General features: G+C 56.2%; 103 protein-coding genes, 1 rRNA gene and 1 riboswitch. Of the genes, 51 read left to right on the plus strand and 53 right to left on the minus strand.

Going from position 1 to position 115,343, the window contains the following annotated elements; all coding sequences use genetic code 11:
* Window positions 1-100 precede the first annotated feature (100 nt).
* A 5S ribosomal RNA gene (rrf, locus tag H2Z33_RS08040) occupies window positions 101-216 on the plus strand.
* Window positions 217-315: 99 nt separating this feature from the next.
* Here the strand turns inward: rrf and mobB are convergent.
* The gene (gene mobB / locus H2Z33_RS08045; RefSeq protein WP_063135498.1) at window positions 316-819 is read right to left on the minus strand and encodes a molybdopterin-guanine dinucleotide biosynthesis protein MobB; all 504 of its coding nucleotides are present in this window, start codon (window positions 817-819) and stop codon (window positions 316-318) included.
* A complete protein-coding gene (mobA, locus tag H2Z33_RS08050) occupies window positions 816-1,400 on the minus strand; it encodes a molybdenum cofactor guanylyltransferase MobA (RefSeq protein WP_017694040.1) in 585 nt (194 codons plus the stop codon). Before mobA ends, mobB begins: the two co-directional genes overlap by 4 nt.
* Before the next feature lie 68 nt (window positions 1,401-1,468).
* Between mobA and H2Z33_RS08055 the strand changes: the two genes are divergently transcribed.
* The 3 genes from H2Z33_RS08055 to dsbA all read left to right on the plus strand — a co-directional run bounded on the left by H2Z33_RS08055 (window position 1,469) and on the right by dsbA (window position 3,451).
* Complete coding sequence (locus H2Z33_RS08055; RefSeq protein WP_003861904.1) at window positions 1,469-1,738, plus strand: YihD family protein; 270 nt, start codon at window positions 1,469-1,471, stop codon at window positions 1,736-1,738.
* 75 nt (window positions 1,739-1,813) lie between these two features.
* A complete protein-coding gene (locus H2Z33_RS08060; protein WP_023295647.1) occupies window positions 1,814-2,800 on the plus strand; it encodes a serine/threonine protein kinase in 987 nt (328 codons plus the stop codon).
* 27 nt (window positions 2,801-2,827) lie between these two features.
* Window positions 2,828-3,451 (plus strand): thiol:disulfide interchange protein DsbA, encoded by a 624-nt coding sequence (gene dsbA, locus H2Z33_RS08065; RefSeq protein ID WP_015569896.1) that lies wholly within the window; start codon window positions 2,828-2,830, stop codon window positions 3,449-3,451.
* Window positions 3,452-3,473: 22 nt separating this feature from the next.
* Here dsbA and H2Z33_RS08070 read toward each other — a convergent pair whose 3' ends face one another.
* Complete coding sequence (locus H2Z33_RS08070; protein WP_026094355.1) at window positions 3,474-4,382, minus strand: acyltransferase; 909 nt, start codon at window positions 4,380-4,382, stop codon at window positions 3,474-3,476.
* Window positions 4,383-4,821: 439 nt separating this feature from the next.
* Here H2Z33_RS08070 and polA point away from each other — a divergent pair, with 439 nt between their 5' ends.
* Complete coding sequence (polA, locus tag H2Z33_RS08075) at window positions 4,822-7,614, plus strand: DNA polymerase I (RefSeq protein WP_063135499.1); 2,793 nt, start codon at window positions 4,822-4,824, stop codon at window positions 7,612-7,614.
* Between the two features lie 312 nt (window positions 7,615-7,926).
* Here polA and yihA read toward each other — a convergent pair whose 3' ends face one another.
* Entirely contained in the window at window positions 7,927-8,556 is a 630-nt protein-coding gene (gene yihA, locus H2Z33_RS08080) for a ribosome biogenesis GTP-binding protein YihA/YsxC (RefSeq protein WP_003861913.1), read from the minus strand.
* Between the two features lie 579 nt (window positions 8,557-9,135).
* On the opposite strand from yihA, the gene yihI reads away from it, so the two are divergent.
* Window positions 9,136-9,651 (plus strand): Der GTPase-activating protein YihI, encoded by a 516-nt coding sequence (gene yihI, locus H2Z33_RS08085; RefSeq protein WP_015569898.1) that lies wholly within the window; start codon window positions 9,136-9,138, stop codon window positions 9,649-9,651.
* A 188-nt stretch (window positions 9,652-9,839) separates the two neighbouring features.
* Entirely contained in the window at window positions 9,840-11,213 is a 1,374-nt protein-coding gene (gene hemN, locus H2Z33_RS08090; RefSeq protein WP_032672240.1) for an oxygen-independent coproporphyrinogen III oxidase, read from the plus strand.
* A 100-nt stretch (window positions 11,214-11,313) separates the two neighbouring features.
* On the opposite strand, the gene H2Z33_RS08095 is transcribed toward hemN, so the two are convergent.
* The 4 genes from H2Z33_RS08095 to glnA form a co-directional block, all read right to left on the minus strand.
* Window positions 11,314-11,424 carry a YshB family small membrane protein gene (locus H2Z33_RS08095; protein ID WP_017382667.1) on the minus strand — a complete coding sequence of 37 codons (111 nt, stop codon included), beginning with the start codon at window positions 11,422-11,424 and terminating at the stop codon, window positions 11,314-11,316.
* A 110-nt stretch (window positions 11,425-11,534) separates the two neighbouring features.
* Complete coding sequence (gene glnG / locus H2Z33_RS08100; protein ID WP_003861919.1) at window positions 11,535-12,947, minus strand: nitrogen regulation protein NR(I); 1,413 nt, start codon at window positions 12,945-12,947, stop codon at window positions 11,535-11,537.
* A gap of 11 nt (window positions 12,948-12,958) precedes the next feature.
* The gene (glnL, locus tag H2Z33_RS08105) at window positions 12,959-14,008 is read right to left on the minus strand and encodes a nitrogen regulation protein NR(II) (RefSeq protein WP_003861923.1); all 1,050 of its coding nucleotides are present in this window, start codon (window positions 14,006-14,008) and stop codon (window positions 12,959-12,961) included.
* Between the two features lie 167 nt (window positions 14,009-14,175).
* Window positions 14,176-15,585, minus strand: coding sequence for a glutamate--ammonia ligase (gene glnA / locus H2Z33_RS08110; protein ID WP_003861925.1), 1,410 nt, complete (start codon window positions 15,583-15,585; stop codon window positions 14,176-14,178).
* A 377-nt stretch (window positions 15,586-15,962) separates the two neighbouring features.
* On the opposite strand from glnA, the gene typA reads away from it, so the two are divergent.
* Window positions 15,963-17,786, plus strand: coding sequence for a ribosome-dependent GTPase TypA (typA, locus tag H2Z33_RS08115; RefSeq protein WP_006808726.1), 1,824 nt, complete (start codon window positions 15,963-15,965; stop codon window positions 17,784-17,786).
* A gap of 80 nt (window positions 17,787-17,866) precedes the next feature.
* On the opposite strand, the gene ompL is transcribed toward typA, so the two are convergent.
* The 7 genes from ompL to yihU form a co-directional block, all read right to left on the minus strand.
* On the minus strand, window positions 17,867-18,553 hold the full coding sequence (ompL, locus tag H2Z33_RS08120) for a porin OmpL (protein ID WP_003861929.1): 687 nt from the start codon (window positions 18,551-18,553) through the stop codon (window positions 17,867-17,869).
* 74 nt (window positions 18,554-18,627) lie between these two features.
* Window positions 18,628-20,052 carry an MFS transporter gene (locus tag H2Z33_RS08125; protein WP_063136175.1) on the minus strand — a complete coding sequence of 475 codons (1,425 nt, stop codon included), beginning with the start codon at window positions 20,050-20,052 and terminating at the stop codon, window positions 18,628-18,630.
* Window positions 20,053-20,095: 43 nt separating this feature from the next.
* The gene (locus H2Z33_RS08130) at window positions 20,096-21,478 is read right to left on the minus strand and encodes an MFS transporter (protein WP_003861932.1); all 1,383 of its coding nucleotides are present in this window, start codon (window positions 21,476-21,478) and stop codon (window positions 20,096-20,098) included.
* 45 nt (window positions 21,479-21,523) lie between these two features.
* Complete coding sequence (locus H2Z33_RS08135) at window positions 21,524-23,548, minus strand: alpha-glucosidase (protein WP_063135438.1); 2,025 nt, start codon at window positions 23,546-23,548, stop codon at window positions 21,524-21,526.
* 16 nt (window positions 23,549-23,564) lie between these two features.
* On the minus strand, window positions 23,565-24,806 hold the full coding sequence (yihS, locus tag H2Z33_RS08140; protein ID WP_063135439.1) for a sulfoquinovose isomerase: 1,242 nt from the start codon (window positions 24,804-24,806) through the stop codon (window positions 23,565-23,567).
* Between the two features lie 14 nt (window positions 24,807-24,820).
* A complete protein-coding gene (gene yihT / locus H2Z33_RS08145; RefSeq protein WP_015569905.1) occupies window positions 24,821-25,696 on the minus strand; it encodes a sulfofructosephosphate aldolase in 876 nt (291 codons plus the stop codon).
* A gap of 17 nt (window positions 25,697-25,713) precedes the next feature.
* A complete protein-coding gene (yihU, locus tag H2Z33_RS08150; protein ID WP_063135440.1) occupies window positions 25,714-26,604 on the minus strand; it encodes a sulfolactaldehyde 3-reductase in 891 nt (296 codons plus the stop codon).
* A 155-nt stretch (window positions 26,605-26,759) separates the two neighbouring features.
* Between yihU and H2Z33_RS08155 the strand changes: the two genes are divergently transcribed.
* The 6 genes from H2Z33_RS08155 (at window position 26,760) to fabY (ending at window position 31,504) form a co-directional block, all read left to right on the plus strand.
* A complete protein-coding gene (locus tag H2Z33_RS08155) occupies window positions 26,760-27,656 on the plus strand; it encodes a sugar kinase (RefSeq protein ID WP_026080563.1) in 897 nt (298 codons plus the stop codon).
* 34 nt (window positions 27,657-27,690) lie between these two features.
* Window positions 27,691-28,491: a DeoR/GlpR family DNA-binding transcription regulator gene (locus H2Z33_RS08160; RefSeq protein WP_003861944.1), complete on the plus strand. Its 801-nt coding sequence runs from the start codon at window positions 27,691-27,693 to the stop codon at window positions 28,489-28,491.
* Between the two features lie 118 nt (window positions 28,492-28,609).
* Window positions 28,610-29,209, plus strand: coding sequence for a glucose-1-phosphatase (gene yihX, locus H2Z33_RS08165; RefSeq protein WP_017694048.1), 600 nt, complete (start codon window positions 28,610-28,612; stop codon window positions 29,207-29,209).
* The gene (locus H2Z33_RS08170; RefSeq protein WP_048973924.1) at window positions 29,203-30,084 is read left to right on the plus strand and encodes a virulence factor BrkB family protein; all 882 of its coding nucleotides are present in this window, start codon (window positions 29,203-29,205) and stop codon (window positions 30,082-30,084) included. Before yihX ends, H2Z33_RS08170 begins: the two co-directional genes overlap by 7 nt.
* Window positions 30,081-30,518: a D-aminoacyl-tRNA deacylase gene (gene dtd, locus H2Z33_RS08175; protein ID WP_063135442.1), complete on the plus strand. Its 438-nt coding sequence runs from the start codon at window positions 30,081-30,083 to the stop codon at window positions 30,516-30,518. Before H2Z33_RS08170 ends, dtd begins: the two co-directional genes overlap by 4 nt.
* A 44-nt stretch (window positions 30,519-30,562) precedes the next feature.
* On the plus strand, window positions 30,563-31,504 hold the full coding sequence (fabY, locus tag H2Z33_RS08180) for a fatty acid biosynthesis protein FabY (RefSeq protein WP_015569910.1): 942 nt from the start codon (window positions 30,563-30,565) through the stop codon (window positions 31,502-31,504).
* An 8-nt stretch (window positions 31,505-31,512) separates the two neighbouring features.
* Here fabY and H2Z33_RS08185 read toward each other — a convergent pair whose 3' ends face one another.
* Window positions 31,513-32,433 (minus strand): alpha/beta hydrolase, encoded by a 921-nt coding sequence (locus H2Z33_RS08185; protein ID WP_045142559.1) that lies wholly within the window; start codon window positions 32,431-32,433, stop codon window positions 31,513-31,515.
* A 198-nt stretch (window positions 32,434-32,631) separates the two neighbouring features.
* Between H2Z33_RS08185 and H2Z33_RS08190 the strand changes: the two genes are divergently transcribed.
* Complete coding sequence (locus tag H2Z33_RS08190) at window positions 32,632-32,874, plus strand: ribbon-helix-helix domain-containing protein (RefSeq protein WP_015569912.1); 243 nt, start codon at window positions 32,632-32,634, stop codon at window positions 32,872-32,874.
* A 2-nt stretch (window positions 32,875-32,876) separates the two neighbouring features.
* Window positions 32,877-33,248, plus strand: coding sequence for a type II toxin-antitoxin system VapC family toxin (locus tag H2Z33_RS08195; RefSeq protein ID WP_017382676.1), 372 nt, complete (start codon window positions 32,877-32,879; stop codon window positions 33,246-33,248).
* 39 nt (window positions 33,249-33,287) lie between these two features.
* Here H2Z33_RS08195 and fdhE read toward each other — a convergent pair whose 3' ends face one another.
* The 4 genes from fdhE to fdnG are packed head-to-tail and all read right to left on the minus strand — an operon-like array spanning window position 33,288 to window position 38,811.
* Window positions 33,288-34,217 carry a formate dehydrogenase accessory protein FdhE gene (fdhE, locus tag H2Z33_RS08200; RefSeq protein WP_003861956.1) on the minus strand — a complete coding sequence of 310 codons (930 nt, stop codon included), beginning with the start codon at window positions 34,215-34,217 and terminating at the stop codon, window positions 33,288-33,290.
* A complete protein-coding gene (gene fdoI, locus H2Z33_RS08205) occupies window positions 34,214-34,849 on the minus strand; it encodes a formate dehydrogenase cytochrome b556 subunit (RefSeq protein WP_003861958.1) in 636 nt (211 codons plus the stop codon). Before fdoI ends, fdhE begins: the two co-directional genes overlap by 4 nt.
* A complete protein-coding gene (gene fdxH / locus H2Z33_RS08210; protein ID WP_014072386.1) occupies window positions 34,846-35,748 on the minus strand; it encodes a formate dehydrogenase subunit beta in 903 nt (300 codons plus the stop codon). The genes fdoI and fdxH overlap by 4 nt, the downstream gene beginning before the upstream one ends.
* A gap of 12 nt (window positions 35,749-35,760) precedes the next feature.
* Window positions 35,761-38,811 (minus strand): formate dehydrogenase-N subunit alpha, encoded by a 3,051-nt coding sequence (gene fdnG, locus H2Z33_RS08215; protein WP_085929672.1) that lies wholly within the window; start codon window positions 38,809-38,811, stop codon window positions 35,761-35,763.
* Window positions 38,812-39,182: 371 nt separating this feature from the next.
* Here fdnG and fdhD point away from each other — a divergent pair, with 371 nt between their 5' ends.
* The 6 genes from fdhD to H2Z33_RS08245 all read left to right on the plus strand — a co-directional run bounded on the left by fdhD (window position 39,183) and on the right by H2Z33_RS08245 (window position 45,321).
* Window positions 39,183-40,019, plus strand: coding sequence for a formate dehydrogenase accessory sulfurtransferase FdhD (fdhD, locus tag H2Z33_RS08220; protein ID WP_023295636.1), 837 nt, complete (start codon window positions 39,183-39,185; stop codon window positions 40,017-40,019).
* A gap of 114 nt (window positions 40,020-40,133) precedes the next feature.
* On the plus strand, window positions 40,134-40,346 hold the full coding sequence (locus H2Z33_RS08225) for a DUF1471 domain-containing protein (protein ID WP_032651998.1): 213 nt from the start codon (window positions 40,134-40,136) through the stop codon (window positions 40,344-40,346).
* Between the two features lie 464 nt (window positions 40,347-40,810).
* A complete protein-coding gene (locus H2Z33_RS08230; RefSeq protein ID WP_063135443.1) occupies window positions 40,811-41,518 on the plus strand; it encodes a DUF1120 domain-containing protein in 708 nt (235 codons plus the stop codon).
* A 76-nt stretch (window positions 41,519-41,594) separates the two neighbouring features.
* Window positions 41,595-42,281, plus strand: coding sequence for a fimbria/pilus chaperone family protein (locus H2Z33_RS08235; RefSeq protein ID WP_063135444.1), 687 nt, complete (start codon window positions 41,595-41,597; stop codon window positions 42,279-42,281).
* 26 nt (window positions 42,282-42,307) lie between these two features.
* Window positions 42,308-44,731, plus strand: coding sequence for a fimbrial biogenesis usher protein (locus H2Z33_RS08240; RefSeq protein ID WP_063135445.1), 2,424 nt, complete (start codon window positions 42,308-42,310; stop codon window positions 44,729-44,731).
* Entirely contained in the window at window positions 44,722-45,321 is a 600-nt protein-coding gene (locus tag H2Z33_RS08245; protein WP_032103440.1) for a hypothetical protein, read from the plus strand. The genes H2Z33_RS08240 and H2Z33_RS08245 overlap by 10 nt, the downstream gene beginning before the upstream one ends.
* 42 nt (window positions 45,322-45,363) lie before the next feature.
* Here the strand turns inward: H2Z33_RS08245 and H2Z33_RS08250 are convergent, their stop codons facing one another.
* Both H2Z33_RS08250 and H2Z33_RS08255 read right to left on the minus strand, forming a co-directional pair.
* Entirely contained in the window at window positions 45,364-45,687 is a 324-nt protein-coding gene (locus H2Z33_RS08250; RefSeq protein ID WP_015569921.1) for an AzlD domain-containing protein, read from the minus strand.
* Window positions 45,687-46,346, minus strand: a complete 660-nt coding sequence (locus H2Z33_RS08255; protein WP_015569922.1) for an AzlC family ABC transporter permease — start codon at window positions 46,344-46,346, stop codon at window positions 45,687-45,689. The genes H2Z33_RS08250 and H2Z33_RS08255 overlap by 1 nt, the downstream gene beginning before the upstream one ends.
* A 103-nt stretch (window positions 46,347-46,449) precedes the next feature.
* Here H2Z33_RS08255 and H2Z33_RS08260 point away from each other — a divergent pair, with 103 nt between their 5' ends.
* The 4 genes from H2Z33_RS08260 to H2Z33_RS08275 all read left to right on the plus strand — a co-directional run bounded on the left by H2Z33_RS08260 (window position 46,450) and on the right by H2Z33_RS08275 (window position 51,562).
* Window positions 46,450-46,998 carry a helix-turn-helix domain-containing protein gene (locus tag H2Z33_RS08260; protein WP_003861973.1) on the plus strand — a complete coding sequence of 183 codons (549 nt, stop codon included), beginning with the start codon at window positions 46,450-46,452 and terminating at the stop codon, window positions 46,996-46,998.
* 17 nt (window positions 46,999-47,015) lie between these two features.
* Window positions 47,016-48,011 (plus strand): LacI family DNA-binding transcriptional regulator, encoded by a 996-nt coding sequence (locus H2Z33_RS08265; protein WP_003861974.1) that lies wholly within the window; start codon window positions 47,016-47,018, stop codon window positions 48,009-48,011.
* A 105-nt stretch (window positions 48,012-48,116) separates the two neighbouring features.
* Window positions 48,117-50,240 carry an alpha-galactosidase gene (locus H2Z33_RS08270; protein ID WP_063135446.1) on the plus strand — a complete coding sequence of 708 codons (2,124 nt, stop codon included), beginning with the start codon at window positions 48,117-48,119 and terminating at the stop codon, window positions 50,238-50,240.
* A gap of 44 nt (window positions 50,241-50,284) precedes the next feature.
* Window positions 50,285-51,562 carry an MFS transporter gene (locus H2Z33_RS08275; RefSeq protein ID WP_015569924.1) on the plus strand — a complete coding sequence of 426 codons (1,278 nt, stop codon included), beginning with the start codon at window positions 50,285-50,287 and terminating at the stop codon, window positions 51,560-51,562.
* On the opposite strand, the gene rhaM is transcribed toward H2Z33_RS08275, so the two are convergent.
* The 9 genes from rhaM to rhaB form a co-directional block, all read right to left on the minus strand.
* A complete protein-coding gene (gene rhaM, locus H2Z33_RS08280; protein WP_015569925.1) occupies window positions 51,550-51,864 on the minus strand; it encodes an L-rhamnose mutarotase in 315 nt (104 codons plus the stop codon). The genes H2Z33_RS08275 and rhaM overlap by 13 nt on opposite strands.
* Window positions 51,861-53,009, minus strand: coding sequence for a lactaldehyde reductase (gene fucO, locus H2Z33_RS08285; RefSeq protein WP_022649823.1), 1,149 nt, complete (start codon window positions 53,007-53,009; stop codon window positions 51,861-51,863). Before fucO ends, rhaM begins: the two co-directional genes overlap by 4 nt.
* A 97-nt stretch (window positions 53,010-53,106) precedes the next feature.
* Window positions 53,107-54,111: an ABC transporter permease gene (locus H2Z33_RS08290; protein WP_015569926.1), complete on the minus strand. Its 1,005-nt coding sequence runs from the start codon at window positions 54,109-54,111 to the stop codon at window positions 53,107-53,109.
* Window positions 54,108-55,112 (minus strand): ABC transporter permease, encoded by a 1,005-nt coding sequence (locus H2Z33_RS08295; protein ID WP_033487977.1) that lies wholly within the window; start codon window positions 55,110-55,112, stop codon window positions 54,108-54,110. Before H2Z33_RS08295 ends, H2Z33_RS08290 begins: the two co-directional genes overlap by 4 nt.
* A complete protein-coding gene (locus H2Z33_RS08300; protein WP_063867244.1) occupies window positions 55,113-56,615 on the minus strand; it encodes a sugar ABC transporter ATP-binding protein in 1,503 nt (500 codons plus the stop codon).
* A 99-nt stretch (window positions 56,616-56,714) separates the two neighbouring features.
* A complete protein-coding gene (gene rhaS, locus H2Z33_RS08305; protein ID WP_017382691.1) occupies window positions 56,715-57,701 on the minus strand; it encodes a rhamnose ABC transporter substrate-binding protein in 987 nt (328 codons plus the stop codon).
* Between the two features lie 82 nt (window positions 57,702-57,783).
* Window positions 57,784-58,614, minus strand: coding sequence for a rhamnulose-1-phosphate aldolase (gene rhaD / locus H2Z33_RS08310; RefSeq protein ID WP_015569930.1), 831 nt, complete (start codon window positions 58,612-58,614; stop codon window positions 57,784-57,786).
* A gap of 96 nt (window positions 58,615-58,710) precedes the next feature.
* The gene (rhaA, locus tag H2Z33_RS08315) at window positions 58,711-59,970 is read right to left on the minus strand and encodes an L-rhamnose isomerase (protein WP_045142625.1); all 1,260 of its coding nucleotides are present in this window, start codon (window positions 59,968-59,970) and stop codon (window positions 58,711-58,713) included.
* On the minus strand, window positions 59,967-61,436 hold the full coding sequence (gene rhaB, locus H2Z33_RS08320; RefSeq protein WP_063135448.1) for a rhamnulokinase: 1,470 nt from the start codon (window positions 61,434-61,436) through the stop codon (window positions 59,967-59,969). The genes rhaA and rhaB overlap by 4 nt, the downstream gene beginning before the upstream one ends.
* A gap of 301 nt (window positions 61,437-61,737) precedes the next feature.
* Between rhaB and rhaS (H2Z33_RS08325) the strand changes: the two genes are divergently transcribed.
* Both rhaS (H2Z33_RS08325) and rhaR read left to right on the plus strand, forming a co-directional pair.
* Complete coding sequence (rhaS, locus tag H2Z33_RS08325) at window positions 61,738-62,574, plus strand: HTH-type transcriptional activator RhaS (protein ID WP_015569934.1); 837 nt, start codon at window positions 61,738-61,740, stop codon at window positions 62,572-62,574.
* A 73-nt stretch (window positions 62,575-62,647) separates the two neighbouring features.
* Window positions 62,648-63,496 (plus strand): HTH-type transcriptional activator RhaR, encoded by an 849-nt coding sequence (rhaR, locus tag H2Z33_RS08330; RefSeq protein WP_017382695.1) that lies wholly within the window; start codon window positions 62,648-62,650, stop codon window positions 63,494-63,496.
* On the opposite strand, the gene rhaT is transcribed toward rhaR, so the two are convergent.
* Window positions 63,497-64,531 carry an L-rhamnose/proton symporter RhaT gene (gene rhaT / locus H2Z33_RS08335; RefSeq protein WP_017694058.1) on the minus strand — a complete coding sequence of 345 codons (1,035 nt, stop codon included), beginning with the start codon at window positions 64,529-64,531 and terminating at the stop codon, window positions 63,497-63,499.
* A gap of 288 nt (window positions 64,532-64,819) precedes the next feature.
* On the opposite strand from rhaT, the gene sodA reads away from it, so the two are divergent.
* A complete protein-coding gene (gene sodA / locus H2Z33_RS08340) occupies window positions 64,820-65,440 on the plus strand; it encodes a superoxide dismutase [Mn] (RefSeq protein ID WP_003861999.1) in 621 nt (206 codons plus the stop codon).
* Between the two features lie 66 nt (window positions 65,441-65,506).
* The gene (gene yiiM, locus H2Z33_RS08345; protein WP_063135449.1) at window positions 65,507-66,190 is read left to right on the plus strand and encodes a 6-hydroxyaminopurine reductase; all 684 of its coding nucleotides are present in this window, start codon (window positions 65,507-65,509) and stop codon (window positions 66,188-66,190) included.
* Between the two features lie 43 nt (window positions 66,191-66,233).
* Here yiiM and cpxA read toward each other — a convergent pair whose 3' ends face one another.
* Both cpxA and cpxR read right to left on the minus strand, forming a co-directional pair.
* Complete coding sequence (gene cpxA, locus H2Z33_RS08350; protein ID WP_015569937.1) at window positions 66,234-67,607, minus strand: envelope stress sensor histidine kinase CpxA; 1,374 nt, start codon at window positions 67,605-67,607, stop codon at window positions 66,234-66,236.
* The gene (gene cpxR, locus H2Z33_RS08355) at window positions 67,604-68,302 is read right to left on the minus strand and encodes an envelope stress response regulator transcription factor CpxR (protein WP_003862004.1); all 699 of its coding nucleotides are present in this window, start codon (window positions 68,300-68,302) and stop codon (window positions 67,604-67,606) included. The genes cpxA and cpxR overlap by 4 nt, the downstream gene beginning before the upstream one ends.
* Window positions 68,303-68,452: 150 nt before the next feature.
* On the opposite strand from cpxR, the gene cpxP reads away from it, so the two are divergent.
* The 6 genes from cpxP (at window position 68,453) to H2Z33_RS08385 (ending at window position 74,599) form a co-directional block, all read left to right on the plus strand.
* Window positions 68,453-68,959 carry a cell-envelope stress modulator CpxP gene (gene cpxP, locus H2Z33_RS08360; RefSeq protein ID WP_003862006.1) on the plus strand — a complete coding sequence of 169 codons (507 nt, stop codon included), beginning with the start codon at window positions 68,453-68,455 and terminating at the stop codon, window positions 68,957-68,959.
* Window positions 68,960-69,112: 153 nt separating this feature from the next.
* On the plus strand, window positions 69,113-69,997 hold the full coding sequence (fieF, locus tag H2Z33_RS08365) for a CDF family cation-efflux transporter FieF (protein ID WP_017382698.1): 885 nt from the start codon (window positions 69,113-69,115) through the stop codon (window positions 69,995-69,997).
* 184 nt (window positions 69,998-70,181) lie between these two features.
* The gene (pfkA, locus tag H2Z33_RS08370; RefSeq protein ID WP_003862009.1) at window positions 70,182-71,144 is read left to right on the plus strand and encodes a 6-phosphofructokinase; all 963 of its coding nucleotides are present in this window, start codon (window positions 70,182-70,184) and stop codon (window positions 71,142-71,144) included.
* A gap of 232 nt (window positions 71,145-71,376) precedes the next feature.
* Complete coding sequence (locus H2Z33_RS08375; protein ID WP_032660777.1) at window positions 71,377-72,366, plus strand: sulfate ABC transporter substrate-binding protein; 990 nt, start codon at window positions 71,377-71,379, stop codon at window positions 72,364-72,366.
* Window positions 72,367-72,477: 111 nt separating this feature from the next.
* On the plus strand, window positions 72,478-73,221 hold the full coding sequence (locus tag H2Z33_RS08380) for a CDP-diacylglycerol diphosphatase (protein ID WP_003862014.1): 744 nt from the start codon (window positions 72,478-72,480) through the stop codon (window positions 73,219-73,221).
* 73 nt (window positions 73,222-73,294) lie between these two features.
* Complete coding sequence (locus H2Z33_RS08385) at window positions 73,295-74,599, plus strand: SLC13 family permease (protein WP_023304636.1); 1,305 nt, start codon at window positions 73,295-73,297, stop codon at window positions 74,597-74,599.
* 36 nt (window positions 74,600-74,635) lie between these two features.
* Here the strand turns inward: H2Z33_RS08385 and tpiA are convergent, their stop codons facing one another.
* On the minus strand, window positions 74,636-75,403 hold the full coding sequence (tpiA, locus tag H2Z33_RS08390) for a triose-phosphate isomerase (protein ID WP_003862019.1): 768 nt from the start codon (window positions 75,401-75,403) through the stop codon (window positions 74,636-74,638).
* A 111-nt stretch (window positions 75,404-75,514) separates the two neighbouring features.
* Window positions 75,515-76,111 carry a DUF1454 family protein gene (locus H2Z33_RS08395; RefSeq protein ID WP_017383094.1) on the minus strand — a complete coding sequence of 199 codons (597 nt, stop codon included), beginning with the start codon at window positions 76,109-76,111 and terminating at the stop codon, window positions 75,515-75,517.
* 112 nt (window positions 76,112-76,223) lie between these two features.
* On the opposite strand from H2Z33_RS08395, the gene H2Z33_RS08400 reads away from it, so the two are divergent.
* Window positions 76,224-76,643: a DUF805 domain-containing protein gene (locus tag H2Z33_RS08400; RefSeq protein ID WP_006808672.1), complete on the plus strand. Its 420-nt coding sequence runs from the start codon at window positions 76,224-76,226 to the stop codon at window positions 76,641-76,643.
* Here the strand turns inward: H2Z33_RS08400 and fpr are convergent, their stop codons facing one another.
* The 4 genes from fpr to H2Z33_RS08420 all read right to left on the minus strand — a co-directional run bounded on the left by fpr (window position 76,644) and on the right by H2Z33_RS08420 (window position 80,995).
* Complete coding sequence (gene fpr, locus H2Z33_RS08405) at window positions 76,644-77,390, minus strand: ferredoxin--NADP(+) reductase (protein ID WP_033487973.1); 747 nt, start codon at window positions 77,388-77,390, stop codon at window positions 76,644-76,646.
* A 96-nt stretch (window positions 77,391-77,486) separates the two neighbouring features.
* Window positions 77,487-78,497: a class II fructose-bisphosphatase gene (gene glpX / locus H2Z33_RS08410; protein WP_015569942.1), complete on the minus strand. Its 1,011-nt coding sequence runs from the start codon at window positions 78,495-78,497 to the stop codon at window positions 77,487-77,489.
* A 122-nt stretch (window positions 78,498-78,619) separates the two neighbouring features.
* Entirely contained in the window at window positions 78,620-80,128 is a 1,509-nt protein-coding gene (gene glpK / locus H2Z33_RS08415) for a glycerol kinase GlpK (RefSeq protein ID WP_006808669.1), read from the minus strand.
* A gap of 21 nt (window positions 80,129-80,149) precedes the next feature.
* On the minus strand, window positions 80,150-80,995 hold the full coding sequence (locus tag H2Z33_RS08420; RefSeq protein ID WP_015569943.1) for an MIP/aquaporin family protein: 846 nt from the start codon (window positions 80,993-80,995) through the stop codon (window positions 80,150-80,152).
* 399 nt (window positions 80,996-81,394) lie between these two features.
* Between H2Z33_RS08420 and zapB the strand changes: the two genes are divergently transcribed.
* Window positions 81,395-81,634: a septal ring assembly protein ZapB gene (gene zapB / locus H2Z33_RS08425; protein WP_003862031.1), complete on the plus strand. Its 240-nt coding sequence runs from the start codon at window positions 81,395-81,397 to the stop codon at window positions 81,632-81,634.
* Between the two features lie 586 nt (window positions 81,635-82,220).
* On the opposite strand, the gene rraA is transcribed toward zapB, so the two are convergent.
* From rraA to priA, 7 genes are all read right to left on the minus strand, one after another.
* A complete protein-coding gene (rraA, locus tag H2Z33_RS08430; RefSeq protein ID WP_015569946.1) occupies window positions 82,221-82,706 on the minus strand; it encodes a ribonuclease E activity regulator RraA in 486 nt (161 codons plus the stop codon).
* Between the two features lie 92 nt (window positions 82,707-82,798).
* Window positions 82,799-83,725, minus strand: a complete 927-nt coding sequence (gene menA / locus H2Z33_RS08435) for a 1,4-dihydroxy-2-naphthoate polyprenyltransferase (RefSeq protein WP_114503653.1) — start codon at window positions 83,723-83,725, stop codon at window positions 82,799-82,801.
* A 62-nt stretch (window positions 83,726-83,787) separates the two neighbouring features.
* Window positions 83,788-85,119, minus strand: a complete 1,332-nt coding sequence (gene hslU, locus H2Z33_RS08440; RefSeq protein WP_015569947.1) for an HslU--HslV peptidase ATPase subunit — start codon at window positions 85,117-85,119, stop codon at window positions 83,788-83,790.
* A 9-nt stretch (window positions 85,120-85,128) separates the two neighbouring features.
* Window positions 85,129-85,659 (minus strand): ATP-dependent protease subunit HslV, encoded by a 531-nt coding sequence (gene hslV, locus H2Z33_RS08445; protein WP_003862036.1) that lies wholly within the window; start codon window positions 85,657-85,659, stop codon window positions 85,129-85,131.
* 94 nt (window positions 85,660-85,753) lie between these two features.
* A complete protein-coding gene (gene ftsN / locus H2Z33_RS08450) occupies window positions 85,754-86,722 on the minus strand; it encodes a cell division protein FtsN (protein WP_047062224.1) in 969 nt (322 codons plus the stop codon).
* Window positions 86,723-86,814: 92 nt separating this feature from the next.
* Window positions 86,815-87,840, minus strand: coding sequence for a DNA-binding transcriptional regulator CytR (gene cytR / locus H2Z33_RS08455; RefSeq protein WP_017383100.1), 1,026 nt, complete (start codon window positions 87,838-87,840; stop codon window positions 86,815-86,817).
* Window positions 87,841-87,959: 119 nt separating this feature from the next.
* A complete protein-coding gene (gene priA / locus H2Z33_RS08460) occupies window positions 87,960-90,155 on the minus strand; it encodes a primosomal protein N' (RefSeq protein WP_063135453.1) in 2,196 nt (731 codons plus the stop codon).
* Between the two features lie 200 nt (window positions 90,156-90,355).
* Between priA and rpmE the strand changes: the two genes are divergently transcribed.
* Complete coding sequence (rpmE, locus tag H2Z33_RS08465; RefSeq protein WP_003862040.1) at window positions 90,356-90,568, plus strand: 50S ribosomal protein L31; 213 nt, start codon at window positions 90,356-90,358, stop codon at window positions 90,566-90,568.
* 48 nt (window positions 90,569-90,616) lie between these two features.
* On the opposite strand, the gene metJ is transcribed toward rpmE, so the two are convergent.
* The gene (metJ, locus tag H2Z33_RS08470; RefSeq protein ID WP_006179183.1) at window positions 90,617-90,934 is read right to left on the minus strand and encodes a met regulon transcriptional regulator MetJ; all 318 of its coding nucleotides are present in this window, start codon (window positions 90,932-90,934) and stop codon (window positions 90,617-90,619) included.
* Between the two features lie 275 nt (window positions 90,935-91,209).
* On the opposite strand from metJ, the gene metB reads away from it, so the two are divergent.
* The 4 genes from metB (at window position 91,210) to katG (ending at window position 98,246) form a co-directional block, all read left to right on the plus strand.
* Window positions 91,210-92,370, plus strand: coding sequence for a cystathionine gamma-synthase (metB, locus tag H2Z33_RS08475; RefSeq protein WP_015569951.1), 1,161 nt, complete (start codon window positions 91,210-91,212; stop codon window positions 92,368-92,370).
* Between the two features lie 2 nt (window positions 92,371-92,372).
* Window positions 92,373-94,805 (plus strand): bifunctional aspartate kinase/homoserine dehydrogenase II, encoded by a 2,433-nt coding sequence (locus H2Z33_RS08480; protein ID WP_063135454.1) that lies wholly within the window; start codon window positions 92,373-92,375, stop codon window positions 94,803-94,805.
* Between the two features lie 225 nt (window positions 94,806-95,030).
* Entirely contained in the window at window positions 95,031-95,921 is an 891-nt protein-coding gene (metF, locus tag H2Z33_RS08485; protein WP_003862045.1) for a methylenetetrahydrofolate reductase, read from the plus strand.
* 144 nt (window positions 95,922-96,065) lie between these two features.
* Window positions 96,066-98,246, plus strand: coding sequence for a catalase/peroxidase HPI (gene katG, locus H2Z33_RS08490; RefSeq protein ID WP_017383105.1), 2,181 nt, complete (start codon window positions 96,066-96,068; stop codon window positions 98,244-98,246).
* Window positions 98,247-98,338: 92 nt separating this feature from the next.
* On the opposite strand, the gene gldA is transcribed toward katG, so the two are convergent.
* The 3 genes from gldA to argE form a co-directional block, all read right to left on the minus strand.
* Window positions 98,339-99,442: a bifunctional L-1,2-propanediol dehydrogenase/glycerol dehydrogenase gene (gldA, locus tag H2Z33_RS08495; RefSeq protein ID WP_058687692.1), complete on the minus strand. Its 1,104-nt coding sequence runs from the start codon at window positions 99,440-99,442 to the stop codon at window positions 98,339-98,341.
* Between the two features lie 206 nt (window positions 99,443-99,648).
* Window positions 99,649-102,300 carry a phosphoenolpyruvate carboxylase gene (gene ppc, locus H2Z33_RS08500; protein ID WP_032672225.1) on the minus strand — a complete coding sequence of 884 codons (2,652 nt, stop codon included), beginning with the start codon at window positions 102,298-102,300 and terminating at the stop codon, window positions 99,649-99,651.
* Window positions 102,301-102,571: 271 nt separating this feature from the next.
* Window positions 102,572-103,723 (minus strand): acetylornithine deacetylase, encoded by a 1,152-nt coding sequence (argE, locus tag H2Z33_RS08505; RefSeq protein WP_015569956.1) that lies wholly within the window; start codon window positions 103,721-103,723, stop codon window positions 102,572-102,574.
* An 88-nt stretch (window positions 103,724-103,811) separates the two neighbouring features.
* Between argE and argC the strand changes: the two genes are divergently transcribed.
* From argC to oxyR, 4 genes are all read left to right on the plus strand, one after another.
* Complete coding sequence (gene argC, locus H2Z33_RS08510) at window positions 103,812-104,816, plus strand: N-acetyl-gamma-glutamyl-phosphate reductase (RefSeq protein ID WP_045907104.1); 1,005 nt, start codon at window positions 103,812-103,814, stop codon at window positions 104,814-104,816.
* 6 nt (window positions 104,817-104,822) lie between these two features.
* Window positions 104,823-105,599: an acetylglutamate kinase gene (gene argB, locus H2Z33_RS08515; RefSeq protein ID WP_096159761.1), complete on the plus strand. Its 777-nt coding sequence runs from the start codon at window positions 104,823-104,825 to the stop codon at window positions 105,597-105,599.
* A 105-nt stretch (window positions 105,600-105,704) separates the two neighbouring features.
* Window positions 105,705-107,078: an argininosuccinate lyase gene (gene argH / locus H2Z33_RS08520; RefSeq protein ID WP_032104309.1), complete on the plus strand. Its 1,374-nt coding sequence runs from the start codon at window positions 105,705-105,707 to the stop codon at window positions 107,076-107,078.
* A 305-nt stretch (window positions 107,079-107,383) separates the two neighbouring features.
* Window positions 107,384-108,301 (plus strand): DNA-binding transcriptional regulator OxyR, encoded by a 918-nt coding sequence (gene oxyR, locus H2Z33_RS08525; RefSeq protein WP_003862055.1) that lies wholly within the window; start codon window positions 107,384-107,386, stop codon window positions 108,299-108,301.
* Here oxyR and sthA read toward each other — a convergent pair.
* Complete coding sequence (gene sthA / locus H2Z33_RS08530) at window positions 108,284-109,684, minus strand: Si-specific NAD(P)(+) transhydrogenase (RefSeq protein ID WP_003862057.1); 1,401 nt, start codon at window positions 109,682-109,684, stop codon at window positions 108,284-108,286. The two genes, oxyR and sthA, sit on opposite strands and share 18 nt — an antisense overlap.
* A gap of 196 nt (window positions 109,685-109,880) precedes the next feature.
* On the opposite strand from sthA, the gene fabR reads away from it, so the two are divergent.
* On the plus strand, window positions 109,881-110,519 hold the full coding sequence (gene fabR, locus H2Z33_RS08535) for an HTH-type transcriptional repressor FabR (protein ID WP_003862059.1): 639 nt from the start codon (window positions 109,881-109,883) through the stop codon (window positions 110,517-110,519).
* 9 nt (window positions 110,520-110,528) lie between these two features.
* Window positions 110,529-110,888 (plus strand): YijD family membrane protein, encoded by a 360-nt coding sequence (locus H2Z33_RS08540; RefSeq protein WP_017383113.1) that lies wholly within the window; start codon window positions 110,529-110,531, stop codon window positions 110,886-110,888.
* 80 nt (window positions 110,889-110,968) lie between these two features.
* On the opposite strand, the gene trmA is transcribed toward H2Z33_RS08540, so the two are convergent.
* Window positions 110,969-112,069 carry a tRNA (uridine(54)-C5)-methyltransferase TrmA gene (gene trmA / locus H2Z33_RS08545; protein WP_003862063.1) on the minus strand — a complete coding sequence of 367 codons (1,101 nt, stop codon included), beginning with the start codon at window positions 112,067-112,069 and terminating at the stop codon, window positions 110,969-110,971.
* A gap of 104 nt (window positions 112,070-112,173) precedes the next feature.
* Window positions 112,174-112,350: riboswitch (cobalamin riboswitch) on the plus strand.
* A 65-nt stretch (window positions 112,351-112,415) separates the two neighbouring features.
* Between trmA and btuB the strand changes: the two genes are divergently transcribed.
* Together btuB and murI are read left to right on the plus strand one after the other, a co-directional pair.
* On the plus strand, window positions 112,416-114,266 hold the full coding sequence (gene btuB, locus H2Z33_RS08550) for a TonB-dependent vitamin B12 receptor BtuB (RefSeq protein ID WP_017694253.1): 1,851 nt from the start codon (window positions 112,416-112,418) through the stop codon (window positions 114,264-114,266).
* Window positions 114,211-115,062 carry a glutamate racemase gene (gene murI, locus H2Z33_RS08555; protein ID WP_003862067.1) on the plus strand — a complete coding sequence of 284 codons (852 nt, stop codon included), beginning with the start codon at window positions 114,211-114,213 and terminating at the stop codon, window positions 115,060-115,062. Before btuB ends, murI begins: the two co-directional genes overlap by 56 nt.
* The last annotated feature ends 281 nt before the right edge of the window (window positions 115,063-115,343 follow it).

A 115,343-nucleotide genomic window follows, 5' to 3' on the forward strand; every position in this document is an offset into this window, starting at 1 on the left:
CTAACCGATACTAATGAACCGTGAGGCTTAACCTTACAACGCCGAAGGTGTTTTGGCGAAGAGACGAAATTTTCAGCCTGATACAGATTAACAGAATTTGCCTGGCGGCTGTAGCGCGGTGGTCCCACCTGACCCCATGCCGAACTCAGAAGTGAAACGCCGTAGCGCCGATGGTAGTGTGGGGTCTCCCCATGTGAGAGTAGGGAACTGCCAGGCATCAAACAAGTGAAGAGGCCATCCGGAAGGATGGCCTTTTTGCGTTTGTACGTCGAAAAACGGCAGGCCGGGCAAGGCGAAGCCGCCACCCGGCAGATCTCAGACTGCACACCACGCCAAAATAAACGCTGCAATCCCCTCCACATTATTCAAATCCAGAACCGGTACTTCCAGCGACAACGCAACGTCACTGGCCACGGCAATCACATGCTCATCCAGCATTAGTTCGCTAACATCATGCCCGGCGCCGTTTCTGAACAGCAAGATCTTAGGCACGGCCTCATGCTTAAACCCCTCAACCAGCACCAGATCCAGCGTGGAGTGATCCATCCGGCTGACAAGATAAACGAGATCCAGCGGTGCTTCATCCGGTGTTTCTGTCATTAACGCCCAGCGCTGGTTACTCGCCACCATCGTTTGTGCAGCGCCAGCCTTACGCAGCTCATAGCTATCTTTCCCCGGCTTATCGACATCCATGTTATGGTGCGTATGCTTAATCAATCCGGGACGAATGCCTTTGGCGCAAAGTGCAGGTATTACTTTTTTTAGCAGCGTAGTCTTCCCGGTGCCACTCCAGGCAGAGATCGCTAATACGGGTATCATTTCTTCTCCTGCATTATCTGCAAATCTTCCGTCGTGTTTACATTCACAAACGCCGATTTCATGTCGCTGAAATCAACGGAATGCCCTCCGGACTGACGCATAAATACCATGACGCGCCGCTCTCCTGCGGCCAGGTAATCTTCCAGCGCGGATATTAACGAGCGATTAATCAATGCGATCGTTGGATGGTCGCGTTCACCGTCGTGTACCCAGACGACGGGAGCACCACCGCGCCGCTGCACCAGACGTTCAACCAGGCAGGACGGGATGAAGGGCGTATCACAGGAACAAAAGAGAAACCACTCTCCATGCGACTGCTGCATAACGGAAAGCATTCCCGCCAGCGGACCGGGGTAGTCCACCAGGTTATCCTGATAAACCGGATACCCGCTGCGCTGATAAATATCAACATGTCGGTTAGCGCTGATCGCCATCGAGGACACCTGATCTGCAAGCGTATCAGCAACATGCTGCCATAATGGTGTGTTATTCAGGAGCTGAAGCCCCTTATCCTTTCCGCCCATACGCGTTGCCCTGCCCCCGGCCAGAACAACTCCGATGATTTCCTGGCATTGATTCACGAATATCGCCTCTTTTATTGTGGGATTGACCCTGCTAACGTGTCTCTCTAAATGAAAGGAGCACTACCATGAAATGTAAACGTCTTAATGAAGTCATTGAGCTTCTCCAGCCGGCCTGGCAAAAAGAGCCAGAGCTGAATCTGATGCAATTTTTACAGAAACTGGCGAAAGAGTCAGGTTTTGATGGCGAACTGGCAGACCTTTCTGACGACATCCTGATCTACCACCTGAAAATGCGTGACTCGGCTAAAGATGCTGTTATTCCTGGCATTCAGAAAGATTATGAAGAGGATTTTAAAACCGCATTACTGCGTGCCCGAGGCGTAATTAAAGAGTAAAAGCTTGTAAGCGGAGCCACCGAAATCGCCACAAGATGATATCCTGAATCATTCGTATAATTTCCGGATGATCGGATGAACGACCAGGCTTTTACTTTCCAGACACTACACCCGGATACCATTATGGATGCGCTGTTCGAACAGGGTATTCGGGTGGATTCCGGGTTAACCCCTTTAAACAGCTACGAAAACCGTGTCTACCAATTTCAGGACGAAGAGCGCCAGCGCTTTGTCGTAAAGTTTTACCGTCCACAGCGCTGGTCCGCAGAACAAATTCAGGAAGAGCATCAGTTTGCCCACGATCTGCTGGATGACGATGTTCCCGTTGCGGCACCCATTAAATTCAATAACCAAACGCTGCTGACCCATCAGGGCTTTTACTACGCGGTATTTCCGAGCCTGGGCGGAAGACAGTTTGAGGCAGATAATATCGATCAGATGGAATGGGTTGCCCGCTATCTGGGGCGCATTCATCAGACGGGACGTAAAAAACCGTTTGTTGCCCGTCCGACGATTGGTGTTCAGGAATATCTTATTGAGCCGCGACAGGTATTCGAAACATCGGCGCTGATCCCGAATGCGCTAAAGGATAATTTCCTCACGGCGACCGATAAGCTTATTGATGCTGTAAAAGCCTGCTGGCGGGATGATATTACTACTCTGCGCCTGCACGGTGACTGCCACGCCGGGAATATTCTCTGGCGCGATGGCCCACTATTTGTCGATCTTGATGACGCACGTATGGGACCCGCGGTGCAGGATCTGTGGATGCTGCTCAACGGTGATAAAGCCGAGCAGCGCATGCAGCTTGAGACCATAATTGAAGCTTATGAAGAATTTAGCCCCTTTAATTCAGACGAAATTGCCTTGATAGAACCTTTACGTGCGATGCGATTTGTTTATTATCTCGCGTGGTTAATCAGGCGTTGGGAAGACCCGGCTTTTCCCCGAAATTTCCCCTGGCTTACCGGGGAGGATTACTGGCGCAACCAGATATCCACATTTACCGCGCAGGTTAAGGTTCTACAGGAACCCCCTTTGCAATTAACGCCGATGTATTAATTGGACACACCCAGGAGAGAGTTAATCATGAAAAAAATTTGGCTGGCGCTGGCTGGTATGATTCTGGCATTTAGCGCAACTGCTGCGCAGTTTACCGACGGCAAGCAGTACATTACGCTGGACAAGCCTGTTGCTGGCGAGCCTCAGGTGTTGGAGTTCTTCTCCTTCTACTGCCCGCACTGCTACGAGTTTGAGCAGGTACTTCATGTTTCTGACAACGTGAAGAAAAAGCTGCCGGAAGGCACCAAAATGACGAAATACCACGTTGAGTTCCTTGGCCCACTGGGTAAAGATCTGACTCAGGCATGGGCGGTCGCGATTGCGCTGGGTGTGGAAGATAAGATCACCGCGCCTCTGTTTGAAGCCGTACAGAAAACCCAGACCGTACAAACTACGGCAGATATTCGTAAAGTGTTCGTGGATGCCGGTGTTAAAGGTGAAGACTACGACGCTGCGTGGAACAGTTTCGTGGTGAAATCTCTCGTGGCACAGCAGGAAAAAGCTGCCGCTGACTTCCAGTTGCAGGGCGTGCCGGCGATGTATGTTAACGGCAAATACCAGGTGAATATGCGTGGTATGGACACGACCAGCATGGATATCTTCGTACAACAGTACGCTGATACCGTGAAATACCTAGTTGAGAAAAAGTAACAAACATAAAGAAAAACGCCGGTCACTGACCGGCGTTTTTGTATGAAGATTTAATCTTAGCTATCTGCTCGTCTTTCTCTTTCCAGAGTGTATTAAGCCAAAGCTGGAAACGACGTTTGAAGTTTTTATCGTTGACATAATCCCCGTGCAGTTCAGTGCTGACGGGCATCAGATCAACGCGGACAACGATACGCGTCAGCCTGCCGCTGAGCATATCGTAGAACGGCGTCCTGTCATTTTCCGGATAGCAGAGCGTTACGTTCAACAATTTATCGAACTGCTCACCCAGCACGTTGAGCGCCATTGCGATGCCCGCAGCCTTTGGCGGCAACAGGTTCTGATAAGGAGAACGAGTCTGCTGGCGCTTCTCTTCGGTAAAGCGTGATCCTTCGACGAAGTTAACAATGGTGGTGGGATGCGCGCGAAACTTCTCGCAAGAACGGCGCGTGGTTTCCACGTCCTTACCGCGGCGTTCCGGATGACGAATTAAATAGCTGCGTGAATAGCGTTTCATAAACGGCATATCCAGCGCCCAGCAGGCCAGTCCAATGAAAGGCACCCAGGCCAGCTGCTGTTTCAGAAAGTATTTGTTCATCGGAATGTGTTTGCGAAACAGTACGCACAATACAACGATGTCGGCCCAGCTGTGGTGATTGCAGATCAGCAGATACCAGTTCTTTTTGTTCAGCTTCTCCAGCCCCTGAACATCCCACTTCAGCCAGGGGTTCAGATGCAGCAGGATCGCCAGCCCTTCACACCAGCAGTACATCATAAAATTACAAAAAGCAGACACCGCGCGCCATACCGGAGGGACAGGCAGCAGAAGTTTAATTATTCCGGCAACGATGATTGGCACAGAACAGGCGATGGTAACCAGAATAGTTAAAATGACGCTTAACCATAATGTTATCGCTGCGAGTATTCTCGACATAATGAATTTATTCAGATAGTTAGCTGTAATTGAGCAGCCGGCTATCCGGTGCTGGGCGCCGATCTTATCAGAAATTCGCTCAGACCAGGGCGGTTTCACACCAGGAGGCTGCGGCTTTTCCTGCCAGGCAGCGAATTTTTGCATATAGACAGAGTGCTTAAGTCTTATATCCACATAGACTAAATAAACATCAGTGAAGCGCGATCTTAAGTGATCTTATAGCAATGCTTTGATTTTATTAGATAAATAAGTTTTCAGTATCACTTTTATAAAGCTGTTATTCACCTGTATTAAAAATATGCACAAACTTATCCACAGTTTTGTTTTGCGAGCGATCTTCCCGATCGCAAAATCTTTTTCTGTATAAAGCGCTAAAACCTGATGTTTTCATCCTTCTGTGGCATCCTTTACCCATAAATTCATAAAAGGCACGGACATTATGGTTCAGATCCCAGAAAACCCACTTATACTCGTCGATGGCTCTTCTTACCTGTATCGGGCGTATCATGCGTTTCCTCCTCTGACCAACAGCGCAGGGGAACCTACCGGCGCAATGTACGGCGTGCTGAATATGCTTCGCAGCCTGATTCTGCAATACCACCCAACCCATGCGGCCGTGGTGTTTGATGCAAAGGGTAAAACCTTCCGCGATGAATTATTTGAGCATTACAAATCTCACCGTCCCCCTATGCCTGACGATCTGCGTGCGCAAATTGAACCGTTGCACGCTATGGTGAAAGCGATGGGGCTGCCACTGCTGGCGGTCTCAGGCGTTGAAGCTGATGACGTAATTGGTACCCTGGCGCGCGAAGCGGAAAAAGCAGGCCGCCCGGTTCTGATCAGTACCGGTGATAAAGACATGGCGCAGCTGGTAACGCCCGGGATCACGCTGATCAACACCATGACAAACACCATTCTTGGCCCGGAAGAAGTGGTCGCCAAATATGGCGTGCCGCCAGAGCTCATTATTGATTTCCTCGCCCTGATGGGCGATTCCTCGGATAACATTCCTGGCGTACCGGGCGTAGGCGAAAAAACAGCTCAGGCGCTGCTGCAAGGGCTGGGCGGGCTGGATACGCTGTATGCAGAACCCGACAAAATTGCCGGTCTTACCTTCCGTGGCGCAAAAACCATGGCCGGAAAGCTCGCCGATAACAAAGAGGTGGCTTATCTCTCCTATCAGTTGGCCACCATCAAAACTGACGTAGAGCTGGAGCTTACCTGCGAGCAGCTGGAAGTGCAGGAACCCGCCGCCGACGAACTGCTTGGCCTGTTCAGAAAATACGAATTTAAACGCTGGACCGCGGATGTTGAAGCCGGGAAATGGCTTCAGGCGAAAGGGGCTAAACCTGCGGCGAAGCCGAAAGAGACCATCGTTGTCAATGCCGAAGAGCAGGCAGAAGAAGAGGCGGCAGCGCTCTCCTTCGACAACTATGAAACCATCCTTGAAGAGTCACGGCTCATCGCCTGGATTGAAAAGCTGAAAAAAGCGCCAGTATTTGCTTTCGATACCGAAACGGACAGCCTTGATAACATTACGGCTAATATGGTGGGCCTGTCATTCGCAACGGAGCCGGGTATTGCAGCCTATGTTCCGGTGGCTCACGACTATCTGGATGCGCCGGAGCAAATCTCCCGCGAGCGCGCCTTAGAACTGCTGAAGCCGATTCTGGAAGACGAGAAAGTGCTGAAGGTTGGGCAAAACCTGAAGTACGACCGCGGTATTCTGCAAAACTACGGCATTGAGCTGCGTGGTATCGCTTTTGACACCATGCTGGAATCTTACATTCTGGACAGCGTGGCGGGCCGCCATGATATGGATTCCTTATCCGATCGTTGGCTGAAACACAAAACCATCACCTTTGAAGAAATTGCCGGTAAGGGCAAAAATCAGCTGACCTTTAACCAGATCGCGCTGGAAGAAGCAGGCCGCTACGCCGCGGAAGACGCTGACGTCACGCTACAGCTGCATCTCAAAATGTGGCCGAAATTGCAGAAGCACGAAGGGCCGCTGAATGTGTTCCAGAACATTGAGATGCCGCTGGTGCCTGTGCTGTCCCGCATTGAGCGCAATGGCGTTAAAATCGACCCAACGGTGCTGCATAACCACTCTGGTGAGCTGGCGCAGCGCCTGACCGAGCTTGAACAGAAAGCGCATGAGCTTGCTGGCGAGGCATTTAACCTGTCTTCACCGAAACAGCTGCAAACCATCCTGTTTGAAAAACAGGGTATCAAGCCGCTGAAGAAAACCCCGGGTGGCGCCCCTTCAACGTCTGAAGAGGTGCTGGAAGAGCTGGCGCTGGACTATCCGCTGCCAAAAGTTATTCTGCAATACCGTGGTCTGGCTAAGCTGAAATCGACCTATACCGACAAACTGCCGTTGATGATCAACCCGAAAACGGGCCGCGTGCACACCTCCTATCACCAGGCTGTGGCGGCGACCGGGCGACTTTCGTCAACCGATCCTAACCTTCAGAACATTCCGGTGCGTAATGAAGAGGGCCGCCGTATTCGCCAGGCTTTCATTGCGCCAGAGGATTATCTGATTGTCTCCGCGGACTACTCGCAAATCGAACTGCGTATTATGGCGCATCTGTCACGCGACAAAGGCCTGCTGACGGCCTTTGCCGAAGGGAAGGACATCCACCGGGCAACCGCTGCCGAAGTGTTTGGGCTGGCGCTGGAGAGCGTGACAAACGAGCAGCGTCGTAGTGCAAAAGCGATCAACTTCGGTCTGATTTACGGCATGAGTGCCTTTGGTCTTTCACGCCAGCTCAATATCCCGCGTAAAGAGTCGCAGAAGTATATGGATCTCTACTTCGAGCGGTATCCGGGCGTACTGGAATATATGGAACGTACCCGCGCGCAGGCGAAAGAGAAAGGCTACGTTGAAACGCTGGATGGCCGTCGTCTCTACCTTCCGGATATCAAATCCAGCAACGCCGCGCGCCGGGCTGGTGCTGAACGTGCTGCGATCAACGCCCCCATGCAGGGCACTGCGGCGGACATCATTAAACGCGCAATGATCGCTGTCGATGCCTGGCTCGAAAAAGAGAAGCCGCGCGTGAAAATGATCATGCAGGTACACGATGAACTGGTCTTTGAAGTTCATAAAGACGATCTGGATACGGTCTCTCAGAAGATCCATGAACTGATGGAAAACAGCATGAAGCTGGACGTTCCGTTGCTGGTGGAAGTGGGTAGCGGCGAAAACTGGGATCAGGCTCACTAAGGGTTAACGGAATAACGCGCGTTTTATGTAAGTAAGCAACATAAGTACGCGCGTTTTGTGACGATCATTAGAATTCCCTATGTAAAGAATGAAAAAAAACTACAAAAAGTGCTTTGTCCAGCGATAAAAAAAGAGTAGAGTTAACGACGTAGGGTACAGAGGTAAGATGTTCTATCTTTCAGACCTTTTACTTCACGTAATCGGATTTGGCTGAATATTTTAGCCGCCCCAGTCAGTAATGACTGGGGCGTTTTTTATTGCGGCAAAGAAAGTTTCTGGCAAAAAAAAGCGCGGTCATCGCCGCGCCTGTTGTTACTCTGCTTCCGCTTCAGTCGCCGGTTCCAGATCGTTAAACCAGCTGTCGAGCTTCTGTCGCAGTTTATCCACGCCCTGCTTTTTCAGCGAGGAGAACGGTTCAACCTGTACATCACCGTTGAATGCCAGCACCGCTTCACGAACCTTGTTCACCTGCGCCTTGCGCGCGCCGCTTGCCAGCTTATCCGCTTTTGTCAGCAGCACCAGCACCGCAATATCGCTTGCCACCGCCCAGTCAATCATCTGCTGGTCGAGATCTTTTAGCGGATGACGAATATCCATTAGCACCACCAGACCTTTCAGACACATGCGTTTTTCCAGGTATTCGCCCAGCGCACGCTGCCATTTGATCTTCATCTCTTCCGGTACCTGCGCGTAACCGTAGCCCGGTAAATCGACCAGGCGTTTGCCTTCAGCCACTTCAAACAGGTTAATCAGCTGAGTACGGCCAGGTGTTTTCGAGGTACGCGCCAGGTTTTTCTGATTGGTGAGCGTATTCAAGGCACTGGATTTTCCCGCATTGGAGCGGCCAGCAAATGCCACTTCAATCCCTGTGTCTGAGGGCAGGTGGCGAATATCGGGCGCACTGGTGACAAAATGCGTCTGTTGGTAGTTCCAGGTAGTCACGTGGTCGTCTCCAAAAATCGTAATCTGCGGGGATTATACCTGAATGCGGGCAAAAGGCTTTTCCCTTCGTCATTGACATGTAAGTGAAAGCCCTACGGAATGTAAGAGATCTGCTCTTAAGCGTATGAGAAATTTAAGAGAAATCGCAGGCGCTAAAAAACTCAAAATATTAAAATTCAAAGAGTTATTAATGAGTAATTATCTGAAAATCCGGTTTTGTACCTTTTCATAGCTTGTTAGTTTAAGGGAACAAGGTAAAGTGTGTGCCAGGGCGAGGATGCCAACAGGATAACGACTTAAGGATAAGGGTCAGGAGCGCCAGGAGGCGAAGACTCAGGATTGTCAGGACGACCGGCGCCTGGAGGCGTTTTTAACAGGAAACGGAACCGTATCACGGACGGTAGTAGCCAAGGGATAAACAGGGTTTGTTGCAGGCAAACAGGGAATGTCTGACCCGTTAAGGGTTGTGAGTCAGGAAAAAAGGCGACAGATTGCTCTGTCGCCTTTTTTCTTTGCTTGCTTTCTGCTAGATTTCGCCGCAATTCTATACTGAAGAAAACGACTTAAAGATAAAACATCATGAAAAAACCGACCTCCGCTGCGGGCGTGAAACGCCCTGCAAAAGCACGCCGCAAAACGCGCGAAGAACTGAATCAGGAAGCGCGCGATCGCAAACGCGATAAAAAACATCGTGGCCATGCTGCGGGTAGCCGTGCTAACGGTGGCGGTGCCGCAGGCGCTTCTGCAAAAGGCAAACAGCAGAAAGATCCTCGTATCGGCAGTAAAACTCCCATTCCTCTGGGCGTGACAGACACGCCGGTCACTAAGCAGCACAAACCAAAGAGCGAGAAACCTATGCTTTCACCGCAGGCTGAGCTGGATATGCTGGAGAACGATGAGCGCCTGGATGCGCTGCTGGAACGTCTTGAAGAGGGTGAAACCCTGACCGCTGAAGAGCAGTCCTGGGTGGACGCCAAACTGGACCGCATTGATGAACTGATGCAGAAGCTGGGTCTGTCCTACGATGATGAAGAAGACGAAGAGGAAGACGAAAAGCAGGAAGATATGATGCGTCTGCTGAAAGGTGGAAACTAACATTTGCACCCGGCAGGTACACTCGTCCTGCTTATAACCCTTCCGGTTATATGTTATCTGGTGTGGTTATTCGTTAAACTACGGCGGTTGTCGCGGCGACAGAAGTGGCTGCGCACCCGAATGATGTCCCGCAACGGGACCAGAAGGGGCCGCCGTATACGAACGCGACACCAACGGAAGGAGTGAGCATGTCTGTACCATCTATCGACTGGGATTTGGCCCTGATCCAGAAATATAACTATTCCGGGCCGCGTTATACCTCATACCCCACCGCGCTGGAGTTTTCTGACGCTTTCGGCGAGGCGGATTTTCAGCAAGCTGTGGCGCGCTATCCCGAGCGCCCGCTGTCGCTCTACGTCCATATTCCGTTCTGCCATAAGCTCTGCTACTTCTGCGGCTGCAATAAAATCGTTACCCGCCAGCAGCACAAAGCCGATCAATACCTCGATGCGCTCGAACAGGAAATTCTGCACCGCGCACCGCTGTTTAAAGGGCGTCACGTCAGCCAGCTTCACTGGGGCGGTGGTACGCCAACCTATCTGAATAAAGCGCAGATCAGCCGCCTGATGGCGCTGCTGCGCGGCAATTTTAGTTTTAACGACGACGCCGAAATTTCGATCGAGGTCGATCCGCGTGAAATCGAGCTGGATGTGCTGGATCATTTACGCGCCGAAGGTTTCAACCGCCTGAGTATGGGCGTACAGGACTTCAACAAAGAAGTACAGCGCCTGGTAAACCGCGAGCAGGACGAAGCGTTTATCTTTGCCTTACTCAACCATGCGCGTGAAATCGGCTTTACCTCAACGAATATAGACCTGATTTACGGCCTGCCGAAGCAGACGCCGGAGAGCTTCGCCTACACGCTTAAACGCGTGGCTGAGCTTAACCCGGACCGTCTGAGCGTCTTTAACTATGCGCACCTGCCGACGCTGTTCGCCGCTCAGCGCAAAATCAAAGATGCGGATCTGCCTTCCGCCCAGCAGAAGCTGGACATATTGCAGGAGACCATCGCCTCGCTGACCGAAACCGGCTATCAGTTTATCGGAATGGATCACTTTGCCCGCCCTGACGATGAACTGGCGATTGCCCAGCGCGAAGGTGTTCTCCACCGTAACTTCCAGGGCTACACCACCCAGGGCGATACCGATCTGCTCGGAATGGGCGTCTCCGCCATCAGCATGATTGGCGACTGCTACGCCCAGAATCAGAAAGAGCTGAAGCTGTACTATCAGCAGATAGACGAAACCGGCAACGCGCTGTGGCGCGGCATTGCGCTAACGCGCGACGACTGCATCCGTCGGGACGTAATTAAGGCGCTTATCTGCAACTTCCGTCTCGAATTTCGCGAGGTGGAGTCGCAATGGGATCTGCAATTCAGCGATTACTTTGCCGAAGACCTGAAGCTTCTGGCGCCGCTGGCGAAAGACGGGCTGGTGGATGTGTCGGAGAGTGCGGTTGTCGTCACGCCGAAAGGACGTCTGTTGATTCGTAATATCTGCATGTGCTTCGATGCCTATCTGCGTCAGAAGGCGCGTTTCCAGCAGTTCTCGCGGGTGATTTGAGCTGTAATGCCGGGTGGCGGCTTTGCCTTACCCGGCCTACTTAAGTGCGAGATGTAGGCCGGGTAAGCGAAGCGCCACCCGGCTTTTCATCGACAGCTCGTTAGCTAAACAGCCCAACCAGTGCCGCACACAATACCGCCGCAACGGCAGTTTGTGGCGTGTGGCTTTCTGCTGCTCCGCTCGAAAGCAAAGTCACTAATGATTCCAGCATGATGCTCCCCCCTGTTTCCGGGCACGATCATACAAAACTCATCGGAACAGTAAAGCGCAAAATAACGGCACTTTGCGCTCAATTAGTAACCTTTACACAGCGGAGTAAGATCACTCCATTCCCAGCTCTTTCAGCTTGCGCGTCAGGGTGTTTCGACCCCATCCCAACAGGCGAGCCGCTTCCTGTTTGTGGCCCTGGGTATGACGAAGCGCGGTAGTCAACAGCGTGCGCTCCATCTCAGGCTGCGCTTCGGAGAGCAGATTTTGATGACCGGAACGCAGCGCGCGATCTGCCCACTGCGCCAGCAGCGTCGCCCAGCTGTCCGGCAGCGCATGTCCGGCGGTGCTTTCGGGCACGGTGGCTTCAAACAGCTCGGCGGGGAGATCCTGAATCAACACTTCCTGTCCGGCGGCCATCACGGTCAGCCAGCGACAGGTGTTTTCCAGCTGACGCACGTTGCCCGGCCACGCCAGACGGGTGAGGGCGGCATCCGTTTCCGGATGAAGCTGCTTGGCTTCCACGCCCAGCTCGCGGGCCGCCACTTGCAGGAAATGGCGCGCCAGACGCGGGATATCTTCACGACGCTCGCGCAGCGGCGGGAGGTGGACGCGGATCACGTTCAGACGATGGAATAAATCCTCACGGAATTTCCCCTCCTGCACGCGCAGCTCCAGGTTCTGATGCGTCGCGGCAATAATACGCACGTCCACCTTCACCGGCGCATAGCCGCCCACGCGGTAAAACTGGCCATCTGCCAGCACGCGCAGCAGTCGGGTCTGAACATCCAGCGGCATATCGCCGATTTCATCCAGGAATAGCGTTCCGCCGTCAGCCTGTTCAAAGCGTCCCTGACGAATGGTATTTGCCCCGGTAAACGCCCCTTTTTCGTGGCCGAACAGCTCAGATTCAATCAAATCTTTGGGGATCGCCGCCATGTTCAGGGCGATGAAAGGCGCTTTCGCCCGCGGGCTGTGGCGATGCAGGGCGTGCGCAACCAGCTCTTTACCGGTCCCTGATTCACCGTTAATCAAGACGCTGATAGACGAGCGCGACAGACGCCCGATGATGCGAAACACGTCCTGCATGGCTGGCGCTTCACCGATGATGTCCGTCGTAGGCCCGAAATCCGGCGCGTGGCGGGGCTGCTGTTGCTCCTGATAGTGGCTGATGGCGCGTTCGACCAGGGCAACGGCTTCGTCGATATCAAACGGTTTTGGCAGGTAATCAAACGCCCCCTGCTGGTAGGCGCTAACGGCGGCATCTAGGTCGGAGTGGGCGGTCATTATGATGACCGGAAGCATGGGGTGGCGCTGTTTGATCTGCTTTAAGAGCGCCAGTCCGTCCATGCCCGGCATGCGAATATCCGAGAGCAGAACGTCCGGCGTTTTGGTGGTGAGTGCGTCGAGCACTTCGCTACCGCTCTCAAACGTCGTGCAGCTTAATCCCGCTCCTGTGAGCGCGCGTTCAAGCACCCAACGGATGGAGCTATCGTCATCGACTACCCAGACTATCCCTCGTTGCATAAACGTCACCTTTATTTTTTAATCGGCAGGAAAACCGAAAACTCGGTATGTCCCGGCCAACTGGTAAATTCAATTTTGCCGGAGTGTTGGTCAATCAAATTACGGGCTATGGATAACCCCAGCCCGGTGCCGCCTTCGCGACCGCTGACCATCGGGTAGAACAGGGTGTCCTGGAGATGCGGCGGGATCCCCGGCCCGTTATCTTCCACATCAATACGTGCCGCCAGACGATAACGCACGCCGTGCAGCGTCAGCTGGAACGCGGTGCGGGTACGCAGAATAATTTCGCCACCCTCCGGGCCAAGCGCCTGCAACGCGTTACGCACAATGTTCAACAGCACCTGTTCAATCTGGTCCGGATCGTGCGCCAGCTCCGGCAGGCTTGGGTCGTAATCACGCACCAGCGTGACGTTATCCGGCAGCTCCATAGAGACGAGTTTCACCACCCGCTCCGCGACCTTGTGAATGCTTTCTGACACATGCATCCCCGGCTGCTGCGGCCCGAGCAGGCGATCGACCAGATTACGCAGACGGTCCGCCTGCTCGATAATGACGTTGGTATACTCCGCCAGGGCAGGGTCAGGCAGCGCTTTGGTCAAAAGCTGTGCCGCACCGCGTAAGCCGCCCAGCGGGTTTTTAATTTCATGAGCCAGCCCGCGTACCAGGTCGCGCGCCGCAATCTGCTGAGCATGCTGTAGCTGCTCCTGGCTGAGACGACGCTGGTTATCCATCGGCGCCATTTCCAGCAGAATCATGCCATCTGGCAGGCGCTGTGCGGTGAGGGACAAAATATGCGAGCGTCCGTCAATCACCAGCGTCACTTCGTTATCGGTGAAGCCCTGACCCGCCTGCAAACTCTCCTGCATCAGACCAATATTCAGCGAGAAATAGCTCAGCAGTTCAGGCAGCGGCGTGCCAAACAGTTTACGGGCGCTTTGAGCGAGCAGCTGCTGCGCCGCCGGGTTGGCGTAATGCACCGCCAGCTCGTCGTCGACCAGCAAGATACTGTTAATCAAAGAATTGAGGATCTGCCCAGCATCGGGCAGCGTGCCAGTTGCCATTCAGCAGTCTCCTGGAGTCGTTGCACTATTTTAGTGCAGTATAGCGTTTTAGAGGTAAAAAGCGCGTGAGATCAGGTTGTTGGTGGAGAAAAAAGCCCATCCGAAGATGGGCTAAAGTTTCCACGGCAACTACTCCCGACGCGTATGCGCCGGGTAAAACAAATCAATTAAACGCTGTAGTACAGTTCGAACTCAACCGGGTGCGGCGTCATGCGAACGCGGTCGTTTTCTTCGGTACGCAGCGCGATGTAAGCGTCGATTGCTTCATCGGTGAACACGCCGCCAGCGGTCAGGAACTCACGGTCTGCGTCCAGCGCTTGCAGGGCTTCTTCCAGCGAGCCAGCGACCTGTGGGATCTCTTTCGCTTCTTCTGGCGGCAGGTCGTACAGGTTTTTGTCCATGGCTTCGCCCGGGTGGATCTTGTTCTTGATACCGTCCAGACCGGCCATCAGCAGTGCTGCGAAGCACAGGTATGGGTTAGCCGCCGGGTCCGGGAAGCGCACTTCGATACGACGCGCTTTCGGAGACGCCACCACCGGGATACGGATAGAAGCAGAACGGTTACGGGCAGAGTACGCCAGCATCACCGGTGCTTCGTAGCCTGGGACCAGACGCTTGTAGGAGTTGGTGGTCGGGTTCGCCAGGGCGTTGATCGCTTTAGCGTGTTTGATAACACCGCCGATGTAGTGCAGCGCCTGCTCAGACAGACCCGCGTATTTGTCGCCAGAGAACAGGTTGGTGCCGTTCTTGGACAGGGACATGTGGCAGTGCATGCCGGAACCGTTGTCGCCGAACATGGGTTTTGGCATGAAGGTCGCGGTTTTACCGAAACGGTGCGCAACGTTGTGCACAACGTATTTGTAGATCTGAATCTCATCCGCTTTTTTGGTCATGGTGTTGAAGCGGGTTGCGATTTCGTTCTGGCCAGCCGTTGCCACTTCGTGGTGGTGCGCTTCAACAACCAGGCCCATCTCTTCCATGATCAGACACATGGTAGAACGGATGTCCTGTGAAGAATCGACCGGAGGAACCGGGAAGTAACCGCCTTTCACGCCCGGACGGTGACCTTTGTTACCACCTTCGTATTTGGTGGAAGAGTTCCATGCGCCTTCGATGTCATCGATAGCGACGTGGGAACCAGAAATGGAAGCACCAAAACGGATGTCATCGAACAGGAAGAACTCTGGCTCTGGCCCGAACAGAACGGTGTCTGCGATACCGGTAGAACGCAGGTACTCTTCAGCGCGTTTTGCGATGGAGCGTGGGTCACGGTCATAGCCTTGCAGCGTGCCAGGTTCCAGGATATCGCAGCGGATGATCAGCGTAGGTTCTTCGTAGAACGGGTCAATGAGCGCAGTGGTTGCATCTGGCATCAGAACCATGTCGGATTCGTTAATGCCTTTCCAGCCGCCAATGGAGGAGCCGTCAAACATTTTGCCTTCTTCAAAGAATTCGGCGTTCACCTGATGAGCAGGGATCGTGACGTGCTGTTCTTTACCTTTGGTATCGGTGAAGCGCAGATCAACAAACTTCACTTCATGTTCGTTCAGCATCGTCAAAACGTGTTCAGCGGACATACTTAACTCTCCAGATTGGTCATTGTCGTCGTGGTAACGAGGTCTTCAAATCGGCTGGGCTGCCATATTTTTACTGTATTTCTGTAAAGCGAAATCTGTGCCAACTTTTAAAACACCCCAAAAAGGCGTTATCATGCGCACCATAGTGCAGAAGGGCTGCACCACATTGGATTTGTTGCACCATTATAGTGCTTCTGTGTGAACATCGAGCACCATATTGGTGCAATTTACGTTAAAGTGCCCTTTTACCGCTCCGTGAAAGCGATCACAAAGCATCTCTGCAATACTTGTTTGCGGGGGATGTTTGTGATCCTGTTTTGTAGTGCGATTAATCCGTGTACAATAACGCGCTATTTCTAAATGCCTGAGGCAAAGTTGTGATCGAAAAATTGCGTAATATCGCCATCATCGCGCACGTCGACCATGGTAAAACTACCCTGGTTGATAAGCTGCTACAGCAGTCCGGTACGTTTGATGCTCGTGCCGAAACTCAAGAGCGTGTGATGGACTCCAACGATTTGGAGAAAGAGCGTGGGATTACCATCCTCGCCAAAAACACCGCTATCAAATGGAATGACTACCGTATCAACATCGTTGATACCCCAGGGCACGCCGACTTCGGTGGTGAAGTTGAGCGCGTGATGTCCATGGTGGATTCCGTGCTGCTGGTGGTTGACGCATTTGATGGCCCTATGCCGCAAACGCGCTTCGTGACCAAAAAAGCATTTGCCCACGGCCTGAAACCTATCGTTGTGATCAACAAGGTTGACCGTCCTGGCGCGCGTCCTGACTGGGTTGTTGACCAGGTCTTCGACCTGTTCGTTAACCTCGACGCGACCGACGAACAGCTGGACTTCCCTATCGTTTATGCGTCTGCGCTGAACGGTATCGCCGGTCTGGATCACGAAGACATGGCGGAAGACATGACTCCGCTGTACCAGACGATTGTTGACCGCGTTCCTGCGCCAAACGTTGACCTGGAAGGCACCCTGCAAATGCAGATCTCTCAGCTCGACTACAACAACTACGTTGGCGTAATCGGCATTGGTCGTATCAAGCGCGGTAAAGTGAAGCCTAACCAGCAGGTCACTATCATCGATAGCGAAGGCAAAACCCGTAACGGTAAAGTCGGTAAAGTTCTGACTCACCTGGGTCTTGAGCGTATCGAGAGCGACATCGCTGAAGCGGGCGACATCATCGCCATCACCGGTCTGGGTGAACTGAACATCTCCGACACCATCTGCGATCCGCAGAACGTCGAAGCGCTGCCAGCCCTGTCCGTTGATGAACCAACCGTATCCATGTTCTTCAACGTCAACACCTCTCCGTTCTGTGGTAAAGAGGGTAAGTTTGTTACCTCTCGTCAGATCCTTGACCGCCTGAACAAAGAGCTGGTGCACAACGTTGCGCTGCGCGTTGAAGAAACCGAAGACGCTGATGCATTCCGCGTTTCGGGTCGTGGTGAGCTGCACCTGTCTGTTCTGATTGAGAACATGCGTCGTGAAGGTTTCGAGATGGCGGTTTCCCGTCCGAAAGTTATCTTCCGCGAAATCGATGGCCGTAAACAAGAGCCATTCGAAAACGTAACGCTGGACGTTGAAGAGCAGCACCAGGGTTCTGTGATGCAGGCACTGGGTGAGCGTAAAGGCGACCTGAAAAACATGAATCCAGATGGCAAAGGCCGCGTACGTCTCGACTACGTGATCCCAAGCCGTGGCCTGATCGGCTTCCGTTCTGAGTTCATGACCATGACTTCCGGTACCGGTCTGCTGTACTCCACCTTCAGCCACTACGACGACGTTCGTCCGGGCGAAGTGGGCCAGCGTAACAACGGCGTGCTGATCTCCAACGGTCAGGGTAAAGCGGTTGCGTTTGCGCTGTTCGGTTTGCAGGATCGCGGTAAGCTGTTCCTGGGCCACGGTGCTGAAGTTTACGAAGGCCAGATCATCGGTATTCACAGCCGATCTAACGACCTGACGGTAAACTGCCTGACCGGTAAGAAACTGACCAACATGCGTGCGTCCGGTACTGACGAAGCAACGGTTCTGGTTCCACCGATCAAGATGACGCTGGAGCAGGCTCTGGAATTCATCGATGATGACGAACTGGTCGAAGTGACGCCTCAGTCAATTCGTATCCGTAAACGTCACCTGACCGAGAACGATCGTAAACGTGCAATGCGCGGTGCGAAAGAAGAGTAATTCGGTTATGCCGTAGGCCGGGTAAGCGCATGCGCCACCTGGCAACGAAAAAGCCGCTGAGCGATCAGCGGCTTTTTTTATTAGAACGAATACCGCAACCCTAAACGGATCCGGTACTGCTCGCGGTTATAATCATTCCATCGGTCCAGCCACTGTAGCTCAAGATATGGCAGCCAGTTTCTGTCGATCTTATAGCTGAATTTATTGGTAATTTCCCAGTGATGGTCTTTGCCATTTTTGCTGTGGTAATCATTCACCCGCTGGAAAAAGTGCGGCTCAAAGGTGTAGAAAAACGCATCCGTCACTTTGAAATTCCAGTAGTTGGCAAATTCATGTGTGTCGTTCTTATCCATCTGCCCGTTATAGTCCGGCGTATCGTAATTGTTATGGTTATAGCGATAGCGGAACGTCAGATTAAACCAGTCCGTAAATTTATAGTTAGTATCTAAATAAACCGCGCCACCTGATCCTGCGCTGCTGTCATTAATCAAGCCGCCGGGCTGGAAGGTCAGTTTGTCGGTCGGTTTGAAGAGTGGATACCACCCCTCAATTTCGTTATAGCTGTGCTTCAGTTCGTCCCATTTCCCCACGTTATAAGCGTTGGTGAACATCAGTCCCGCGCCCATATCGAAGTTATAGCCCGCACGCAGGATCACTTCGTGCAGCTCAGAGGCGGTGTTGTAGGCTTCGCGCGTTTCGACATAGGCCCCGGCAAAAACCGGGCAGGACACAGACGACACGATCAGTACGGTGATGATTCTTTTCATAATTTGTCCATGTATCAGGTACAGAAAGGCCTCCCTCCTGATAAACAGGAAGGACATACTGGCCGGATTTATTGTTATAAAGTGACTGCTGACGCTTTATTGTTGGTGGTTATCTCAGGGGTATTTGCTGTCTGTTTTTTCCGTTTTCCAATCTCCTCGATAATAAAGGCGAAGCGCGCTTCGTTGAGTTTATAAAACAGCCCCATGGTCACGGCGGCAACGATCGCCAGGCCGCACGGCCAGAGGAAAATAAGCTGGCGCAACCCAAGCAGCGTGCCTGCGCTCTGCACGGCATGGGGAATGTAGCCAATCTGGGTCAGCATAATCCCGGGCAGGAAACCGGCGAGCGCGGCGGAGATTTTGCGCGAGAAGGTGTAGCCGGTATACACCGACCCTTCGGCACGAATGCCGGTTTTCCACTCGCCGTAATCAACCGTATCCGGCACCAGCGCCCAGTTCAGGCTGTTCACAAACGCCGTGCCGAAGAAGGCCATGCAGGAAAACAGCACGAACAGCAGGGAGCTGGTTCCCCAGAAGAAGTTCAGCACGTCGCCCACTGCCCATAGCGTCAGCCCGCCCAGATAGACCGGCTTCTTGCCAAAGCGCTTCACCGCGCCAGGCACCAGAAACACGCCAATCAGAATGCAACCCATGCTGAAAAAGCCCATCCACGACAGGAGATGCAGATCGTTCAGCACGTACTGGGTGTAATAGACCTGAATCGCCAGCTTGATGTTAAACGCGGCGAGGGTACACAGGTTAGCGATGCACAGCACCAGCAGCGGCGGATTGCGGAAAATCGCGCAGAACGATTTCAGAATGCCGGGCTTATGGTGATCGGGCGTAAGCTCGACGTAGCGCTCTTTCACCCCGCTGTAGCACCACCACATGCAGAACAGTCCCCCGGTGACGAATACCAGCGCGGCCACCAGATAGCCGAGTGAGGGCTGGCTGACGAACAGCGCCTGAATCGGCATAAAGCCGACAGTGCAGAGCAACAGTCCTACCGTTGCGCCGCCCTGACGCCACGCCGCAAGCTGCGCGCGCTCGTTCGGGTTTTTGGTGATGGCCGGAACCATTGCACCGTAGGCGCAGTTCATCAGGCTGTAGCAGAGGCCAAACAACATGAAGAGCACGGTGGCGAGGGCCGTTTTCACCGTCAGGCTAAAGTCGTTGGCCATAAACTGCGCCGTGGCCACCAGCGCCACCGGAACGGAGGCGTAGAGAATGAATGGCCGGAATTTACCCCGCGCGCCGATATTACGCCGGGAGTCCAGCAGCACCCCGGTCAGCATGTCGGTAAACGCGGTAAAGAACTTGGCGACCAGAAAAATGATGCCGCCGTAGAACGCGGGCATGCCCAGCTCGTCCGTGTAAAACTTCAGCAGATACAGCGTGCCAATACACAGCATCAGGTTCGAGCCAAAATCACCCATCCCGTAGGCGCACTTCTCTCGCAGGCTCAATTTCAGGGTTAACGGATCAGTATTATGTGTCATGGTCGATCCTCAAAGCGCCCCGCAGGGCGCTCAATCACGTCATTTATGCCGTACGTTTGCGCAGCTCAATTTCTTCCACGATGCGCACATACATCTTCTCGTTAAGGTTGTAGAAGCAGCCCATCGCCACGATGGTGATGACTGCCAGCAGACTCGGATAGATAAATATCAGCTGCCGTAGCCCTTCAACCGTGCCGGCGGATTGCACCACGTTGGGCACATAGCCGATCTGCGTGAGCATGATCCCCGGGAAGAAGCCCGCCAGCGCCTGCGATACCTTACGGAAGAAGGTAAAGCCGGTGTAGACCGTCCCCTCGGAGCGTACGCCGGTGCGCCACTCGCCGTATTCCACGGTATCGGACACCAGCGCCCAGTTCAGGCTGTTCACGAACGCGGAGCCGAAGAACGCCAGGCAGGAGAACGCCACGAAGCTCACCGAGCCGCCGCCGAAGAAGTAGTTAAGCAGATCGCCCGCCACCCAAATCATCAGCCCGCTGATGTAGACCTTTTTCTTACCGAAGCGCCGCACCGCGCCGGGCATCATAAAGACGCCGATAAAAATACAGCCCATGCTGAAGAAGCCCATGTACGACAGCAGGATCGGGTCGTTCAGTACGTACTGCGTGTAGTAGACCTGAATGGCGAGCTTAACGTTAAAGGCGCCCAGCGTGCACAGGTTAGCGATGCACAGGATAAACAGCGGACGGTTCCCGGCGATGGCGCGAAACGACTGCAACAGCCCCGGTTTCTGCGCCGGGTTAGCAGGCTGCGTCTCGACGTAACGCTCGGTTACGCCTTTATAGCACCACCACATAAAGAACAACCCGAACAGCGAGAAGAGGGTGGCGGCAAAGATGTAGCCAAGCTGGTCGTTGCCCTCAATCAGGTTCATCACCGGGACAAAGCCCACCGTACAGAGCAGCAGACCCAGCGTGGCGCCGCCCTGGCGCCAGGCGGCCAGCGAAGCACGCTCGTCCGGGTTTTTGGTAATGGCGGGCACCATCGCGCCGTAGGAGCAGTTCATCATGCTGAAGAACAGGCCGTACAGCATGAACAGCACCGTCGCCATCACCGTTTTACCGGTAATTTCAAACGGTGTGCCGACGAAGTTAGCTATCGCCAGCAACGTTACCGGGAAGGCTGCATACAGCACGAAGGGGCGGAATTTCCCTTTCGGGCCGATCTTGCGCCGGGAATCGAGCATGATCCCGGTGCCCATGTCGGTGAAGGCGGTAAAAAACTTCGCAATCAGGAAGATAATCCCGCCGTAGGTGCCAGGCAACCCCAGCACGTCGGTGTAGAACTTCAGCAGATACAGCGTGCCGATATCAAGCAGGATGTTAGAGCCGAGATCGCCCATCCCGTAGGCGAGTTTTTCTTTAAACGGCAGGCGCAGGGTTGCCGGATCAGAAGTATGTTGACTCATTATTGTTCTCCGTCTGCCCGCAGGTTTCCCCGCGGGCGAGCCTTATCAGATATGACGTAAGGTGCTAAACAGATCTGCCCATTCGCTGTGCTGGCGATAGAAGACCGGCGGTTTGCCGAGCGGGGCATCAACGGTGATGTCACCGCCCTGGCAGGTTTCCCCGGTCCACGCATTGACCCAGGTGTCCTGCGGCAGATAGAGCGACCAGTCGCGGCGTCCCTCTTCATGAACCGGCGCCACCAGCAGATCGCGGCCAAACAGGTACTGGTATTTCAGCGTGTAGGCGCGCGCGTCGTCCTCGTAGTGCAGGAACAGCGGGCGCATCACCGGTAGGCCGCTCTTCGCGTTCTGCGCTACCGCAGCTTTGATGTACGGCTTCAGAGTGGTGAAGACGGTGGTCATGCGCGCGAAGTGGGCGATAGTTTCCGCGTCGCCATCGAACTGCCAGTTATCGCCAGGGCGGTTGCCCTCGTGGGTACGCATCATCGGCGTAAAGGCGCTGAAGTCGCACCAGCGCAGCAGCAGCTCTTTGCTGCGCTTCATCTCGAAGAGGGTCGTATAGCCGCCAATGTCGCTGTGGTGCAGCCCGTGCCCGGTCATCGCCAGCGACAGCGCCGCCGGTACGACGGACGCCAGACCATCGTCCAGGCTCCAGTCGACGTTCTGATCCCCCGCCCACATCATCACCGAGTGCTTCTGGCTGCCGGTGTAGCCCGCGCGCATGAAGAACAGGATCTCCCCGAGCTTGCCGGTCTCCTCCAGCGCTTCGTAGTTACATTTCGCCCACAGGGCAGGCCAGGCGTTATGCATGATCTCCGCGCTCACGCCGTTGTGCAGGAAGGTATCGGTCGGCAGATATTCCCCGAAATCGGCCATCCAGCCGCCGCAGCCCAGTTCGATCAGGTTCTTTTTGATCACCTCTTTGTACCAGCGGTAGGCTTCCGGGTTGGTCAGGTCGATAACGCCCGCGTAGAACTCGCCGAATTCAACGTGGTAATCCTTGCCGTCGGCATCTTTGGTCAGATAGCCGCGCTTCGACGCCTCTTCGCAGAGATCTTTATCGCTGGCGACGTACGGGTTGATATAGGAGAGGAACTGCACACCTTCCTCTTTCCACTGCGCAATCCGCTCATCAAGCTGCGGATAGAGCGTGCTGTTCCACTTCCAGTTCCACATTACGCGTTTGCCGAAGGAGGTCATGCGGATGCCGGACCAGTCCTGCGCCCAGATGCCGTTCACCTTCACGCCGCCCTTGCGCATGGCGTCGAGCTTCTGCTGACACACCTCGGTGCCGCCCTGAATACCCAGCGTCACGCCATCGTAAACCCAGTCCGGCAGTTCAGGCTGACGCCCCAGCAGGCCGGTCAGTTTTTCCAGCAGATCGACGTAGGTTTCTGCGCATTCGAAGCGCAGCGTGGCGTTATCTTCCCAGAACGCCAGCTCGTGGAAGTCCGGCGCGCTGAAGTCGAAGTTCATATAACAGCTGTTATCCATGTGGCAGTAGTACTTCTGGGTGCTCACGAAGGTAGGCTGTGGGAAGAAGGTCCAGTAGTAATCGCCGCCCGCGTTCTCTTTGCAGTCGGCCTGCCAGGTGACGTAGGTCTGCTTGTTGCGGCCCACGCCCTGCTCGCTGGTCCACAGCGGGAACGGCTTGCCGCGCAGATCGAAATACGAGAACTGCTCGCCGCAGCCGTAGATATGATCGTCAGGCTGAGCCGCCAGCCGCAGCCAGATGCGGTTATGGCTGGCGGCGTCATTTTTCAGCTTCAGCTCCAGACGGCCCTCACCATCCACGCCCACCAGCAGCGTCGCGCTCACCGCGTCGCCGCGGGTAAAGCGGATTGCCCAGCCCGCGCTTTGCTGCGTGACGGTCGCGTTCGTCAGGGCAATCTTTTCGTTAAGCTTGTCTTTGATGCTGAAATTGCCGCGAAACATCTCGATATCCGCTTCGCCTGCACCGATCCACAGGCAGGGGGCATCCGCAGAGTGGGATAAAATCAGACGGTCCTGCCAGCGCAGGGTGAAACCACTTTCGTTATTTTTCAGGTCAATATTGTGTAGGGTACGCATAAAAACTCCGTCTTTATTATTTGGCCAGGCTATCCAGTAATCCGGCGGCGACGGCAGGGGCTAAGCCCGGCGCCAGCGGCAGGCGGGGGATCACCAGGCAGTGCAGCAGGTGGTAAATATCCTGCTTGCCGTCCCAGACTTTGGTGGTCACTTCGTTATTGGTGTCCAGCTCCTGCCACCATGAACCGTTTTCGTAATCCATCAGGTACTTGATGCAGTAATCCCACCATTTCTGATACCAGGCTTCGTACTGCGCCTCGCCGGTGACGGTGTAGAGCGCGTAAGCCGTGCCCATCGCCTCGACGATTGGCCAGCGCACGCGTTCGCGCACGATAGGCTTGCCGTCCCAGCCCACGGAGTAGACAAAGCCGTCCGCCCCGTCGGGTGCCCAGGCGTCGCGAATAGTGGCGTGAAACAGGCCTTTCGCATCTTCCAGCAGCCACTCCGGCGGGGTTTCAAAGCGGGCTTCCAGCGCGGCACGCAGGTGCAGCATCAGGCGGCCCCACTCGATCCAGTGCCCCGGCGTGCCGCCGTAGGCGCGGAAGCGGTGGGCAGGGTTATCGATGTTGTAATCGCGGATCGGGTTCCAGCTGGTGTCGAAATGCTCGTTAACGCGGTACTCCCCTTTGCGCGCCACGTCGTGAATAATCACCGAGGCGATACGCAAGGCGCGGTCGAGCCATTTCCGGTCGTGGGTCACGTCATAGACGATGAGGAAGGCTTCAACGGCGTGCATATTGGCGTTACCGCCGCGATAGTCTTCCGTCTTGCTGAAGGCTTCGTCCCAGGACTCCAGGCACATCTGCTCCTGTTCGCTCCAGAAGTAGCGCTCAATCACCTCGATGGCATCGTCCAGCAGCTTGCGCGCCTCGGGGTGGCCGGTGGTGACGGCGCTCGCCGCGCCCAGCAGGACGAAGAAGTGCTGATAGCCCTGCTTGGACGCATCAATCACGCCTTCATCGTTTACGCAGGCGTACCAGCCGCCGTGCTGTTTATCGCGCAGCGGACCGTTCAGGGCATTAATGCCGTGCTCAACCAGCGCGTACGCGCCGGGGCGCCCCATGTTCGCCGCCACCGCGTAAACGTGCAGCATGCGGGCGGTGATCCATAGATGGGTGCCCATATCGCTGCGCACCTGCCCGTTATTGCCCAGCCAGCCAAAGCCGGTTGGTACGGCGGCGTTTTTGCCGAAATCGAAAATGCGGTCGGTCTCTTGTTCGAGCCAGCGGTTATGGCTCAGGGTGTTAAACCATTTCATGTTCGGGTCCTTTTTCAACGGCGAGCCATCATTTCGTCGACGATCTCACCCAGACGCTGAAGTTTTGGTACGGAAATATCACGCAGCATCAGCTCGGTGTCCGGCAGGCCAATCACCGATGACCAGACGGCGCGCCCGGCTAAAAAGCCCGATGCCCCCGCCTGCATGGCGACGCTTACGGCACGCGGGAATAACTTATCGTCCACACCGGAGGAGAGGATCACCCACGGCATGGCGATGTTCTCGTTCAGCTTCTGCGAGGCCGTCAGTAGCTCGTGCTGTGTGCCCTTACCAAACAGCGGCATTTCCACTTTGTAGAGATCGGCGCCGCTGTCGCCCAGCTCTTTGGCCGCATCGATGATCGCCTGCTCGCGGTCAAACGCGGCGCCGCGGCGCGGGGGACGCACCACCGGCTCGATAATGCTCAGCAGCCCGTTGTCGTGGCACAGCGTATTGAACGCTTTCACCATTTCCAGGCGCTGCTGCGGATCTTCATCGCTGCGCCACAGCACTAGCAGCTTCAGCGCCTTACCGCCATCGCGTTTGACCGCCTGCGCGTCAACGTTCTTGTCGATCACCACGCTGTCGACCGGAATGCCGTTCCCCGGGATAAACTCGTCGGCGGCGACAATCATTGCGCAGCTTTTGGCCACGGCCTGCTGCTCGACAATCTGGCGGTAGCAGAACTGCTGGTCGACGAGGATCGCAGAGGCGTACGGCGACAGAATTTTCGCCGCATTGACCTTGAAATCCGTCAGGTGCTGGTCGGTTACCGGCACCGGCGCGCCTGCGGCAGCAAACATCAGGCGCATCGCTTCGCGCTGATCCACGGCCAGCATCGCAAAACCGCCGGAAGGTCGGGTGATATCTTTCAGGGTGTACATCGTCATTCCTCAGTCCTTTCGTATCAGTGTGTTTTTTTCAGCCCGGCAGATGCGCGAACCTGTTCAAGAATGGCTGTCCAGTCTTCGCGCCCGCGCCCGGCGGCGCGTGCCTGGTTGTAAACTTCGCGGGACGCCGCGCCCAGCGGCATCGGAACGTGGAGCTGGTTGGCCACGTCGAGGGCGATCCCCAGATCCTTATGCGCAAGGTCGATCATGAAGGCGGGTGAAAGATCCCCTTTCAGCACCTTGTTCGGCCAGGATGTCGTGAAGTGGCCTTTACCCGCCGGCGTGCCGCTCATCACCTTGAGCGCCACGTCAAAGGAGAGGCCGAGCGCTTCGCACAGCACGGCCGCCTCTGCCGACAGGGCGTTCAGGGCGATGCTCATGTAGTTATTGATGAGCTTCACGCGGATGCCCATTCCCGGCCCGCCGGCGTTAATCATTTCATTGCCCATCGCCATTAAAACGGGGGTGGCGCGCTCAACCTGCTGCGCCGTACCGCCCGCCAGCAGGAGCAGCGTACCGGCGATGGCATGATCAGAGGTGCGTCCGACGGGCACGTCCATCAGGCTGAAGCCTTGCTCAGCCATGTCGCGGATCAGTGCGTCGGTTTGCAGCGGGTGAATGGTGGACATATCAATGACCAGCGCGTCGCGGGATAACCCTTCGCATACGCCGTGCTCGCCGAACAGCACGCTGCGCACCAGGTCGCCGTTTGGCAGCATGGTAATGACGAATTCGGCCTCCGTTACGGCCTGCGCTGGCGTTCCCGCCGCCCGGGCGCCGCTCTCTACCAGCGCCTGAACCGCCTGCGGGTTCACATCAAAAACGTTAAGCTGGTGGCCCTGTTTCAACAGATTCTTCGCCATGGGCGCGCCCATCTGTCCTAAGCCGATAAATGCGATTGCTGACATGCCTCTCTCCTGTCACATCGTGTCAATTTTTGCGCGTTTGTGGTGTCTGTTTTTGATCGTATTTGTAATTTATAGTCAAAAAATTGACACGGGTCACTTTTTAAACATTTGGTGAAATTAAAATGAAGGCATCAGAAATCGCAGAAGGAATCACCATGACTCGCATCGTTTGTGTCGGCATTACCGTGCTGGATCGCATCTGGTATCTCGATGATTTACCGAAAGAAGGTGGGAAATATGTCGCAAAAGACTATACGGAAGTGGGCGGCGGCCCGGCGGCAACGGCGGCAGTGGCAGCCGCGAAACTGGGCGCGGAAGTGGATTTTATTGGCCGGGTGGGGGACGACGATACCGGCAGACGACTGCTTGCGGAGCTGGAATCCCTGGGGGTGAACACCCGCTATACGCGCATAGTTAAGGGAGCCCGATCGTCGCAATCGGCGGTGCTGGTGGACGCAAGCGGAGAGCGCGTTATTGCCAACTACCCCAGCCCCGATCTCCCTGCGGCGGCAGACTGGCTGCATGAAATCGACTTCTCTCAGTGGGACATTGTCTTAGCCGACGTGCGCTGGCATGACGGGGCAAAACAGGCATTTACCCTGGCCCGCCAGCAGGGCGTACCGACGCTGCTGGATGCGGATGTCACCCCGCAGGACATCGCGGATCTGATTGCCTTAAGCGACCACGCGGCCTTCTCCGCGCCAGGACTGCGGCGGTTAACGCAGCTGGATGAAACCGAAAACGCGCTGAAGAAAGCACAAACGCTCACAAATGGACATGTGTATGTCACACAGGGGCGAGACGGCTGTTTCTGGCTGGAAAACGACACGCTATGTCATCAGCCTGGTTTTGAAGTGAACGTCATTGATACCACCGGGGCGGGCGACGTGTTCCACGGTGCGCTGGCGGTCAGCCTGGGGCAGAAATTACCCGCCGCAGACGCCGTGCGTTTTGCCAGCGCCGTCGCAGCACTGAAATGTACAAAGCCCGGCGGGCGCGCGGGTATACCCGACTGTGATCAAACCCGCTCTTTTTTGTCACTTTTTGTATAAAATGCGGGGCGTGATGGTTTTCAGAGGACAGCCCATGAGCCTTACCGAACTGACCGGCAACCCGCGTCACGATCAGCTGCTGACGCTGATTGCCGATCGCGGCTATATGAACATTGATGAACTGGCGCAGCTGCTGGATGTCTCCACGCAAACCGTGCGCCGGGATATCCGTAAGCTCAGCGAGCAGGGGCTGATCACCCGTCATCACGGCGGCGCGGGCAGGGCATCCAGCGTGGTCAACACGGCGTTCGAACAGCGTGAAGTCTCGCTTACCGAAGAGAAACGGGCGATTGCCGAAGCGATTGCGGACTATATTCCCGACGGTTCGACCATTTTTATCACCATCGGGACGACCGTGGAGCACGTTGCCCGGGCACTGCTTAACCATAATCATCTGCGCATCATCACTAACAGCCTGCGGGTGGCGCACATTCTTTATAAGAATCCGCGCTTTGAGGTGATGGTGCCCGGCGGTACGCTGCGCCCGCATAACGGCGGCATTATCGGTCCTGCGGCAACGGCGTTCGTGTCAGGATTTCGCGCAGATTACCTGGTCACCAGCGTCGGGGCGATAGAGCACGACGGCGCGATGATGGAATTTGACGTTAACGAAGCCAGCGTGGTGAAAACCATGATCGCTCACTCCCGTCACATTTTACTGGCGGCCGATCATACGAAATACCACGCCTCCGCGGCGGTTGAAATTGGCAACGTGGCGCAGGCGACGGCGCTGTTCACCGATGAGCTGCCCGGCCCGGCGCTGCAAAATCACCTCAAATCCAGCAAGGTTGAGGTTGTCGAAGTCAATTCCGGAGAAGAGCAGCAGGCTGGCTGAAAATCCTATGGCCCGATATTGCGATTCGGGCCTTTCCTTTCTCTAAGCTGAATCTGGCGCATAGCTAAAGTTTCTCTTTCCCGCTACAGTTACTTTTCCACGGCGAAAGGAGATAAACATGCTTTATATCTTTGACTTAGGAAATGTAATCGTCGATATCGATTTTAACCGGGTGCTGGGCGCATGGAGCGATTTTAGCCGTGTTCCGCTGGCGACGTTAAAGCAGAATTTCGCGATGGGTGAGACTTTCCATCTGCACGAGCGCGGTGAGATCAGCGATGAAGCGTTCGCAGAGCGTTTCTGTCAGGAAATGGGTCTCTCGTTAAGCTACGAGCAGTTTTCCCACGGCTGGCAGGCCATATTTGTCGCGATCCGCCCCGAAGTGATCGACATCATGCACAAGCTGCGCGAGCAGGGGCATCGTGTCGTCGTCCTGTCGAATACCAACCGCCTGCATACCACCTTCTGGCCGGATGAATACCCGGAAATCCACGCGGCGGCAGATAAGGTGTATCTCTCCCAGGAGATGGGGATGCGTAAACCTGAGGCGCGCATCTATCAGGCGGTATTGCAGGAAGAAGGATCCACGGCGGCGGATGCGGTCTTTTTTGACGACAACGCCGATAATATAGAAGGGGCTAATCAGTTAGGTATCACCTCCATTCTGGTGACCGGAAAAGAGACGATACCGAACTACTTTGCGAAGCAGTTATGCTAAAAACCGTTCATCAAAAAGCCAATCAACACACGCGCCCGCTGAGGGCGTGGCTGAAACTCCTCTGGCATCGCATTGACGAGGACAACATGACCACGCTGGCGGGCAATCTCGCTTACGTGTCCTTGCTCTCGCTGGTGCCGCTGGTGGCGGTTATTTTTGCGCTTTTTTCGGCGTTTCCGATGTTTGCCGATGTGAGCATGCAGCTTCGCCATTTTGTTTTCGCGAACTTTATTCCTGCCACCGGCGATGTGATCCAGAACTACATTGAACAGTTTGTCGCTAACTCCAGCAAGATGACGGCGGTGGGGGCATGTGGGCTTATTGTTACCGCGCTGCTGCTGATGTACTCCATCGACAGTGCGCTCAACACCATCTGGCGGAGCAAAAAAGTCCGCCCGAAGGTTTACTCCTTTGCCGTCTACTGGATGATTTTAACCCTTGGCCCATTGCTGGCGGGGGCAAGCCTGGCGATCAGTTCCTACCTTCTTTCGCTGCGCTGGGCGACCGACTTAAACAGCGTGATCGATAACGTGCTGCGTATATTCCCGCTGATTTTATCGTGGCTTTCGTTCTGGCTGCTCTACAGCGTGGTACCAACCACGCGCGTACCCAACCGGGATGCCGTGGTGGGTGCGCTGGTCGCGGCGTTGCTCTTTGAGCTGGGCAAGAAAGGATTCGCGCTTTATATCACCATGTTCCCCTCTTATCAGCTGATTTACGGCGTGCTGGCGGTGATCCCCATTTTGTTTGTCTGGGTCTACTGGACGTGGTGTATCGTCTTGCTTGGCGCCGAAATAACTGTCACTCTCGGGGTCTACCGCGAACTCAAAAAAGCAGCAGAAGCTGAAAAACAACAAGAAGCAGACCAACCATGATTGCATTGATTCAGCGTGTAACCCGTGCCAGCGTCACCGTGGCGGATGAGGTGAAGGGTGAAATTGGCCCAGGACTTTTGGTGCTCCTGGGTGTCGAAAAGGACGACGACGAACAAAAAGCCAACCGCTTGTGTGAGCGCGTACTGGGCTACCGCATTTTCAGCGATGCGGAAGGCAAGATGAACCTGAACGTTCAGCAGGCGGGCGGCAGCGTGCTGGTGGTCTCCCAGTTTACGCTGGCCGCGGATACCGAACGCGGCATGCGCCCGAGTTTTTCGAAGGGCGCGGCACCGGATCGCGCAGAAGCCCTTTACGAGTACTTTGTTGAGCGCTGTCGCCAACAGGACATGAATACACAAACCGGACGATTCGCTGCGGATATGCAGGTTTCGCTGGTGAACGATGGCCCCGTCACATTCTGGCTCCAGGTATGAGCCAACTGGCGGCATGGCCGCGGGTAACAAGAGAGAGTACAGCTATGTATCACCTTCGAGTACCGCAAACGGAAGAAGAATTAGACGCTTATTACCATTTCCGCTGGGAAATGCTGCGCAAGCCCCTGCATCAACCTAAAGGCTCTGAACGCGACGCCTGGGACGCGATGGCGCACCACCAGATGGTGGTTGATGAAGAGGGCAACCTCGTTGCCGTGGGACGTCTGTATATCAATGCCGACAACGAAGCTTCAATCCGCTTTATGGCCGTTCATCCCTCCGTGCAGGACAAAGGCCTTGGAACGCTGATGGCTATGACGCTGGAATCCGTTGCCCGTCAGGAAGGGGTCAAGCGTGTCACCTGTAGCGCCCGCGAAGATGCCGTTGAGTTCTTTGCCAAGCTTGGTTTCGTGAATCAGGGGGAAATCACCGCCCCGCAAACTACGCCGATTCGTCACTTTTTGATGATCAAACCCATCGCCACGCTGGACGATATTCTCCATCGCGCCGACTGGTGCGGGCAGCTCCAGCAGGCGTGGTATCAGCACATTCCGCTCAGTGAAAAAATGGGTGTGCGTATTCAGCAATATACCGGGCAAAAATTTATTACCACCATGCCGGAAACCGGCAACCAGAACCCGCACCATACCCTGTTTGCCGGCAGCCTGTTTTCACTCGCCACGCTCACCGGCTGGGGACTGATCTGGCTGATGCTGCGCGAACGTCATCTCGGCGGCACCATTATTCTGGCCGATGCCCATATCCGCTACAGCGCCCCGATCAGCGGCAAGCCGAGCGCGGTTGCTGACCTGGGCGCACTGGGCGGCGATCTCGACCGTCTGGCGCGTGGACGTAAAGCACGCGTACAGATGCAGGTGGAGCTGTTCGGCGATGAAACGCCAGGCGCGGTGTTTGAAGGCACCTATATCGTTCTGCCAGCGAAGCCGTATGGCGCGTATGAAGAGGGCGGGAACGAGGAGGAGTAGTCTCCTTTTCACTCTCGCCCGGCATGGTTAATGCGCCAGGCAATATCTCGCATAACGTCTCGCGCTGACTGGCTAATTCCACCCAACTGGAAGAAGCCGTGTATTACACCCCGCCATCGTTGAGCGGTACACTTCACGCCTTGCTCCGTGAGGCGCTGATAAAGCGCCTCGCCTTCGTCGCGTAACGGATCATACTCCGCGGTAACAATATGGACCTTCGGCAGACCGCTAAAGTCGTTGCGCCACAGTGGGCTGACGTCAGGATGTTGACGGTCGGCTCCAGCCAGATACATTTCATAGCCGCTCAAAAGGGTATCGCGAGTAATCACGTAATCCATGCCATTGAGGGTATAGCTTTCAAAACTGGCCGTAGCGTCGAGCATGGGGTAGATAAGAATGAGCTGCGCGGGATCCCAGAGACCTTTGGCCTTAAGCCGCAATGACGTTACCAGCGCAAGATGACCTCCCGCACTGTCTCCACAAAGTGTAATCCGGTTTTTATCCACACCTAATTGTTCTGCATTTTGCCAGACAAGATCTGCCGCTCTCTCTGCATCGTCATGCGCAGCGGGGAAAGTATGCTCGGGTGCGAGTCTGTACTGAACCGCAATGACCCGGCAGTTACCGTAAAACGCCAGTTGGCGAAGCTGATTATCATGGGTTTCAAACCCACCGCTGACAAAACAACCGCCATGATAGTAGAGGGCACAAGGTAACATTTCAGGGGCATTGAAAGGCGAAAAGACCCGAAAGGTCATATTCTCAAGAACAAGCGTTTCAACCTGGATACGCGTTTCTGTTTCCCCGGCCAGCGCTGTGCTGGCGACATACCCGCTTCTCCGGTCATCAATACTCTGCTTTCGCGAGGAAGGTCGTCCTGCGGCAATAAACTCCTGTACCAGCTTATCAATACCCTTTTCCAGTGCCATGATTACGTCCTTTTACTGTGTTTTTATACAGTTTATGGCCTGGTTTACAGCAGATGAAAACAGAGAAATGTTGAGAGGTGCATATTGTGGAAAGTGGCTCGCAAAATCGATCATTCCCTAAAAAACGTCCTTTCACCCTAAATTGATAAAGAGTATTTTGCCTGAAAATTAACCAAAGATGATATACTAAGGTGATATATGAGCGTTTTGGCGGAACTTGATATGGGCAGAATACTTATTGATTTGTCTGATGACGTGATTCAACGTTTGGATAATCTCAAGCAATTGCGAAATCAGCCACGTGCTGAACTGCTTCGGGAAGCGATAGAACTGTATCTCGACCAGCAGAGTTCTTCTGTTATCCGAAATGCGCTTGGTCTGTGGGGAGACAGAAAAGAGGACGGGCTTGAGTATGAACGCAAGCTGCGTGAGGAGTGGTAATCATGGAGCACATGGCAGTGTTTGATACCAATATTCTCATTGATCTCTTCAACAACCGTATTGAAGCTGCGGATGCGATTGAGCATACCGCGTCGCATCGTGCCATCAGCTTAATTACCTGGATGGAAGTAATGGTGGGCGCTCGCAGGCATGGTCATGAAGCGAAAACGGCAGCCGTTATGGGCGCTTTTGAAATTATTGATGTGTCTCGGGATATTGCGGAAAGAAGCGTTTTACTACGTGAGAAGCATGGAATGAAACTGCCTGATGCTATCATTCTGGCCACAGCGCAGAGCAGAAAATGTCCGTTGATTTCTCGCAACACGAAAGATTTTGCGGGTATTGACGAGGTCCTTACGCCTTACCAGGTGTAGGCCGGGCAAGCTCGCGCCGCCCGGCACTCTCACAGGAGATTACTCCCCTTCACCCGGGAACAGGAACGGGTTGATCGAGCTGCGGGCAAAGCCCTCCTGCTCCATCTTCGCGTCCAGAATCAGCGAGGCGAGATCGTCGGCCACGGCTTCGACTTTCGGGTCTTTTTCCTGATACAGAATCTTCAGGTAGGTCCCGCAGTCGCCGCAGCTCTCCGCTTTCACCGCCGCGTCTTCATTTTCCAGCGACCAGTAGTTCAGATCGCGGGTCTGTTCGCAGTTGCTGCACTTGATGCGCACCACGTGCCACTCGGTTTCACACAGGTTGCAGTGCAGGTAGCGCAGCCCCTGAGTGGTGCCGATTTGCACCATGCTGGAGACCGGCATTGAACCACACACCGGGCAGAACTGGCGCGCTTCGCCGTATTCGGCGCGGGCTTTACCTGGAATCAGGCTCGCCATTTGCGCCCAGTAGAGCGACAGCGCAGCCCAGATGAACGGCGCTTTATCGCTGCTCACCAGTGAGAAGTCGGAAGCAAACAGCGCGCTCGCCATCTCTTCCAGCTCCTGATCGGAGGCTTTTTCCAGGTTCTCAATGACTGCCAGCGCCGTGCCGCTCATCTCGGGCTTCAGCTCGGCGATCAGGGAATGCAGCAGCTTATGCCAGTGCTTGTCGCGCGGCAGGACGTGAATATCCAGCGGCGGTTTGCCCTGCTCGTTGGCTTCTTTGATGCGTGCGGTCAGGTCCATTTGCAGCGGATGGTCGTACAGCACCACTTCCTGCGCATGGGCGACCAGCGCGGCAAAACGCAGAAAATCGCCCAGCGGGTTGTTCTCTGCCAGCTCGCGCAGACGCTCTGCGCGGCGGTTGTAGAGGTTCTTGAGTCTGGGGAATAACAACGGCGGAATATACTCCGCCGTACGTTTCTCGCTCGACCCCAGCTCATCTTGCGGGATTATGCGAATACTCATTCAGATGACTTTTCCTGTTTCTGGCGGACTTCTCGGTACCAGCGCGGGTGATGTTTCTTCGCCCACGTTTTGGTGACCCAGCCTTCCACCATCGCGGTAATGGTGCCTTTCACCCAGAGGGCGGCGTAAATATGCACCATGATAACCACAATTAACGCCACTGCGGCAAATGAATGCAGCATCAGCGCGAATCGGATCACCGGGATTGAGAAAGCAGGCGCAAAGTACGGACGCCAGATGATCACGCCGCTCACCAGCAACAGGACCAGGAAGATAATCGCCGCCCAGAATACGCATTTCTGGCCGAAGTTATAACGCCCGGTATCACCCACTTCCTCGTTGACGACGATCTTACGAATATTCTTCGCCCAAAAGATATCATCCCGATTGATTAGGTTATGGTGCCAGTAACGGAAAAACATGATGATGAACGACGCGAACATGATGACGCCCACAAACGGGTGCAGTATACGCGCCAGCTGTGGTGTCCCCATGATCTGCATCAGCCAGTTGAAGGACGGGAAGAAGAACCCCAGCCCGCTTATCGCCGCCAGCATGAAGCAGAAGGCGGTGACCCAGTGGTTGATGCGTTCCGGCGCGGTGTAGCGCACGATGGTGTCACGTTTTCTCATTTGCGCACCTCGTCTTTCTCTTCATGCAGGTTGTCGTCTTCCTCTTCCGCACGGTTCGGACCAACGCCGACGTAGTGGAAGATGCTCGCTGCGAAGGTGGCCGCAAAACCGACCGCGGCCAGCGGTTTCCAGATGCCTTTCCAGAACTTCACGGTCGCGCTGATTTCCGGGTTCTCCGGCAGGCCGTGATACAGGTTCGGCTTGTCGGCGTGGTGCAGCACGTACATCACGTGCGTACCGCCAACCCCGGCCGGATCGTACAGGCCCGCGTTATCGTAACCACGAGTTTTCAGCTCGCCCACGCGCTCTGCCGCCAGCGTTTTCATATCCTCTTTGGAGCCAAAGTGGATAGCGCCAGTTGGACAGGTCTTCACGCACGCTGGCTCCTGGCCGACATTTACGCGGTCAACGCACAGCGTACATTTGTAGACGCGGTTGTCTTCCGGGTTCAGGCGCGGCACGTCAAACGGACAACCCGCGATGCAATAGCCGCAGCCAATACACTGCTCGGACTGGAAGTCGACGATGCCGTTGGCATACTGAATGATAGCCCCTTCTGACGGACACGCCTTCAGGCAGCCCGGATCCGCACAGTGCATACAGCCATCTTTGCGGATAAGCCATTCCAGTTTGTCGTTCTGCTCCACTTCCGAGAAACGCATTACCGTCCAGGACTTGGCGGTCAGGTCCGCCGGGTTGTCGTACACCCCGACGTTGTGACCCACTTCGTCACGGATGTCGTTCCACTCTGAACAGGCCACCTGACAGGCTTTACAGCCGATACAGGTGGTCACGTCGATAAGCTTCGCCACTTCCTGCTGGTGGTCCCGCGCCTGAGGCGCGGGCGTGAAACCGTTAGTCGCGGAACGACGGATAATGTCTTGAGATTGATAAGCCATAAGTCGTCTCCGTTACACCTTTTCCACGTTCACGAGGAAGGCCTTAAACTCCGGCGTCTGCGTGTTCGCATCACCGACGAACGGCGTCAGGGTGTTCGCAATGAACCCTTTCTTCGCCACGCCCTCATAACCCCAGTGAATTGGGATGCCGATGGTATCCACCTGCTGACCGTGAACGTTCAGCGTGCGAATACGCTTGGTCACCACCGCCTTGGCTTTGATGTAGCCGCGGTTAGAGGAGACCTTCACGGTATCGCCATGGGCAATGCCGAGTTTGTTCGCCAGCTTCTCGCCGATCTCCACAAACTGCTCCGGCTGCGCGATGGCATTCAGCAGCGCGTGCTTGGTCCAGTAGTGGAAGTGCTCGGTCAGACGGTAAGTGGTGCCGACATAAGGGAACTTGTCCTTTTTACCCAGCGCTTCAAAATCGCCTTTGAAGATGCGGGCTGCCGGGTTAGAGACCACGTTCGGGTGCAGCGGGTTAGTACCCAGCGGCGTCTCAAACGGCTCGTAGTGTTCCGGGAACGGACCTTCCGCCATCTTATCGATAGCAAACAGGCGCCCCATCCCTTCAGGCTGCATGATAAACGGCCCGACATCGCTGCCCGGTGCGGCAGTGCTGTAGTCCGGAATATCCACGCCGCCCCATTTCGCGCCGTCCCACTTCAGTAGCTGACGCTTCGGATCCCACGGGTTGCCTTGCGGGTCAGCTGAGGCGCGGTTATAGAGGATGCGGCGGTTAAGCGGCCATGCCCATGCCCAGCCCAGCGTATTGCCGAGGCCCGACGGGTCGGCGTTATCGCGGTTGGCCATCTGGTTGCCTTTTGGCGTCCAGCTACCGGCAAAGATCCAGCAGCCGCTGGAGGTCGTACCGTCATCGCGCAGGTGCGCAAAGGTGCTGAGCTGATCGCCTTTCTTCGCCAGCACCGCACCGGTCGCCGGGTCGATAACGTCCGCCAGCGCCTTACCGTTGCTCTCCATCGCCACTTCTTCCGGAGACGGATTCTCTGGCGTCGAGTAGTTCCAGGTCATGTTCAGCACCGGCTCAGGCGTTGCGCCGCCTTCAGCCGCGTACATTTTACGCAGACGTAAGAAGATACCGGCCAGGATCTCGCCGTCGTTCAAGGCGATGCCCGGGGCATCCGCGCCTTTCCAGTGCCACTGCAACCAGCGGCCGGAGTTGACGATAGACCCGTTCTCTTCCGCGAAGCAGGTAGACGGCAGACGGAACACTTCGGTCTGAATCTTCGACGGATCGACATCGTTCGACTCACCGTGGTTCTGCCAGAACGTCGACGTTTCGGTATTGAGCGGGTCAATCGTCACCAGGAACTTCAGCTTCGACAGAGACTCGACAACCTTGTTCTTGTTCGGGAACGACGCCACCGGGTTAAAGCCCTGGCAGATATAGCCGTTGACCTGGCCCTGGTGCATCATTTCGAAGTACTGAAGTACGTCGTAACCTTTGTCCCACTTCGGCAGCCAGTCAAAGCCCCAGCTGTTTTCTGCCGTCGCCTTGTCGCCGTAGAAGGCTTTCATCAGCGAGACGAAGAACTTCGGATAGTTGCCCCAGTAGTTCACCTGGCCTTCGAGCAGCGGTTTTGGCGTGCTGGCCGTCAGGTAGGTTTGCAGGTCGGTCTGTTTCTCGCTCGGCAGGTTCATGTAACCCGTCAGGCTCTGAGACAGCAGGCCGAGGTCGGTCAGACCCTGAATGTTGGAGTGACCGCGCAGGGCGTTCACACCGCCGCCTGCCATCCCCATGTTGCCGAGGAGCAGCTGAACCATCGCCATGGTGCGGATGTTCTGCGCGCCGATGGAGTGCTGCGTCCAGCCGAGCGCATACAGGAACGACGCGGTTTTATCTTTCGCGCTGGTTTCCGCTATCAGCTCGCACACCTTCAGGAAGTCCGCCTTCGGCGTCCCACAGATGTTTTCGACAACCTCCGGCGTATAGCGGGACACGTGCTCTTTCAGCAGGTTCCACACGCAGCGCGGGTGTTGCAGGGTGGTGTCGCGCTTCGCAAAGCCGTTTTCGTCCAGCTCGTAGTTCCAGCTGGTTTTGTCATATTTACGTTTTTCGGCGTCATAACCGCTGAACAGGCCATCTTCGAAGTGGTAATCCTCACGCACGATCAGGCTGGCGTTGGTATAGGCTTCGGTGTACTCGCGGTTATATTTTTCGTTGGTCATCAGGTACAGCAATACGCCTGACAGGAAAGTGATGTCAGTACCTGAACGAATAGGGGTGTAGAAATCCGCCACTGACGCTGTACGCGTAAAGCGGGGATCGATCACAATCAGCTTCGCGCCGTTGTGGATTTTGGCTTCCATCGCCCAGCGGAACCCGACAGGGTGCGCTTCAGCGGCGTTACCGCCCATCACCACAATGAGGTTGGCGTTTTTGATGTCGACCCAGTGGTTGGTCATCGCACCGCGACCAAATGTTGGAGCAAGACTTGCTACCGTTGGTCCGTGTCAGACACGCGCCTGGTTGTCGACCGCGAGCATACCGAGTGCGCGCGTAAATTTCTGGGTTAAATAGCCGGTTTCGTTACTCGACGCTGAAGCACACAGCATGCCGGTGGAGAGCCAGCGGTTAACGGTGGTGCCTTCGGCATTCTTCGCGATAAAGTTGGCATCGCGGTCTTCTTTCATCAGCTTAGCGATGCGATCGAACGCTTCCTCCCAGCTGATTTGCTGCCATTTGTCAGAGCCGGGAGCGCGATACTCAGGAAACTTCAGGCGGCTTTCGGAGTGGATAAAATCTACCAGACCGGCCCCTTTCGGACACAGCGCACCACGGTTGACCGGGTGATCCGGATCGCCTTCGATGTGGAAAATGGATGCTTTGGCGTTTTTCGCACCGTCGCCGAGGCTATACATTAACAGCCCACAGCCGACGGAGCAGTACGTACAGGTGTTACGGGTTTCGCGGGTGCGCAGCAGTTTATACTGCCGTGTTTCCGCCAGCGCTACACCGGGCGCAAAGCCCAGTGCCGCCGCCGTGGTGCCTGCCATACCGCCAGCGCAGATCTTAAAGAACTGCCTTCTGCTGACCTGCATGGGTCACTCCTTGGTTCATTACGACATTGCTATGTAGTTTTACTTTGCGGTTGAGAATTAACCGCAAAGGAGAAAAATTTGCATTAATCCCTCATTTCTCCGAGGGATAAGCCCAGAATACCACAATGTCGGTACGCCTGTTCTAACGGGGTTAAAACAAAGTGAACGTATTATCACGGCATTGATTATAAAATGTGATATCAATCACATTTTATCCTGTGCATGTTAAAGAGGTGTAGCAGCTGATCGGTTGCACCCCTCCGTATTGAGTAGGAGAATGGTTGCTGAAAAGTTGATCCATACTATGCGTAAGGCCTGCCGTTTGTGTTGCAATAGCAGGCTCACTTCCGTGGTTGTTCAGGAATACCGTTGTGTCTAAACAAAACCGTGCTGCCCACGTGTCGCCACTGCCTGCGGGCATTGTGGAACTGTCGGTACACAGACCGCCTCACATTTCACATGCCACGCCGGATTTTCTGGCGGAAGAGGTCCCCGTTGCCCTGGTTTACAACGGGATTTCGCATGTGGTGATGATGGCTTCGCCGAAAGATCTGGAACTGTTCGCCATAGGTTTTTCCCTCTCGGAAGGCATCATTGCGCATCCGCAGGAGATCTACGGTATGGATGTGGTTCAGGCCTGTAATGGCCTTGAAGTACAAATCGAACTCTCCAGTCGTCGCTTTATGGGGCTGAAAGAGCGCCGCCGGGCGCTGGCCGGACGCACCGGCTGCGGCGTGTGTGGCGTTGAACAGCTTAACGATATCGGTAAGCCCGTCGCGCCGCTGCCGTTTACCCAGACTTTCAACCTCGGTAACCTCGACAAAGCCCTGGAGCACCTCAATGATGTCCAGCCCATAGGTCAGCTGAGCGGCTGTACACATGCTGCGGCGTGGTTGCTCCCGTCGGGCGAGATCGTCGGAGGTCATGAAGATGTGGGCCGCCATGTGGCGCTGGATAAGCTGCTGGGCCGTCGCGCGCGTGAAGATGCCGTCTGGCAGCAAGGGGCCGCGCTCGTTTCCAGCCGCGCCAGCTATGAAATGGTGCAGAAAGCGGCCATGTGCGGCGTGGAGATCCTGTTTGCGGTGTCGGCTGCGACAACGCTGGCGGTCGAAGTGGCAGAGCGCTGCAACCTGACGCTGGTGGGGTTCTGCAAGCCGGGCAGGGCGACAATTTACACCCATCCGCAGCGATTAATTGTTAATCAGTAATTTTGAATGAGTATAGCAAAACCTTCCGCTTTTAGTTGTTCATGATGAGGGCTAGTATTTGTTTCATCAAGGCACGGTGCCTTATCTAAACAACTTAACGAAAAGGTTTATCTCATGAAAAGCATCAAAACTTTTGTCGCTTTAATCGCTCTGGCTACTTCTTTCGGTTCTTTCGCTGCGCAGACTGTGACTGCATCCGCCTCTACGCTGGATGGTGCAGAAGCTAAAATCGCCGCACAGGCTCAGGAAGCGGGCGCGTCATCCTACAAAATTACCCAGGCATTCACCGGTAACCGCGTACACATGACCGCTGAACTGAACAAATAAGTCATATAGCCGCTGTCCCTTGCTTTTCGGAGCAGGGACAGGTTTCATTCTTCTTCCTTCTGCTTAATTTTCTTTTGACTCCTCCCAAAACAGTCATATCCTCCTGGATAAACCTTATTAACTAAATAAAATAAGTAATAATCCGCTTTTTAATGTGACTTTTGTTTAAAAAACAACAATCCCATAAGTATATCAAATAAATGGTCTGGCCAGTTGATTCCTTGTATTTATTCAATGAATGTTTTTGGCGGTTGCATTCGGTTATTTTAAGTTTCATATATAAAATATTTATTATTGATCTTGAGATTTAAGGAATTCCTCAGGCTCTAATCCTAAAACGTTTTGGGGTTATTGATCTGAGCTATCTGTAATGCTACTTTCTAAAACAATGTTTAGTAGTACCCCCTTAGGCCAAATATTAATTATTTGGCATATTTTGTATTTCACTTTTATAAGGAAATTAAATGAACGCGATGTTTAAAAAAGGAATGCTGGCGTCCGCGCTGGCTGTCGTGGCGTCCTCTGCTCTGGCAGCTTCCAGTGTTGATATTCAGGTGACGGGTAAAATCGTCCCCTCTTCCTGTACGCCTACATTTATTAGCGGTGGTGGTATTGCCGATTATGGCACGATAAGTGCGTCTTCACTGAATTCCACTTCGGCTACACCATTGGCGGATGTTAAAATTATTCCTGTTTCCATTACCTGTGAAGAGGCCACCCGCATTGCAGTAATGTTTAATGATGCCCATGCAGACTCAGGACCAACTCAAGTTTTGCCGACCAGTTTTATTGATACGGAATTTGGGAGAGAGGCGTACCAAACCGCCGGGCTGGGTATGTACAATGGTAAGAAAATTGGTGCCTACTCATTAGGGATTCAGCTTACGAAAGGCGCTGTCACGAACGACGCAGGCGATGAACTGTATCCTACTGCATCGCGCGATAACGGAACAACGTGGGCAACAACAGGCGGACAGCGCTATTTAAAAGTAAACACAGACAAAAGCGAATTATATTCCTTCAGTGACACATTGGGCGGCACGCCTGTCGCACAAACCAAGGTTAACTTTAATGTGGGTGTCGCCGCGATGATTAACCCAACCGATGATTTAAATATCACGGATGAAGCCACCCTGGACGGCTTAACCAACGTTGAGCTGGTTTATCTGTAATCGCACCCACGCATCATGAAATACCTGACACCCCACTCCGGCGGGGTGTCATTACCAATATTAATGGACTAATATTATGCTGCTTTTAAAGAGAACGCTGATCTGTGCCTGCCTGCTGGCCTCATTTAACGGTATGGCTGCCGGGATGGTGCCGGATACCTCGCTGCTTATTGTCAATGAAGACAAGCAGGGGGCCAGCATGGATGTTAAAAACACGGATGCTGAAGCACAGCTGCTGTACACCAAAATTATTGATCTCCCGGACGACCCCAAGCCGGGCCTGTTTGCCACGCAGCCGGTTGTGCGCGTAGATGCGGGTAAAACCCAGCGCGTACGTTTTGTGCTGAAAAGCAGCGCTGAGCCGCTGAAGGTGGAACATTTCAAGCGTGTCATTTTTACCGCTATCCCTCAGCGTGAAAAAAATAAAGTTAAAGTGGTGTTTAGCCAGAACCTTCCCGTCATTATTCACCCGGCTGGCCTGGCGGTAAATATTGAACCCTGGAAGGCACTCACCTGGCAGATAAAAAATGGCAATGTCACGGTTGAGAATAATACGCCTTGTGTCGTCCGACTGGAGCAAAAGGTGAAATTAATGGCCTCGGGTACGATCGCGACATTAGCTAAGACTTACATTCTTCCTGGCGAAAAAATGATGGCCAGCGCCCCAGCCAAAATATCAGCATCCGAAAAACAAATCGAAATCTATCCGGCAACGCGTTATGGCTATAAGGCAGGGAATTATATCGCCGACCTTCAGCAATAAAATCACTTAACAAACATGGAGTAGTTATGTTAAACGGTTCCTGTAAAAAGGGAATGCTCGTGTTTTGCCTTAGCGTGCTGGCATTTAATATTCGGGCTGAGATTTCCTCTAATGCGAATGAATCTCTGGAACTGGCGCGAGCCATATTTGACAGCGATGCTTTAAAAAATAACGGGCTTGATCCGGCCATTGCGGATTACTATTCCCTCACTCCCCGTTTTACCCCTGGCTACCATAATGTGACGGTTAATATTAATGGTAAGCAGCGCAATATTATGCCCGTGAAATTTGATGAGGAAGGAGCGCCCTGTATTGATAAAGCGTTTCTGGAAAACGCGGGCCTGATTAAACAGACGAAAAGAGGCACCTGCCCGAAGATTTATCACTACTGGTCCGGATCAACGATTCAGACTTCGCCGGATATTGATGAAATATCGGTTGTTGTACCGCCTGAAGCGATCGACCCTGATTATGACCGACAGTTCGCCGAGGTGCGTGGCGGACGTGCAGCCATGCTGAATTACTCCATGTTTGGCACCCATAATCACTATGATGATGAGAACGCTGACCGTTTCCAGTCGACCTTTGAAATGGGCTTTAATGCCGGAGACTGGATTGTGCGCAGCACGCAGTTCATTAGCGACGGCAGCGATCAGGATTTTGAGGTTGACTCCCTCTACACCTATGCCCAGCGTACCTTTACCGATTATGGCGTGATGGTGCAGGGTGGCCAGATTAACATCGCCAACAGCCGCTTCAGTATTCCGGGAATTTACGGGGTCCAGATGATGCCGGATACCGCACTCACTCCTCAGGTGGGGACGGGCGTCGAAGTCAGCGGTATTGCCCGTAATCCGCAGGCGCGCGTCGATATCCGCCAGGGCGGACAGCTTATTTACTCAACGCTGGTTCCTGCCGGTCCGTTCAACCTGGATGACGTGCCGCTGGCGAACCTCAACACCGACCTGAACGTAACGGTCACCGAGACTGACGGCAGCGAAAACCGATTCACTGTCTCGGCAAGTACGTTCCGCAGCAATCATATAGGCCGTGCCCCGGGCTTTACGCTGGCTATGGGCCGCGTTGAAGACATGGACTCACGCTTTGAAAATCCGTGGGTGGTGTCCGCCAACAACGGCTGGTCTGTCAATAAGCGTGTCAATTTCCTGGCCGGTATGGTGATGGCGGATAACCACTATTATGGCTTCTCCGGCAACCTCGATACCATACCGATGCAGAACCTGTATGCCTCGTTGGGTTTTCTGGCGTCAATAGACAACCAGACGCAAACTGACGGCAACAAAACGACGCTGGATCTGGGTTACTCCCTGCCGTGGGGCATTGGGCTTTCGCTGGGCGGTAGCTATGGTACACCGGACTATCGCGAGATGGCGGAACTTTACGGCGACGATGACGATATGTCGCAAACCAAATACGACACCAGCGTCGGTATCAACTGGTCGAGTACCACGCTGGGCCGCTTTTCCCTCAGCTATTATCGCAACGAGAGCTGGAACAGCGACTATGACAGTCGCCGGTTTATCTCGTCGTGGTCACAGACTTTTAAATACTTCAACGTGAGCGTGAACTGGGAGTCGGATGTCAGCCGGCACGACAGCAGCGACAACGATCAGTTTTACGTAAACGTGTCGATCCCGCTGGGACGCTCAGGCGTGACAACCAGCTCCTGGTATCGCGAGAGCGAAGGTAAGCGTTCTTACGGCACGCGGGCGATGGGCTCGCTCAACGCTGAGAACCAGTACACGGTGGGGGTCACTCAGGACCAGGAAGAGAACATCACCAGCTGGGACAGCTCGCTGAACAGTAATCTGCATTACACCAACCTGGCGCTGGCGGCAGGAGGAGATAACGACAGCAATACCAACTACTCAGCAGCATTAAGCGGCGGGATTGTCGCCCACAGCGACGGGGTGACCTTCTCGCCTTACCGCGTGACCGATACGTACGCCATTGCCAGACTGGATAAACCGGTGGCTGGTATCGAGATAGGTACCCCGCGCGGCGCGGTATGGACCGATAAATGGGGCCAGGCGATTATTCCTGCGCTGTCGCCGTTCCGTGAAAGCACGATTGAGATCAACACGGAAAGCCTGCCAGGCAATCTGGACGTAAGAAATGGCAGAACAGCGATCAAAGCGTCTCACGGCGCTGTGGCGAAGTGGGAGTTTGCGACGTTAAGCCAGCGCCGCGTGCTGCTCAGTATACGCCGTGCGGACGGTACGCCGCTGCCGGAAGGTGTCTCGATTGTGGACGCGGCAGGGGAGTATGTGACGAGTGCGCCAGAAGACGGCGTGATCTTCCTGAACGATATCTCTGCCAGCCAGCAGCTGTATGCGAAGCTGGATGAAGGGCGTTGCAGGCTGACGTACACCCTGCCGGAGGCAGAACCGAATAAATTCTATGAAGAGGTGACAGGGAAATGTCTCTGAATAACGTTCGTCAATACGCGCTGATGCTTATGCTGCTCTGCGGCGCAGCGGGACTTTCGGGAATGGCGCAGGCCGATGACGGCGCCTGTGAAATGATGTCGGCGGTGAAGAAAGTCGATTACGGGCGCTACCGTAAAGAGGATATGCGGCAAACGTCCGCTGAGCATATTGGCAAAGTGTATAACGGTTATGCTTCTGTGACGCGTGAAGTTCAGGTTTCGGTGCTGTGTCCGGATGCGCGCAAAATGCGCCTCTCCGTAGACGGGATTGCCCGACAGAACCTGGCGTATCGTTTTACGGATAACGGCGCGATGAAAATCGAATTTAAAGATGGGCGGGTAGACGGGAACCCCGTACAGCTGGCCGCGGTCGATATCGGCGCGGTTGCCGTTCAGGGTGGCGCATCGCAGGTGACGCTGAAGCCGGAAAAAGCGCTGGCTGCGGTTAACGGCACGGAAGTGGCGGGCGAGCAGTTTGTCGCCACCATGATGATCACGACCTACCTTTCAGACAAGGCATTTAGCGTTACTAACACCACGGATTTTGAAGAAACGCTGACGCTTAACGTCGATACGCTTCCTGCGCATTAACCCCTCAGATGCCCGGCAGCGCTGTTCTGTCGGGCATTTTTCTTAGTGGATCCCCGCCAGACGCAGCAGCGCCGTCACCACCGCCGCCGCGACGATCACCACAATTAACGGCATTTTGCGCCAGGCCAGAAACACCGCGAACCCCACCCCCAGTACGCGCGCCATCCCGGCAAAATGGTCCCCTTCATAAAACGTTGTTGCCAGCGCGACGGAGAACAACAAAACGGTTGCCGCGTCTGAAAGCAGCGCCTGCGACCGTTCAGAAAGCGCCAGCCGGCTACCGAGTTTCGCCCCGCCGAGACGCATCAGATAGGTTCCGGCAGAAAGAATGGCGATGCCGAGAATAAAGACCGTCATGTTTTCCATTATTTTTTCCTCGCGGCAAGGCCGAGCAAAGAGAGCAGCACCGGCAGGCCAACCGGCGCAAACGGTACGGCGGCCAGCGACAACACTGCGCCGCTACAGGCGCGGATCAGCGTGGTACGGTTTTTAAATGCCGGCACCACTAACGCCAGCAGGATCGCCGGGAACACCGCGTCCAGCCCGATGGTTTCCGGATCTGGCAGCAGCTTGCCGACCATCGCGCCCAGCACCGCCCCCAGCGGCCAGATGATTGCCACGCCCAGGCCGCACAGCCAGTAGGCCGCTTTACGCTGCTCGGCGGTTTTTTGCGACAGGCCGAACACCACACTTTCATCATTCATGATATGACAGCCCAGAAAGCTCAGGCCGCGCTTGCCCACCAGTTCACGCACCGTAACGCCGAACGGCACATGGCGCGCGTTAACCAGTAAACCGGCCGCTGCCGCTGCCAGCGGATTGCCGCCGCTCGCCACGATGCCGATAAACATAAACTCGGATGCGCCTGCCAGCACCGTGAGGGAGAGGACAAACGGCACCCACAGCGGGAAACCGTAGGCCATCGCCAGTGAGCCATAAGACATGCCGACCACGCCCACCGCGAGGCAGACCAGGACGATCGCTTTTATCGTGTCGCCTTTCAGGCAAGAGAGGTGATTCTTCATACCATTTTAGCCATATCGAACGTATTTCCATTATAATGAACGCATCAGAAACGTTTTACAAGACGAACGATTCGTTCGTTATAGAGAGAAAGAGGCCGTTATTATGACGCAGCCAATCAGCGTGATCGCCAAAAGCCTGGTGCGAGAACGCTTGCGAACCGGGCTCTCACTGGCGGAAATTGCCCGCCGTGCCGGGATCGCCAAATCCACGCTTTCTCAACTGGAGTCTGGCAACGGCAATCCTAGCCTGGAAACGCTGTGGTCGCTTTGCGTGGCGCTGGATATTCCGTTTGCCCGGTTACTGGAGCCGCAGCAACCCGTCACGCAGGTGATCCGCCGCGGCGAGGGCACAAAAGTCGTCGCCGGGCAGGCGAACTACGAGGCGATTTTGCTCGCGGCGTGTCCGCCTGGCGCGCGTCGTGATATCTATCTGCTGCTGACTCAGCCGGGGGCAGACCGTATTTCCCAGCCCCATCCGCCTGGGTCGGTTGAGCATATTATCGTGACCCAGGGGCGGGCGATGGTCGGTCTGATCGACGCGGCGGAAGAGCTCGGCCCGGGAGATTACATTTGCTACCCCGCTGACCAGCCGCATATCTTTAAGGCGCTGGAGCCGGATACGCACGCGCTGCTGGTGGCGGAACAAAACTAACGAAGATACGGAAAATCATGTCGCTTAAAGCCATTGCCAAAGAACTGGGGCTGTCTGTTACCACCGTCAGCCGCGCCCTCAACGGGTATGACGACGTTTCTGCTGAGACGCGCGCCCGCGTGGAAGCGGAGGCCCAGCGCCGTGGCTACCGACCAAATACCTTTGCCCGTCGCCTGAAGATGGGCAAAATCGACGCCGTCGGGCTGGTGTTTCCGGTGCATCCTGTTCCGCTCAATAACAGCGTTTTTATGGACATGGTCGGCGAAATTAGCCACGAACTGGCGCGACATGAGATTGACCTGCTGCTCATCGCTGACGACGATCTGGCGGACAAACACAGCTATATGCGCATGGTGCAGAGCCGACGCGTGGATGCGCTGATTGTGGCGCATACGCTGGATCACGATCCGCGTCTTGAGCAGCTACAGGCCGCCGGGTTCCCGTTCCTGGCGCTCGGCCGCAGCCAGCTCCCGCAGCCGTACGCGTGGTTCGATTTCGACAACTATGCCGGCACATATCAGGCCACCCGCTGGCTGATCGAGAAAGGCCATCAGCGCATTGCGCTGCTGGGCGAAAGCAACAACCAGGCATTCATCACCCAGCGCCGCCAGGGCTACCTGGACGCGCTGCGGGAAGCCGGACTTTCCAGCGAATGGCTGCGCGCCATGCCCCCTTCGCGTCGCGTGGGGTATGCCACCACGCAAGAACTTCTCTCCCTGCCGCAGCCGCCCACGGCCATCATTACTGACTGCAACACCCACGGCGACGGCGCAGCGATGGCCCTGGCGCAGATGGGGCGCTTAACCGGTGAAAATGCCGTTTCGCTGGTGGTCTATGACGGCTTACCGCAGGACAGCATTGTCGATATCGACGTCGCGGCGGTGATCCAGTCTACCCGTCAGGGCGTCGGGAAACAGATTGCCGATATGGTGCGCCAGCTGATTAACGGCGACGACATCGACACCCTTCAGGTGCTCTGGCAGCCGGAATTTTCCCCAGGCCAGACGGCCTGATTACACCAAAAATTCAAAACCCGATCACAGATCCGAAACGTTTTGGTTTGTATCCGAAACGTTTCGGATCAACACTCAGGACATCCCGATGACAGGAGATGTCCGATGCAAGATGCCATTTTTCGACTTGAAAGCAATACGGTTGACGTGGTGCTAAAAACCCACCCGTTCGCCGAAATTCTCTACTGGGGGCCGCACCTTCAGCACTTTACGCCGCAGGATGTGCTGAGTATTGCGCGCCCGGTTGCTAATGGCAGGCTGGACGTCGACTCCCCCGTCACGCTGATGGCAGAGCTGGGGCATGGGCTGTTTGGCTCGCCGGGCATCGAGGGGCACCGCCAGGGGCTGGACGGATCGCCGGTATTTAAAACCACGCAGGTGCAGCAGGCGTTAAACGCCCTGACAATCACTGCTGAAGACGAGCATGCAGGCCTGCGCCTGACCAGTGAAATAACGCTGGATGCCAGCGGCGTACTGGTGGTGCGTCATGGGTTAACCAACCTGAAAACGCAGGCGTGGCAGGTGGATCGATTTGCCGTGACGCTGCCGGTGGCCGAACGCGCGCAGGAGGTGATGGCCTTCCACGGACGCTGGATCAGGGAGTTTCAGCCGCACCGCGTGATGCTTGAACATGACAGCTTTGTGATTGAAAACCGTCGGGGTAAAACCTCCCATGAACATTTCCCGGCGCTGATTTCAGGTACGCCGTCATTCAGTGAAATGCACGGCAACGTCTGGGGTATACATCTGGGCTGGAGTGGTAACCACCGCCTGCGCGCAGAGGCGAAAACCGATGGCCGCCGCTATATGCAGGCCGAAGCGCTCTACCTGCCGGGTGAAATGGCGATTGAAGAGGGGGAAACGCTCTGGACGCCGCGCCTGTATGCCAGTCACTCCCCGCACGGGCTGAACGGCATGAGCCAGCAGTTCCACCGCTACCTGCGCGACAATGTTATCCGCTTCCTGGAAGATAAACCGCGCCCGGTGCACCTCAACACCTGGGAGGGGATCTACTTCAACCACGACCCGGACTACATCATGCGCATGGCCGACGAGGCCGCTGCGCTGGGCGTGGAGCGCTTTATTATCGACGACGGCTGGTTTAAAGGCCGCAACGACGACCACGCCGCGCTGGGCGACTGGTATCTGGACAAGAAAAAATACCCGAACGGCCTAAAGCCGGTAATCGATCACGTTAAACAGCTCAGCATGGAGTTTGGTATCTGGGTTGAGCCGGAGATGATTAACCCCGATTCCGATCTGTATCGCGCGCACCCTGACTGGGTGCTGGCGCTGCCGGGCTACGCCCAGGCGACCGGGCGACACCAGCTGGTCCTCAATCTCAATATTCCGCAGGCCTTTGAATATCTGGTCGAACGCATGAGCTGGCTGCTGGGCGAACACGCGGTCGACTACGTGAAATGGGATATGAACCGCGAGCTGGTGCAGCCAGGGCACAAGGGCAAAGCCGCCGCCGACGCCCAGACGCGCCAGTTTTACCGCCTGCTGGACGTGCTGGGCGAGCGCTTCCCGCACATTGAGTTTGAATCCTGCTCGTCGGGTGGCGGGCGTATTGATTACGAAGTGCTGACCCGCAGCCACCGCTTCTGGGCGTCCGATAACAACGACGCGCTGGAGCGCAACACTATCCAGCGCGGCATGAGCTACTTCTTCCCGCCGGAGGTGATGGGGGCGCATATCGGTCATCATAAATGTCACGCCACCTTCCGCCAGCACAGCATTCAGTTCCGCGGGCTAACAGCGCTGTTTGGTCACATGGGGCTGGAGCTGGATCCGCTCACCGTCGATGCGCAGGAGCGTGAAGGCTATCGCCATTACGCCGCGCTGCACAAGCGGTGGCGAGAGGTCATTCATCACGGCACCCAGTGGCGCGTGGATATGCCGGACGCCACCACCCTGGCGCAGGGTATAGTGAGCGAAGATAAGACGCAGGGGCTGTTTTTGGTCAGCCAGCTCGCGATGCCGGATTACACCCTGATGATGCCGCTGCGCATGCCGGGGTTAGACGCCAGCGCGCTGTACCGCATCACGCTGCTCGATCACCCGAACATCCAGATTACGGGCGAGGGCGGGCACACCATGCGTAAGCTGCCTTCGTGGATGGAAGCGCCGCAAACGGTGAGCGGCGAGTGGCTGATGCAGGCGGGTATTGCGCTGCCGATTCTGGATCCGGAAACCGCCATTCTGATTGGTGTGGAACGCGTGTAAGGGTGACGGGCCGGGCAACCGGCCCTCCGTTGAGGATAAAAATAATGAACACAACAACCTGTACCCACAAAGACAACCCTAATTTCTGGATCTTCGGGCTGTTCTTCTTTCTCTACTTCTTCATCATGGCCACCTGCTTTCCGTTCCTGCCGATCTGGCTGTCGGACATCATCGGCCTGAACAAAACCCATACCGGGATTGTTTTCTCCTGCATCTCGCTGTCGGCCATTGCCTTCCAGCCGGTGCTGGGGGTCATTTCGGACAAGCTGGGGCTGAAAAAACACCTGCTTTGGATCATCTCGGTGCTGCTGTTCCTGTTCGCGCCGTTCTTCCTGTACGTCTTCGCCCCGCTGCTGAAAACCAATATCTGGCTGGGGGCGCTGAGCGGTGGGTTGTATATCGGCTTTGTCTTCTCAGCGGGGTCGGGGGCGATTGAGGCCTATATTGAGCGCGTAAGCCGCAACAGCTTTTTTGAGTACGGCAAGGCGCGTATGTTCGGCTGTCTCGGCTGGGGGCTGTGCGCCTCAACGGGCGGCATCCTGTTCGGCATCGATCCGTCGTACGTCTTCTGGATGGGGTCGGCCGCGGCGCTGTTGCTGATGCTGCTGCTGGTGGTCGCGAAACCGAAGCCTAACCAGACGGCGCAGGTGATGAACGCCCTGGGCGCGAATCAGCCGCAGATCACCGCCAAAACCGTCTTTACCCTGTTCCGCCAGCGCAGAATGTGGATGTTCATCCTGTACGTGATTGGCGTGGCCTGCGTGTATGACGTCTTCGACCAGCAGTTTGCCACCTTCTTCAAAACCTTCTTCGCCACGCCGCAGGAGGGGACCCGTGCCTTTGGTTTCGCCACCACGGCGGGGGAAATCTGTAACGCGATCATTATGTTCTGCTCGCCGTGGATCATTAACCGCATCGGCGCGAAAAACACGCTGCTGATTGCCGGGGTGATCATGGCGACGCGCATTATCGGCTCGTCGTTTGCCACCACTGCCGTGGAGGTGATTGCCCTGAAGATGCTGCACGCGCTGGAAGTCCCGTTCCTGCTGGTGGGGGCATTCAAGTACATCACCGGGGTGTTTGATACGCGCCTGTCGGCCACCATCTACCTGATTGGCTTCCAGTTTGCCAAACAGTCGGCGGCGATCTTCCTCTCCGCCTTTGCCGGAAATATGTATGACCGGGTCGGCTTCCAGGAGACGTATCTGATACTGGGCTGCTTCGTGCTGGCGATCACGGTGGTGTCGGCGTTTACGCTGAGTGGCAGGCGGGAGATTGCTGCCGCCTCGGGGGCAGCAGCGTTAACACATCAGTCCAGGTAAAACACCTCTTTCAGCGCCGAACTCACCGGGCTGTTATCCGGGTTCGACGGCATAACGTCACCCATATATTTCCACCAGCGCTGGCAGACATCGGTGTTTGCCACCGCGTTCCAGCGCTCTTCCGATTCAATCTCCACCGTCGCAAACAGCAGGTTGCGAGCTTTGTCGAGATAGATGGCGTAGTGGTGCGCGCCGTGGGCTTTCAGTACCGCCTCCAGCTCAGGCCAGATCGGGTTGTGGCGACGTGCGTACTCCTCGTGCGCGTCCGGGTTTACCTGCATCACAAACGCTTTGCGGATCATAAAGCCTCCAGGTACAGCTCGCGGACCTCATCGCGGCTGGCGGTGCGCGGGTTGCACGGCGCGCACGGGTCGGCGAGGGCTTTATCCAGCCAGCCTTCAATATCGGCTTTGGTGACGCCGAGCTGGCTAAATCCGGACGGAATGCCGACCCGGGCGCTCAGGTCACGAATCGCCTGAATGGCTGACATGCTGGCCGCTTCATCGCTCATGCCGCGCGTGTCAACGCCCATCGCCTGCGCCACGCGGGCGAAACGTGCGACCGCGTTCGGGCGGTTAAAGTTTTCGATGATCGGCAGCAGAATGGCGTTGCACACGCCGTGTGGCAGGTTGTGCGTCGCGCCCGGCTGGTGCGCCAGGGCGTGCACCAGCCCCAGACCGGCGCTGTTAAACGCCATGCCCGCCAGATACTGACCAAAGGCCATCTGCTCGCGCGCTTCCAGGTTATGACCATCGTCAACCGCTTTCGGCAGCCAGAGGTTGATCAGGCGAATCGCCTCCAGCGCGTTAGCATCGGTCAGCGGGTGCGCGCCGACGGACACGTAGGCTTCAATCGCATGGGTCAAGGCATCCATGCCGGTTGCGGCGGTCACGGAGGCCGGAATATCAAGCATCACGCTGGCATCGTCCACGGCGATATCCGGGATGATGTTCGGGTCGATAATCACCTCTTTCACCTGCCGCGCGGAGTCAATGATCACCGCGTTGCTGGTCATCTCTGCTGCCGTGCCTGCGGTGGTGTTGATCGCCACCAGCGGCACGCCCGCGTTTTTCACCTTGCCGACGCCGGAGTAATCGGTTGACGGACCTGGGTTGGCGGTGAGGATTTTGATCGCCTTGGCGGTATCAATCGGGCTGCCGCCGCCAAAGGCAATCAGGTAATCACACTCCGCATCCTGATATGCCGCATAGCCTTTTTGCACCAGCGCTTCCGTCGGATTCGGGAATACCTCATCGAACAGGTGATACGACATCTGATGGGCGTCGAGCGCGGAAAACAAACTGTCGAGCAGGCCAAGTTTCACCAGCTGGCCGTCGGTGACAATCAGCGCTTTTCCCCACTGTTTGTTTGCCACCAGATTGACCATATCGCCGATCGCGCCCGCGCCGTGCAGGCTGATTTTGGGGAGTGCCAACATAAAGCTCATGATAATTCTCCTTAATTACTGTGATTTTTATGCCCGGCGGCGCTGCGCTTGCGCGGGCCTACGGTTAAGTAGGCCGGGTAAACGCAGTGCCACCCGGCTATGAGATCCGTCTTCGCTGCATCACCCGGCGGGTAATAATCGGCAGCGAAATCACCACGATCAGCATCGCGCCGATAATCACCGACATCACGATGCCGGGCACGTTGAGCAGGCTCAGGCCGAAGGTCACCAGCCCCATCAGGAAGGCGGCGATAATCACGCCCACCATGCTGCCGGACCCACCGAGAATATTGACGCCGCCGAGCACCGCCATCGTCACCACCGCCAGCTCCCAGCCCATCGCGATGGTCGGGCGGGTACTGCCCAGACGCGAGGTGAGCAGCACCGACGCCAGGCCGGACATCAGTCCTACCAGCGCAAACAGGATCAGGTTGTGGCGCTTCACGTTGATGCCGGAGTACCACGCGCCGGTCGGGTTGTTGCCGATGGCGTAGGTGCGGCGGCCAAAATTGGTGCGGTGCAGCACAAAGGCAAACAGAGCGGCCAGCACGATAAACAGCGCGAACTCAAACGACAGCGCGCCCCAGACGTAGCCCTGGCCGAACCAGGCGAAGCTCTCCGGGTAGCTGTTCAGCGCCTGGTCCCCGAGCAGGATGTAGGTGATCCCGCGGTACAGGCTCATGGTGCCGATGGTGATGACGATGGACGACAGGTTAAAGCGCGTCACCAGAATACCGTTGAACAGCCCGCACAGTAGCCCGACGCCTAATCCCACGCACACCAGCAGTGGCGTATCGACGCCCGCTGCCGCGCAAAAGCCCATCACCGTGGAGCTGAGCGCGATGGTGGAGGCCACAGACAGGTCAATTTCCCGGGCGATAATCAGCATCGCCATCGGCAACACAATGATCGCTTTTTCCGTGAAGTTGAACGTCGCGTCGGAGAGGTTCCAGATATTGAGGAAGTAGGGCGAGGCGAGCGCGTTCACCACAAACACCGCCAGCGTCACCGCCAGCAGGAAGCCCTCCCAGCACAGCAGGCGCTGGAAGATGCCCGGCGCAGAAGTGGGTTTGAACTCTTCAGATGTCATCATTTTGCTCATGGTTTCACCGCCAGTTTCTGACGTGCCAGCGCCGCGTCGTGCAGGATCAGCCTGCCTTTGCGCCTGTTGCCGCGCTCGTTCAGCAGCACAGCGATGACAATGACCGAGCCGGAAATCGCCATCTGCCAGAACGGGGAGACGCCGATCACCGGCAGGGCGTTGTTGATGACGCCAAGGAACAGCGCCCCGAACAGACAGCCGAGCACGCGGCCGGTGCCGCCCATGGTGCTGATCCCGCCAATCACACAGGCTGCCACCACCTGCAATTCAAAACCGTTAGCGACGTCAACATACGCAACGGCAAAGCGTGATATCCACAGGTAGCCGCAGAACCCGGCCAGCAGACCGGAAAGGCAGAAGCTGATGAACTGCATTTTCCCGGCGTTGATCCCGGTGTAGTACGCTGCCGTGGCGTTCCCGCCTGCGGTGTAGAGCGCCCGTCCGGTGCGACTGTAGCGCAGGAAGTAGCCCACCAGCAGCAGTACGGCGATGGCGCACCAGCTCAGCACCGGCAGGCCCAGCACTGACGCACGCGGCAGGCCGAGGAAGTCTGCACCCATCTGGTTGGAGTTCACCCAGCCGCCGCCGGAGAGCAAAAAGATCATTCCGCGGTAGATGCTCATGGTGCCGAGCGTCACCACAATCGCCGGAATGCCCAGTTTCCACACCAGCAGGCCGTTTATTGCGCCCATCAGCAGCCCAAGCGCGCTGGCAAGGATCAGCAGCGCCCAGACGGGCACGTCCGGGTAATGGAAATTAATCAGGGCGACAATCATCCCGGTCAGGGCCAGATTAGCCGCCATCGACAGGTCGATGCCTTTAGTGAGCAGCACCATCATCTGCCCGAGCGCGAGGACGATCAGAATGGCGGTGTCGTTAAACATCTCCACCAGGTTGCCCGGTGCGATAAACGATGGCACGCGGCTGCCAATGGCGACGACCATCAGGACAATCACCGCGCCAAGCAGCGCCTCGCGGTGTTTTAAGAGTGAGCTAAGCATTTATGCCGCCTCCTGTTTTGCACCGCTGGCGGCGCTGACGATGGTTTCCGCCGTCGCGTCTCCCGCCTGGTATTCGGCCACCATCAGCCCCTCGTGCATGACGATAATGCGATCCGCCATGCCCATCACTTCCGGCAGTTCGGACGAGACCATAATCACCGCCAGCCCCTGACTGACCAGCTCGGACATAAACTGATGCACGGCTGCCTTTGAGCCGATATCGATGCCTTTTGTTGGCTCATCGAGGATGATCACGTCAGGGTGCGTCGCCAGCCATTTGCCGATCACCACCTTTTGCTGGTTGCCGCCAGAGAGGGTCTCCACCGCCTGCTTCCAGCTGAAGGCTTTCACTTGCAGGCGTTTGGCGTACTCGTCCGCCAGCTTCCATTCGCGGTCGTCATGCAGCACGCCGTTCGGATTGAGCCTGCTGAGCTGAGGCAGGCTGATGTTCTGGGCAATCGGCAGGGCGATAATCGCCCCCTGTTTCTGCCTTTCTTCTGGCACACAGACGATACCGGCTTTGATCGCATCCGCAGGCTGGCGGAAGCGCCGGGGCTGGCCATTGAGGATAATTTCCCCGGACGATGGCCGCGTGACGCCGGAAAGCGCCTGCATCAGCTCGGTACGCCCGGCACCCACCAGCCCGTAAAAGCCGAGGATCTCCCCTTTACGCAGGGAGAACGAGATATGCGCAAACTCGGTCGGATGGCAGAGGTTTTTCACCTCCAGCACCGTCTCGCCTTTTTCGCAGTCGATTTTCGGGAAGGTTTGGGTAATGGCGCGCCCGACCATCATCGACACCATCCGCTCCTCGGTGATCTCATTTATTGCCCCTGCACCGACGAACACGCCGTCGCGCAAAATGGTGTAGTGATCGGCCAGCTCAAAAATCTCGTCGAACTTGTGGGAGATAAACAGGATGGCTTTTCCCTTCTGCTTTAAGCGCTCCACAATCTGGTAAAACTCGAGGATTTCATGCTGTGACAGCGCCGCCGTGGGTTCATCGAGGATCACCACCTGCGCCTCAAACGACAGCGCGCGGGCAATCGCCACCATGTGACGCTGGGCGATGCTCAGGGTTTTCAGTGTTGCGCGCGGGTCGATTTGCACCTCAAGGCGGGCGAGAATAGCCTGCGCCCGGCGGTGCATTTCCGGCCAGTCGAGCTTTTTCAGGAAGCCTTTGTGAAGGTACTGACCGACAAAGATATTTTCGGTGACCGAGAGTTCATCGAACAGGACGGTTTCCTGGTGAATGGCGGTGATGCCCATTTTATGCGCCGACTCCGGCGTCGGAAGGTGAACGGGGATCGCCTTGTAGAGAATTTCGCCCTCGTCGGGCTGGTATATGCCGGTCATCACTTTGACCAGCGTCGACTTGCCCGCGCCGTTTTCGCCGATAAGCGCCGTCACTTTGCCGGGCCACAGCGCAAGCTGCACGTTCTCAAGAGCACGCACGCCGGGGAACACCTTGGTGATGCCAGAAAGCTGTAGCAATGGGGTCATGATAGTTCTCCTGGACAGGGGAATTTGTAGGGCGGGTAAGCGGCAGCGCCACCCGCCTTTTGCCGGATGGCGCTACGCTTATCCGGCCTACAAATCGCATCAAAAGATTTTTGAGAACTTATCAATATTGCTGGCATCGTAAACGAACGGCTCGGCCATCGCGCCGTTGCCGTCGGCATCCAGCTTCACTTTGCCCAGCTTGCCCATGCTGGCCTCGCCTTTCGTGGCGGTGCCTTTCACCAGGTCATCCGCCAGGTAGGTTGCGGCATAGCCCAGGTCAATCGGGTTCCAGATGGCAAAGCTCTTGCTTGCGCCGGACTTCACCGCGCCCGCCATCTCAGACGGCAGGCCTAAACCGGTGACGTACACTTTGCCAATCTTGCCCTGGTCCTTCACCGCCTGCGCGGCAGCCACAATGCCCACGGAAGAAGGCGAAACAATCACTTTCAGCTCCGGGTAGGTTTTCAGCAGGCCGACCGCTTCGCGGTAGCTCTTGTCAGAGAGATCGTCCCCGTAGGCCACGGTCACCAGATTGACGGACGGGTACTTCGGCAGCACCTTTTTCATCTCCGCAATCCAGGTGTTCTGGTTGGTGGAGGTTGGCGTGGCGCTCAGCACCGCCACATCGCCTTTCTCCACGTTCAGCGCTTTCAGGGCATCGGCGGCGAGCTTGACGTTAGTTTCGCCAATCAGGGCGTTATTGGACGGGTTGAGGTGGATCTGACGCCCGGCTTTCGCCACGCCGGAATCCCACGACACAACCTTGATGCCGCGCTGCATCGCTTTTTTCAGCACCGGCACGACGGCGTCCGGATCGTTCGCGGAAATCGCGATCGCATCCACGCCCTGGGCGATCAGCCCGTTCAGCACCTCGATCTGCGCTTCCGCCGTGGTGGTGGTCGGGCCGGTATAAATCACTTTTACATCGCCTAACTCTTTGGCCGCCTCCTGCGCGCCGACGTTCGCTGCCTCGAAGAATCCATTCCCTAAGGACTTCGCCACCAGGGCGATTTTCACTTCTGCTAAAGCGGAACCGGACAACGCCAGAGTGGCAACGGTGAGGATCAAGCTTGCTTTTATTTTCATTGCTTTTACTCCACTGACTTGAGTTAGTTGTAGGGATTGCAGGTGGTTTTCGCCCCGTCTCGGTGAGCGGGGCGCGATGTTGTTATTGGTACAAATCTAACGCCGACTGCATTGGGGTGACGCCAAAGCGTTTACCCAGGGCGATCAGTTCTTCCCGGGTGATGGTCTGCTTCATGCCGCCCATGGAATAGACCTTCACCAGCACTTCCGCGGATTTCTCGGCGGTGTCGATCAGGCCGAAGGTTTCATCCAGCGTCGGGCCGCTGCCGAAGACGCCATGGAACGGCCACAGCACCAGTGAATGTTTCTGCATGTCCGTCGCGGTTGCCTGGCCGATTTCGTCGGTGCCCGGCACCATCCACGGCAGAATGCCGACGCCGTCCGGGAACACCACCAGACACTCGGTGCTGCCTTCCCACAATTTGCGGGTGAAGAAATCAGAATTGTTTTCCAGCACGTAGGTCAGGGCGATCAGGTTGGTGGCGTGGCAGTGCATGATCACGCGGTCCTTGCCATTGGTCGCCTTGATGCGCTCGCAGTGGGAGAGGAAGTGCGCCGGCAGCTCAGAGGTTGGCACCGCCTCATCCGTCAGCCCCCACAGAATGTGGTAGCCCGCGCCGTCGCTATCCACTTTCACTACGCCGAGGTTGGCCTGCGGGTCGAGCTGAACGTTGCGGAAGAACTTCCCGGAACCGGTGACGATAAACGGCGTGTTGGCGAGCAGCGGCATCGGCTGGCTCAGGGCGATATAGCGCGGCTTCTGGTGGAAATCGGCGGCAAATGGCTCGATATCCGCGTCGTCCAGGCGTAGCGTCAGGTTGCCGCCGTTGCGCTCGTCCCAGCCCTTCAGCCAGGCGTCGGAGGTGGCTTTGATCATACCCTGGACGAACCAGGAGGTGGTGATGGTCTGCATACTGTGTTTCCTTTGAAAATGCCGGGTGGCGCTACGCTTACCCGGCCTACTTTTACCTGTAGGCCCGGCAAGCAACGCGCCGCCGGGCAATGTTTTTTACTGACGAGCGGCAAGAACGTCTTTCTCATATGCCCGCACGTTGTCCAGCCACTGGCTGCCCGCAGGCGCATCGTGACGCTGGCAGTACATCTCCCACACCGCCTGCCACGGCAGGGATTTCTGCTCTTCCAGCAGCGCCAGGCGCGCGGTGTAGTCGCCGTTTTCTTCCAGCTGTTTCAGGGCGGCGACAGGCTCCAGCAGCGCGCGCAGCAGGGCTTTCTTCATGTTGCGGGTGCCGATAACCCACGCCGCGATGCGGTTGATGGAAGCGTCGAAGAAGTCGAGGCCAATGTGTACGCGGTCGAACAGATCGTGGCGGATGATTTCGCTGGCAATCGCCTGGGTTTCGTCATCCAGCAGCACCACGTGGTCGCTGTCCCAGCGCACCGGGCGGCTGACGTGCAGCAGCAGGCGCGGCACGTAGAGCATGGCGGCGGAGATCTTGTCGGAGATCACCTCGGTTGGGTGGAAGTGACCGGCATCCAGGCACAGCGCGGTCTGGCGGCTGGTGGCGTACCCCATGTAGAACTCGTTTGAGCCCACGGTGTAGCTCTCTGCGCCAATGCCGAACAGCTTGCTTTCCACGGCGTCGATGTGGTGCGCCGGGTCCAGCTTCTCGCTGATGGCTTCATCCAGCGCGGCCAGCAGGCGCTGGCGCGGGGCCAGACGGTCGACGGTGATGTCCTTCATACCGTCCGGGATCCAGATGTTCATCACCGACGGTGTGCCAAGCTGCTCGCCGAAATACGCAGAAACGCGGCGGCTGGCTTTGACATGGTCGATCCAGAACTGGCGGATTTCGTCGTTGGCGTGCGCAAGGGTAAAGCCGTCCGCGCTCAGCGGGTGCGAGAAGCAGGAGGGGTTAAAGTCCAGGCCCAGCTTGTTGGCTTTCGCCCACGCCACCCAGTTCGTAAAGTGCTCCGGTTTGATTTCATTACGCGCCACCGGCTCGTCGGATTCGAGATAAATGGCGTGCAGATTCAGGCGCTTTGGCCCGGGGATCAGGCTCAGCGCCAGCTCCAGATCCGCACGCAGTTCGGTGGCGTTGCGCGCTTTGCCCGGGTAGTTACCCGTGGCCTGAATACCCCCCGTCAGGGAACCGCCCGGGTTCTCGAAGCCAGCAACGTCATCACCCTGCCAGCAGTGCATGGAGACGGGCAGACGGTCGAGCTGGCGCAGCGCCTCTTCGACATCCACGCCGACGGCGGCGAAACGCTGTTTAGCCAGGTCCCAGGCTTGTTCAAGTTGAGTGGTCATGCGCAAAGCTCCTTAGTCAGTCGTTTTTGCTGAAACTGCGCCCGGTAGCGGGCAATTTCATGGCAGGGATGGGGGGTGAAGGTGGTCAGGCTGTTATTCGCCGTCACCACCGAACGGAAATCGTCGACGTTTGAAAGTTCGTCCAGGGTCATCAGCTGAATGCCGATATTGCCGAGCGTGGAGGCTTCAATCGGACCTGCCACCACGGTAATGCCGCAGGCATCCGCGCAGAGCTGGTTCAGCAGCTGGTTCTGGCAGCCGCCGCCCACGATATGCAGCTGCGTGAACGGTTTGCCGCGAAGGTCAGCCAGCTCGCTCAGGATGTCGGCATAGAGCAGGGCGAGACTGTCAAAAATGCAGCGCGCCAGCTCGGCCGGGCTGGACGGCACCGGCTGCCCGGCCTCGACGCAGGCGGCCTGGATTTCGGCGCTCATGTGCGCCGGATTGATAAAGCGGTCGTCGTTCGGGTTAATCAGGAAGGTGCAGGCCTTCAGCGTTTCGGTTTCCGCGATAAGCGCGGGCAGGTCGGTGATGTTCTGCTCTTTCAGCACCCGCTGGAGAAGCCACAGGCCCATGATGTTCTTCAGCACCCGGTAGCGCCCTTCGGCGCCACCTTCGTTAGTGATGTTCGCCGCCAGTGCGGCATCGCTGGTGTAGGGTGTTTTGCTCTCAAAGCCCATCAGCGACCAGGTGCCGGAAGAGAGGTACGCCGCGTCTTTGCCGGCGAGCGGCGAGGCAATGACCGCGCTCGCGGTGTCGTGACTGGCGACGGCGACAACAGGGATTTCATTCCCCTGCGGGCAAAGCCAGTGGCCGATCACATTGCCCGGATGGGTTGGCGCGCCGAACCAGGACGGCGAGGCGCCCGTCCAGGCCAGCAGATGTTCATCCCAGTTATCGGTGTTGATGTTAACCAGCTGCGTGGTGGTGGCGTTGGTGTATTCCCAGTTCATGTTGCCGGTCAGACGGTAGCTTAAGTAGTCCGGGATCAGCAGCGCATGCGCCACCTTTTCGACCAGCTCTGGCTGTTGCTCAACCAGCGCGCGCAGCTGATACAGCGTGTTAAACGGCAGAAACTGAATGCCGCTGCGACCATAGATGTTCTCCTTGCCAAGCTGGGCGATGGCGTGCGCCATTAGCCCATCGGTGCGGCTGTCGCGGTAGGAGACGGGCAGGCCGACGCGTTCGCCGTGACTGTCCAGCAGTACGTAATCCACACCCCAGGTATCAATGCCGATACTGTCGATGCGAATACCGTCTTCGCAGACGTTGTGAAGTCCGGTGCGGATCTCTGCTTCCAGGGTGTCGATATCCCAGGTAACAAAACCGTCCTGTTTTTGCAGACAATTGGCGAAACGGTGCATTTCGCGAAGCGTAAGGGTGTGCAGGTCGCAGTCCCAGGTGGCGAGCATTACACGGCCGCTGGATGCGCCTAAATCGACAGCCACACAATGGCGAAAAGTCATGGTCGGGTCCTTTCTTAAGTCATTAGCGAGGAGTGTAAGAAAGGGAAGAAATAGCCACCTTCTCGCCACTGACAGCCCAAATCTCGCGCTGGCAAGAAAGCAAAGATGAACGTGAGGGAGTTCACAGTTTCCAGTAATGGCGGGGTTTGCAGGCAGTGTGACGCTGACCGCATTTCCTGATCTTTCCGTCTGTTTCTTGAAAAACCGACAGCTTTTGCGCGGTTTGCTGTCAAAAATTTAAGGTGAGCGTGGAAGGCCTTAATTACTATTTTGAGAACTTTTCTCATTGGTGGGGGCCGTTATGACCGTACTGCACAGCGTCGATTTTTTTCCTTCGGGGGCTTCGCCGGTCGCGATTGAGCCACGGCTGCCTCAGGCTGCGTTCCCGGAGCATCATCATGATTTTCATGAAATTGTGATTGTTGAGCACGGAACGGGCATCCACGTGTTTAACGGTCAGCCGTATACCATCAGCGGCGGTACGGTGTGCTTCGTGCGCGATCACGACAGGCACCTGTATGAACATACCGACAACCTTTGCCTGACCAATGTGCTCTATCGTTCTCCGGATGCGTTCCAGTTTCTCTCCGGGCTGAATCAGCTGTTGCCGCAGGAGAAGGACGGTCACTACCCCTCGCACTGGCGGGTGAATCAGTCCACGTTGCAGCAGGTGCGTCAGCTGGTGAGCCAGATGGAGCAGAGCGAGGATGGACAGGAGACGCACGCCATTGCTACCCGCGAGCTGCTGTTTATGCAGCTGCTGGTGCTGCTGCGGCGCAGCAGCCTGGTGGAAGGGCTGGAAAATAACGACGCGCGCCTGAATCAGCTGATGGCCTGGCTGGAAGATCATTTTGCCGAAGATGTCTGCTGGGAAACGCTGGCGGATGACTTTTCGCTCTCGCTGCGCACGCTGCATCGTCAGCTCAAGCAGCATACCGGGCTGACGCCGCAGCGCTACCTCAACCGTCTGCGCCTGATCAAAGCGCGGCACCTTTTACGTCATACCGACGAAAGCGTCACCGATATCGCCTATCGCTGCGGATTCGGCGACAGTAACCACTTTTCGACGCTTTTTCGCCGGGAGTTTAACTGGTCGCCGCGCGATATTCGTCAGGGGAAAGACGCGTTGCTTCAGTAACGCGAGGGCAGTCACCGTTTTTTTGCTGCAAAAAGGCTAATAATGTCCGGTTATTCGCCGTAGAGGTTGTGGTGTGGCTGCTCAGCTCATTCTTCGCAAAGATGATTTTTTTGCCTCCGCGAGTCAGGCCGTCGCGGTGGCCGACCGCTACCCGCAAAACGTCTTTGCCGAGCACACCCACGAGTTTTGCGAGCTGGTGCTGGTATGGCGAGGCAACGGCCTGCACGTCCTCAACGACCGCCCCTACCGCATCACGCGCGGAGACCTGTTCTACATCCGCGCTGAAGACAAACACTCCTACGCCTCGGTTAACGATCTGGTGTTGCAGAACGTCATCTACTGCCCCGACAGACTTAAACTGAATGTCGACTGGGCGGGCAATATCCCCGGTTTTCATGATGCCAGAGGCGAACCGCACTGGCGCTTAAGCAGCAACGGCATGGCTCAGGTGCGCCAGACGATTTCCCAGCTGGAGCAGGAGAGCCAGAAGAGCGATCCGGTGGCAAACCAGATGTCGGAGCTGCTTTTTGCCCAGCTGGTGATGACCCTGAAGCGGCATCGTTACGCTACGGATAATCCCTCCGCCACCACGCAGGAAGCGCTGCTGGATAAGCTCATCACCCGGCTTGCGGGCAGTCTGAACAAGAGTTTCGTGCTGGAAAAATTCTGCGAGCAGGAGCAGTGCAGCGAGCGCGCGCTGCGCCAGCAGTTCCGCACCCAGACGGGGATGACGGTCAACCACTATCTGCGCCAGCTGCGCATCTGCCACGCCCAGTACCTGTTACAGCATACGGAGCTGATGGTGAGTGAAGTGGCGATGCGCTGCGGCTTTGAGGACAGTAACTACTTTTCGGTGGTGTTTAACCGTGAGGTGGGGATGACGCCGGTTCAGTGGCGTCATCGCAGTCGAAAGGCAGCGTAATCAGTTCGCCATGCCGAGGCCGACGATATTGGCCGCAATGATAATCACCACACAGCCCAGGCTCAGCACGCCAACCGGACGACGCCCGGCATTGTTCCACTCTTTCAGCACCAGCCCAACCAGCCCGCCGCACAGCACGTAGAAGCTCATGTGCAGCATCCAGCTCATGTAGTCATACTGCGCCGGAATACTGGCGTGACCCCAGGCGTAGAAGAAGAATTGCAGATACCACATCAGACCGCCGAGGGCGGAGAGCAGGACGTTGGTGACGATCAGCGGTTTTGCCAGCGAGAAGTCGGCTTTTACCGACAGGTTCTTCACTTTTGCCAGACGAATGAAGCAGAAGCCGAGGTTTACCAGCGCGCCGCCGCCCATGATCACCACGTAGCTTGGCAGGGCAGCGTACAGCGGATCGACGCCCAGCGCCGCAGCGGCGTCGTGCATCGGTTTGGCGGCGTTCATGGCGAACGACATGCCCGCCGAGAATACGCCGCACATCACCGCCAGCAGCAGCCCTTTCTTCAGGTTGAACTCTTCGGCTTTGATGCCCATCTTGCGTTCTTTCAGCTGGCCTGCGCGGGTGACGATGCCCACGCCGATCACCGCCACCAGCACGCCCAGCAGCGTCATTCGCCCGCCCTGAGTGTTGATCAGCACGTCGAAGTGGCCGTTGAGGATTGGCGTCATCAGGGTGCCAACAATCAGCGTAATGCCAATCGCGATGCCAATCCCCATCGACATGCCTAGGTAGCGCATGGTGAGGCCGTAGTTGATATTACCGATGCCCCACATCGCGCCGAACAGGAATACCGGCAGCAGGGTGGAGGCGTTGAAGGAGGAGAAGTAGCCCCAGAAATCGGGCAGCAGCATGGCGCTGATTGTCCACGGCAAAATCAGCCAGGACACGGTGCCGCCAACGGACCACATGGTTTCCCATGACCAGCCTTTCACCTTTTTAAACGGGGCATAGAAACAGGCTGCACTGGCCGCGCCTATCAAATGCCAGAAAATACCCATCGTAATCGCATGATTCATTTTTACATCCTCATCGTTTTTATAGCCGGAGGCTTCCCGCCGACTTGATGAGTGTAAAAATGAGGCGGTTTGGGAACCTTCAGAAGGTTGCCGCACTTTTGTTCAGGATGGCAATCAGCACGTTAAGCACGTGAGCAGACTCACAATTTTGTCATTTATCAAAAATCTAATAACCTTATAAAAACTGCGGCATTGATAATCATTTTCAATATCATTTAATTAACTATAATGAACCAACTGCTTACGCGGCATTAACAGCTGTGCCGCCCGACAATAATGGAGAGGATTATGAGTTATACACTGCCATCCCTGCCGTATGCCTACGACGCACTGGAACCGCATTTCGACAAGCAGACGATGGAAATCCATCACACTAAACACCACCAGACCTATGTGAACAACGCGAATGCTGCGCTGGAAAGCCTGCCAGAGTTCGCTAATCTGCCTGTTGAAGAGCTGATCACCAAACTGGACCAGCTGCCGGCAGACAAGAAAACCGTGCTGCGCAACAACGCGGGCGGTCACGCTAACCACAGCCTGTTCTGGAAAGGCCTGAAAACCGGCACCACCCTTCAGGGCGACCTGAAAGCGGCTATCGAGCGTGACTTCGGTTCCGTTGACAACTTCAAAGCGGAATTCGAAAAAGCCGCTGCAACCCGTTTCGGCTCTGGCTGGGCGTGGCTGGTCCTGAAAGGTGACAAACTGGCGGTCGTTTCTACCGCTAACCAGGACTCCCCGCTGATGGGTGAAGCTATCTCTGGCGCATCCGGCTTCCCAATTCTGGGTCTGGACGTGTGGGAACACGCTTACTACCTGAAGTTCCAGAACCGTCGCCCTGACTACATCAAAGCCTTCTGGGATGTAGTGAACTGGGACGAAGCAGCAGCGCGTTTCGCCGCTAAAAAATAAGGTTGCATTGACGCCTGTGAGAAGCGAGTCTGATGACTCGCTTTTTTTGTATCTGAAGGAGTGGAGATGCATTACCCGGTGAATGTGTTTACAGGCAAGGTAAGGGAGTACGAAGGCAGCCGCCCGAGCGCCATCGCCAAAGTGCAGGTCGACGGTGAGCTGACGTTGACCGATCTCGGGCTTGCGGGTGACCAGCAGGCTGAAAAGAAAATCCACGGCGGGCCCGATCGCGCGCTGTGCCACTATCCGCGCGAGCACTATCAGCACTGGAAAGCCGAATTTCCTGAACAGGCGGACCTCTTCGTCGCCCCCGCGTTTGGCGAAAATCTCTCAACGGAGGGGCTGACGGAGAAGAACGTCTTTATCGGCGACATTTACCGCTGGGGCGATGCTTTGATTCAGGTCACCCAGCCGCGCTCACCGTGCTTTAAGCTTAATTACCATTTCGGCATTCAGGATATGTCGGCCCAGCTGCAAAACGCGGGTAAAACCGGCTGGCTGTATCGCGTTGTGCAGGCGGGACAGGTTTCGGCGGATGCGCCGCTTGAGCTGGCTTCGCGCTTGAGTGAGGTGTCGGTATACGAGGCCTGCGCAATTGCCTGGCATATGCCGTTTGATGACGAGCAGTATCACCGCCTGCTGTCAGCGGCGGGATTATCCACCAGCTGGACCAGAACGATGCAGAAGCGGCGGTTAAGCGGCAAGATCGAGAGCAGTTCGCGGAGATTGTGGGGGAAAGAGATTCCGTAGAAAGTAGGCCGGGTAAGGCGAAGCCGCCACCCGGCACATACGGTTACGAACGCTTATACAGCGGCAGCCACAGCGTTAACCTCAGCCCGCCCAGCGGGCTGTCATCGGCTTTCACCCAGCCACGGTGCTGTTGCATGGCGGTTTCAACAATCGCCAGACCTAGCCCCGTACCACCAGATTCACGGTCGCGCGCCTCGTCGGTGCGGTAGAACGGACGGAAAATCTGCTCGCGATCTTCCGGGCTGACGCCAGGACCATCGTCATCGACAATGACGGTAATCCCGTCTTTATCCACCGAAAACGCCACTTCAATCTTCGTGTGCGAATAGCGCAGGGCGTTACGCACGATATTCTCCAGCGCGCTTTCCAGCGTGTTGGGGTTACCGTAGAGCGGCCACGGGCCCGGCGGGAAGTTGACGGTGAACGATTTGCCCATCTGCTCCGCTTCGAACGCCGCGTTGTCCAGCACCTCATGCCAGAGGTGATTGGCTTTCACCGTTTCGCTCACAAGCGCGTTTTTCTGCTGATTGCGAGACATCACCAGCAGATCGTTGATCATGCTGTCCAGGCGATGCGCTTCCGTCTCAATACGCTCCAGCTCTTTGCTCTCACCGCTGCGGCGGCGCAGCAGGGCGGTACCCAGCTGTAAGCGCGTGAGCGGCGTCCGCAGCTCGTGGGAGATATCCGACAGCAGGCGTTGCTGCGCGGTCATCATGCGGTCAAGAGCAGAGACCATCTGGTTAAAACTGGTTCCGGCGGCCAGGAACTCCTGCGGCCCGGATTCCAGCTCCGGATGCTGCCTCAGGTTGCCCTGCGCCACTTCGTCCGCCGCATTTTTCAGCTTACGCGCCGGTTTCGCCAGGCTCCACGCCAGCCATAACAGCAGCGGGGAACTGACCAGCATCGTGACAATCAACAGCAAAAGCGGACGGTCAAACAGCAGGTTGATAAAGTCGGACTGTGAACTGCTCGCAGGGCGAATCAGATAGAGCTGGTAATTGTCTTCCCCATCCCGCACCGAGAAAGGACCGACCATCTCTACCCGACCATATTTCTTTTTCTGTGGGTGATCGGCATTATCCGCCTGGCCAATAAAGTTGCGGATAATCTGCATTTCATTGCGATCTGCCCCAATCACGCGGCCTTCACTGGTGACCAGTAAAAGACGTTGTCCGGGGGGCGCCCACTTGTCGATAGCGCGAAACAACCTGCGCCACCACATTAAATCGTTCGGCGGATCGTTTGCCAGCTCCGCTTCCACGTGCTGCTCGATCATCACGCCCTGACGTTGCTCGCTGTCGAGTAGCTCCGTCATCTGGCGTGAGTCGAGTTTTGGCAACATCAAAACGAGCATTAAAACCAGTGCCAGCGTCAGCCAGAAGATGGCGAAGATGCGGGCGGTTAAGCTGCCTATCATGAAGCGGAAACCATCAGATAACCGCGACCACGCAGGGTTTTAAACCAGGGATGACCGTCTTTACGCTCCGGCAGCTTACGGCGCAGGTTAGAGATGTGCATGTCGATGGCGCGATCAAACGGGGTGAGGCGTTTGCCGAGCACTTCCTGGCTTAAGTGTTCACGCGACACCACCTGGCCGAGATGCTGCGCCAGCAGATACAGCAGGGTGAACTCGGTGCCGGTTAGCTCCAGCGTTTCACCGTCGAAGCTCGCTTCCTGGCGGCCCGGGTTCAGGCTCAGGGAGTCCACTTCCAGCGTAGGTGAGCTGTTGTCGGTATTCTGCTGCTGCTCGCTCCAGTGAGAGCGGCGCAGGATCGCGCGAATACGGGCCACCAGTTCACGGTCGTTGAACGGCTTAGGTAAATAGTCATCCGCACCCAGCTCAAGGCCGAGTACGCGGTCAAGCTCGCTGCCGCGTGCAGTCAGCATAATGACGGGGGTCTGGTGTGTCTGGCGAAGCTCTTTCAACGTATCAATACCGTTTTTCTTCGGCATCATGACGTCGAGCAAAAGTAAATCGATGCTGTCGTCAAGGAGACTCAGCGCCTGCTCGCCATCATGGGCAACCAGGACGTTGAAACCTTCCATGTCGAGCAACTCTTTTAAAAGAGATGTGAGCTCTCGGTCATCATCAACTAACAGGATTTTATTCATTGTTTAAATACCTCCGAGGCAGAAATTACGACATCAAGGCTATCTAATCCATGACTTTACGTTGTTTTACACCCCCTGACGCATGTTTGCAGCCTGAATCGTAGACTGTCTCTCGTTGAATCGCGACACGAAAGATTTTGGGAGCAAGTGATGCGCAAAGTTACCGCTGCCGTCATGGCCTCAACGCTGGCCTTCAGTGCGTTTAGCCAGGCTGCTGTAGCTATCATCAGCGATAACGGTTCCTCAGCAGAGGGCGCAACGCAGCACAGCAGCCAAAGCCATATGTTTGACGGCATAAGTTTAACCGAACATCAGCGTCAACAGATGCGAGATCTGATGCAGAGGGCGAGACACGACCAGCCCCCTGTTAATGTTAGCGAAATGGAGACAATGCATCGCCTTGTCACCGCAGAAAATTTTGACGAAAGCGCTGTACGCGCTCAGGCCGAAAAAATGGCGCAGGAACAGGTTGCCCGTCAGGTAGAGATGGCGAAGGTTCGCAACCAGATGTTCCACCTGCTAACGCCCGAGCAGCAAGCGGTTTTGAATACCAAACATCAGCAACGTATGAATCAGTTGCGTGAGGTTGCACGGATGCAGCGAAGCTCAGATATGACGCTTTTCAGTAGCAATAGCAGTACCCGTAGTAACCAGTAAACCCTGTTTTCCTTGCCATAGACACCATCCCTGTCTTCCCCCACATGATGTGGGGGTTTTTTTTGCCCATTGTTCAGGTTTGTTAACGCTTTATTCATCCTTTCACTCCACCACCATCCGTTATACTAGCGCCATGGCATGACAGGAGTGTTTATGAATCAATCCTATGGACGGCTGGTAAGCCGGGCCGCAATAGCCGCGACGGTGATGGCGTCGTGTTTGCTGATCATTAAAATTTTCGCGTGGTGGTACACCGGGTCGGTCAGTATTCTGGCGGCACTGGTGGATTCACTGGTGGATATTGCCGCCTCGCTGACCAACCTGCTGGTGGTGCGCTACTCGCTGCAACCGGCGGATGAAGAGCATACGTTTGGCCACGGCAAAGCGGAATCGCTGGCCGCGCTGGCACAAAGCATGTTTATTTCGGGCTCTGCGCTTTTCCTGTTTTTGACCGGTATTCAGCATCTTATTTCGCCTTCTCCGATGAACGATCCGGGCGTTGGCGTGGTCGTAACGGTAGTTGCACTTATAAGCACACTTGTTCTTGTAACGTTCCAGCGCTGGGTTGTACGCAAAACACAAAGCCAGGCTGTACGGGCCGATATGCTTCATTATCAGTCTGATGTTATGATGAATGGGGCTATTCTTATTGCGCTTGGTCTGGCCTGGTATGGCTGGCATCGGGCCGATGCTTTGTTTGCGTTAGGGATAGGGATCTATATTTTATACAGCGCCTTGCGGATGGGGTATGAAGCGGTACAGTCGCTTCTTGACCGTGCGCTTCCGGATGCAGAACGTGATGAAATTTATGCCATCGTGACCAACTGGCCTGGCGTCAGTGGTGCTCATGATCTTCGTACGCGGCAGTCAGGGCCGACCCGCTTTATTCAGATTCATTTGGAAATGGAAGACAACCTGCCACTGGTTCAGGCGCATATGGTCGCTGAACAGGTGGAGCAGGCGATTTTGCAGCGTTTCCCTGGGTCAGACGTCATTATTCATCAGGATCCGTGCTCTGTCGTACCCAGGGCGTTTTGAGCTTTCGTAATTCGTTGTAAAAAAGTGAGCCAGAGCAGCATTTTGTGGATAAATTACCACCATATGGCCTGACCTGAATCAATTCAGCTGGAAGGGATTGATATACTATTTGCAGTATTCGACGGTTGAACAGTTTCTTCCGGCAGCAGATTTCAATTTTGCATTCCTAAGTTCAGAGGTAGTCATGATTAAGAAAATCGGTGTGTTGACAAGCGGCGGTGATGCGCCGGGCATGAACGCGGCAATCCGTGGGGTTGTCCGTGCAGCGCTGACGGAAGGTCTGGAAGTTTTTGGTATCTATGACGGTTACCTGGGTCTGTATGAAGACCGCATGGTTCAGCTCGACCGCTACAGCGTGTCTGACATGATCAACCGTGGCGGTACTTTCCTCGGTTCTGCACGCTTCCCGGAATTCCGTGACGAACACATCCGTGAAGTGGCTATCGAAAACATGAAAAAACGGGGTCTGGATGCGCTGGTGGTTATCGGCGGCGACGGCTCCTACATGGGTGCAAAACGTCTGACTGAAATGGGCTTCCCGTGCATCGGCCTGCCTGGCACCATCGACAATGACATCAAAGGCACCGACTACACCATCGGTTACTTCACCGCGCTGGGTACCGTTGTGGAAGCGATTGACCGCCTGCGTGACACCTCTTCCTCTCACCAGCGTATTTCTATTGTTGAAGTGATGGGCCGTTACTGCGGTGACCTGACTCTGGCGGCGGCAATTGCCGGTGGCTGTGAGTTCGTGGTGGTGCCGGAAGTGGAATTTAGCCGTGAAGATCTGGTCGCTGAAATCAAAGCCGGTATCGCGAAAGGTAAGAAACACGCCATCGTTGCTATCACCGAGCACATCTGTGACGTTGACGAGCTGGCGAAGTACATCGAAACCGAAACCAAACGCGAAACCCGCGCGACCGTTCTGGGTCACATTCAGCGTGGTGGTTCCCCAGGCCCGTACGACCGTATCCTGGCGTCCCGCATGGGCGCGTACGCGATCGAGCTACTGCTTCAGGGCCACGGCGGCCGCTGCGTCGGTATTCAGAACGAGAAACTGGTTCACCATGACATCATCGACGCCATTGAAAACATGAAGCGTCCGTTCAAAGGTGACTGGCTGGACTGCGCGAAAAAACTGTACTGATTGGCTCTGTTGCCCGGTGGCGGCAAGGTAAATGCAAAACGGTAACCCTTGGGTTACAGTTTTTTATGGTTGCTCCCTCTCCCGTGGGAGAGGGTTGGGGTGAGGGCATCAGGCCGCTCATTCACTTTTTTTTATTCCTGCACGTTATAGCCAATCTTTTTTTATTCTTTAATCATCGGTTAGCTTTCTGGCACGCTGCATTCATCAAAACACTACACAAGAGAGCTGGGCGATGAATAAATGGGGCGTGGGGTTAACATTATTGCTGGCATCGACCAGCGTTCTGGCAAAGGACATTCAGTTACTGAACGTGTCGTACGATCCGACGCGTGAACTGTACGACCAGTACAACAAAGCTTTCGCGGCGCACTGGAAACAGGAAACCGGCGATAACGTGGTGGTTCGCCAGTCTCACGGTGGTTCTGGCAAGCAGGCGACCTCCGTCATCAACGGTATTGAAGCCGACGTGGTGACCCTGGCGCTGGCCTACGATGTTGACGCTATCGCCGAGCGTGGCCGTATCGACAAAAACTGGATCAAACGCCTGCCGGATAACTCCGCGCCATACACCTCGACCATTGTTTTCCTGGTGCGTAAAGGCAACCCGAAACAGATTAAGGACTGGAACGACCTGATTAAGCCAGGCGTGTCTGTCATCACCCCGAACCCAAAAAGCTCCGGCGGCGCACGCTGGAACTATCTGGCAGCCTGGGGCTACGCGCTGCACCACAACAACGGCGATCAGGCCAAAGCACAGGACTTCGTCAAAGCACTGTTTAAAAACGTCGAAGTGCTGGACTCCGGCGCGCGCGGCGCAACCAACACCTTCGTCGAACGCGGCATTGGCGACGTGCTGATCGCCTGGGAAAACGAAGCCCTGCTGGCGACCAACGAGCTGGGTAAAGACAAGTTCGAGATCGTCACCCCGAGCGAATCCATCCTCGCTGAGCCGACCGTCTCCGTCGTCGATAAGGTTGTTGATAAGAAGGGCACCAAAGCGGTGGCGGAAGCCTACCTGAAGTACCTCTACTCACCTGAAGGGCAGGAAATTGCGGCGAAAAACTTCTACCGCCCACGCGATGAGGCTGTCGCGAAGAAATACGAAAACGCCTTCCCGAAACTGAAGCTGTTCACTATTGATGAGGTTTTTGGCGGCTGGACCAAAGCGCAGAAAGAGCACTTCTCTAACGGCGGCACCTTCGACCAGATCAGCAAGCGCTAAGCGTTTTACAAAGAACGACACGGTAACCCGGTGTGAGAAATCCGCCGGGTTTTTTATTTGGTCATCATTTTGCGTTACTCTTTTGCCTCTATTGAAAACAGGGAACGCGTTGTGAAAAAAATTATCTTACTGATTCTGATCGTTATCGCCCTTGCCGCAGGGGGCGTGTACTGGATGAAAGCGGGTAATCCGAATGCGTTGCGTCATATCGTTCTCGACCAGTGTGTGCCCAACCAGCTGCATAACCGTAACCCGGCACCGTGTGCGCAGGTGAAGCCAGATGCGGGCTACGTGGTGTTCAAGGACCGCAACGGGCCGCTGCAATACCTGCTTATGCCCACGTACCGTATCAACGGCACCGAAAGCCCGCTGCTGACTGAGCCGCAGACACCGAATTTCTTCTGGCTGGCATGGCAGTCTCGCCATTTTATGAGTATGAAACGGGGGGCCGACGTGCCTGACAGCGCCGTTTCGCTGACCATCAACTCCCCGACCGGGCGCACGCAAAACCATTTTCATATCCACATCTCCTGTCTGCGCCCAGACGTGCGCGAGAAGCTGAACGCGTCGCAGGGGCAAATCAGCACCCAGTGGTTACCGCTTCCGGGCGGGCTGGAAGGGCATGAATACCTTGCCCGTCGGGTGACGGAGAACGAACTGGTGCAGCGCAGCCCGTTTATGATGCTGGCGGAAGAGCTGCCGGAAGCCCGCGATCATATGGGACGCTTCGCGCTGGCGATGGCACAGCAGTCGGACGGCTCGTTTGTATTGCTGGCGACAGAGCGTAACCTGCTTACCTTTAACCGCGCGTCGGCTGAGGAATTGCAGGATCATCAATGCGATATCCTGAAGTGACCCCACCATAAATAGCGTTTACTCGCCCTGCCTGTCGCCGTAGACTTGCTGAAAAATTCTACAGGAGACAGGTATGTCGCTCTGGTTAACGCATCCTCTGCTGCTTCCCTCGCTGATCGTCGGCGTCACCATCGTGCTGTGGGCGACGTCACTGTTGCCGGAATTTATCACCGCGCTGCTGTTTTTCACGGCGGCGATGACCGCCAGAATCGCCCCGCCGGAAGTGATCTTCGGCGGCTTCGCCTCGTCTGCCTTCTGGCTGGTGTTCAGCGGCTTTGTGCTGGGCGTGGCGATTCGGAAAACCGGCCTGGCGGACAGGGCCGCCCGGGCGCTGTCGGCAAAGCTTACCGACTCCTGGGTGCTGATGGTGGCGAGCGTTGTGCTGCTGAGCTATGCCCTGGCATTCGTGATGCCGTCGAACATGGGACGTATTGCGCTGCTGATGCCGATTGTCGCCGCGATGGCGAAGCGGGCCGGCATTCCTGATGGCTCGCGGGCCTGGTTTGGCCTGGCGCTGGCGGTCGGGTTCGGCACCTTCCAGCTCTCGGCCACTATTTTGCCCGCCAACGTGCCCAACCTGGTGATGAGCGGCGCGGCGGAAGGCTCATACGGTATCCACCTCAACTATGTCCCGTATCTGCTGCTGCACACCCCGGTGCTGGGTATTCTCAAAGGCCTGATTCTGATTGGCCTGATCTGCTGGCTGTTCCCCGGCAACCCGAAACCGGCGAAGGATCTCACGCCATCGGAACCGATGGGGCGTGACGAAAAACGGCTCGCCTGGCTGCTGGCGGTGGTGTTGACGATGTGGGTGACGGAGAGCTGGCACGGCGTTGGGCCAGCGTGGACGGGGCTGGCGGCCTCGGTCATCGTTATGCTGCCGCGCATCGGTTTTATCACCGGGGAAGAGTTCTCGGCGGGGGTGAATATGCGCACCTGTATTTACGTCGCGGGTATACTCGGGCTGGCCATTACGGTGACGCAGACCGGTATCGGTGCGGCCGTAGGCGAGGCGTTGCTCCATATCATGCCGCTGGATGCAGACCGCCCGTTTACCAGCTTCCTGGCGCTGACGGGGATCACCACGGCGCTCAACTTCATTATGACCGCCAACGGCGTTCCTGCGCTGTACACCACGCTGGCGCAGAGCTTCTCCGACGCGACCGGCTTCCCGCTGCTGTCGGTGATCATGATTCAGGTGCTGGGGTATTCCACGCCGCTGCTGCCGTATCAGGCGTCGCCGATTGTAGTGGCGATGGGCTTAGGGAAAGTGCCTGCGAAGGCGGGGATGCTGCTTTGTCTGGCGCTGGCGATTGCGACGTATCTGGTGCTGCTGCCGCTGGATTATTTGTGGTTTAGCGTGTTAGGTCGTTTGTAGGGCGGGTTAGCGAAGCGCCACCCGCCACAAAGGCGATTACGCCTGCTTAGCCGCTTCTGCCGCTTTAACGATCACCGCGAAAGCGTCTGCTTTCAGGGATGCGCCGCCAACCAGTGCGCCATCGATGTCTGGCTGGGTGAACAGCTCAGCTGCGTTTGATGCGTTAACGGAACCGCCGTACTGGATGATGACCTGCTCAGCCACTTTCGCGTCTGCTTTTGCAATGTGGTCACGGATGAACTTGTGCACCGCCTGTGCCTGCGCTGGAGTTGCAGATTTGCCGGTACCGATCGCCCAGACTGGCTCGTAAGCGATAACCGCGCCTTCGAACGCTGCCGCGCCCTGGGTTTTCAGCACAGCGTCGATCTGACGTGCGCACACTTCTTCGGTTTTGCCTGCTTCGTTTTCTGCTTCGGTTTCACCGATGCACAGAACCGGGATCAGACCCTGCTCTTTCAGCACAGCGAATTTCTTCGCGATGAACTCATCGGATTCTTTGTGATAGGTGCGACGCTCGGAGTGGCCGATGATGATGTATTTCGCGCCGATATCTTTCAGCATTTCAGCGGAGGTTTCACCGGTGAACGCGCCAGACAGGTTAACGTCAACGTTCTGCGCGCCCAGAATGATGTGGCTGCCGTCAGCGGCACGTTTAGCCAGATCCAGGTACATATCCGGCGGAGCGATAGCAACCGCGCAGCCGGTCACGCCAGCCAGCTCTTTACGCAGGTTAGCAACCAGTTCGTTTACCATGTGGCGGCTGCCGTTCAGTTTCCAGTTACCCATCACTAAAGGATGTCGCATTTCAATTCTCCACGCTCAATAAGCGAATTAAGGAATATGGCCGCCCTGTCGGGCAGCATGGTCTGTGAATCAGTATAGAGATTTTCCCTCGAAAGGCTTTGCTTTTTGTCATTAATTCGCCCCCTCGAGTGCGTCTGATAGGGCCAGCTTAATCGGTTCAACCGCGAAGGTCAGCCCCTTTTCGCCGTTATCTGCGACGACATAGCGAACGGCACCTTCCGTATCGGCGTAATAGCGTTTGTTTTTCCCGGCGGTAAGCAGTTTTTGCAGCTTTTGCTGGCTTTGCGCTTTCGTGAAGGTGGGGGTAAAGGCGCGCAGAATAGCGCTCATGTACTCCAGCGCTTTCGCTTTCGCCGCTTTCTGCTCTGGCCCCTGAATCGGCAGCCAGGTGATCTGCATACTTTTGATTTTTAACGTTCCGCGCTCAAGGGCGGTAGAGGCATACAGATTCTCGTTAATTTTGCTGGCCGCGCGGGTCAGGGTCGGCGTATCGCGGGCGCTGTCAATCGCACGGAACTCTCCCAGCGGAAGTGAGGGGTTTTCTTTGTTGAAGGCTTCGCGGAACTGGCTGATAGATTGATCGAAAGAGGGGGCGCCCGCCAGAAGATAGGGGGCGGTGACCGGGGAAGCCGTTTCCGCGGCATACAGGGAAAAACTGGCGCTCAGCATCGCTAAACACAAATAAAGAGAGTGTGCCGAACTTTTCATCAACATTGCCCCTGGCCGTCATTGCCCATGATTAAAACGATATCTGGTCGGCTTGTCAAAAGGTCACAACTCCAGGGTAAAATGCGGGCTAAACAATAATAAGGAACCTTACATGACCATACAGCAGTGGCTGTTTTCATTCAAAGGGCGTATTGGACGCCGTGACTTCTGGATCTGGATTGCAACGTGGGTTGTCGCCATGCTGCTTCTGTTTTTTGTTGCCTACAACGCATGGCTGAGCACGCAAACGGCGGCATTTGCGCTGGTCTGTTTACTGTGGCCAACCGCCGCCGTAGTGGTGAAACGTCTGCACGATCGTGGCCGCTCCGGCGCATGGGCTTTCCTGATTATTCTGGCGTGGATGCTGGTGGCGGGGAACTGGTCAATGCTGCCCTCAATCCTCCCATGGGTGGTGGGCAGACTGCTGCCGACGGTTATCTTTGTAATGATGGTTGTCGAACTGGGCGCGTTTATCGGCACCCAGAGCGAGAACAAATATGGAAAAGATACCCTTGAGGTGAAGTACCGCTGATCACCAGTAGTGTTCGGCGGTCATGTGGCCCGGCCGGCGGCGAAGGTGCTTCGTCATCTGCCGGGTATCCTTCAGCAACTGCTGCGTATCGCGTACCATCTGCGGGTTACCGCACAGCATCACATGGCTGGTTTCGGTATTCATCGGTAAACCCACCGCTTCTTCCAGCGCGCCGCTTTCAATCAACGCCGGAACGCGACCGGTTAACGAGCCGGCTGCGGTTTCGCGGCTGACCACCGTCTGAATTTTTAACTTCCCGCCATATCGCTGTTCCAGCGCCTGCATCTGCGGCAAATAGCTCAGGTCTGCGGCGTAGCGCGCGGCGTGAACCAGCACGATATTTTTAAAGCGCTCCAGATCTTTGCCGTATTGCAGAATGGAAAGATACGGGCCAATGGCCGTGCCGGTCGCCAGCATCCAGAGCGTGTCACAGTCGGGGATTTCATCCAGCACGAAGAACCCCGCCGCGCCGGAGACAATCTGCACTTCATCGCCCGGCTTCAGCGCGGCGAGGCGTGGGCTGAGCTTACCGTCCGGGACGGTGACCAGATAGAACTCAAGGTCCGGGTTATCAGGCGCATTAACGTAAGAGTAGGCGCGCTGTACGCGTTCACCGTCGATATCCAACCCGAGCTTGGCAAACTGCCCGGCAGTAAACGGATGAACGGGAGCGTGCAGCGTGAGGCTAAATAGCGCATCGGTCCAGAACTGTACCTTTGTGACTTTACCTGTTACCCAGTCCGCCATGATCTTCTCCTGTGCTGTTTCTCTCTTCTATCTTCCGTACTTGCGGGAAACATTTCCAGCCCATTCGGGCCGGAAAGCTCTATCGATCAAACGGTTTTACAGAATGTGCGTCTGTACGTCCGGATCTTTACGATCGAGATAATGAATGGACTTAATGCGGCGAATGGTGCGGGATTTACCACGGATCAGCAGGGTTTCAGTGGTGGCCATGTTGCCCTTGCGGGTGATGCCGTCCAGCAGATCGCCTTTGGTGATGCCGGTTGCGGAGAAGACCACGTTATCGCTGCGGGCCATCTCGTTCAGCGCGAGCACTTTATTGGCCTCGATGCCCATCGCCGCGCAGCGCGCCAGTTCGTCTGCACCAATGCGAAGGTTCTCGTCGCTGTCGCCTTTGACCTCATGGCGTGGCAGCAAACGCGCCTGCATATCGCCGTCCAGCGCGCGGATCACTGCCGCAGAGACCACACCCTCCGGCGCGCCGCCGATGCCGTAAAGCACGTCGACTTCGCTGTCCGGCATGCAGGTCAGAATAGAGGCGGCAACGTCGCCATCCGGAATAGCAAACACGCGTACGCCGAGCGCTTGCAGGTACGCAATGGTGGCGTCGTGGCGCGGTTTCGCCAGAATGGTCACGGTGAGTTCGCTGAGCGCTTTACCCAGCGCCGCAGCGATATTGCGCAGGTTGGCGTCCAGCGGCAGGCTAAGGTCGATAGCGCCTTTAGCGCCAGGACCGACGATCAGTTTTTCCATGTACATATCGGGCGCGTTGAGGAAGCAGCCCTTATCGCCCACCGCCAGTACCGCCAGCGCGTTGGCCTGGCCCATCGCCGTCATACGCGTGCCTTCAATCGGGTCGACCGCGATATCCACGGCATCGCCTTTGCCCGTCCCGACTTTTTCACCGATGTAGAGCATCGGCGCTTCGTCGATTTCGCCTTCGCCAATGACGATAGTGCCATCGATATTGACCTGATTAAGCACAATGCGCATGGCGTGGACGGCTGCACCGTCTGCGGTATTTTTGTCGCCACGGCCCAGCCACTTGTAGCCTGCGAGGGCGGCAGCTTCGGTGACGCGGGAAAACTCGATAGCAAGTTCACGTTTCATGAGGTACTCGTACAATCAAAAGGAATTGCACGAAGTTTATCACAGAGTGGGGAGGGGCGAAGGGACCGGTGCGGTCGGAGCCCCTCACCCTAACCCTCTCCCAGGGGAGAGGGAATATAGGTTTACTCGTCGTGCTCTTCCCACGCCAGGGCACGTTTCACCGCTTTCTTCCAGCCGCTGTAGCGGTAGTTGCGCTCGGTGGTTTCGATGCCAGGACGGAATTCGCGTTCGATAACCGCTTTTTCCTGAAGCTCGTCGAGGTTTTGCCAGAAGCCAACCGCCAGACCTGCCAGATACGCCGCGCCCAGCGCCGTCACTTCTCGCACCTCAGGACGTTCAACGCGGGTGCCCAGAATGTCGGACTGGAACTGCATCAGGAAGTTGTTGGCTACCGCACCGCCGTCCACGCGCAGGGCGTGCAGACGAATGCCGGAGTCAGCCTGCATCGCTTCCAGCACGTCGCGCGTCTGGTAGGCGATGGATTCCAGCGTCGCGCGAATGATGTGGTTTGAGTTCACGCCGCGCGTCAGGCCGAAAATCGCGCCGCGGGCATACGGATCCCAGTACGGTGCGCCCAGACCGGTGAACGCTGGCACCACGTACACGCCGTTGGTGTCTTTCACTTTGGTCGCGAAGTATTCGGAGTCAAACGCGTCGCTGATCAGCTTCATCTCGTCGCGCAGCCACTGAATGGAGGCACCCGCCATGAATACCGCGCCTTCCAGGGCATAGTTCACTTCGCCGCGCGGGCCGCAGGCGATGGTGGTCAGCAGACCGTTTTCTGATTTCACCGCTTTCTCGCCGGTGTTCATCAGCATAAAACAACCGGTGCCGTAGGTGTTCTTCGCCATCCCTTCCTTGACGCACAGCTGGCCGAACAGGGCCGCCTGCTGGTCACCGGCGATACCGGCGATAGGAATACGGGTGCCACCTTTACCGCCAATGTTGGTCTGGCCGTATACTTCAGAAGACTTACGGACTTCAGGCAGCATCGCGCGCGGAATGTCCAGCGCGTCCAGCATCTTGTCATCCCACTCAAGGGTGTTGATGTTGAACAGCATGGTGCGCGAGGCGTTGGTGTAGTCGGTAACGTGAACGCGTCCCTGAGTCATCTTCCAGATAAGCCAGGTATCGACGGTGCCGAACAGTAGCTCGCCACGTCGTGCGCGCTCGCGTGAACCTTCCACGTGGTCGAGGATCCACTTCACTTTGGTGCCGGAGAAATAGGGGTCAACCACCAGGCCGGTGGCGCTGCGCACGTACTCTTCCATTCCTTCGCGCTTCAGCTGTTCGCAGATCTCTGACGTACGACGGCACTGCCAGACAATGGCGTTGTAGATGGGCTTACCGGTTTCGCGCTCCCAGACCACAGTCGTTTCACGCTGGTTGGTGATACCGATAGCGGCAATCTGGTCAGAACTGATGTCGGCTTTCGCCAGCACTTCCACCAGCGTGGAGCTTTGCGACGCCCAGATCTCCATCGGGTCGTGTTCTACCCAGCCTGGACGCGGATAAATTTGCTCAAATTCGCGTTGAGACACGCTGACAATGTTCGCGTCATGATCCATTACGACAGCGCGGGAGCTGGTGGTGCCCTGGTCGAGCGCAACGATATATTTTTTTTCGGTCATGGTATGTGTCCCGTAGTCAGATTACAGCGAAGCTTTTTGTTGTGTGGTGGAAGCCGTCTCTTTCTCCTCTTCCACACAGGTGTCGCACGGTAAGTGGCGACCAATTAATTTGCGATAGCCGAATGCGCCCAGCGCCGCCCCTACGATTGGCCCGAACAGCGGAACCAGGAAGTAAGGAATGTCTTTGCCGCCCGTGAAGGCGACATCGCCCCATCCCGCAAAGAAGGCGAAGGTTTTTGGACCCAGGTCACGCGCCGGATTCATCGCAAAGCCGGTCAGCGGACCCATGGATGCGCCAATTACCGCAATCAGAAGGCCAATCAAAAGTGGCGCCAGCGGGCCGCGCGGAATGCCGTTTCCATCGTCGCCCAGCGCCATGATGACGCCCATCAGAATAGCGGTAATCACCATCTCAACCGCGAACGCCTGCACAAAATTGATATGCGGATTCGGATACGTTGAGAAAATGCCTGCCAGATCCAGACTTTCGACACTGCCACGCACCATATGATGCGTCTGTTCGAAGTCGATGAAAAGATTGTAATAAAGCCCGTAAACTAACGCCGCTGCGCAAAAGGCGCCGGCAAATTGCGAAATGATAAAAGGAACAACTTTGCGTCCGTCAAAACACGCGAATAGCCACAACGCGATGGTCACCGCCGGGTTAAGATGTGCACCGGAAACCCCTGCGGTCAGGTAGATGGCCATCGCCACGCCCAGACCCCAGATAATACTGATTTCCCACTGACCAAAACTGGCACCCGCCACTTTCAGTGCTGCGACACAGCCTACTCCGAAGAATATCAACAACCCGGTACCCAGGAACTCGGCAATACACTGGCCTTTTAAGGTTGATGTCTGACTCATAATCGGAATCCTGCAAAAGAGTAATGTTTATTGTTTGCGTGACCGCCCGTGACAGTCACGATGCCCTGTAGACATAGTGTTAATTTATCGTTAACGAGCACAAACGAGAAATATCGAAATCTAAATGTGTGGTCTGCGTCAATAAAATGAGCGTTTTCGCGCCATAAAGCGCGTTTTTGCATCAGATAATGATTATGGGCTGAATCATTTCTTTAACTTATGGGTTAACAACTTAGGGGTATATGCGGCGAACGCACCAGGACGAGGCCGAAAAGTGTTGCAAACCGCGATCTGCGTGGCATGCCGCTGGACAGGGGCGACGGCGCTCCATACAATCGGAACATATGTTGTGCGCGTTTACGTTAAAGCGTCGCCTTGCAATTCAGGAGAGGTAGGATCATGTCTTTAGAAGTGTTTGAGAAACTGGAATCGAAAGTACAGCAGGCGATTGACACCATCACGCTGCTGCAAATGGAAATTGAAGAGCTGAAAGAAAAGAACAACTCCCTGTCACAGGAAGTTCAAAATGCTCAACACAGCCGTGAAGAACTGGAGCGCGAAAACAACCAGCTGCGCGAACAGCAGAACGGCTGGCAGGAACGCTTGCAGGCGCTGCTGGGACGTATGGAAGAAGTTTGATTTCCTTAGGGAATGCATTGAACAGGCCGGGTAAGGCGAAGCCGCCACCCGGCTTTTTTATGGTTTCCCTAACCGATATCAAACCATAAAAAAGGCCGCCCTGGGCGGCCTTAACGCTACTTGTCCTGCGCTGTCGTAGCAAAAGCAACAAACCCAACAGGTTCATCGCTCTTTACAACGAGTACGCTGGCGACAATGAACGCGATACATAAATAGCGTTTCATTATGCGGTCCCTGCTGCTTACCGCTCCACCGTTCACCACCGGTGATAAGTCGGTGGACACAAGCCTTGATGTTAGCCTGCTTTACGGTAGTGAATACACCTTTCCCTGGACCGATGCCCATTTGCGAGATGGCGGAAAGGGACGCGGTATCATAATGAGCATCAACCAGGTAGTTAAGGTATTCACAGACAATTAGGATTTTATAAAGGTTAGGAAGGGTTGCCCAAGGTTTGGGCGAGAGTATGATGAAGTTCCTTGGTGTTAGTCTGTAAGACGTCCCAACGGACCGCGAATCCCGAGGGACAAAAAAAACCGCCACATTGCTGTTGGCGGTTTTTTTATGCATCTCGCTTACCGATTAACTACTCAATATCCAGCGCATCCTCAGAAAGGATAATGCCGGTATTGTCAGCATAAAGGTGGTCGCCCGAGAAGAAGGTCACGCCGCCGAAATTGACGCGCACGTCGCTTTCGCCGATGCCGTCGCCCGCTGCGCCTACCGGTATGGCCGCGATGGCCTGAATCCCGATATCCAGGTCTTCGAGATCGTCCACCTGACGCACGGAACCGTACACCACAATGCCTTCCCACTCGTTCTGGACGGCAATTCCCGCCAGTTCAGCATCAATCAATGCACGGCGCACGGAACCGCCGCCGTCGACCACCAGAACGCGGCCACGGCCGTTCTCTTCGAGCAGATCGTACAGCAACCCGTTGTCCTCGAAACATTTCACCGTGATGATTTGTCCGCCAAACGACGACCGTCCACCAAAGTTGGAGAACAGGGGTTCAACGACGTTGACATCTTCCTGGTAGATGTCACAAAGCTCGGAGGTATCGTATTTCATAGGTTTAACGCTCTGTTGCTGCGAATGTGTTCAGTATATCGTGCGAAATGCGTTGTTGGCAAAATCATCAATTGTTAATTGATATTTGTCAGCTAACTCAGCGTCTGGCTTAAGACAATCCCGATGACGAACAGCAGGTTAGTCAACAGCGCGCCTTTTACCGTACGTTCCAGCATCGGTGGCATGGCGGCCGGGCTGAGTTCACGCATAACGTAGCGGGCCTGCTTAATCAGCAGCGGTGCGGCGAGCACAAACAGCCAGCCCCAGAGGCTGTGCAGCGAAATCAGATTGAACAGCGCCAGGCAGACCAGCGCGCCGATGAGCAGGCAGGCGTGATAGCGGCGTGCATTCACCGGACCCAGACGCACGGCCAGCGTGTTTTTACCGTTCTCGCGGTCGCTGTCGATGTCGCGCAGATTATTGATATTCAGCACCGCCGTCGCCAGCAGACCACTGGCGGTCGCCGGCAGGAACAGGGCAGGGATCACCGTGTGCGCCTGTAAGTACCAGCTTCCCATCACGCTCAGCCAGCCGAAGAACACCAGCACGGAGATGTCGCCCAGACCAATATACCCGTAAGGACGCGTCCCGACGGTATAGGTAATGGCTGCAATAATGGCGAGTAAGCCCAGCACCAGGAAGCCAATGAAATCACTGGTGGTTTTCGAGGCGACCGTCACCAGCGCCAGCCCGGACAGGCAAATCAACACCACGGTGATAATCAGCGCCCGCTTCATCTGTGCCTGGGTAATCACCCCTTTTTGCATCCCGCGCAGCGGCCCAATGCGGTCAGGCTTGTCGCTGCCTTTTACCGCATCGCCGTAATCATTGGCGAGATTAGAGAGGATTTGCAGCAGCCCGGCGGTGACAAGCGCCAGACCTGCTACCAGCGGATCGAAATGACCCTGCCACCAGGCAAGCGTGGTACCGACGATAATGGCGGCAAAAGCCAGAGGAAGCGTTTTAGGGCGCAGACTTTCGAGCCACGCCTGTGTACGGCTGATATCAGTCATAGTTATTTAGCCAATAAAAATGGGGGCCATAGCCCCCATCAACAGTGATGAAAATGCATTGAACGCGATTATAGAATAAAACGGCTCAGATCTTCATCTGCCACTAACGCATCCAGGTGTTTGCCCACATAGTCTGCGTCAATGGTAATGCTTTGACCGTTAAGGTCGCTCGCATCATAAGAGATGTCTTCCATCAGGCGTTCCAGCACGGTGTGCAGACGACGCGCACCGATGTTTTCGGTGGTTTCGTTGACCTGCCACGCGGCCTGAGCGATGCGCTTGATACCGTCATCGGTAAATTCAATGTTCACGCCTTCGGTCGCCATCAGCGCTTTGTACTGTACGGTCACAGAAGCGTTTGGCTCAGTCAGGATACGTTCGAAATCTTCGGTGGTCAGCGCCTGCAACTCGACGCGGATTGGCAGACGTCCCTGAAGTTCCGGGATCAGGTCAGACGGGCTGGCAATCTGGAACGCACCGGAGGCGATAAACAGAATGTGGTCAGTTTTAACCATGCCGTGCTTGGTGGAGACGGTGCAACCTTCCACCAGCGGCAGCAGGTCGCGCTGAACGCCTTCGCGTGAGACATCCGGGCCGGACGCGTTGCCGCGCTTACAGATCTTGTCGATTTCGTCGATAAACACGATACCGTGCTGCTCAACCGCGTCGATAGCATCCTGTTTCAGCTCTTCCGGGTTAACCAGCTTCGCGGCTTCTTCTTCAATCAGCAGCTTCATCGCGTCTTTGATTTTCAGCTTACGCGCTTTCTGCTTCTGCCCGCCCAGGTTCTGGAACATGGACTGCAACTGGCTGGTCATCTCTTCCATGCCCGGAGGCGCCATAATTTCCACGCCCATTGGCGCGGCAGCGAGATCGATCTCAATCTCTTTGTCGTCCAGCTCGCCTTCGCGCAGTTTTTTGCGGAATGCCTGACGCGCAGCAGAAGGTTCAGGCTGCTGTTCAGCCTGTCCCCAGTTGTTTTTTGCCGGTGGGATCAGCACGTCGAGAATACGCTCTTCGGCCATCTCTTCGGCGCGATAGCGGTTTTTCTCAATTGCCTGGACACGCACCATCTTAATCGCCGAGTCGGTCAGGTCACGGATGATGGAGTCCACTTCTTTACCCACATAGCCCACTTCGGTGAACTTGGTGGCTTCAACTTTGATGAACGGCGCGTTAGCCAGTTTGGCCAGACGACGGGCGATTTCGGTTTTACCCACACCGGTCGGGCCGATCATCAGAATATTTTTTGGCGTTACTTCGTGGCGAAGCTCTTCGTCGAGCTGCATGCGACGCCAGCGGTTACGCAGTGCGATAGCCACGGAGCGCTTGGCGTCGTCCTGGCCGATAATGTGTTTGTTCAGTTCGCTGACAATTTCGCGTGGGGTCATTTCAGACATGGGCGATCCTTACGCTTTAGACGGTAATTCTTCGATGGTGTGATTGTGGTTGGTATAGATGCAGATATCACCTGCAATATCCAACGCTTTCACCGCGATATCGCGCGCGTTCATGTCGGTATTTTCCAACAGCGCACGGGCTGCGGCCTGGGCGTACGGGCCGCCAGAGCCGATGGCAATAAGGTCGTTTTCAGGCTGAACCACGTCGCCGTTACCGGTGATGATCAGCGAGGCGTTTTCGTCAGCCACGGCCAGCAGCGCTTCGAGCTTGCGCAGCATGCGGTCGGTACGCCAGTCTTTTGCCAGCTCAACGGCGGCTTTCACCAGATGACCCTGATGCATTTCCAGTTTGCGTTCAAACAGTTCAAACAGCGTGAAGGCATCAGCCGTGCCGCCTGCGAAACCGGCGATCACTTTGTCGTTATAAAGACGACGTACTTTCTTCACGTTGCCTTTCATGACGGTATTACCCAGCGTGGCCTGGCCATCACCGGCAATTACCACCTGGCCGTTACGGCGTACACTTACTATTGTTGTCACGAGCAGACCCCCTGGTTACAGATTCGGGAAACAGAAGCCCTGAGCCTGTGCTCAGGGCTGAATTAAATGATAGATGGGGGGGATTTTGGGGGTTTCAACCCCCGGAGGCGAGTCGAATGCAGTTTGTGTGGCCAGCCACTTTCAAACGGGAAATGGTGCCGTCTGCGTTTTCTTTGCCTTTGACCGGTCCAATCACTACGCGATTCCAGCCGTTATTGGTGGTAATGCGTGAGTCAAATCCTTCAAATGCCAGCTGAGCACGCACCGTTTCTGCCTGTTCGGCGCCTTTAAACGAACCGCACTGAACCATCCAGCGGCGTTCATCTTTTTTCTCAGCCGTCTGCTTCGGTGCCTCGGTCTCTTTGGTGACCGGCGCAGCCTGCTGCGTTTTTGGCTGTTGCGCAGTGGTATGCGTAGGCGTCTGCAACAGATCCTGATACGGCTGTGCCGTTTGCTTCTGCGGCTGCGCCTTCGGTTGCTGCTGGACAGGCTGAGTTTGTACGGTACGCGTCTGCTGCTGCGGTTGTGTACGCGGCTGCTGCACCGGCTGCGTCTGCGTCCACTGCTGCTGTTGCGTTTGCTGCTGAGCCTGACGCTGGCGCTGCAAGGTTTGCTGACGCTGCGCCGGGGTTTGTTCGTTCCACGGTACTTCGTTCAGCTGCGTAGGCTGCTGGCGCATGTCCGCCTGCATCTGAGCGAGCAATTGACGCTGTTCGTCCGTCAGCTGATCGGCATTCTTTACTTCACCCCCGGCAGAAGGCTCGGTAGGCGCACGTACGCCAGGCTGGCGGCTTTCCAGCTCTTTAATGTAGCGCCAGCGCTCTTCAGGCTTCGGCGGCAGGCCGTTGCCGACGACCTTATTACCCTGAAGGGCTTCAGACTCTTCTTTTTTATGATGCGTAATGAAGTAGAGGCCGCCAATAAAGGCCACCAGCACAGCCGCAGCAATGGCGACCATAGCTGGGGAGACAGCAGACAGGCTGCGTTGCTTGCTTTTTGAACTACTCTTTTTGCGTCGCGAAGGTGCCGGCTGGCCGCGACGTACATAATCTCGTTGTGCCACTATCGTTTCGCTGTATTTATTCGTTCGTCAGCCCGCCATGTTACTTAAGCGACGGGGCTTTGACCAGATAAGGGTGTCGAAAGGTATTTACTTTAAGTTAATGCCTGGGTAGAGCCGCGCACAATCAGCTCACAATCCAGTAGCCGTGACCCACTGCTAACTGATTGACCGTGCAGCTGATCCAGCAAAAGCAGCATCGCTTCCCGGCCGATGTCATACCGCGGCTGTGCAACGGTCGAAAGCGGCGGATCGCAAAACTCCGAAAGTGAAATATTATCAAAACCGATTATCGACAGGTCCTGCGGCACGCGCAGGCCGTGACGTTTGGCGTAGGATAACGCCCCCAGCGCCATCACGTCGCTGTGGCAGAAGACCGCGGTGGGCGGTTCTGGCAAGGCCAGCAATTTTTCCAGCGCCTGCCCGCCCGCTTCAAAGGTGAAATCACCGCGCGCAATGTAGTGCGGATCGACGATAGCCCCAGTACGGCGCAGCGCCTGAACGTAGCCCTGCAAGCGGTAATGACACAGCGGCATCTCTTCTGGTCCGGCGATACAGCCGATACGCTTATGCCCCAGTTCCTGAAGATAGTTCACGGCGTTGAATGCGGCGGTGAGGTTATCGATATGAACGGTTGGCAGCTCCAGCTCCGGCGCGAATTCGTTCGCCATGACCATCGGCGGTAAATTGCGCTGTTCTTCAATGCTGGCATCAAACGGCAGGCGTGAGCCAAGCAGCAGCATGCCATCAATCTGCTTGGTGATGATCAGGTCGATGAACGTTTTTTCCTGCTGGTTCTGGTGAGCACAATCGCCAATCAGCACCAGATAGCCCTGGGCGGCGGCCGTGACCTCAATGCCGCGGATGATTTCGCTGAAGAAGGGATCGCAGATGTCCGGCACGATCACCAGGATGGTGCGGGATTCGTTGCGTTTAACGTTGCGCCCCATGGCTTGCGGGAAATAACCGACCTCAAGCGCCGCCTTTTCAACCCGGTTTCGGGTCGCCTGGGAGACTTTGTCAGGGTTCATCAATGCGCGGGACACGGTTGCTGTTGAGACTTGTGCTTTCTCGGCAACGTCTTTCATGGTCGCCGAGGCAACCTCTTTCCTGGACTTCAACGTCTTCTCCTCGCCTGAACACCGAACTGCGGACAGCACCATTTTTACAGATAGTTAATGGAATCGGTTACAGAATTTTCATAAAAAGTGTGAGGCGCATTAAATTTTTCGATCCATCTTCAGCCTTCAATCGGATCGACGTCAAGAACCCACTTCACTTTTCGCGCTTCCGGTAGGGTATTGATCAGCGCCAGCGTGCCGCTGACGATCTGCTGTAAACGGATACGCGAGGGGTGCTGAAGTAACAGTTGCCAGCGGAAACGGCCCCCGCGTTTCGGGGCGAGCGCGGGTACCGGGCCTAAAATCCACAGCTGATTATCCACCAGCGGGCTGGCTTGCAGGAGGTTTCTCAGCTGTTGCAGGAACAGCGGAGCCTGCTGGTTATTATGATCTTCCGCACGGATGATAACGTGGCTGGTCCATGGGGGAAGCTGCATCGTCTGACGTTCGGCCAGCGTTTGGTCCGCGAAGGCGTCATAGCCTTTGTGCAGCAGAGTTTGCAGCAGCGGATGTTCAGGGTGGTGCGTTTGCAGCACCACCTCGCCCTGCTTACCCGCTCGACCAGCGCGACCGGCAACCTGGGTATAAAGCTGGGCGAAACGCTCGGCGGAGCGAAAATCCGCGGAGAACAGCGCGCCGTCGACGTCCAGCAGGGCGACCAGCGTCACGTCCGGGAAGTGGTGCCCTTTCGCCAGCATCTGAGTACCAATCAGGATGCGCGCGCCGCCGCGATGCACTTCCGCCAGTTGCTGCTCCAGCGCCCCTTTACGGCTGGTGGTATCCCTGTCGATACGGGAGATGGGTACGTCCGGGAAGAAGGGCGCGAGCGCCTGTTCAAGCTGTTCCGTTCCCAGACCGACCGGCACGATGTGCGTTGAGCCGCAGGACGGGCATTGACGGGGGACCGGACGCTGGCTGTCGCAGTGGTGGCAGCGTAAATGGCGCTGAGCCTGGTGGAAGGTGTAGTAGTGATCGCAGCGCGGGCACTCCGCGATCCAGCCGCAGTCGTGGCACAGCAGCGCAGGCGCGAAGCCGCGGCGGTTCAGGAACAGGATCACCTGGTTGCCCGCCTGCAAATGCTGGCGCATGCGGCTAATCAGCGCAGGCGCTAACCCGGCCTGCACCTGCTGGCCTTTCAAATCCAGCACATGCTGAATGGCCGGGCGGGCATTCCCCGCACGGCGCGTCAGGCGCAGCATGTGGTATTTACGCTGGCGAACGTTGTGCAGCGTTTCAAGCGCGGGGGTGGCGGACCCGAGAATAATGGGGATTTGCTCGCTGTGGGCTCGGTACACGGCTAAGTCGCGGGCGTGATAGCGCCAGCCTTCCTGCTGTTTATAGGAGCTGTCATGCTCTTCATCGATTACGATAACGCCGAGATTTTTAAACGGCGTAAACAGCGATGAACGGGTGCCGATCACAATTGCTGCTTCGCCGTTTTTCGCTTTCAGCCAGGCGCTGAGGCGCTCGCTGTCGTTCAGGCCGGAGTGCAGGACCTCAACGGGCGCATTAAAGCGTTCACGAAAACGCGCGATGGTTTGCGGCGTCAGGCCGATTTCCGGCACCATCACCAGCGCCTGTTTGCCCTGCGCGAGCACGTTTTCCAGCACGCTCAGATACACTTCGGTTTTACCGGAGCCGGTGACGCCCGCCAGCAGCCAGGCGGAAAAATGGTCGGCGGCGCTGTGAATCGCGCCTACGGCGGTGGCCTGCTCGGTATTCAGACGCAGGCGATCGCCTGAGACGGAAAAGCCGTCGCGCCAGTCGTGAAGGGCAGGTGCTTCACTGGCCAGCTCGCTCAACCCTTTCTTCCTTAATGCCTGCAACGCGGTTTCGCTTACCTCAAGCTCGTCGACCTGATGGCGCCAGATTTTTCCCTGGCGCAGCGCGGCCAGCGCCTGCTGCTGTTTCTGCGAGCGCTTCAGGCTGTTAATGTCCACAGCCTGGCCCTGCTCGGTGGCAAACCAGTACCACATTGGTGCGTGGCTGGCGCTCTTGCCCTGGCGCAGCATAATGGGCAGGGCATGGAACAGCACGTCGCCAATCGGATGATGATAATAATCTGCCGCCCACAGCAGCAGTCGCCAGGTGCTGGTGGAGTAAACCGGCTCGCTGTCCAGCACCTCAACAACCGATTTCAGCTCGTTAAGCGGCAGTTCGCTGTGTTCGCTGACGGACACCACGATCCCCACACGCTGCTGTTTGCCAAACGGCACGGTCACGCGACAGCCCGCTTTAGCGCTCATGCTGTCGGGCAGCAGGTAGTCAAAGGTGCGGGGAAGCGGAACGGGCAGGGCAACGTGAGCGACGGGCATCGAATCTTCCTGACTTGAAAAGTGGCGCGTTAGTATACACATTAGTGAAAGCGGCGTGCGGATCAGTTTGCATACGTTGGTCAAATTCTGTATGATTCGCCGCCTTTGGTGTATTTTACGCCAAAGAACTTACATTCAACATCGCGTGGTGTCTGGCGTTAGGGCTGGAAGAGCGACGCGGCCTTAACTGAGGTTCTCCCATGAAAAAAGATATTCACCCGAAATACGAAATGATTACTGCAAACTGCTCTTGCGGTAACTCTATCCAGATCCGCTCTACCGTGGGTCACGATCTGAACCTGGACGTGTGCGGCAAATGCCACCCGTTCTACACTGGTAAGCAGCGTGATGTTGCAACCGGTGGCCGTGTTGACCGCTTCAACAAGCGTTTCAGCATCCCGGGCGCTAAATAAGTTTCCCGAAAAAAAGGCACCGCAAGGTGCCTTTTTTGTATCCGCTTATCAGTATTCCCACGTATCCGGGTCGATACCCAGTTCACGCATGATCACCTTCGCCTCTTCTGGAATTTCGTCACTGCGCTCTTTGCGCAGATCGTCATCGTTCGGCAACGGTTGGCCGGTAAACGCATGCAGGAACGCTTCGCACAGCAGTTCGCTGTTGGTGGCGTGACGCAGGTTGTTCACCTGACGACGCGTACGTTCATCGGTGAGGATCTTCAACACCTTCAGAGGAATGGACACCGTGATTTTCTTGACTTGCTCACTCTTCTTACCGTGCTCAGCGTATGGGCTGATATATTCGCCGCTCCATTCAGCCATGAGATACCTTTAATCCTCTCAGTCATTAATCTAAAGGTGCAAAACCGGTAACCATCAGTTTTGAACCGTAATCTTGCGTAGTTTACCGTAGAGACGATACCGAGGCACGGATATTGCCGCTGTAGCGTGTCCTAAAGCATATAATTTTAACGGCTATTTGCACATTGCTCAATCTATACGCAAAGAAGTTTAGATGTCCAGATGTATTGACGTCCATACTTTCAATGTTTACTCTGGTGCCTGACTTTTCACCTCATTCGCCAGGAAGCCTCACCATGACGCGTAAACAGGCCACCATCGCAGTGCGTAGCGGATTGAATGATGACGAGCAGTACGGCTGCGTTGTCCCGCCAATTCATCTCTCCAGCACCTATAATTTCACCGGATTTAATGAACCCCGCGCGCATGACTACTCGCGTCGCGGCAATCCTACGCGTGACGTCACCCAGCGCGCGCTGGCGGAACTGGAAGGCGGCGCGGGTGCGGTATTAACCAATACCGGCATGTCTGCCATTCACCTGGTGACTACGGTGTTCCTGAAACCTGGCGATCTGCTGGTGGCGCCGCACGACTGTTATGGCGGCAGCTATCGTCTGTTTGATAGCCTGGCGAAACGTGGCTGCTACCGTGTGCTGTTTGTCGATCAAAACGACGAACAGGCGCTGAAACAGGCGCTTGCCGAGCAGCCGAAGCTGGTGCTGGTGGAAAGTCCAAGCAATCCATTGTTGCGCGTAGTCGATATTGCGAAAATTTGTCAGCTCGCAAGGGATGCGGGAGCAATAAGTGTAGTGGATAATACGTTCCTCAGTCCGGCCCTTCAGAACCCACTGGCACTGGGCGCCGATCTGGTGTTGCATTCATGCACTAAATATCTGAACGGCCATTCTGACGTAGTAGCAGGTGTGGTGATTGCCAAAGATCCTGAGGTAGTCACCGAACTGGCATGGTGGGCCAATAACATTGGCGTCACCGCGGGCGCGTTCGACAGCTATTTGCTGTTGCGCGGCATCCGTACGCTGTCGCCGCGTATGGACGTGGCGCAGCGTAATGCCCAGGCGATCGTGGATTTCCTGAAAACCCAGCCGCTGGTGAAGAAGCTTTATCACCCGTCGCTGCCGGAAAACCAGGGGCACGAGATTGCCGCGCGCCAACAGAAAGGATTTGGCGCGATGTTAAGTTTTGAACTGGACGGTGACGAGCAAACGCTGCGTCGCTTCCTGAGCGGGTTGTCATTGTTTACGCTGGCGGAATCCTTAGGGGGAGTAGAAAGCTTGATCTCCCACGCCGCAACCATGACGCACGCAGGTATGGCACCCGAAGCACGTGCCGCCGCCGGGATTTCCGAGACGCTGCTGCGTATCTCGACCGGTATTGAAGATTCTGAAGATTTAATTGCCGATCTGGAAAATGGCTTCCGGGTCGCAGCCAAGGGGTAATCATGAGTGTGATAGCGCAGGCAGGGACGAAGGGTCGTCAGCTGCACAAGTTTGGTGGTAGTAGTCTTGCTGATGTGAAATGTTACCTGCGTGTCGCAGGGATCATGACCGAGTATTCACAGCCGGGGGACATGATGGTTGTCTCTGCGGCGGGCAGCACCACCAACCAGTTGATTAGCTGGCTGAAACTGAGCCAGACCGATCGCCTCTCTGCGCATCAGGTGCAACAGTCCTTACGTCGTTACCAGAGTGAACTGATTGCCGGTTTGCTGCCTGCGGACGTGGCGGACGGGCTGATTAGCGCTTTTACGCACGACCTTGAGCGTCTGGCCGCTCTGCTGGACAGCGGCATTACCGATGCAGTGTATGCGGAAGTGGTTGGCCACGGTGAAGTGTGGTCTGCGCGCCTGATGGCCGCTGTGCTGCAACATCTTGGTGTGGACGCCGCCTGGCTCGACGCGCGTGATTTCCTGCGTGCCGAACGTGCCGCACAGCCGCAGGTGGACGAAGGGTTGTCTTACCCGCTGCTGCAACAGCTGCTGGTGCAACATCCTGGTAAACGTATTGTCGTCACCGGTTTTATCAGCCGCAGCAACGCGGGCGAAACCGTTCTGCTGGGCCGTAACGGCTCTGACTACTCGGCAACGCAGATTGGCGCCCTGGCGGGCGTGTCCCGCGTCACCATCTGGAGCGACGTGGCCGGTGTCTACAGCGCGGACCCGCGCAAAGTAAAAGATGCCTGCCTGCTGCCGCTGCTGCGTCTCGACGAAGCGAGCGAACTGGCGCGTCTGGCGGCCCCGGTGCTGCACGCGCGCACGCTACAGCCGGTTTCCGGCAGCGACATCGACCTGCAACTACGCTGTAGCTACACGCCGGATCAGGGTTCCACCCGCATTGAACGCGTGCTGGCATCCGGCACGGGCGCGCGCATTGTCACCAGCCATGATGACATCTGCCTGATTGAGTTCCAGGTGCCTGCGGGCCAGGATTTCAAACTGGCACACAAAGATATCGACACCATCCTGAAACGTGCCCAGGTGCGTCCGCTGGCCGTTGGCATACATAACGATCGTCAGCTGTTGCAGTTCTGCTATACCGCTGAAGTGGTGGACAGCGCCCTGAAAATTCTGGATGAAGCGGGCCTGCCGGGCGAGCTTCGCCTGCGTCAGGGGCTGGCGCTGGTGGCGATGGTGGGCGCGGGCGTCACCCGTAACCCGCTCCACTGCCACCGCTTCTGGCAGCAACTGAAAGGTCAGCCGGTGGAGTTCACCTGGCAGTCGGAAGAGGGCATCAGTCTGGTTGCCGTGCTGCGTAAAGGGCCAACCGAAAGCCTGATTCAGGGTCTGCACACCTCCCTGTTCCGCGCGGAAAAACGCATCGGCCTGGTACTGTTCGGGAAAGGGAATATCGGTTCCCGCTGGCTGGAGCTGTTCGCCCGCGAGCAGGTAACGCTTTCGGCGCGTACCGGGTTTGAATTTATTCTGGCTGGGGTGGTGGACAGCCGCCGCAGCCTGCTGAACTACGAAGGGCTGGACGCCAGCCGGGCGCTGGCCTTCTTTAACGATGAAGCGGTTGAGCAGGATGAAGAGTCGCTGTTCCTGTGGATGCGCGCGCACCCGTACGACGATCTGGTGGTGCTGGATGTGACTGCCAGCGAACAGCTGGCCGATCAGTATCTGGATTTCGCCAGCCACGGTTTCCACGTCATCAGCGCCAACAAACTGGCGGGCGCGAGCAGCACTGATAAATACCGTCAGATCCATGACGCATTCGAAAAAACGGGCCGTCACTGGCTGTATAACGCCACCGTTGGCGCGGGTCTGCCGGTGAACCATACCGTGCGCGACCTGATTGAAAGCGGCGACAGCATTCTGGCGCTGAGCGGGATCTTCTCCGGCACGCTCTCCTGGCTGTTTTTGCAGTTTGATGGCACCGTTCCGTTCACCGACCTGGTGGATCAGGCGTGGCAGCAGGGCTTAACCGAGCCGGATCCGCGCGTTGACCTTGCCGGTAAAGATGTGATGCGCAAGCTGGTGATCCTGGCGCGTGAAGCCGGCTACGACATTGAGCCGGGTCAGGTACGCGTTGAGTCGCTGGTGCCTGCGGGCTGCGAGGAAGGGTCCGTCGATCACTTCTTCGAGAACGGCGACGAGCTGAACGAGCAGATGGTGCAACGTCTGGAAGCGGCTAACGAGATGGGCCTGGTGCTGCGTTACGTGGCGCGCTTCGAGGCGAACGGTAAAGCGCGCGTGGGCGTGGAGGCGGTGCGTCCTGAACATCCGCTGGCGGCGCTCCTGCCGTGCGACAACGTCTTCGCCATCGAAAGCCGCTGGTATCGCGATAACCCGCTGGTGATCCGTGGCCCGGGCGCGGGACGCGATGTCACCGCCGGAGCCATTCAGTCTGATATTAATCGTCTGGCTAAGCTGCTGTAATTTCGCTTGTTCCCTCTCCCCGTGGGAGAGGGTTAGGGTGAGGGCAGCAGACCGCACTCACCCCCATCATGAACGCCCTTCATCTTCCCTGAACAAACCTCACCGTTATTGTGATTATTTCTGTTGACGTCATCTCGCTTTTCCGTCATTTTTACATCTGGACGTCTAAACGTATAGAAGTTCACAACACAACAAACAACGACACGCGAAAGATAGAGGTAAGGTATGAGCTTTTTTCACGCCAACCAGCGGGAAGCCCTGAATCAGAGCCTGGCCGAAGTAAACGGCCAGATTAACGTCTCTTTTGAATTTTTCCCGCCGCGCACCAGTGAAATGGAGCAAACCCTGTGGAGCTCTATCGATCGCCTGAGCAGCCTGAAGCCGAAGTTCGTCTCCGTAACCTACGGCGCCAACTCCGGTGAGCGTGATCGCACGCACAGCATCATTAAGGGCATTAAAGATCGAACCGGTCTGGAAGCGGCACCGCACCTGACCTGTATCGACGCCACCCGTGATGAGCTGCGCGCCATTGCCCAGGACTACTGGAATAACGGCATTCGCCACATTGTGGCCCTGCGCGGCGACCTCCCGCCAGGCAGCGGCAAGCCAGAGATGTTTGCCGCCGATCTGGTCGGGCTGCTGAAAGACGTTGCCGACTTTGATATCTCCGTGGCTGCCTACCCTGAAGTTCACCCGGAAGCCAAAAGCGCCCAGGCGGATCTGCTCAACCTGAAGCGTAAAGTGGAGGCCGGTGCTAACCGCGCGATTACTCAGTTCTTCTTTGACGTGGAAAGCTACCTGCGCTTTCGCGACCGCTGCGTCTCGGCGGGTATTGATGTCGAAATCATTCCTGGCATTCTGCCGGTCTCGAACTTCAAACAGGCGAAGAAATTCGCAGATATGACCAACGTGCGCATTCCGCTGTGGATGTCCAAAATGTACGAAGGGCTGGACGACGATCCGGAAACCCGTAAGCTGGTGGGGGCCAATATCGCGATGGACATGGTGAAGATTTTAAGTCGCGAAGGGGTGAAAGATTTCCATTTCTATACCCTGAACCGCGCGGAAATGAGCTACGCCATTTGCCATACGCTCGGTGTTCGCCCGGCGCTGTAAAGTAAAAAACCCTCATAAAATGAGGGTTTTTTAATCGAACGGAGAGTTAAAAGGTATTAGCTATCGAATCTGTGGATTAATTCAACTATCTCTTATCGCTAGTGGTGTATATCGTAACGGTAACACTGTAAAGGGAGCATAGCGATGAGCATGTCAGACGAGACCAATAACGCGGCATCCGCCGGCAAATGTCCGTTCCACCAGGGCGGCGTCGATCATAGCGCGGGTGCAGGTACCGGCAGCAAAGAATGGTGGCCTAAACAACTTCGCATCGATCTACTTAATCAACACTCCAGCCGTTCTAACCCTCTGGGTGAAGACTTCGACTACCGCAAAGAATTCAGCAAGCTCGACTATTCCGCCCTTAAGGGCGATCTCAAAGCACTGTTAACCGACTCACAACCGTGGTGGCCTGCCGACTGGGGCAGCTATGCGGGCCTGTTTATCCGTATGGCCTGGCACGGTGCGGGTACCTATCGCTCCGTTGACGGTCGCGGCGGCGCCGGACGCGGTCAGCAACGCTTTGCACCGCTGAACTCCTGGCCGGATAACGTCAGCCTGGATAAGGCTCGCCGCCTGCTGTGGCCAATTAAGCAAAAATACGGACAAAAAATCTCCTGGGCTGACCTCTTTATCCTCGCGGGTAACGTGGCGCTGGAGAACTCCGGCTTCCGCACCTTTGGTTTCGGTGCCGGGCGTGAAGACGTTTGGGAACCGGATCTGGACGTGAACTGGGGCGATGAAAAAGCCTGGCTGACCCACCGTGACCCGGAAGCGCTGGCGAAGCGCCCGCTTGCGGCCACCGAAATGGGCCTGATTTACGTTAACCCGGAAGGGCCGAACGCCAGCGGTGAACCGCTGTCTGCGGCGGCGGCGATCCGCGCTACCTTTGGCAACATGGGCATGAATGACGAAGAGACCGTCGCGCTGATTGCGGGCGGCCATACGCTCGGTAAAACGCACGGCGCAGGTGAAGCCACGCACGTGGGCACTGACCCGGAAGCGTCGCCGATTGAAGCGCAGGGCCTGGGCTGGGCCAGCACGCACGGCACCGGTATTGGCGCTGACGCCATCACCTCTGGGCTGGAAGTTATCTGGTCTCAAACCCCGACCCAGTGGAGCAATTACTTCTTCGAGAACCTGTTCAAATACGAATGGGTGCAGACGCGTAGCCCGGCGGGCGCCATTCAGTTTGAAGCCGTGGATGCGCCGGAAATTATGCCTGACCCGTTCGACCCGTCGAAAAAACGCAAGCCAACCATGCTGGTCACCGACCTGACGCTGCGTTTTGATCCGGAATTCGAGAAAATTTCCCGTCGCTTCCTGAACGATCCGCAGGCCTTCAACGAAGCCTTTGCGCGCGCGTGGTTCAAGCTGACCCACCGCGATATGGGGCCAAAAGCGCGGTACATCGGCCCGGAAGTACCGAAAGAAGATCTGATTTGGCAGGATCCGCTGCCTCAACCGGTGTTCCATCCGACGCAGGAAGATATTGAAAGCCTGAAAGCGGAAATCGCGGCCTCTGGTCTCTCCGTGAGCGAGCTGGTTTCCGTGGCCTGGGCGTCGGCATCGACCTTCCGCGGCGGCGACAAGCGTGGCGGCGCTAACGGCGCGCGTCTGGCGCTGGCGCCTCAGCGCGACTGGGATGTGAACGCCGCGGCGGTGCGGGCGTTACCGGCTCTGGAAGCAATCCAGCGCACCACTAATAAAGCCTCACTGGCCGATATCATCGTGCTGGCGGGTGTTGTGGGCGTTGAGCAGGCGGCGAAAGCCGCGGGCGTTTACGTCAACGTACCGTTCACCCCGGGCCGCGTAGATGCGCGTCAGGACCAGACGGACATCGAGATGTTTAACCTGCTCGAACCGGTTGCTGACGGTTTCCGCAACTACCGTGCGCAGGTGGATGTGTCCACTACGGAGTCGCTGCTGATCGACAAAGCCCAGCAGCTGACCCTGACCGCGCCGGAACTGACGGTGCTGATCGGCGGTCTGCGCGTACTGGGTGCAAACTTCGATGGCAGCAAGAATGGCGTGTTTACCAACCGCGAGGGCGTGCTGAGCAACGACTTCTTCGTTAATCTGCTGGATATGAACACCCAGTGGAAAGCGACCGACGACTCAAACGAGCTGTTTGCCGGTAGCGATCGCGCCAGCGGGGAAGTGAAATACACCGCGACCCGCGCCGATCTGGTCTTCGGTTCAAACGCCGTCCTGCGTGCGCTGGCCGAAGTTTACGCCAGCAGTGATGCACACGAGAAGTTCGTTCGTGATTTTGTTGCCGCATGGGCGCGAGTGATGGATTTGGACCGGTTTGATGTGAAGTAACCATTGTGCCGGGTGGCGGCTACGCCTTACCCGGCCTGCAAATTAAAGTGCCATGTAGGCCGGGTAAGCGCAGCGCCACCCGGCTTTTTTCGTTACTCCCACTCCTGCAAGAATCGCTGTCCGTACTGGTCCGCCACCAGCAGCGCCGCATAGACCTGATCCGGCGTTACGCCGCCAGGCATGTTGTGAATGGTTTCCCCTTCGGCACAGGACGCCTCCGCGATCAGCCGCATTTTGGCCGGAATATCCTCTTTGATATTCAGCTGCGCCAGCGTGATCGGCAGCCCAACACTGTGGCAAAGCGCGGCGACGGTCTCAATTTCTTCAACCGGCGCGTTCTCCAGTACCAGTTGCGTCAGCGTGCCGAACGCGACCTTTTCACCATGGTAGAAATGATGCGCATCCGGCACCGCCGTCATGCCGTTGTGAATGGCATGCGCCGCCGCCAGCCCGCCGCTTTCAAAGCCCACGCCGCTGAGATAGGTGTTGGTTTCGATAATGCGTTCCAGAGCCGGTGTGACCACGTGCTGTTCCGCCGCCAGCATCGCTTTCTCGCCCTCTTCAACCAGCGTGTTGTAGCACAACTCTGCCAGCGCTAACGCTGCCTGCGTGCACTTGCCGCCCGCCATGGTCGTCGCGCCGCTACGTGAGCAGGCACGCGCTTCAAACCAGGTTGCCAGGGCATCGCCAATCCCGGCGGCCAGCAGGCGCGCAGGTGCGCCCGCCACCACTTTGGTATCGACAATCACCATGTTCGGGTTGTGCGGCAGCATCAGGTAGCGATCGAACTCGCCGCTGTCGGTATAAATCACGGAAAGGGCGCTGCACGGCGCATCGGTGGAGGCAATGGTCGGGGCAATGGCCACCGGCACGTCCATAAAGTGGGCCAGCGCTTTGGCAGTATCCAGCGTTTTTCCGCCGCCGATACCCAGCACCGCCAGACAGTCAGCGCTGTCGGCCAGCTTTTTCAGGCGATCGATTTCATTTTGCGAACATTCGCCACCAAATGGTGCAATTTCGGCATGGAGTCCGGCTTTTTTAAAACTCTGGCGCAGGGTTTCTTCAGCAAAACCCAGCACAAATTTATCGCCCACCACCAGCCAGCGATTTGCCAGCGGCTTCAGGTAGTCGCCGAGGCGAGTGAGAACATCTGCGCCCTGGATGTATTTTCCCGGGGATTGAATCACACGGTCCATAACATTACTCCCTTAGTGTTTGAGGTAAATTCTGTCCTGTTCGAACTGCACTAAGAGTGACTCTACTCCCGGCGTGCCGGTCATTTGTTGCGCTACGTCTAAGGGAAACGTGATTGCCTTAACGGTGGCAAAGATTGAGGGGGAGATCAGGGAAGGGGGAAGATCGAGAAGTGCCCGGCAAGCGTAGCGCTGCCGGGCACTGAGCATTAACCGGTGTTGCGCATACCTGCCGCAACGCCTGCTATCGTTACCATCAGCGCCTGTTCAACGCGCGGATCCGGCTCTTTACCTTCCTCCTCCGCCAGACGCGAACGGTGCAGCAGTTCAGCCTGTAAAACGTTCAGCGGGTCGGTGTAGATGTTACGCAGCTGGATAGACTCGGCGATCCACGGCAGGTCTTCCATCAGGTGGGAGTCATTAGCGATATCCAGCACCACTTTAATATCGCCTTCAAGCAGCTCGCGCAGCTCTTTACCCAGCGCCCACAGCTCTGGTTTCACCAGACGCTGATCGTAGTATTCCGCCAGCCACAGGTCGGCTTTCGAGAAGACCATCTCCAGCATGCCCAGACGGGTAGAGAAGAACGGCCAGTCGCGGCACATGGTTTCCAGTTCGCTCTGCTTTCCGTCTTCCACCACTTTTTGCAGCGCCGCACCGGCACCCAGCCAGGCCGGCAGCATCAGACGGTTTTGCGTCCAGGCGAAGATCCACGGAATGGCGCGCAGGGATTCAACGCCGCCGGTCGGGCGACGCTTGGCCGGGCGCGAACCCAGCGGCAGTTTACCCAGCTCCTGCTCAGGCGTTGCTGAGCGGAAGTAAGGCACAAAGTCTTTGTTTTCACGCACGTAGCCGCGATAGAGGTCGCAGGAGATGTCAGACAGCTCGTCCATGATCCGGCACCAGGACTCTTTTGGCTCCGGCGGCGGCAGCAGGTTGGCTTCCAGGATCGCACTGGTATAGAGCGACAGGCTGCTGATGGTCACTTCCGGCAGGCCGTACTTGAAGCGGATCATCTCGCCCTGCTCGGTCACGCGCAGGCCGCCTTTCAGGCTTCCTGGTGGTTGAGAGAGCAGCGCTGCGTGTGCAGGCGCACCGCCACGACCAATGGAGCCGCCGCGTCCGTGGAACAGGGTCAGTTCAATACCGGCTTTTTCGCAGGTTTTGATTAGCGCATCCTGCGCCTGATACTGCGCCCAGGAGGCTGCCATCACGCCCGCATCTTTCGCGGAGTCGGAATAGCCAATCATCACCATCTGTTTGCCCTGAATAAAGCCGCGATACCAGTCGATGTTCAGCAACTGGGTCATCACGTCGTTAGCGTTGTTCAGGTCGTCGAGGGTCTCAAACAGCGGGGCCACTGGCAGAGCATAGTCAATGCCCGCTTCTTTCAGCAGAAGGTGAACGCCCAGCACGTCGGACGGGGTCTTCGCCATGGAGATCACATAGGCGGCCACCGATCCTTTCGGCGCATCCACGATCGCTTTACAGGTGTTGAGCACTTCGCGGGTGTCGTTGCTTGGCTCCCAGTTGCGCGGCAGCAGCGGGCGCTTGGAGTTCAGCTCGCGGATCAGGAACGCCTGTTTGTCGGCTTCTGACCAGCTTTCATAGTCGCCGATGCCGAGGTAGCGGGTCAGCTCGCCCAGTGCTTCGGTATGACGGGTACTTTCCTGACGAACGTCGATACGCACCAGCGGCACGCCGAAACACTTCACGCGGCGCAGGGTGTCGAGCAGTTCGCCGTTGGCAATGATGCCCATCCCACAGGCCTGGAGCGATTTATAGCAGGCGTACAGCGGCTCCCAAAGCTGTTCGTTCTGGCTCAGCAGACCTTCCGGCTTCGGCAGGCGCTGGCCTTTCAGGCGCGCTTCCAGCCAGACCTGAGTGGCCATCAGCTGACCGCGCAGTTTTTTCATCAGGAAACGGTACGGTTCGCTGGCGCCTTCTTCACCGGCCAGCGCGCGCAGTTCCGGCGTGGCTTCCACCATCGACAGCTCGGAGATCAGCACCTGAATATCTTTCAGGAACAGGTCGGTCGCTTTCCAGCGGCTCAGCAGCAGGACGTGGCGGGTGATTTCCGCCGTTACGTTCGGGTTGCCGTCGCGGTCGCCGCCCATCCAGGAGGTGAAGCGCACCGGAACAAAATCAACCGGCAGGCGGTAGCCCAGGTTCTCTTCCAGCTGTTCGTTCAGCTCGCGCAGGTAGTTGGGGACCCCTTCCCACAGGCTGTTTTCCACCACCGCAAAGCCCCATTTGGCTTCGTCGACCGGGCTTGGGCGATGCTTACGAATTTCATCCGTGTGCCAGGACTGGGCAATTAGCTGGCGCAGACGGCGCATAAGCTGGTTACGTTCGTAGTCGGCAATGTCTTTGTTATCCAGTTGCTTCAGACAGTTGTTCACTTCCACCATTTTGTGGATCAGCGTACGACGGGTGATTTCGGTTGGGTGTGCGGTCAGCACCAGCTCCAGCGAAAGGGATTCTACCGCTTTTTTGATGGTCGCTTCGTTGAGGTCGGGCTGGTCTTTGAGTTTACGAAGGGTGCGGGCAATGACTTCCGGGTTGCTGGCCGCTTCGCCTTTTGGCGAAATGCTGTGGTATTGCTCAGCGGTGTTTGCCAGGTTCAGAAACTGGCTGAAGGCGCGGGCAACGGGCAGCAGCTCATCGTTAGAGAGGTTCTGCAAGGTGGTGAGCAGCTCCTGACGATTGGCCTCGTTACCGGCGCGGGAAGATTTGGACAGCTTGCGGATGGTTTCAACGCGGTCGAGGATGTTCTCCCCCAGTGCGTCTTTGATGGTATCTCCAAGCACTTTGCCGAGCATACTGACATTACTACGCAACGCGGAATATTGTTCGTTCATAAAAACCCAGTCACCCCATCATTTTTGTTTATGCCCATGCGAAAATCTTCTGGACATTATTTTGTCATCTCCCTTTATAAAGCCACGTAAAACCCCCGTCGTCAATTGCTGCGAAAACGGTTCAGCAAACGAATAAATGTGGGCAATTTACGAAATTTAATTCGTATTGCGTCAGATAAGAGATGCTTATGGGAATGTGACGAAGATCATGCGATTTGTTGCCCTCACCCTAACCCTCTCCCACAGGGAGAGGGGACTGTTCGGTGCGTTTTTAATGCCAGCAGAAGTGATGCACAACCTGGGTAATGAGTTCGCGAGTGGGCTTGATGAAGCGGGTTTCGAGATATTCGTCCGGCTGGTGGGCCTGGTTGATGGAGCCAGGGCCCAGAACCAGCGTCGGACACAGCGTCTGAATAAACGGCGCTTCGGTGCAGTAGTTCACCACGTCGGTTTTCTCGCCGAGCAGTTTTTCCACCACCTGAACCAGCTGATGGTCAGGCGGACATTCGTAGCCTGGAATCGGCGGATGCAGTTCGGAGACCGTCAGACGGCCCGGCCAGCGCTCGCTGACCGGTGCCAGCGCTTCGTTCAGTAAGCCATCCAGATCGCTTAGCGTCATGCCCGGCAGAGGACGGATATCCATATGCAGTTCGCAGCAGGCGCAGATACGGTTGGACGCATCACCGCCGTGCAGGCTGCCGAGGTTTAGCGTCGGATACGGCACGGTGAACGCCTCGTAGTGATAACGCTCTTTCAGATCGTCGCGCAGGGTCATGATGCGGCCAATCGCGTCATGCATCAGCTCGATGGCGTTCACGCCGCGCGCCGGATCGCTGGAGTGGCCGGACTGTCCGAGCACGCGCACCGCGGTAGAAATATGGCCTTTGTGCGCCCGAATCGGTTGCAGAGAGGTCGGTTCGCCGATGATCGCGCAGTCCGGGCGAATCGATGTGTTTTCAGAGAAATAACGTGCGCCCGCCATGCTGGTCTCTTCATCGGCGGTCGCCAGAATGTAGAGCGGCTTTTTCAGGGTTGTCACGTCCACGTCACGCAGCGCGTCGAGGATAAAGGCGAAAAAGCCTTTCATGTCGGCGGTGCCCAAACCGTAGAGTTTGTTGTCATGTTCGGTCAGCGTGAACGGATCGCGCGTCCAGCGGCCATCATCAAACGGCACGGTGTCAGTGTGGCCAGCCAGCAGCAGGCCGCCCGCGCCATGTCCGGTACTGGCGAGCAGGTTAAATTTGTGGCGTGTTCCGGGGACGGGCTGAACCTCAACGTTAAATCCAAGATCGCTAAACCAACCCGCCAGCAGATTGATTAAAGACTCATTGCTCTGATCCAGGGCTTCTTCCGTCGCGCTGATGGAGGGTGTGGCAATCAGGGCGCGGTAAATCTCGATAAATGGCGGTAAGTTCATTTTCATTGTTGACACACCTTAGGTCGTGATAGTATCAATATTCATGCAATAAATGTGAATAAAAATACATTATCGTTGAGCATAAAGGAACCCGATGTTGAATACGCTGATTGTAGGCGCTAGCGGTTATGCGGGCGCAGAGCTTGTAAGCTACGTAAATCGCCACCCTCATATGACCATAACCGCTTTGACCGTGTCAGCGCAAAGCAATGATGCCGGAAAGTTAATTTCCGATTTGCATCCACAACTTAAGGGCGTGGTTGATTTGCCTTTGCAGCCCATGTCTGACATCAGCGAGTTCACCGACGGCGTTGACGTTGTGTTTTTAGCCACGGCGCATGAAGTTAGCCACGACCTGGCACCGCAATTTTTAGCCGCCGGCTGCGTGGTCTTTGATCTCTCCGGCGCGTTTCGCGTTAACGACAGCGCGTTCTACGAAAAATATTACGGTTTCACCCATCAGCACCCGGATCTGCTCGAAAAAGCGGTGTACGGCCTGGCGGAGTGGAGCGCTGACAAACTGAAAGAAGCGGATCTGATTGCCGTGCCGGGCTGCTACCCGACGGCGGCGCAGCTTTCCCTGAAGCCGCTGATCGACGCCGGTCTGCTGGATCTGAATCAGTGGCCGGTGATCAACGCCACCAGTGGCGTGAGCGGCGCCGGGCGCAAAGCGGCGATCTCCAACAGCTTCTGCGAAGTGAGCCTTCAGCCGTATGGCGTGTTTAATCACCGCCATCACCCTGAAATCACCACCCATCTGGGCGCGGACGTGATTTTCACCCCGCACCTCGGCAGCTTCCCACGTGGGATCCTCGAAACCATTACCTGCCGCCTGAAGCCGGGTGTGACCAAAGAACAGGTGAGCGAGGTCTTCACGCAGGCGTATGCGGATAAACCGCTGGTGCGCCTGTATGAAAAAGGCGTGCCGGCGTTGAAAAACGTGGTTGGCCTGCCGTTCTGCGACATCGGCTTTGCCGTGCAGGGCGAGCATCTGATTGTGGTCGCCGCAGAAGATAACTTACTCAAAGGCGCTGCCGCACAGGCAATGCAGTGTGCAAATATTCGTTTCGGCTTCCCTGAAACGCAGGCTCTTATTTAAGGTGTGATGATGAATCCATTAATTATCAAACTCGGTGGTGTACTGCTGGACAGCGAAGAAGCGCTGGAGCGCCTGTTTACCGCACTGGTGAACTATCGCGAATCACACCAACGTCCGCTGGTGATTGTGCACGGCGGCGGCTGCGTGGTGGATGAGCTGATGAAAGGGCTCAACCTGCCGGTGAAAAAGAAAAATGGCCTGCGCGTGACGCCTGCGGACCAGATTGACATCATTACCGGCGCGCTGGCGGGAACGGCGAACAAAACGCTGCTGGCGTGGGCGAAGAAACACCATATCGCCTCCGTTGGCCTCTTTCTGGGCGATGGCGATAGCGTAAAAGTGACCCAGCTCGACGAAGAGCTTGGCCATGTTGGACTGGCGCAGCCAGGTTCGCCTGAGCTGATTAACACCCTGCTGGAAGGCGGTTTCCTGCCGGTGGTGAGCTCAATCGGCGTGACCGAAGAGGGCGAACTGATGAACGTCAATGCGGACCAGGCGGCGACGGCGCTGGCGGCCACGCTGGGCGCAGACCTGATCCTGCTCTCCGACGTGAGCGGTATTCTGGACGGCAAAGGCCAGCGCATTGCGGAAATGACCGCCGCAAAAGCCGAGCAGCTGATCGATCAGGGCATTATCACCGACGGCATGATCGTTAAAGTTAACGCCGCGCTGGATGCGGCCCGCACGCTGGGCCGCCCGGTGGATATCGCCTCCTGGCGTCACGCAGAGCAGCTTCCGGCGCTGTTTAACGGCACGCCGATTGGCACGCGTATTCTGGCTTAAGATTCTGTGCCGGATGGCGCTTCGCTTATCCGGCCTACGTGAATTTTGTAGGCCCGGTAAGCGCAGCGCCACCGGGCAAAAATATCATCATTAAGGAAATTCGTTATGGCACTTTGGGGTGGGCGTTTTACACAGGCAGCGGATCAGCGGTTCAAACAGTTCAACGACTCTTTGCGCTTCGACTACCGCCTGGCCGAACAGGATATTGTCGGCTCTGTGGCCTGGTCCAAAGCGCTGGTGACCGTTGGCGTGCTGACCGCAGACGAACAGCAGCAGCTGGAAGAGGCGCTGAACAACCTGCTGGAAGAGGTGCGTCTGGATCCGGAGCAAATCCTCCAGAGCGATGCCGAAGATATTCACAGCTGGGTGGAAGGCAAACTGATCGACAAAGTCGGCCAGTTGGGTAAAAAGCTCCATACCGGGCGTAGCCGTAATGACCAGGTGGCGACCGACCTGAAGCTGTGGTGCAAAGAGACCGTCGGCGAACTGCTGGCGGCGAATCGTCAGTTGCAGAGCGCGCTGGTGGACACCGCGCAGAGCAATCAGGATGCGGTGATGCCGGGTTATACCCACCTGCAACGCGCGCAGCCGGTGACGTTCGCGCACTGGTGTCTGGCCTACGTTGAGATGCTGGCGCGCGATGAGAGCCGTTTACAGGATACCTTAAAGCGTCTGGACGTCAGCCCGCTGGGCAGCGGCGCGCTGGCCGGTACGGCGTATGAAATCGACCGTGAGCAGCTGGCAGGCTGGCTGGGCTTTGCCTCCGCCACCCGCAACAGCCTGGACAGCGTCTCTGACCGTGACCACGTGCTGGAGCTGCTCTCGAATGCCTCTATCGGGATGGTGCACCTGTCGCGCTTTGCCGAAGACCTGATCTTCTTTAACTCTGGCGAAGCCGGGTTTGTAGAGCTGTCCGACCGCGTGACGTCCGGCTCCTCCCTGATGCCGCAGAAGAAAAACCCGGATGCGCTGGAGCTGATCCGCGGTAAGTGTGGCCGTGTGCAGGGCGCGCTGACCGGTATGATGATGACCCTGAAAGGGCTGCCGCTGGCATACAACAAAGACATGCAGGAAGACAAAGAGGGGCTGTTCGACGCGCTCGACACCTGGCTGGACTGTCTGCATATGGGCGCGCTGGTGCTGGACGGCATTCAGGTGAAACGTCCGCGCTGCCAGGAAGCGGCGCAGCAGGGGTATGCTAACTCTACCGAGCTGGCGGACTACCTGGTGGCGAAAGGCGTACCGTTCCGCGAGGCGCACCATATTGTGGGTGAAGCAGTGGTGGAAGCGATTCGTCAGGGTAAAGCCCTTGAAGAGCTGGCGCTTGCCGACCTGCAAAAATTCAGCGCGGTTATCGGGGATGATGTCTACCCGATTCTGGCCCTGCAATCCTGCCTGGATAAGCGTGCAGCGAAAGGTGGCGTGTCGCCGAAGCAGGTAGCGCAGGCGATTGCGGATGCGAAAAACCGGTTGGTTTGAATAGTGCGGGCTGGTGCCCTCACCCCGGCCCTCTCCCACAGGGAGAGGGAGAAAAACGGAGCCTGGCTTAGTGCTGGGCTTTTTTTTACGCAAAAAAAAGCGGACCACGGGGTCCGCAAAAGTTCACGTTGGCTTTAGTTTTTCGAGTTTTGAGAGAAACTCGCTGACGGTGCGGGGACGTCAAGGGTCAAACACGTGCCGCCTCGTCTATGTGATGTATTATTCAACAGAATGCTTGATAGGGATAATCGTTCGTTGCTATGCTATCTATCGCCATGAACTATCGTGGCGACGGAGGATGAATAATGAATATTCGTGATCTTGAATACCTGGTAGCGTTAGCTGAGCATCGCCATTTTCGCCGCGCGGCAGACTCCTGCCACGTCAGCCAGCCCACGCTGAGCGGTCAGATCCGCAAGCTGGAAGATGAGCTGGGCGTGATGCTGCTGGAGCGCACCAGTCGTAAGGTACTGTTCACGCAGGCAGGTCTGCTGCTGGTGGATCAGGCGCGCACCGTACTGCGCGAGGTCAAAGTGCTCAAGGAAATGGCAAGCCAGCAGGGGGAAGCGATGTCCGGCCCGCTGCATATTGGCCTGATCCCAACCGTTGGCCCGTACCTGTTGCCGCAAATCATTCCGATGCTGCACCAGACGTTCCCGAAACTCGAAATGTACCTGCATGAAGCGCAAACCCATCAGCTGCTGGCGCAGCTGGACAGCGGCAAGCTCGACTGCGCGATCCTGGCGCTGGTCAAAGAGAGTGAAGCGTTTATTGAAGTACCGCTGTTCGATGAGCCGATGATGCTGGCGATCTATGAAGATCACCCGTGGGCGAACCGCGATCGCGTGCCGATGGCCGATCTGGCCGGGGAAAAGCTGCTGATGCTGGAAGATGGCCACTGTCTGCGCGATCAGGCGATGGGCTTCTGCTTCGAAGCGGGTGCCGATGAAGATACCCATTTCCGCGCAACCAGCCTGGAAACGCTGCGTAATATGGTGGCGGCGGGAAGCGGTATTACGCTGCTGCCGGCGCTGGCGGTGCCGCACGAGCGTAAACGTGATGGCGTGGTCTATCTGCCGTGTATTAAGCCGGAGCCGCGTCGCACCATTGGTCTGGTTTATCGTCCGGGGTCACCGCTGCGCAGCCGCTATGAGCAGCTGGCAGAGGCCATCCGGGGTGCGATGGATGGCCATTTCGACAGCGCGTTAAAACAGGCGGTTTAAGCCGTTCAGCGCAGCTACCCGATAGGCTTCCGCCATGGTCGGGTAGTTAAAGGTGGTGTTAACGAAGTACTCAATGGTGTTGCCACCACCTTTTTGCTCCATGATCGCCTGGCCGATATGAATGATTTCCGCCGCGCGTTCACCGAAGCAGTGAATACCGAGGATCTCTTTCGTCTCGCGATGGAACAGGATCTTCAGCGTACCCACGCTCATTCCCACGATTTGCGCCCGCGCCAGATGTTTAAACTGGGCACGACCCACCTCGTAAGGCACCTTCATGGCCGTCAGCTGCTGCTCGGTTTTGCCGACAGAACTGATTTCCGGAATGGTGTAGATGCCCGTCGGGATATCTTCAATCAGATGCGCCGTCGCTTCACCTTTCACCAGCGCCTGTGCGGCGATGCGGCCCTGATCGTACGCGGCGGAGGCCAGGCTTGGGTAACCAATCACGTCGCCCACCGCGTAAACGTGCGGCAGCGCAGTCTGGTACATGCTGTTGACCTTGAGCTGACCGCGGCTGTCGGTTTCAAGCCCGATATTCTCCAGCTGCAATGAATCCGTGTTGCCGGTACGGCCGTTGGCGTACAGCAGGCAGTCCGCCTTCAGCTTCTTACCGGATTTCAGGTGCATGATCACACCGTCGTCGCAGCCTTCGATTTTCTCGTACTCTTCGTTGTGGCGAATCACCACGCCGCTGTTCCAGAAGTGGTAGGAGAGGGAATCTGACATCTCCTGATCGAGGAACGCCAGCAGCCGGTCGCGGGTGTTGATCAGATCAACTTTGACCTCCATTCCCCGGAAAATCGACGCATATTCGCAGCCAATCACGCCCGCGCCGTAGATGATCACATGGCGTGGCTCGTGGTGCAGGCTGAGGATGGAGTCGCTGTCGTAAATGCGCGGGTGCGAGAAATCCACATCTGCCGGATGGTAAGGACGGGAGCCGCAGGCGATCACAAATTTTTCAGCGGTGAGCGTCTCAACCGAACCGTCGTGGCACTCCAGCGCCAGGGTGTGTTCATCCACAAAATGCGCGTTCCCTTGCAGAATTTCACAGTGGTTGCGCTCATAGAAACCCTGACGCATGCGCGTCTGCTGGTTAATGACCGTGTCTGCGTGATTCAGGATATCGGCAAAGGAGGAGCGAAGAAGTCGGGAGTGGTCGCTGTAAAGAGGGTTCTGGTTAAATTCGATAATGCGGCTAACGGCGTGGCGGAGGGCTTTCGAAGGGATGGTGCCCCAGTGGGTGCAACCGCCGCCGACGTTATGGTAGCGCTCAATAACCGCTACTCTGGCTCCCTGTTTTACCAGACCCATAGCAGCACCTTCGCCGCCGGGGCCGGAACCAATAACTATTGCGTCGTAATCGTAGGAATGTGGCATGGCAAGGCTTACCTGTTCTTATACATAAAAGCAACAGAATCATAACATCATTGCCAGGGTAACCCAATTATCGTTGTGCTTTTTTCGGGCAGTGGAGCACAAACCGCCCGTAAACAATCATTCACAAAGCCAGGTAAACAGATTAATTTTATTCTCTGGTATAGTGCCAACGGGCCTTTGGAAGGATTCAACTATCGTGATGGGCGTAAGAGCACAACAAAAAGAGAAAACCCGGCGTTCGCTGGTGGAAGCCGCATTCAGTCAACTGAGTGCTGAGCGGAGTTTTGCCAGTTTGAGCCTGCGTGAAGTGGCGCGCGAGGCCGGGATTGCGCCAACGTCCTTCTATCGTCATTTCCGTGATGTGGATGAACTGGGCTTGACCATGGTCGACGAGAGCGGTTTGATGCTGCGCCAGCTTATGCGTCAGGCGCGTCAGCGTATCGCCAAAGGCGGCAGCGTGATCCGCACCTCCGTGTCGACATTTATGGAATTTATCGGCAATAACCCTAACGCGTTTCGCCTGCTGTTGCGTGAGCGTTCCGGAACGTCAGCCGCGTTTCGTGCCGCCGTCGCGCGTGAAATTCAGCATTTCATCGCGGAACTTGCCGACTATCTTGAACTCGAAAACCATATGCCGCGTGCGTTTACTGAAGCACAGGCCGAGGCGATGGTGACGATTGTTTTCAGCGCGGGTGCCGAAGCGCTGGATGTCAGCATTGAACAACGTAAGCAACTCGAAGAGCGACTGGTATTGCAGCTGCGGATGATTTCTAAAGGTGCGTACTACTGGTATCGCCGTGAACAAGAGAAGTTGGCACATCAAAACGATGAGTGAAGGTGAGTAATGAAACAGTCAGGTCAGGATAAAGGAACGCTGTTGCTGGCATTGATCGCTGGCTTATCCATCAATGGTACGTTTGCGGCGGTTTTTAGCTCAATTGTACCGTTCTCGATTTTCCCGATTATCGCGCTGGTGCTGACGGTGTACTGCCTGCATCAACGTTATCTGAACCGCACCATGCCGGTTGGGTTACCGGGACTGGCCGCAGCCTGTTTTATTCTGGGTGTACTGTTGTACAGCACCGTGGTGCGCGCAGAGTATCCGGATATTGGCTCTAACTTCCTGCCTGCGGTACTGTCTGTGGCGCTGGTGTTCTGGATTGGCTCGCGCATGCGTAGCCGCAAGAGCCAGTTACCGGAGTAATGAATTATTTGTAGGGCAGGTAAGCGAAGCGCCATCTGCCAAAAAATGCCGGATGGCGCTACGCTTATCCGGCCTACAGATCACCGTGCGGTAAGTAAAACGCCGCACTCCATATGGTGCGTATACGGGAACTGATCGAACAGCGCCAGACGTTCAACCTTGTGCGTCTGGCTTAATGTTTCCAGATTCTTGCACAGCGTCTCCGGGTTACAGGAGATGTACAAAATACGCGGGTACGCCTGCACCATCTTCTCGGTTTCGCTGTCCAGGCCACTGCGCGGCGGATCGACAAAAATTGTCTCACACTGGTAGCTCTTCAAATCAATCCCTTGCAGGCGGTTAAACTCGCGTACGCCGTTCATCGCCTGGGTAAATTCTTCTGCCGCCATACGAATAATTTGTACGTTATCAATATGGTTAGCGGCGATGTTGTACTGCGCGGCGGCCACCGACGGTTTGGCGATTTCCGTCGCCAGCACGCGCTCGAAATTACGCGCCAGCGCCAGCGAGAAGTTGCCGTTACCGCAGTAGAGCTCCAGCAGATCGCCCTTAGACCCTTCTGTCGCCTTCAGCGCCCATTCAAGCATCTGCACGTTCATGGCGGCGTTCGGCTGGGTGAAGCTGTTCTCTACCTGACGGTAAACCATCTCTTTACCTGCTACCGGCAGACGCTCGTCGATGTAATCCTGGTCCAGCATGATTTTGGTTTTGGTCGCGCGGCCAATCAGGTGCACGTTGATGTTCTGCGCGCGCAGCGCATCGCGCAGGGCTTCTGCCTGCTCGCGCCACTCGTCGGTCAGCGCTTTGTGATAGAGCAGAGAAACAATGGCCTGATTGCTCTGAGTGGTCAGGTAGTCAATCTGGAACAGCTTGTTGCGCAGCACCGGATTATTGCGTACACCGTCGATCATTAGCGTCATCAGCTGGTTGATGAGCTCACTCGCCGCCGGAAAACTGTCTACGCGAATGCGGGATTTCGTCTGCTGATCGAAAATGATGTGGTACAGGTCATCGCCATCGTGCCAGATGCGGAACTCAGCGCGCATACGGTAGTGGCTGACCGGAGAACGAAACACCTCGGGAACCGGCGCGTTGAAAGGCGTCATCATACTTTGCAGGCGGACAACTTTTTCTGCCAGCTGTGCGTCGTACTGTTCTGTCGGGAGGTGTTCGGGGGTCATGATGCGTCCTGAGTGATAAAGAATTACGCGGGGATTGTAGGGATTGTGCAGTGGATGTCCAGATTTAATGGCTAATAGCTATCTGGACATCTATACGTGTCTAATTGTAGCATTCTGTTTCCGGTCTCCTGAGAGTGAAAAGGGAATCCAGTGCAAATCTGGAGCTGACGCGCAGCGGTAAAGACTGGCGGGATGAGAGTTGTAGACACTGTGAAAATGGGAAGTCTTCATCCGTATAACGCCACTCAGCCCGAAGACCTGCCGGGATCACGTCGCATTTGGTTTCATCATCGCGTGCTATCGATGAGGCCTGCGGCATCCTTCTTATATTGTGGATGCTTTAACAATGATTAAAAAAGTATCGCTGTTGACGGCGTTTTCCGTCACGGCATTTTCGGGCTGGGCGCAGGAAAGCGCCGACTCGTTGGTGGTGACAGCAAACCGTTTCGAACAACCAGCAAAAACCGTTCTGGCTCCGACCTCCGTCGTGACCCGTGAGGATATTGAACGCTGGCAGGCAACGAGTGTTGTGGAAATCATGTCACGCCTGCCGGGTGTGGACATCGCACAAAGCGGCGGGATGGGGTCAACCTCTTCAACGTTTATTCGCGGTACGGAATCCCGCCATGTTCTGGTACTGATTGATGGTATCCCCCTGAATAATGCCGGGATCAGCAATGTTCCCGATTTAAGCCAAATTCCGACGTCGCTGATTCAGCGTATTGAGTACATTCGCGGCCCACGTTCGGCGCTGTATGGCTCCGACGCGATTGGCGGTGTGATTAACATCATTACCGGGCGCGACAAGCCGGGTGCAGAAATTTCTGCGGGTGTCGGTTCAAAGGGGTATCAAAACTATAACGGTGCCTTCCAGCAGGTGTTCGATAAAACCAAAATCACCATGGCCGGTGATTATACCTATACCCGTGGTTTTGATATTGCCGCAAAAGATGCCCCGCGCCAGCCAGACCGCGATGGTTTTATGAGTAAATCGCTGTTTGGCTCGGTGGAGCAGCAGTTTACCGACAGCGTCAGCGGATTCGTCCGTGGCTTTGGCTACGATAACCGCTCCGCGTATGACGGTTACGATCACTATGGCGCGACCGGCATTGATGGGCGGCCGGACACGCGTCAGGTTTACAGCCAGAACTGGGACACCGGGTTGCGCTATAACCAGGGTATTTTCCAGTCACAGCTGGTGGCAGGGTATGGCCGTAGCAAAGATCAGAACTATGATCCGAAAAAAGGCCGCTACGCTGACTCCGCAACCATGGATGACGTGAAGCAGTACACCACCCAGTGGCTGAATACGGTTGAAGTGGGTCACGGCAATATCGGCGCGGGTCTGGACTGGCAGAAGCAGAAAACCCAGGCGGGTACGGGCTACCTGGAAAAAGGTTACGAACAACGTAATACCGGCGTGTTCCTTTCGGCGATGCAGCAGTTCAACAGCGTGACGCTGGAAGCGGCGGCGCGTAATGACGATAACTCTAATTTTGGCAATCACGCCACCTGGCAGACCAGCGCCGCATGGGAGTTCATCGAGGGGTATCGCATCATCGGTTCTTACGGTACAGCGTATAAAGCACCGACCATGAGCCAGATCCACAGTAAAGATTACGGTAATCCGGATCTGAAGCCAGAAGAGAGTAAGCAGTGGGAAGGTGGCTTTGAAGGTCTGACGGGGCCGGTAAACTGGCGTGTGACGGGCTATCGTAATGATATCGATAACCTCATTAATAGCGACCCGCGGACTTACCGTTATTACAACGTCGATGAAGCCCGTATTAAAGGAATCGAGGCGACGGCCCAGTTCGACACTGGCCCGGTAGGGCATCAGATTTCTTACGACTACGTCGACCCGCGTAATGCGAAAACTAACGAAGTCCTGGCTCGTCGCTCAAAGCAACAGGTTAAGTATCAGCTTGACTGGCAGGTGTGGGATCTCGACTGGAATCTGGCGTACCGTTATCTGGGCACTCGCTATGATGTTGCCGTTGATCCGAATACCTACGCCACAGAACGCGTGAAAATGGGCGGCGTCAGCCTGTGGGACGTCGCGGTTTCATATCCTGTCACCTCTCATCTCACAGTTCGTGGTAAAATAGCCAACCTGTTCGATAAAGATTACGAGACAGTTTATGGCTACCAAACTGCAGGACGGGAATACACCTTGTCTGGCAGCTACACCTTCTGATCCGCGTCCCACCGTGCTGGTGTTTGATTCCGGCGTCGGTGGGCTTTCGGTCTATGATGAGATTCGGCAGCTCCTGCCGGATCTCCATTACATCTACGCCTTCGATAACGTCGCGTTCCCGTATGGGGAAAAGAGTGAAGACTTTATTGTTGAACGTGTGGTTGAAATCGTCACCGCGGTACAAAAGCGTTATCCCCTGGCGCTGGCGGTCATTGCCTGTAATACGGCAAGCACGGTCTCTCTTCCTGCCCTGCGCGAAAAATTCCCGTTCCCGGTTGTGGGCGTTGTTCCGGCAATCAAACCCGCGGCGCGTCTGACGGCGAACGGCATTGTGGGGTTGCTGGCTACGCGCGGTACGGTAAAACGTCCTTATACGCGTGAGCTTATTGAGCGCTTTGCCAATGAATGCCAGATCGCCATGCTCGGCTCCGCGGAGCTGGTGGAAATGGCGGAAGCAAAACTGCACGGCGAGACGGTATCGCTTGAAGAGCTGCGTCGTATTCTGCGTCCATGGCTGCGGATGCAGGAACCACCGGATACGGTTGTTCTTGGCTGCACCCATTTCCCGCTATTACAGGAAGAGCTGTTAAAGGTTCTGCCTGAAGGGACCCGGCTGGTGGATTCCGGTGCTGCAATTGCGCGTCGGACGGCCTGGCTGCTGGAACACGAGGCGCCGGATGCGAAATCAGCGGATGCGAACATCGCTTTCTGTATGGCGATAACAAAAGAAACCGAACAACTTTTGCCCGTTTTACGTCGTTATGGCTTCGAAACGCTCGAAAAACTGGCGCTGTAGCACGGTTTTGAGCAAAAAAGAGACGGTTGAACGTTTTTTTTCAAAGAGGGGTTGTCAACGTCGGAGAACTCCCTATAATGCGCCTCCACTGACACGGAACAACGGCTTACAAGCCGCCGGGACAGCGGGGTTCAGAGATGAACGCCAACAGAGAAAAGTGAAAATAATTGCTTGACTCTGAATGAGGAAAACGTAATATACGGAACCTCGCAACGATGAGCTGAAAGCCGCGTTGCAACTGCTCTTTAACAATTTATCAGACAATCTGTGTGGGCACTCAA

This window comes from Enterobacter sp. YSU, assembly GCF_016082135.1.
GTDB classification, from domain to species: domain Bacteria; phylum Pseudomonadota; class Gammaproteobacteria; order Enterobacterales; family Enterobacteriaceae; genus Enterobacter; species Enterobacter hormaechei_C.

Excerpts from the sequence above, each read along its gene's own strand:
- polA (WP_063135499.1), top strand. The coding sequence starts at position 4,822 with ATGGTTCAGATCCCAGAAAACCCACTTATACTCGTCGATGGCTCTTCT.
- H2Z33_RS08270 (WP_063135446.1), top strand. The coding sequence starts at position 48,117 with ATGCAAGATGCCATTTTTCGACTTGAAAGCAATACGGTTGACGTGGTG.
- glpK (WP_006808669.1), bottom strand. The coding sequence starts at position 80,128 with ATGACCGAAAAAAAATATATCGTTGCGCTCGACCAGGGCACCACCAGC.
- H2Z33_RS08540 (WP_017383113.1), top strand. The coding sequence starts at position 110,529 with ATGAAACAGTCAGGTCAGGATAAAGGAACGCTGTTGCTGGCATTGATC.
- yihI (WP_015569898.1), top strand. The coding sequence starts at position 9,136 with ATGAAAAAACCGACCTCCGCTGCGGGCGTGAAACGCCCTGCAAAAGCA.
- yihT (WP_015569905.1), bottom strand. The coding sequence starts at position 25,696 with ATGACGATGTACACCCTGAAAGATATCACCCGACCTTCCGGCGGTTTT.
- oxyR (WP_003862055.1), top strand. The coding sequence starts at position 107,384 with ATGAATATTCGTGATCTTGAATACCTGGTAGCGTTAGCTGAGCATCGC.
- H2Z33_RS08300 (WP_063867244.1), bottom strand. The coding sequence starts at position 56,615 with ATGACCCCATTGCTACAGCTTTCTGGCATCACCAAGGTGTTCCCCGGC.
- fucO (WP_022649823.1), bottom strand. The coding sequence starts at position 53,009 with ATGAGCTTTATGTTGGCACTCCCCAAAATCAGCCTGCACGGCGCGGGC.
- dsbA (WP_015569896.1), top strand. The coding sequence starts at position 2,828 with ATGAAAAAAATTTGGCTGGCGCTGGCTGGTATGATTCTGGCATTTAGC.
- H2Z33_RS08295 (WP_033487977.1), bottom strand. The coding sequence starts at position 55,112 with ATGCTTAGCTCACTCTTAAAACACCGCGAGGCGCTGCTTGGCGCGGTG.
- fpr (WP_033487973.1), bottom strand. The coding sequence starts at position 77,390 with ATGGCGGACTGGGTAACAGGTAAAGTCACAAAGGTACAGTTCTGGACC.
- H2Z33_RS08070 (WP_026094355.1), bottom strand. The coding sequence starts at position 4,382 with ATGTCGAGAATACTCGCAGCGATAACATTATGGTTAAGCGTCATTTTA.
- rhaT (WP_017694058.1), bottom strand. The coding sequence starts at position 64,531 with ATGAATCATGCGATTACGATGGGTATTTTCTGGCATTTGATAGGCGCG.
- priA (WP_063135453.1), bottom strand. The coding sequence starts at position 90,155 with ATGCCCGTCGCTCACGTTGCCCTGCCCGTTCCGCTTCCCCGCACCTTT.
- argC (WP_045907104.1), top strand. The coding sequence starts at position 103,812 with ATGTTGAATACGCTGATTGTAGGCGCTAGCGGTTATGCGGGCGCAGAG.
- metJ (WP_006179183.1), bottom strand. The coding sequence starts at position 90,934 with ATGGCTGAATGGAGCGGCGAATATATCAGCCCATACGCTGAGCACGGT.
- rpmE (WP_003862040.1), top strand. The coding sequence starts at position 90,356 with ATGAAAAAAGATATTCACCCGAAATACGAAATGATTACTGCAAACTGC.
- glnL (WP_003861923.1), bottom strand. The coding sequence starts at position 14,008 with ATGGCAACTGGCACGCTGCCCGATGCTGGGCAGATCCTCAATTCTTTG.
- H2Z33_RS08275 (WP_015569924.1), top strand. The coding sequence starts at position 50,285 with ATGAACACAACAACCTGTACCCACAAAGACAACCCTAATTTCTGGATC.
- H2Z33_RS08155 (WP_026080563.1), top strand. The coding sequence starts at position 26,760 with ATGACTCGCATCGTTTGTGTCGGCATTACCGTGCTGGATCGCATCTGG.
- H2Z33_RS08225 (WP_032651998.1), top strand. The coding sequence starts at position 40,134 with ATGAAAAGCATCAAAACTTTTGTCGCTTTAATCGCTCTGGCTACTTCT.
- fdxH (WP_014072386.1), bottom strand. The coding sequence starts at position 35,748 with ATGGCTTATCAATCTCAAGACATTATCCGTCGTTCCGCGACTAACGGT.
- ompL (WP_003861929.1), bottom strand. The coding sequence starts at position 18,553 with ATGAAAAGAATCATCACCGTACTGATCGTGTCGTCTGTGTCCTGCCCG.
- hemN (WP_032672240.1), top strand. The coding sequence starts at position 9,840 with ATGTCTGTACCATCTATCGACTGGGATTTGGCCCTGATCCAGAAATAT.
- H2Z33_RS08255 (WP_015569922.1), bottom strand. The coding sequence starts at position 46,346 with ATGAAGAATCACCTCTCTTGCCTGAAAGGCGACACGATAAAAGCGATC.
- hslU (WP_015569947.1), bottom strand. The coding sequence starts at position 85,119 with ATGTCTGAAATGACCCCACGCGAAATTGTCAGCGAACTGAACAAACAC.
- metF (WP_003862045.1), top strand. The coding sequence starts at position 95,031 with ATGAGCTTTTTTCACGCCAACCAGCGGGAAGCCCTGAATCAGAGCCTG.
- yihS (WP_063135439.1), bottom strand. The coding sequence starts at position 24,806 with ATGAAATGGTTTAACACCCTGAGCCATAACCGCTGGCTCGAACAAGAG.
- H2Z33_RS08185 (WP_045142559.1), bottom strand. The coding sequence starts at position 32,433 with ATGGCACTGGAAAAGGGTATTGATAAGCTGGTACAGGAGTTTATTGCC.
- H2Z33_RS08160 (WP_003861944.1), top strand. The coding sequence starts at position 27,691 with ATGAGCCTTACCGAACTGACCGGCAACCCGCGTCACGATCAGCTGCTG.
- H2Z33_RS08130 (WP_003861932.1), bottom strand. The coding sequence starts at position 21,478 with ATGAGTCAACATACTTCTGATCCGGCAACCCTGCGCCTGCCGTTTAAA.
- H2Z33_RS08260 (WP_003861973.1), top strand. The coding sequence starts at position 46,450 with ATGACGCAGCCAATCAGCGTGATCGCCAAAAGCCTGGTGCGAGAACGC.
- fabY (WP_015569910.1), top strand. The coding sequence starts at position 30,563 with ATGTATCACCTTCGAGTACCGCAAACGGAAGAAGAATTAGACGCTTAT.
- H2Z33_RS08125 (WP_063136175.1), bottom strand. The coding sequence starts at position 20,052 with ATGACACATAATACTGATCCGTTAACCCTGAAATTGAGCCTGCGAGAG.
- fdoI (WP_003861958.1), bottom strand. The coding sequence starts at position 34,849 with ATGAGAAAACGTGACACCATCGTGCGCTACACCGCGCCGGAACGCATC.
- trmA (WP_003862063.1), bottom strand. The coding sequence starts at position 112,069 with ATGACCCCCGAACACCTCCCGACAGAACAGTACGACGCACAGCTGGCA.
- fdhE (WP_003861956.1), bottom strand. The coding sequence starts at position 34,217 with ATGAGTATTCGCATAATCCCGCAAGATGAGCTGGGGTCGAGCGAGAAA.
- mobB (WP_063135498.1), bottom strand. The coding sequence starts at position 819 with ATGATACCCGTATTAGCGATCTCTGCCTGGAGTGGCACCGGGAAGACT.
- H2Z33_RS08375 (WP_032660777.1), top strand. The coding sequence starts at position 71,377 with ATGAATAAATGGGGCGTGGGGTTAACATTATTGCTGGCATCGACCAGC.
- H2Z33_RS08060 (WP_023295647.1), top strand. The coding sequence starts at position 1,814 with ATGAACGACCAGGCTTTTACTTTCCAGACACTACACCCGGATACCATT.
- H2Z33_RS08400 (WP_006808672.1), top strand. The coding sequence starts at position 76,224 with ATGACCATACAGCAGTGGCTGTTTTCATTCAAAGGGCGTATTGGACGC.
- H2Z33_RS08195 (WP_017382676.1), top strand. The coding sequence starts at position 32,877 with ATGGAGCACATGGCAGTGTTTGATACCAATATTCTCATTGATCTCTTC.
- H2Z33_RS08230 (WP_063135443.1), top strand. The coding sequence starts at position 40,811 with ATGAACGCGATGTTTAAAAAAGGAATGCTGGCGTCCGCGCTGGCTGTC.
- glpX (WP_015569942.1), bottom strand. The coding sequence starts at position 78,497 with ATGAAACGTGAACTTGCTATCGAGTTTTCCCGCGTCACCGAAGCTGCC.
- rhaB (WP_063135448.1), bottom strand. The coding sequence starts at position 61,436 with ATGACTTTTCGCCATTGTGTGGCTGTCGATTTAGGCGCATCCAGCGGC.
- katG (WP_017383105.1), top strand. The coding sequence starts at position 96,066 with ATGAGCATGTCAGACGAGACCAATAACGCGGCATCCGCCGGCAAATGT.
- gldA (WP_058687692.1), bottom strand. The coding sequence starts at position 99,442 with ATGGACCGTGTGATTCAATCCCCGGGAAAATACATCCAGGGCGCAGAT.
- H2Z33_RS08290 (WP_015569926.1), bottom strand. The coding sequence starts at position 54,111 with ATGAGCAAAATGATGACATCTGAAGAGTTCAAACCCACTTCTGCGCCG.
- H2Z33_RS08250 (WP_015569921.1), bottom strand. The coding sequence starts at position 45,687 with ATGGAAAACATGACGGTCTTTATTCTCGGCATCGCCATTCTTTCTGCC.
- cpxA (WP_015569937.1), bottom strand. The coding sequence starts at position 67,607 with ATGATAGGCAGCTTAACCGCCCGCATCTTCGCCATCTTCTGGCTGACG.
- ppc (WP_032672225.1), bottom strand. The coding sequence starts at position 102,300 with ATGAACGAACAATATTCCGCGTTGCGTAGTAATGTCAGTATGCTCGGC.
- H2Z33_RS08190 (WP_015569912.1), top strand. The coding sequence starts at position 32,632 with ATGAGCGTTTTGGCGGAACTTGATATGGGCAGAATACTTATTGATTTG.
- argB (WP_096159761.1), top strand. The coding sequence starts at position 104,823 with ATGATGAATCCATTAATTATCAAACTCGGTGGTGTACTGCTGGACAGC.
- H2Z33_RS08385 (WP_023304636.1), top strand. The coding sequence starts at position 73,295 with ATGTCGCTCTGGTTAACGCATCCTCTGCTGCTTCCCTCGCTGATCGTC.
- glnG (WP_003861919.1), bottom strand. The coding sequence starts at position 12,947 with ATGCAACGAGGGATAGTCTGGGTAGTCGATGACGATAGCTCCATCCGT.
- pfkA (WP_003862009.1), top strand. The coding sequence starts at position 70,182 with ATGATTAAGAAAATCGGTGTGTTGACAAGCGGCGGTGATGCGCCGGGC.
- argH (WP_032104309.1), top strand. The coding sequence starts at position 105,705 with ATGGCACTTTGGGGTGGGCGTTTTACACAGGCAGCGGATCAGCGGTTC.
- zapB (WP_003862031.1), top strand. The coding sequence starts at position 81,395 with ATGTCTTTAGAAGTGTTTGAGAAACTGGAATCGAAAGTACAGCAGGCG.
- rhaM (WP_015569925.1), bottom strand. The coding sequence starts at position 51,864 with ATGATCCGCAAAGCGTTTGTGATGCAGGTAAACCCGGACGCGCACGAG.
- cpxR (WP_003862004.1), bottom strand. The coding sequence starts at position 68,302 with ATGAATAAAATCCTGTTAGTTGATGATGACCGAGAGCTCACATCTCTT.
- H2Z33_RS08135 (WP_063135438.1), bottom strand. The coding sequence starts at position 23,548 with ATGCGTACCCTACACAATATTGACCTGAAAAATAACGAAAGTGGTTTC.
- H2Z33_RS08420 (WP_015569943.1), bottom strand. The coding sequence starts at position 80,995 with ATGAGTCAGACATCAACCTTAAAAGGCCAGTGTATTGCCGAGTTCCTG.
- dtd (WP_063135442.1), top strand. The coding sequence starts at position 30,081 with ATGATTGCATTGATTCAGCGTGTAACCCGTGCCAGCGTCACCGTGGCG.
- yihU (WP_063135440.1), bottom strand. The coding sequence starts at position 26,604 with ATGTCAGCAATCGCATTTATCGGCTTAGGACAGATGGGCGCGCCCATG.
- argE (WP_015569956.1), bottom strand. The coding sequence starts at position 103,723 with ATGAAAATGAACTTACCGCCATTTATCGAGATTTACCGCGCCCTGATT.
- metB (WP_015569951.1), top strand. The coding sequence starts at position 91,210 with ATGACGCGTAAACAGGCCACCATCGCAGTGCGTAGCGGATTGAATGAT.
- sthA (WP_003862057.1), bottom strand. The coding sequence starts at position 109,684 with ATGCCACATTCCTACGATTACGACGCAATAGTTATTGGTTCCGGCCCC.
- fieF (WP_017382698.1), top strand. The coding sequence starts at position 69,113 with ATGAATCAATCCTATGGACGGCTGGTAAGCCGGGCCGCAATAGCCGCG.
- H2Z33_RS08240 (WP_063135445.1), top strand. The coding sequence starts at position 42,308 with ATGTTAAACGGTTCCTGTAAAAAGGGAATGCTCGTGTTTTGCCTTAGC.
- H2Z33_RS08170 (WP_048973924.1), top strand. The coding sequence starts at position 29,203 with ATGCTAAAAACCGTTCATCAAAAAGCCAATCAACACACGCGCCCGCTG.
- H2Z33_RS08265 (WP_003861974.1), top strand. The coding sequence starts at position 47,016 with ATGTCGCTTAAAGCCATTGCCAAAGAACTGGGGCTGTCTGTTACCACC.
- rhaS (WP_015569934.1), top strand. The coding sequence starts at position 61,738 with ATGACCGTACTGCACAGCGTCGATTTTTTTCCTTCGGGGGCTTCGCCG.
- yiiM (WP_063135449.1), top strand. The coding sequence starts at position 65,507 with ATGCATTACCCGGTGAATGTGTTTACAGGCAAGGTAAGGGAGTACGAA.
- H2Z33_RS08245 (WP_032103440.1), top strand. The coding sequence starts at position 44,722 with ATGTCTCTGAATAACGTTCGTCAATACGCGCTGATGCTTATGCTGCTC.
- rhaA (WP_045142625.1), bottom strand. The coding sequence starts at position 59,970 with ATGACCACTCAACTTGAACAAGCCTGGGACCTGGCTAAACAGCGTTTC.
- H2Z33_RS08095 (WP_017382667.1), bottom strand. The coding sequence starts at position 11,424 with ATGCTGGAATCATTAGTGACTTTGCTTTCGAGCGGAGCAGCAGAAAGC.
- rraA (WP_015569946.1), bottom strand. The coding sequence starts at position 82,706 with ATGAAATACGATACCTCCGAGCTTTGTGACATCTACCAGGAAGATGTC.
- H2Z33_RS08480 (WP_063135454.1), top strand. The coding sequence starts at position 92,373 with ATGAGTGTGATAGCGCAGGCAGGGACGAAGGGTCGTCAGCTGCACAAG.
- murI (WP_003862067.1), top strand. The coding sequence starts at position 114,211 with ATGGCTACCAAACTGCAGGACGGGAATACACCTTGTCTGGCAGCTACA.
- H2Z33_RS08235 (WP_063135444.1), top strand. The coding sequence starts at position 41,595 with ATGCTGCTTTTAAAGAGAACGCTGATCTGTGCCTGCCTGCTGGCCTCA.
- yihX (WP_017694048.1), top strand. The coding sequence starts at position 28,610 with ATGCTTTATATCTTTGACTTAGGAAATGTAATCGTCGATATCGATTTT.
- H2Z33_RS08395 (WP_017383094.1), bottom strand. The coding sequence starts at position 76,111 with ATGAAAAGTTCGGCACACTCTCTTTATTTGTGTTTAGCGATGCTGAGC.
- H2Z33_RS08055 (WP_003861904.1), top strand. The coding sequence starts at position 1,469 with ATGAAATGTAAACGTCTTAATGAAGTCATTGAGCTTCTCCAGCCGGCC.
- btuB (WP_017694253.1), top strand. The coding sequence starts at position 112,416 with ATGATTAAAAAAGTATCGCTGTTGACGGCGTTTTCCGTCACGGCATTT.
- sodA (WP_003861999.1), top strand. The coding sequence starts at position 64,820 with ATGAGTTATACACTGCCATCCCTGCCGTATGCCTACGACGCACTGGAA.
- tpiA (WP_003862019.1), bottom strand. The coding sequence starts at position 75,403 with ATGCGACATCCTTTAGTGATGGGTAACTGGAAACTGAACGGCAGCCGC.
- rhaD (WP_015569930.1), bottom strand. The coding sequence starts at position 58,614 with ATGCAGACCATCACCACCTCCTGGTTCGTCCAGGGTATGATCAAAGCC.
- glnA (WP_003861925.1), bottom strand. The coding sequence starts at position 15,585 with ATGTCCGCTGAACACGTTTTGACGATGCTGAACGAACATGAAGTGAAG.
- rhaS (WP_017382691.1), bottom strand. The coding sequence starts at position 57,701 with ATGAAAATAAAAGCAAGCTTGATCCTCACCGTTGCCACTCTGGCGTTG.
- cpxP (WP_003862006.1), top strand. The coding sequence starts at position 68,453 with ATGCGCAAAGTTACCGCTGCCGTCATGGCCTCAACGCTGGCCTTCAGT.